This is a genomic window from Arthrobacter sp. cf158 (assembly GCF_900106835.1).
In the GTDB taxonomy this organism is placed as follows: domain Bacteria; phylum Actinomycetota; class Actinomycetes; order Actinomycetales; family Micrococcaceae; genus Arthrobacter.
The window spans coordinates 1-114,908 of sequence record NZ_FNNR01000012.1 but is presented as its reverse complement, the minus strand read 5'-3'; the positions used below and the strand labels follow the sequence as shown (position 1 = coordinate 114,908).

Below are 114,908 nucleotides of genomic sequence, written 5' to 3'. Positions count from 1 at the left end.
GAGGTACATGTGGAGCGGAAGCAGCCTGGTGGAGTAGCCAGGGCCGCCGGCCGTGAGCACGAAGATCAGGTCGAAGTAAGCCAGGGACCCCACCACCATGAGCGTGGAAGAGGTGATCATGGTGTATTTCAACTGCGGCAACGTGATGTTGAAGAACTGCTGGATCCTGCCGGCACCGTCGATTTGTGCTGCCTCATACAGCGAGGTGGGGATTTGCCGTACGCCGCCTTGGTAGATGAGCGTGTGGAACGGCACGAATTGCCAGGCGATCACAAAGACCACCACGAACAGCACCAGATCCGAGTTACCCAGCCAGTCCTGCGCCAGGAACGGCAGCCCCAAGCCTGGGCCAAGGCCGAAGTTGGGGTCCAGCAGCGCCTTGAAGGCAATGGCCACAGCAGCCGAGGACAACAGCAGCGGTACGAAGTAGAGAACCGCCAGAGCGGCCCGGTACTTCTGACTGGCGGCAGTGAAGACACCGAGTAAGAGGCTGATGGGTGCCTGGACGATGAAGGAGAAGAGCATGATCTTTGCTGTCACCAGGAGGGCGTTGCCCGTGACGGGATCGGCCAGGACCGTGTTCCAGCTGGAGAGTCCGTCGAGTTTGATCTCGCCAAGTCCGTCCCAGCGGGTAAAGCTGAGGAACAGGACTCCCAGGAGCGGGAGGATGGCGAAGAGCATGAAGAACGCGAGGGCCGGGGCCGCCAGCCATCCCGACGGACCTTTTTCCAAGGTCCGTCGGGATGCCTGACCCCGCCGGGACAACTGCTCCCGGGTGGTTGTTGTGGTTGACACAGGACTACTTCCCGATCGTCGCGTTCATGGTGGAGGCGAACTGCTCAGGGGTGATCTTCTTCAGGAAGATCTGGTCGAGGTTTGCCAGCATCGCGTCGCCTTGGGCGGGGCTGAGGGCCTGGTCCCAGGAGAGGGTGAAGCTGGGGGCGTTCTTAGCCATGCCGTAGACGTAGGTCAGGAAGTCCTTGTCCGGGGAAGCAGCGAGCTTGTCCTCGATACCGTTGACCACCGGCACCGCACCTGAATCAATGAGTCCCTGGATGTTCTCGTCCGTGAACATGCCATCGGCGACGTAGTCCAAGGCTGCCTTCTTTTGGCCTTCAGTGGCTTTCGAGGAGAGGGACCAGAAGTTCGACGGGTTGCCCACGACGTTGGCGGGATCACCCTTGCCGCCCTCCACTGTGGGGAACGTGGTGTAGCCAAGCTTGCCGCTCTTGACGAAATCTGCAGCGTCCTTCTTCAGCCCTTGGTAGATCCAGCCACCTTGCAGGATCATGGCGGCTTTGCCCGTGTACATCAGGGCTTGGTCAGCGTTGCTGTCAGCTGCGACCGAAGAGAAGCCGTTGATGAAGCCTCCGGCGTCCACCAGGTCCTGGATCTTGGTCAGGGCCTCAATCACGGCCGGATCCGACCAGGCATTGGGCTTGTTCGCCGCGATGTTCGCGAAGACCTCGGGGCCTCCAATGCGTTCCACCAGGTACTCGAGCCACATCAGGTCAGGCCACTTGGACTGCCCACCCAGGGAGAAGGGAGCAACGCCGGCTTCCTTGAACTTGGGGACCAGTGCCATGAGTTCGTCCCAGGTCTTGGGGGCTTCTGCACCGATTTTCTCGAAGACTTCTTTGTTGTAGTAAAGGACTACGGGCTGCACGTTGTTGTTGGGCAGAGCGTACGTCTTGCCCTCGATCTCGCCGTTCTTGAGCACCGAAGGAAGGTAGCGGCTCTGAACATCAGGGTGTTCCTTGAGGAAGCCGGAGAGGTCGTCCACCTGGCCGGAATCAACGTAGGACTTCAGGACGCCGCCGCCCCAGCCGTAGATGAAGGTAGGTCCCTGGCCGGCGCCGACGGCGGTCCGCACCTTGGTCTTGTAAGCATCGTTCGCGAAGAAGTCGAGCTTGATGGACGAATCGGGGTGTGCCTTGTTCCAGGAGTCAACGGATGTCTGGAGGACGGGCTGGTTGCCGCCTGTCAGCCCCCACATGGTTGCGGAGTCCGCGGATGTTCCCGACCCCGCAGGTCCGGAGGATCCGCAGGCTGCCAGGGCAATCGACAATGCGGCTGCGGAAACCGCCATTCCGGCGGTGCGCAACTTCAGATTTTTCATGTGCATTTCCATTCGTCCTTCGGGCTCGACTCTGATCGCCCGGTTGTTTCGTGTAAAAAGCCACACTCCGCGGCGGAACGATCTACATCGATCGTTTCGAATCCGTTGACATTTCGAAATATTTCGACAATCCTTTCGGAAGTGCCCACCAAATTTAGCTGTGAGGGGCATCACCGTCAAGCCCCAAGGCTGGCTTATTTTCAGGAGATTATGACCTTGCATTGACGGGGCAGGCATGCATCAAGCACACTGAATGCGACCGAAATATTTCGAAAGCAGGAGCATTGTGGATCGTGATCTTCGCCCGTCCAAGCTCACTCTGGCCGCCGTCGCCGCGGAAGTGGGGGTTTCAGCGCCCACCGTTTCCAAAGTTGTCAACGGCCGCGAGGACGTAGCGGAGGCAACCCGCGCCCGGGTGCTGGCAGCTCTTCAGCGCACCGGCTACAAGTCGCCCGTGCAACGCAAAAGCATTCCCGAGCATCGCGCCGTGGAGGTGGTCTTCGATTCCTTGAATTCGGCCTATGGGGTGGAGGTGCTCAATGGAGTCATGGAGCACGCGGCGGTGTCCGAAATGGAAGTCATTCTCTCCATTACCGGGCGCCAGGCGGCGTCGCCGTTGGGTCCGGAGGAACGCGCGCAACGCATGATCGACGAAGGCCGGGCAGGCATGATCGTGGTGACCTCGGCGTTTGGAGCCGCTCAATTGGAGGCTTTCAAACGACGCCAAATCCCTATTGTGGTGGTTGACCCGCTGAATCCGCCCCCCGCCGATGTTTTCAGCGTTGGCGCCAGCAACTGGGCTGGCGGGAAGGCTGCGGCCTCGCACCTGTTGGAGTTGGGCCACCGGAAGATCGCCTACATTGGTGGTCCTTCGACGGCGGAGTGCAGCCAGGCCCGCCTGCATGGCTACATGGCTGCCTTGATGGCAGGGGGAGTCACCGTGGACGACGACTACGTTTCTGCGGGCCCGTTCAAACCGGAGAACGGCGTACGGGCCATGAAGGCCTTGTTGGCACTCGACGATCCGCCCACCGCGATCTTCGCCGGCAGCGACAGCATCGCCCTCGGCGTCCTGGCAGAAGCCCGACGTCAGGACGTTCGGATTCCCGAGGAAATGAGCTTGGTGGGATTCGACGGCACGCATCAAGCCGAAGAGTCAGTACCGCCACTGACCTCAGTGTCCCAGCCGCTACAGGAAATGGGACGATCCGCGCTGAGCTTCATCCTCCGCCAGAAGAACGGGGAGGAAATCGACTCGCGCAGGGTGGAACTGGCCACACACCTCGTCGTCCGGGAGTCCACGGCTCCGCCGCGGGCGTAGCCGCCATGGGGGGTAGGCCGTGCAGGGAGGCCGCCGTCTAGGGGAGCTGCCGTCGTCGACTGTTCAGTTCCATGGGCGGGATGGCGTCATACAGCAACACCCGCACCCAACGGTCGCCCGTTTCGCGGAACTCCGCACGGCTGGCGAAGCGGTACAGATAGCTGCGCGCCCGCACCCAACGCGGGCGTTCGCCGTCGAAAGGGTCCCGGCCAAGCAGCCCAAGCGTCGGCTTGTCGGCCTCCAGCAACTTATCCATGAAAGCGTAAAACCAGTCCTCGTGGACGGTGCGCAACGGCAGGAACCACATCAGCCAGTCCAGCCTGAGATGATACGGCGCCCATTGCCGGGAGAGTCGCCGGACATCGCCCGGCTTCCCTTTGAACCCGTACTCCAACCACCGGCCATCCGGCACGTTGGCTTCCGCATCCAACGTGCCCTCCACCACGATCTCGATCCGCTGCTTGGTGACAGTCCCGAACGCGCCGTAGGCGTTGACCAGTCGCCACCGGTTAAAGCTCGCATTCATCAGTTGCTGTCTCGAGAACAGATTGAGGAGCGGGCGGTAGCTCAGTACCAGCAACAGAAGGGTTACAAGGACGACGACGGCGAGCCACCACCCCGGGGTTTCGGCGCCTGCGTGCCACTCAAGCGGGATGAACGGGAAAACGGCATGCGCCACGGGATCGCTCACTGCAGCGAACGCCAGGACGATAGCCACCCAGTTCAACCACGCAAAGTTCCCGGTGCCCACCAGCCACAGCTGGGTGACGATGATGACGCTGGCTGCGATGCTGGCGAGCGGTTGCGGTGCGAACAGGAAAAAGGGGACCACCAGTTGCGCGAAGTGGTTGCCCATCACCTCCACTTTGTGGAGTGCGCGCGGCAATAGGTGCGCCTGCCTGCTGAGCGGGCCGGGCATTGGCTGTGTCTCATGGTGGTAGAACATCGCCGTCATGTCGCGCCATTCGCGGCCACCCCGGATCTTGATCATTCCTGCACCGAACTCAAGCCGGAAAACGAGCCAGGCAATGAGGATCAAGATGGTGGTGGGTGGGGGAGTCTGGTCCGAGCCAAGGAATGCCACCGTAAATCCGGCTTCGAGGAGCAGGATCTCCCAGCCAAAGCCGTAGAACGTTTGGCCCACGTTGACGATTGACATGTAGAGAAACCATAGGGTGAGGAAGGCCAGCATGGGCACCCACGGTGGGCCGGTTTGGGGTAGACCTGCCACCAGCAGCGCAGCGATCGCCATGCCCGCCCAGCACACTGCCCTGAGGAAACGGTCCGAATAGTGCCGCGTGAAGAGGGTGGGCCGGTCCAGGCGACGGGCCAAGCCCAGGAAGTCCGGTACCGGCAAGAGCCCGCGCTCGCCGAGGAGGGCTGGAAATTGGTTCAGGGTGGAAAGGAACGCAACCAGATACAGCGCAGCCGTGCCGCGCTGCAACACTTGCCGGGCGAATTCGTAGTCCCGCGCGTCGAACCAGGACAGCCACTCCACATTCCCACGGTACGCGTGAATCCAACGGTTCGCGCGGCAGGAGGCCGGTCAAGCGGCCCGGGTTATCCACGTGATGCCCTGGACCGGTCGCTGCTCCCTGTGCCGGCTGGGATACTTAAGCAATGCAGCCGCGCAAGATCGTCATCCTCGGGTCCACCGGTTCCATCGGCACACAGGCGATTGATGTCGTCGATGCTGCCCCACACCGTTTCGAGGTGGTGGCGCTGAGTGCCGGCGGCGGGAATCTTGAGCTCATCGCACGGCAGGCCGTGCACACCAAGGCGCAAGCAGTGGGTATCGCCGGGGGAGATGCCACGCTCTTGCGGCAGCTGATAGCCGCAGCCGCAGCCGCGTCCGGTCTGGTCAACTTCGCTCCGGAAATCTTTGTTGGTCCGGACGCCTCCACACACATCGCAGCCATCGAATGCGACGTCGTCCTGAATGGCATCACCGGGTCCATCGGCCTGGCGCCCACGCTCGCTGCGCTCAGAACCGGCGCCACATTGGCCCTGGCCAACAAGGAATCACTGATCGTCGGGGGCGCCCTGGTCAAAGCTGCCGCACGCCCCGGTCAGATAGTCCCTGTTGATTCCGAGCATTCCGCCATTGCCCAGTGCCTGCGTTCCGGCACTGAACAGGAAGTGGAGAAGCTGATCCTCACGGCCTCCGGTGGTCCGTTCCGCGGGCGGAGCCGCGAGCAGCTTCACAGCGTCACGCCGCAGGAAGCGCTGGCCCACCCCACGTGGGACATGGGCCTCATGGTCACCACCAACTCAGCCAGCCTGGTGAACAAGGGCCTGGAAGTGATCGAGGCCCACCTGCTCTTCGATGTTCCCCTGGACAGGATCGACGTCGTGGTTCATCCTCAATCGGTGGTCCACTCCATGGTCCAGTTCGTGGACGGATCCATCATCGCCCAGGCCTCGCCCCCGGACATGAGGCTGCCCATCGCCCTGGGGCTGGGCTGGCCGGACCGTGTGCCCCATGCTGCCAAGGCCTGCGACTGGACTCAGGCCACCAGCTGGACGTTTGAGCCACTGGATACCGTGGCGTTCCCGGCCGTGGACCTCGCCAAGGACGCAGCCAAGCAGGGCAGTACCTTCCCTGCCGTCTTCAACGCCGCCAATGAGGAAGCTGTTGTTGCCTTCCACGCCGGCCGCATTCGTTTCACGGACATCGTGGATACGGTTGAGTCTGTCCTCAGCGAACATTCAGGCTCTTCTGAGCTAACGGTGGAGTCCGTGCTGGATGCTGAGAAGTGGGCACGCGGCCGAACCCACGATCGTTTAGCCACCAGCAGCGCCCTGTAGCTCACACAACCTTTACGGAAGCAGTCCCACCGGCATGAGTCCCGTCCTTCTCTTTATCCTCGGAGTCGTCTTCGTCGCGATCGGCGTAGCCGTCTCCATCGCGTTGCACGAGGTAGGCCACCTGGTGCCTGCGAAGCTCTTCAAAGTCCGCGTGACCAAGTACATGATCGGCTTTGGACCCACGCTGTGGTCCAGGAAGAAGGGCGAGACCGAGTACGGCTTCAAGGCCCTACCCTTGGGTGGGTATGTGTCCATGATCGGCATGTACCCGCCGAACAAGGAAGATGGTGCAGTCCGCCCCTCGAGTACGGGCATGTTCCAGACGCTGGCCACCGAGGCACGTTCCATGGCACATGAAGAAGTGGGTGCCGGGGACGAAAACCGTGTGTTCTACAAGCTTCCTGTATGGAAAAAGATCATCATCATGCTGGGCGGCCCGGCCATGAACATGATCATCGGGCTCATCCTGTTGGCGGTCCTGCTGATGGGCTTTGGCACAGCCCAGGCAACCACCACCATCGCCGATGTTTCCAAATGCCAGGTTGCGGCGGGGGAGACTGTGGATCCGGACTCGGCTGACTGCAAGCCCACCCCAGCCGCTGCCGCCGGTCTCCAGCCAAACGACACCATCACGTCCTTCGATGGAAAGCCCGTCACCAGCTGGGACGAGCTGACGGGCTGGATCCGTGCCTCCGCGGGTAAGGAGGTGCCCATCACGGTGCAGCGGAACGGAACTTCCGTGGACGCCACGGTGACGCCCGTGCTTTCGTCCCGCCCCGTCGTCGGTTCCGACGGACGCCAAGCACAGGACGCCAATGGGGTTCTGCAATATCAGGAGGTCGGTTTCCTGGGCATCGGTGCCCAAAGTGCCTTGGTTCCGCAACCGGCGTCGGCCGTTCTTCCCATGGCCGGGGAAAACATCAAGCAGATCTCCGGTGTGATCTTCAACCTGCCCGCCCGGGTGGTTGGCGTTGCGAAAGCAGCCTTCAGCGAAGAGCCGCGCGATCCCAACGGACCCATCAGTGTGGTGGGTGTTGGCCGCGTCGCAGGCGAAGTCGCTGCCATGGAGGAGGTTCCGATGCAGGCACGCATCGGAACCCTGGTGGGCTTGCTGGCCGGGCTCAATTTCGCGTTGGCCATCTTCAACCTCATTCCCTTGCTGCCCCTTGACGGTGGTCACGTGGCCGGAGCGCTGTACGAGGGCGCGCGACGCCAAGTAGCCAAATTGCGCGGCAAGCCGGACCCGGGCGCATTCGACATCGCCAAACTGCTGCCCGTTACCTACGTGGTGGCAGCGCTGCTCATGGCGATGGGCGCCCTGCTGATCTACGCGGACATCGTGAAGCCGGTGAACATCTTCGGTTGACCGTTGAGTATTTTCGGCACACCCATGAACATTTTCGGCAGAGCAGGCGGGATAGGCTAGCTCCATGACTGTTTTCGCTGTTGAGTACGTATACGTTGCAGATTCCGGTCCCCTTCGCGACGAAGCCCGCCCCGCACACCGTGCCTGGCTCGGCGATCTGGCCGAGGAAGGCACTCTGCTGGCCAGTGGCCCGTACGGTGACGGTGCTGGCGCCCTGCTGATCTTCAAGTCCGCAGACGAAGCCGGGCTCAATGACCTCCTCAAGCAGGATCCGTTCGCTGAAGCCGGCGTCATCGCCGGCATCCGTACCACGGAATGGGCCCCCATCATCGGCGTCCTGGCTGCCCACGCGTCCTAAGCGGACGCTCTCTACTACTTCGATCCACCCCAATCCAAGGAGTCCACGTGACCTCGGTCAGCCTGGGAATGCCAGCAGCCCCACCCCCCGTCCTTGCCCCCCGCCGTAAGACGCGGCAGATCAAGGTTGGGTCCGTTGGTGTTGGTTCCGACTCGCCCATCAGCGTTCAGTCCATGACCACTACGCCCACCACGGACATCAACGCCACGCTTCAGCAGATCGCTGAGCTGACTGCTTCCGGCTGTGACATCGTGCGGGTTGCCTGTCCCTCCGCGGACGATGCTGAAGCGTTGCCCATCATTGCCCGCAAGTCGCAGATCCCCGTCATCGCGGACATCCACTTCCAGCCGAAGTACGTCTTCGCCGCGATTGAAGCAGGATGTGCCGCGGTCCGCGTGAACCCGGGCAACATCCGTAAGTTCGATGACCAGGTCAAGGAAATCGCAGCAGCGGCCCGGGACCACGGTACGTCCATTCGTATCGGCGTCAACGCCGGTTCCTTGGAACCCGGCATCATGAAAAAGTACGGCAAGGCGACGCCTGAGGCGCTGGTTGAGTCCGCCGTCTGGGAAGCCTCGCTGTTCGAAGAGCACGGCTTCCACGACTTCAAGATCTCCGTCAAGCACAACGACCCCGTCATCATGGTGGCCGCCTACGAGATGCTTGCAGAGAAGGGCGACTGGCCCCTCCACCTCGGTGTGACCGAGGCCGGTCCGGCATTCCAGGGCACCATCAAGTCGGCAACGGCTTTCGGTGCACTCCTCTCCCGTGGCATTGGTGACACCATCCGCGTTTCCCTTTCGGCCCCGCCGGTAGAGGAAATCAAGGTGGGCAACCAGATCCTGCAGTCCCTGAACCTGCGCCCGCGCAAGCTCGAGATTGTGTCCTGCCCTTCGTGTGGCCGCGCCCAAGTGGACGTGTATACGCTGGCTGAGCAGGTCACCGCCGGCCTCGAAGGCATGGAGATTCCGCTGCGCGTTGCCGTGATGGGCTGCGTGGTCAACGGACCCGGTGAGGCCCGTGAAGCCGACCTGGGCGTGGCCTCCGGAAACGGCAAGGGCCAGATTTTCGTGAAGGGTGAAGTCATCAAGACTGTGCCTGAGAGCGAAATTGTTGAGACACTGATCGAAGAGGCCATGCGTATCGCTGAAGAGATGGGGGAGGCCGATGGCGAAGATGCTGTCAAGGGTAGCCCCGTGGTTAGCGTCTCGTAACGAGAACGGCCTGGGAGTCAGGGTGCTCGGCAGTGCCGACACCCTGGCTCTTCGCGCGCTTGCACGTGAGGACGTCGTGGCCAACGTCTTCATTTTGGCCCATCTGGACAGCACGGGCACAGCCGCGCCCACCAGCGGTGGCGCCAGCGTCTTCGGAGTCTTCGACGGCGGGACACTCCTGGGTGCTTGCTGGGCAGGAGCCAATCTGGTGCCCGTGCAACTCGATCCAGGGCTGGCAGGCTACATAGCCACGGCAGCCCATCAAACAGGACGCCGGTACGCTTCCATTTTTGGGCCAGCCGATACCGTTCTGGCGTTGTACTCCCGCTTCGAGCAGTTAGGTCATGGGGCGCACGAAGTACGTGCGCAGCAGCCGCTTCTGACGATCTCCGGAGCCCCCGCCATTCACGCCAATCCTGCGCTGACCTTTGGCGCCATGAACGACTTCGACCGCATTCTGCCTGCCTGCGCAGCGATGTTTGAGGAAGAGGTTGGGTATTCGCCCTTTCTTGGAGGGCAGGAGTTCTACAGCCGTCGGGTTGCCGGGCTCATTCGGCAAGGCCATTCTTTGGTCCATATCGATGCAGCAGGCACGGTGATCTTCAAGGCAGAACTGGGCGCTGTCACCCAGGACGTTACCCAGGTGCAGGGCGTGTGGATGAATCCGGACCTGCGTGGACGCGGCCAAAGCGCCGGCTACATGGCCGCCGTCGTGAATCTGTCACGGACTTTTGCGCCGGTGACGAGCCTTTACGTGAACGATTACAACGCCAAGGCCCGCGCTACTTACGAGCGTGTGGGCTTCGAGCAAGTGGGCACGTTCGCCACAGTACTTTTCTAGGCCAGGGGCTTCCTGCTTGTATTCTTATCTCCGCTGACGTCTGTCAGCACATCACTCACATTTCCCTGGGGAACAAATGAATAAGAATGCGCTGCGCGGATTTGCCGTGTCAGGACTGTTGGTCATGGGCCTCACCGCCTGTAGCGGTGCCGGTACCTCTACCGATGCGGCCTCGGCTCCGGCGAGCGAAGCAGGAACCCCGACGCCCACCGAGGCTCCCTTCCGAACGTACTCGAAAGCTGAACTGACGTCCATGGTGGGCGACGTCCGCGATGCCAAGGGCACTCGCCTCATGGTGATGCCGGAGGACCGCCTTGCAGATACCTTGAAGCAGGTTAAGGACCTTCTTGCCAACGTCACGGTGGAGCCTGCCGCGTGTGCAAACTTCCTTACCGGGGGCGGCATTCAGATGGAGGAAGGAGCCACCATCAGCATCGGTGCCTCAGCAAGTTCGACTGCCGAGACGGCCAACCTTCTGTCGCTCTTCTCCGGAGTGTCCGAGGACAAGGTGAAGGCTGTTTCCGAGAAGAGCGCCAAAGATCTCGCCGCGTGCGGAAATGTCCAGATGACCATCATGGGAGAGGTAGTCCAGGCAAGCAGCAAAGCCCTGCCGACCTCAGCCAAGACTCCTGGGGCCATCGCGTACCGGAGCACGGTTGCCGGAACAGCCGGATCCCAGAACCAATTGTTCGTCTCAGCGGTCAAAAGTGGAGTTGTGCTGGTAGCGCAGTCAACGGGAACCAAGGTGGAGGACTCCGAGCTCCCCAAGCTTGAGGCGATGCTGGACGAAGCCGCGGACCTCATCAAATAGCAGCACGGCCAAATAGCAGCACGGCCAAATAGCAGCACGGCCAAGCAGCAGCACGGGTTCCCCAAAGGGCCCGTGCTGCTGCTATTTGGGGGAGTCCAGGTTCCCTGTGAGGTAGCGCTGGATGTTCGGTGCCACCCAGCGGACCACGTCATCCTGGGCAGCGGAGGCCAAGGGCTCGAGCCGGAGTACGTACCGGGTCAGCATCAAGCCCATCACCTGTGACGCCACCAGGCTACCCCTGAGGCGCACTTCCTCAGCTGGCCCAGGTACACCGGCCATCACGCGGGACAGGATGGTCCGGTTCACCATTTCCCGCAGCATGGCCGTCTTGGCTTTGGACCCGATGGTTCCCCGAACGAACGCCACCAGCCCATGCTGTGCCGGGCCCTCCCACAAGCGCAGCACAGCCCGGACGATCACCTCGGCCCTGGCGCCGGGGTCGGTACCTTCGACGCCGGCCAGAACCTCGGCCGGATCCGCGGGCAACTCCACGCTGGCGGCAAAGAGTTCGTCCTTGCCCCGGAAGAAGTGGTGCACCATGGCCGGGTCCACCGAGGCCTCCCGGGCCACCTGGCGCAAGCTGGTCCCCTCGAACCCATGCTCGGCAAACAGTTTCCGGGCAGCCGCGAGGATGGCCTCCCGGGAATGCTCGCGGGCGCTGCGTCGGCCTCGCCGTATCTGCGGAAGGCTCATCGTGTCTGCCGCCGAAGCGTCAGGGAGGCCAGGACAAGGACGCCCACCACAATCGCGCCCATCACCAGGGTGTCCTGCCACATCGCTGAGGTGGCCTCGGCGTTAGCGGCGATTTCCTTGAGTGCATCCACGGAAAACGTCAGTGGGAGGGCTCCGGAGATGGCTTCGAGGACCGCATTCATGTCCTCCCGGGCCACGAACAGGCCGCACAACAGGATTTGGGGGACCACCACCACGGGCATGAACTGGACGGCCTGGAATTCGGTGCGGGCGAAGGCCGAGCACAGCAGCCCCAGGGCAACACCCAAAACGGCGTTGATGACGGCGATCATCACCACGAATCCCGGGCTTCCCTTGATGTCCAGATCGAACACCCAATAGGCAACAGCTGTCGCCACCAGGGATTGCAGTGCGGCCATGATGGAGAAGGCCAGTGCATAGCCGAACAGCAGGTCGGCCTTATGGATGGGCGTGGTCAGTAGCCGTTCCAAGGTCCCCGATGTCCGCTCACGCAGCATGGTGATGGAGGTGACCAGGAACATCACCACAAAGGGGAAAATGGCCAGCATCATCAGGCCGACGCGGTCGAAGGTGCGGGGGAAACCAGGTGGCAGTGTCTCGTTTTCGAACAGGAAATAGACCGCTGCCAGCAGAAGGGCAGGGACCACCAGGATCAGTGCCACGCTGCGGTGGTCGTGGCGGAGTTGTCCCAAAACCCGCGTGGTGGTGGCGAGGGTCATGCGGAGGTTCATGATGCCACCTGGCTTTCCTGGCCACGATCGGCGGCCTTGATGATGGTCAGGAATGCGCGCTCCAGGTCATCGCTGCGGCCGCGGGCCGCCAGTTCCGCCGGACTGAGCTGTGCCAGGAGCAGCCCGTCGCGCAGCAGGAGGAGCGAGGAGCAGTGCGAGGCTTCTTCCATCACGTGGCTGGACACCAGCAGCGTTGTGCCGGCGGCAGCCATGGCAGCGAAACGTTCCCACAGTTCTGCGCGAAGCACCGGATCAAGCCCCACGGTTGGCTCGTCCAGGACCAGGAGCTTTGGGTGGGAAACCAAGGCGCATGCCAGGGATACCCGGCTGAACTGTCCGCCGGACAGATCGGCTGCCTTTTGTCGCGCGAGTGATGCGAGCCCGACGGCGGCAATCGCCTCTTTGGCGTCTGCCGGCGTCGCGCCGTGCATGGCACCGAAGTACCTGACATTCGCTTCGACGCTGAGGTCCCCGTAGACGCTTGCACCCTGGGTAACGTAACCGACGTCGTGCCTGAGCGGTGCACTGCCCGCAGGGCGGTCGAGGACAGTAACCGCGCCCCGTGTGATCCGCTGGACGCCAACGATGGCGCGCATGAGCGTTGTCTTACCGCTGCCGGAGGGGCCCAGCAGGCCCGTAATCCTGCCGGAAGCCACCGTGAAATCAAGACCGCGGAGAATCTTCGTCCGGGAGCGGGTGATATGAAGTCCGGTGGCCCGGATGGCCGTTGAGGACTCCATGGCCGGTGAGGAAAGGGACATTGTGGCCTCCGGAGACTCCAAAATTCACCATCTGATGAATTAAAAATATGACGGCCAAGAGGGCGGGTCAAGGGGAGCGGTGCACATTTGCGAGGTGGCAAATCCTTGAAAACGTGTCCGCTATCACATAGGTTCTTTCCAAGCCGTGTCGTTGGGGTGCGGATGGTTGAGGGGGAATCGTGACAAAGACCTTGAAGGGTGCCATGAGCGCCCGCATCATCCGTGAGTTCGGCAATAAGCAATGCTTCCCTGCTGCAGGCAATCCCGTTCCGCTGGAGGGAACGGGGAACTAGTCCCCGGACAGAGTCTGCGGCCGGCCGGCCGCTGAGCCACGCCATCGCAGGATGACCAGCCCTTAGCGGCCAGGGGCTTCCAAACGCGACGGCGTGGCTCTTCTGCGCGTGGGCCCGCCAGCACCGTCCAACCGCATGTTCAAGCGGCAGGGCAGTCAGCCGGTAGATTAGTAGGCAGTTGTTTTTGCCACATCTGCCATAGAAACGGATACGTACCCGTGGTCCTTCGCCTTTCCCAGCTGTTCCTGCGCACCCTGCGTGAAGATCCCGTCGACGCCGAGGTCGCCAGCCACAAGCTCCTGGTCCGCGCCGGGTACATCCGCCGCGCAGCCCCCGGCATTTACACCTGGCTGCCGCTGGGCCTGAGTGTCCTGCGCAAGGTGGAGGAGATCATCCGCCAGGAGATGTCGGCCATCGGTGCCCAGGAAGTCCACTTCCCGGCGCTGCTGCCGCGCGAACCTTACGAGGCCACCAACCGCTGGACCGAGTACGGCGAGGGCCTTTTCCGCCTCCAGGACCGCAAGGGCGCGGACTACCTCCTTGCTCCCACGCACGAGGAAATGTTCACGCTCCTGGTCAAGGATCTGTACTCCTCGTACAAGGACCTGCCGCTGAGCCTGTACCAGATCCAGAACAAGTACCGCGATGAGGCCCGTCCCCGTGCAGGCCTCCTTCGCGGCCGCGAGTTCATCATGAAGGATTCCTACTCCTTCGACGTCGATGACGCCGGCTTGGACGCCAGCTACGCCGCCCACCGTGCCGCGTACCTGAAGATCTTCGAACGCCTGGGCCTGGAAGTCATCCCGGTTGCCGCCACGGCCGGTGCCATGGGTGGTTCCAAGAGCGAGGAATTCCTGTTCCCCACCGAGATCGGCGAGGACACGTTCGTTCGCTCCGCCGGCGGCTACTACGCCAACGTCGAAGCCGTCACCACCGTTGTCCCGGCAGAGATTGACTTCACCGATGCGCCCGCGGCCCAGGTCCTGGACACCCCGAACACCCCCACCATCGATACTTTGGTGGACGCCGCCAACCAGCTGGCTTCCCGCAGCGAGTCCGACGGCGGCGCCTGGACTGCCGCTGACACCCTCAAGAACGTGGTCCTCGCCGTGACGCTGCCCACCGGTGAGCGCCAGATCGTGGTCATCGGCGTACCGGGAGACCGCGCCGTGGACCTCAAGCGCGTGGAAGCCAACATCGGCTCCCACCTGCCCATCGCCGGTGAAATCGGCCTCGAAGCTGCCAACGAAGAGGACCTCAAGAAGCTCCCGTGGCTGGTCAAGGGCTACATCGGCCCCGGCCTGTCCCTGGATCAGCCCGTCCTGGGCCTTGAGGGATCCTCCAAGGTGCTCTTCCTGGTGGACCCCCGGGTGGTTTCCGGCACCAGCTGGGTTACCGGTGCCAACGCCGAGGGCAAGCACGTTTTCGGACTGGTGGCAGGCCGGGACTTCAGCTGGGATGGCGTCATCGAGAGCACCGAAGTGCGTGCCGGCGATCCCGCCCCTGACGGCTCCGGTCCTTTGGAGACCGCCCGTGGCATCGAGATGGGTCACATTTTCCAGCTCGGCCGCAAGTACGCCGAAGCACTGGACCTGAAGGTCCTGGACCAGAACGGCAAGCAGGTTGTTGTCACCATGGGCTCCTACGGCGTGGGTGTTACGCGTGCCGTGGCAGCCCTGGCCGAGGCCAACCACGATGACCGCGGCATTGTCTGGCCCCGCTCGGTGGCTCCCGCTGACGTTCACGTGGTGGCTGTTGGCCGTGGCGATGAGATCTTCGAGGCCGCTGAGAAGCTCTCCGCAGAGTTGGAATCCGCTGGCTTGGACGTCATTTTCGATGACCGTCCCAAGGTTTCGCCCGGCGTGAAGTTCGGCGATGCCGAGCTCGTGGGCGTACCCACCATCTTGGCTGTCGGCCGGGGACTGGTGGATGGCGTCGTGGAAATCAAGGACCGCCGCAGCGGTGAAGCCGAGAACATCTCGGTGGACAAGGCCGTGGATTACGTGGTCAACGCCGTACGAAACCGGTGATTTCCGGCTTCGAGTCGATCCAGCTCACCACTATCATCCTGATTGTGGTGGCTGGATTCGCAGCAGGGTGGGTCGATGCTGTTGTTGGTGGCGGGGGGCTGATCCAGCTTCCGGCCCTCCTGCTGGTCCCGGGCATCACGCCCGTCCAAGCGCTGGCGACCAACAAGATGGGGTCCATTTTCGGGACCACCACCAGCGCGGTCACGTACTACGGCCGTGTGGGACCCGACCTCAAAACTGCGGTTCCCATGGCAGTAATAGCCTTGGCCGGGAGTTTCGGCGGTGCAATCCTTGCTGCCTCCCTGCCGGCCAGCGTGTTCAAGCCCATCATCGTGGTGGCCTTGATCGCCGTCGCAATCTTCACGGCGTTGCGGCCTGGCGCCGGTGAGCTGACAGCGCTGCGCCATGACGGTCATAAGCATTACGTCGTGGCGTGCCTCATTGGGGCCGTCATTGGCTTTTACGACGGCCTGATCGGCCCCGGTACCGGCTCTTTCCTGGTGATCGCCCTTGTTTCAGCCATGGGCTATGCGTTCCTCGAAGCCAGCGCCAAGGCGAAGATCGTCAACATGGCCACGAACGCCGGAGCCTTGATTTTCTTCCTCCCTCATGGCTCCCTGCTGTGGGGCGTAGGGCTGGTTCTGGGGTTGGCGAACATGGCCGGCGGCTACCTCGGTGCCCGCACAGCAGTGGCCAAGGGGAGCGGCTTTGTGCGGATCGTTTTCCTGATCGTCGTAGCCGCGCTGATCATCAAGCTCGGCGTGGATGTCTGGAACGAGAACTTCGCCGCGTAGGGCGGCGTCAGATGAACGTTCCGCTGGCGTTGGCCAGCGTCTTCAAACCACGCACGACGGCGTGTGGCACCAAGGCGCTTGAGGCAGGGTTATCGGGGGAAGCCTGGTTGGTGACACGGACTTCGAGGGTGCCAAGGCTCGTTTCGGCCACCACGTGATGGCTCGTCTGCTTGGCAGCGGGGTCGGCGATCAGCGCCGCTTCCACCACGTCCCAATCACCGGCTGCCACAGCGAGCGCGGACACTACGTTGGTGGATTTGGGGAAGGCTTTGATCATGTCGGCCGGTCCGCCCCGCAGCAATTCCACGGGGTGGGTGGTTGCGAGAATTCCCTTTTTCGTTTCGCCATCCATCCAGGGTTGAATCAAGGCTGCCGGCAGTTTCCGCGATTCCACGGTGATGCGGTGGATGCTGCCGCCCGCGGCAGCGGCAGCGATGGCATCCAGTCCACCCAACGCACCGGATGTCAGAAAGGTGCGGCCTGGACCGTCGTCGAGCAACGTTTTCCGCAGCGTGCCGTCACACAGGGCACCAATGGAGGTCACCAACAGATCCCTTCCGGCCGAGATGACCCGCGGGCCGAATTCGGCAACAGCTCCAACACCGGCGCACTCCACCACCACGTCTGCCACATCCAAGGCTTCGTCGAAACTGAATCCTGTTCCGGCATCGCCGTGAGGTACAAAGCCGGCCAACTGGATGCCTGGGGCATTGCCGGCGTCAAGAAGTTCTGCGATCCGTGAGCCGATGGCACCCGAACCAATCAAAGCGACTGTGAGGGCCATGGGTTAGTGAACCGCTTCCCCGGGCTCAGGAAGCTGGTGCGCTTTGGGCAGATTGTCCAGCGTTTTGCCGGCAAGGGTGCTTGCTACCCACAGTGAGCGGGCAAGATCCCCGCTGTGCCCGGGTTTGGCGGCGTACCACAAGGCGTTTTCCACTTCACGGGCGATGCTCCATTGCCGGGCAGCCTCCGGATCAAGTCCAGCGGCGAGGCTGAAGTCCCGGCACCGTTCCAGCAACGCGGCCTCCGGATCGGTGCGTGAAAGGTCATGAACGCGGTTCCACAGGATCGGAGCGACGGCGAACTCGGCCTCGCCAATCTGTGGCTGCGGATCGATGGCCAGGTAGTCGCCTCGGAATGGAGCACTGCCGCCGGCTGTGGCCAGGATGTTCATGAAGTGCAGGTCCGTGTGGACCAGGACATCCGTGCCGGAGCGGCGTCCCACTGCTCCGCGGGTCTGGCACACCTCAAGGGCTGCCTCCAGCAACCACCGTGGAAATGGTTGCTCCAATTGTTCCCAGTCCGCGGGGAGTTCGTCACTCCATCGCTCGGCAGTGGCGGCAATATGCTCGAAGGCCTGCCATTCAAGGCGTTCGTCAGGTGTGATGGAGAGCTGGCGCACAATGGCGCCCCAGGCGTCCCGGGCCTCGTCCAGAGGAGCGCTGTGGAGCCAACGCGAGGCATCCAGGCGTTCAAGGAGCATGGAGCAGCTGGGGGCATCCGCGGCCAGGAGCCGGGCAGCTCCGTGGCCGTCCCAGAGTGTCAGTGCGTGGCGCTCAACCAGGGCTTCGTCGTGGGGGAAAGCAATTTTCAGGGCAGCCGGGATGGTGTCCTGCAGTACCGGCACCACCAGGGCGCCGTGGCCGTTCCAGGGCTCGGCGCCGGGCGCCAAGTCAACCGACAAGTGCCAACGGTCAAGGGCGTCGGAGATAAGTCCCGGGAGGCTGGCCAACCAATCGCGGCCTGCCGAGTCGCGGTTGTACCGGGCGTGGAGGTCGCCCGGAATGGGAATCATCGCGTGAAGGGTCACGCGATCAGCCTAACGCCGCAGCAATGACCGTCCGCTAGAAAACGCCGCTGGCACCCAAGAGGCTTCCAATGGAGAAGGTGGCGGCAAGGGCCAAGGCCCCGCCCAACACCACCCGGGCCGCAGCCCGGAACCGGGAAGCGCCGCCGATCCACGCGCCCACGGCGCCGGTGATCGCGAGGGCGAGGAGCACCGCCACGAAAGTCAGGGGCACGCGCATCTCCGGTGGCGGCAAGAGGATCGCCAGCATCGGAAGCGCTGCTCCCAGGGTGAAAGCCACGGCGGAAGCCAAGGCCGCGTTCCAGGGACTGACGATGTCCTCTTCATGGATATTCAGTTCCGCCGAAAGGTGTGCGGCCAAGGCATCGTGCTTGGTCAGCTCTTCGGCAACAGTCCTGGCGGTCTTGGCGCTGAGCCCTTTGGACTCGTAGATCGCGGCGAGCTCGTTGAGTTCATCTTCCGGTTCCTCGGCCAGTTCCCGGCGTTCCTTCTCAATCAGTGCCTTCTGGGTATCGCTCTGGCTGCTGACGGAGACGTACTCACCCAAGGCCATGGAGATGGCGCCACCCACCAGCCCGGCTGTGCCGGCGGCGAGAATGCTGCCAGTGCTGGTCGTGGCACCGGCCACTCCCACCACGATCGCAGCGACGGACACGATGCCGTCGTTGGCGCCAAGGACTCCGGCCCGCAACCAATTCAGCCGGTGGGCCAAATCATCCCGGTGGGGCTCGTTCTCATGCATCGTGGCAGTGTCGGTGGAAGCCATGCTCCTAGCCAAGCACCGGACTTCTGCCTTGGCCAGCATGGCTAGGCTGGCCTATCTACCCGATGACGCTGCGGAATCACTGGGCGTCGGCAAGGAAGGCAAGTTGCCGGCGTCGAGCTCCAGGCCCGGCAAGGCCGGCAAGGAAGAACCCCATGCCAGGCTCCTCCGTGCGGCGGCCAGCAGCCCGTCCACGGCCCACTCGCGGCTCTGGCCGGTGGACAGGGCAACAAGGTCCCCCAGCACCGGCAAGGATGACGCCTCAAGGGCACCCAACGAACCGGCCGGGTCCTGTGCGAACTGGCCGGGGAGCCGGTAACCGGCCTCGCTGGTTGGCACGTCTGCGCAGTTTGCACGCGTCAGAGCCTCGGCCTGCTGCAGCAGGAGTTCATGCATTTTCAGGTCTTTGGCAGCCACAGCAGCGGCGGCAGCGTCCAGCCGCTTGAGGGCCACCTGATATGCGTAGACAGCCTCCTGATGGGAGCGGACCGCAGCTGCCAATGCCGCGTCTGTGGTGGCAGACCCGGGGTCGGGGGTGGGGCTGACGGAAGGACAGGGGGCCGCGGAGGGAGTCGCCGCCGGGATGTTGTTGTCAGAGGACGGGCTTTGGTGAGGCGTCGGCAGCTGCCACGCGGCCGCCAGCTTTTCGGCCCGCAGCAGCTGAGCGGAGCCGACGGCGGCAAGCAGGCGCGCGATCCCGCCGTCGGCTAGGCGTGCGTCCGCCAGGCGTTTCTGCCCGCTCTCGGAAAGTCCTGCGATAAAGGCTGCCCGGCTGGAATCCGATGGAGAACTGGACGGAGGGAAGGACAGCGAACCCGCAGGGTCCAGGAGGGCCCGCGCATGGGTTGTCAGCAATGTCACAGTGTCGTTGAGGGACTCATTCCCGGCGTTGGGAGCAGTGGCTTCCATCAACGCGGCGGCCGCATCACCCAGTCGCAAGGTATCTTCCAACGCCGTCATGCGGGCGGTTTCGGAGGAAGACGGGGCCGGGGGAGACCCGGAATCACGCGGAATAAGCACCATTCCGGTGCCCGCCACCAGCAGGGCCACGATGGCAACGAGCACAAGCCGGCCCCATGCTGGTGTTCGTTGTTTTTCTCTTGTCCGCCCGTTCACAACACACCATGGTGTCACGGGGGCGGGGAAGTCCGTGCACCATGTTCCCGGGAAAATCGTTAGGCTAGTAGTCACAACAACATCTATCGGGAGGCGGCGGGCAACGTGAGTGACTCGGAAGCCACGACTTCAACAGACCGTTCTGATTCGAACTCAACGGCCACCATCCACAACCCGGAAGAGAGCAGGCTTAAGACGCTGCTTGAACCGGCCGTCCTGGCCAGCAGGCTCTACCTCGAGGATGTTTCCATCCACATTGCCGGTTCGCACCGGACGGTCCACGTCGTTGTGGACCTTCCGCAGGAGGAGACCGGCGGCGTCAGCCTTGACGCCATCGCCGAGGTTTCCCGCGGGCTGTCCGATATTCTGGACAACGATCCCCACGATGACGGCCGCCCCTATGACCTTGAGGTTTCCTCCCCGGGAGTCGGCCGTCCCTTGACGGAACCGCGGCACTGGCACCGGGCCCGCGGGCGCATGGTCCGGGTCAACGTCATTCAAGGCGACAACCTCCTGGGCCGGATCGCCTCGGTGGGCGACAACGACGTGACGCTCATCCCCGAACATGAAGTCAAGAAGGGTATGAAGCCCAAGCAGGGCGACCCCATCACTATTCCTTTCGACAGGATCCGCCAAGGAAAAGTCGAGATTGAATTCAGCCACCTCCATGAGGCTGCGCTGGCAGACGAGCACAACGGACCTTCCGAGGAGGCCTAATGGATATTGACATGAGCGCACTGAGACTCCTGGAGCGTGAGCGTGAAATCCCGCTGGATCTCCTGATTCCCACCATCGAGCAAGCCTTGCTGGTGGCGTACCACAAGACTCCCGGCGCCTTCGAGAAGGCCCGCGCAGAGTTGGACCGCAAGAGCGGTCACGTGACCATCTGGGCCACGGAAATCGACGACGACGGCGAGCCCATCGGCGAGTTCGAGGACACACCCGCTGGATTTGGCCGTATTGCGGCCAGCACGGCACGCCAGATCATCCTGCAGCGCCTTCGCGACGTTGAGGATGACAATGTGCTGGGCGAATTCAAGGGCCGCGAGGGCGAACTCGTGGCCGGCATGATCCAGCAGGGCAACAACCCCCACATGATTCAGGTCAACCTGGGTTCCGTTGAGGCCTTGCTGCCGCCGCCCGAGCAGGTTCCAGGCGAGAAGTACCTCCATGGAAGCCGCCTGCGTGCTTTCGTGGTGGACGTACACCGCGGTGCCAAGGGTCCCTCCATTACGCTGTCCCGTTCGCACCCGGGCCTGGTCCGCAAGCTGTTCGAAATGGAGGTCCCGGAAATCGCGGACCACTCCGTGGAGATTGTGGCACTGGCCCGCGAGGCCGGTCACCGCACCAAGATTGCCGTCAAGGCGAACACTCCCGGCGTCAATGCCAAGGGTGCCTGCATCGGTGAAATGGGTTCGCGCGTTCGCGCTGTCATGACCGAACTCAACGACGAAAAGATCGATATCGTCGACTTCAGCGATGACCCCGCGACCTTCATCGCCAATTCATTGTCGCCGTCGCGAGTGAATTCCGTCACTATCACTGACGAGGCAACCCGTTCGGCCCGCGTAGTAGTGCCGGATTACCAGCTTTCGTTGGCAATCGGCAAAGAAGGCCAGAACGCGCGGCTTGCGGCCAAGCTGACCGGCTGGCGGATCGATATCGTCTCCGACGCCGCTCCGGCAAAGGCCGAATAGCGGTTCAACCGGCGGCTCGCGCCGCTGGTTTCCGCCGCGCTGGCCGCACATCCGGTTTCGGGAGTGCGGGGCCGGGGGGCTAGACTAGATGGAACCGGGCTTACGTCCGGTATCCGCGCGCTTTGGCGTGCCTCAGCTGCGTTTGCAGGACCGGGGCCCGTCGGGCGCCAGTAGCGTAAGGCAGGTTGGACACGTCGTGGCTGAACTGCTTGAGCATGGCATTGGGCCTGTTCGCACGTGCATCGGATGCCGGAAGCAAGGCTCCCGGTCCGAGCTTGTCCGGCTCGTCGCCCAAGGCAGCGGTTCGTCCGCCGTCCTGGTGGATGAACGACGCCGGATGGCCGGCAGGGGTGCGTGGCTGCACCCCAGCGAAAAGTGCTTGGCATTGGCAATCAAGCGGCGTGCTTTCGGCAGGGCCCTCGCGGGTGCTGCCGACACCAGCGCCGTCGAACGCTACCTGATGCCAGACACGCCACTTGTGGAGGCTACGGCCGCCACGGGAAAACCGTCCAAACCTGAAAGCGGGTCAGAAAACTGATGGAAACCCGATGAGTTCCCAGCGATGAGTGCGTAACGATGACAACTTTGTTGCGCTCTGCAATGGGCCTTTCAGTCGCGCTAGCGGCAGGGGCCCGCAGTAAGAAGTAGACGGTTCGTGCCTGGCTCGGTGCGGACCGAGACAGGAGAAATGTGGCCAAGGTCCGCGTACATGAGCTCGCCAAAGAGCTCGGTATTACTTCCAAAGATGCAGTAACAAAACTGCAGGAATTGGGCGAATTCGTTCGCTCTGCCTCTTCAACCATTGAGGCCCCCGTCGTGAAGAAGCTTCGCGACGCCTACCCGGGTGCCGGCGCTCCGAAGGCACCCGCACCCGCAGCAGCCCCCAAGGCTCCCGCAGCATCCCGTCCCGCCGCCCCGGCTCCGGGACCAGCAGCACCGAAGGCTCCGGCGCCGGCGCCTGCAACTCCGGCGGCTCCCGCCCCGGCAGCACCTGCTCCGGCAGCCCCCGTGGCTCCCGCGGCATCCACCCCGGTTTCGGCCAAGCCCGGCGCCCGTCCTGCCCCCAAGGCAGAAACTCCGGCTCCGGCGCGTCAAGGCGGCCAGGCTCCTCGCCCCGGCGGTCCCCGTCCGGGCAACAACCCGTTTGCTACGTCACAGGGCATGCCCCGTGGCCGTGGTGGCGACGGAGACCGTCCGCCGCGTCCGGGTAACAATCCGTTCGCGCCGTCACAGGGCATGCCCCGTGGCGAACGCCGTAACGACGGCGAACGTCCCGGTGGCCCCCGTCCCGCAGCTGGTGCAGGCGGTCCCCGTCCCGCAGCCGGTACCGGCGGTCCGCGTCCGGGCGCTCCGCGTCCCGGTGCACCTCGTCCGGGCGCACCGCGTCCCGCTGGCGGTCCCGGTGCAGGAAACCGTCCTACTCCGGGCATGATGCCCAACCGCACTGAGCGTCCGGCTCCCGGTGGCGCAGGCCGTCCGGGTGGCGCAGGCCGTCCCGGTGGCGGACCCGGTCGTCCCGGTGGCGCACCTGGTGCAGGTACCGGTGGCGGTGCTCCCGCCGGCGGTGGCTTCGGCAAGGGTGGCCGCGGTCGCGGTGGCACCCAGGGTGCCTTCGGCAAGGGCGGCGCCGGTCGTGGCAAGCAGCGTAAGTCGAAGCGTGCAAAGCGCCAGGAATTGGAGCAGATGAGTGCTCCGTCGCTGGGCGGCGTATCGGTACCCCGCGGTGACGGCGAGACCATCATCCGCCTGCGTCGTGGCTCGTCCATCACGGACTTTGCCGAGAAGATCGATGCAAACCCCGCGTCGCTGGTGACCGTGCTGTTCCACCTCGGTGAAATGGCGACGGCAACGCAGTCCCTCGACGAAGACACCTTTGGCCTGCTTGGTGCCGAACTTGGCTACAAGCTCCAGGTTGTTTCCCCTGAGGATGAAGAGCGCGAGCTGCTGGATCAGTTCGACATCAACATCCAGGACGAACTCGACGCCGAAGGTGACGACGTTCTCGAGGCACGCGCACCGGTTGTTACCGTCATGGGTCACGTTGACCACGGTAAGACCCGCCTGTTGGACGCCATCCGCAACTCGAACGTTGTGGCCGGCGAGCACGGTGGCATCACCCAGCACATCGGTGCTTACCAGATCAGCCACGTCCACGAGGGCACGGCCCGCGACATCACCTTCATTGACACCCCCGGTCACGAGGCCTTCACGGCCATGCGTGCACGTGGTGCCAAGGTCACTGACATCGCGATCCTGGTTGTTGCAGCCGACGACGGCGTTATGCCGCAGACGGTGGAAGCACTCAACCACGCACAGGCAGCCAACGTGCCGATCGTCGTCGCAGTGAACAAGATCGACAAGGAAGGCGCCAACCCTGACAAGGTCAAGGGCCAGCTGACCGAGTACGGCCTGGTTCCGGAAGAATACGGTGGCGACACCATGTTCGTTGAGGTCTCTGCCCGCCAGAACCTCAATATCGACGAACTGATCGACGCCGTCCTGCTGACGGCCGACGCCGCCCTGGACCTGCGCGCCAACCCGGACAAGGACGCTCGAGGCATTGCCATCGAAGCGAACCTGGACAAGGGCCGCGGTGCAGTTGCCACCGTCCTGGTTCAGTCCGGAACGTTGGCAGTGGGCGACACGATCGTGGCCGGTACGGCTCACGGCCGCGTCCGCGCCATGTTCGACGAGAACGGCGAGGCACTCGATGTCGCACTGCCGTCCCGCCCGGTCCAGGTCCTCGGCCTGTCCAACGTGCCGCGTGCAGGTGACACCTTCCTGGTGACACCTGACGAGCGTACGGCCCGCCAGATCGCTGAGAAGCGTGAAGCTGCCGACCGCAACGCCGCACTGGCCAAGCGCCGCAAGCGCATCAGCCTGGAAGACTTTGACCAGGCCGTTGCCGAAGGCAAGATCGACACCCTCAACCTCATCCTCAAGGGTGACGTATCCGGTGCTGTTGAAGCCCTCGAAGACGCCTTGCTCAAGATCGACGTCGGAGACGACGACGTTCAGCTCCGTGTCATCCACCGCGGTGTGGGTGCCATCACGCAGAACGACGTCAACCTGGCCACGGTGGACAACGCCATCATCATTGGCTTCAACGTCAAGCCGGCCGAGCGCGTTGCTGAACTGGCTGACCGTGAAGGCGTCGACATGCGCTTCTACTCGGTCATCTACGCAGCAATCGATGACATTGAGATGGCTCTCAAGGGCATGCTCAAGCCGGAGTACGAAGAAGTCCAGCTCGGCACTGCCGAGGTCCGCGAAGTCTTCCGTTCCTCCAAGTTCGGCAACATCGCAGGCTCGATCGTCCGCACGGGCATCATCCGCCGTAACACCAAGGCACGTGTCAGCCGCGACGGTAAGGTCATCGGTGACAACCTCACCGTTGAGACGCTCAAGCGCTTCAAGGATGACGCCACCGAAGTCCGTACCGACTTCGAGTGTGGTATCGGTCTTGGCTCCTTCAACGACATCACTGAAGGCGACATCATCGAGACCTTCGAAATGCGCGAGAAGCCGCGCGTCTAGGTTCCGTTTAGAACGGGTCCGTCGGGTAGCCCCGGCGGACCCGTTCCGTCCCCGTTTCTACTTTCCAGGAGGAAGTCATGGCTGATCCCGCACGCGCTGCCAAGCTGGCACAGCGGATTAAGGTCGTAGTCGCTGAGGCCCTCGGTCGTCGGGTCAAGGATCCGCGCGTCGAGTCCATCACGGTCACCGACGCCCGCGTCACCAACGACCTTCAGCACGCCACCATTTATTACACCGTCTTCGGTGACGAGGTAGCCCACGCTGATGCTGCACGGGCGTTGGAAAAGGCCAAGGGTGTGCTGCGGCAGGAAGTCGGCCGCAACATCACCGTCCGGCTCACCCCGACGCTGGAGTTCGTCGCCGACCAGATTCCGGTCAACGCCTCAAACCTTGAGGAGTTGCTCCGCGAAGCCAAGCGTCGTGACGCCGAGGTGGCTGCTCTGGCAGCCAGCGCCAAGCACGCAGGCGAGTCAGACCCGTACAAGGGCGACTCCGCCGAGGATATCGACGAAGACGACTTCGACGAAGAGGACATTGACCTCTCCGGCGAGGACGACGTCGACGAAGACGCCAACCGCTAAACCTCTCTGTGGGTTTTTGTACAGCTAATGCCCCTAAGGAAACTTCTTAGGGGCATTAGCTGTACTCAAACTCGCTATGATCGGGAGCATGTCGGCGCACAGTGCTCAGCAACGTGATGAATACCTGAACCTGGCCATTCAACTGGCCGTGCAGAACGTTTCCGACGGCGGCGGCCCTTTCGGCGCCGTCGTGGTCACCGCGGACGGAGCGGTCCATGAGGGCGTGAATCGGGTGACCCGGGACCACGACCCCACAGCGCATGCGGAAGTGGTGGCGATCCGTCGGGCTGCGTCGGCAACACAGAAGTTCGACCTCAGCGGTGCCGTGCTCTATGCAAGCTGCGAGCCGTGCCCGCTATGCCTTTCGGCAACCCTGTGGGCCAGAATCGGGCACGTCTACTTCGCTGCAGATCGGCACGGCGCGGCCAGGGCAGGCTTCGATGACGCAGTGTTCTACGAATACTTCGCAGGGACCCGGCCTGAACTTCTCCCCGTGGAGCATGCTGAGTTGGCCGCTTCCGAGGACCCGTTCGAGGCGTGGAAGAACCATGTCCGCCGGACGGCTTACTAGAGCTACCGGGAACCTAAGCCTTGGCTGGGAGGCGGCTGACGCCGTCGAGCAGGTCTTGTTGGCTGCCACAGAGGGCGATCCTGATCCAGCCCTCACCAATCGAACCGAAGGCCGTGCCAGGGGCAAACGACACGCCCGACTCTGCCAGGAACTTACGCACCCAAGTCCGCACGTCCCCGCCACTCACGTGCGAAACGTCGGCCCATAGATAGAACGCTCCTTGCGCGCCGAGGAACGGAATCCCCTTGGCTTCGAGCACGGATGACGCCACGTCCCGGTTGCCGCGATAGTGCTCCCGCGCACTGGAAACGTAGTCCTGGGGACCGGTCAGCGCCGCCAACGCTGCGTACTGTGACGGTGAGGCCACGCAGGAAACGATCGCCTCCATGACGTTGTTCATCTTCTGCTCCATGCCGGGAGGACAGATCAGTGCCCCGATCCGAAGGCCCGTGAGTCCGTAGGTCTTGGACAGCGTGAGGGAAGTGAACACACGGGCCTCACCGGGGACCTCGCTGTCGAAGCGGGCCGGACTGACGTGCGGGACATCGAACGTGAAAGCCTCGTAGCACTCGTCTGAAATGATCCAGAGGTCGTGGCGGACGGCCAGTTCCACCAGTTGGCGCGTGGATTCCCCGCTCAGGACTGCACCCAAGGGATTGGAGGGCGAGTTCAGCATCAGGACCTTGGTTCGCGGCGTGATGAGTGCTTCGATGTCTTCGATGTGCGGCTGGAAATCGTTCCCGGGGTAGAGAGGATACTGCACCGGGACAGCATGCAGGAGCCTGCTGGTCATGGCAAACGTGGGGTATCCGGGGTTGGGGATGAGGATCTCGTCACCGGGGGAGAGGAGGAGGCTCATGGCAAAGTGCAGGCCTTGTTGGGCGCCGTCCACCACGTACACCCGCTCAGCGCCGATCTGCACTTGTTGCTGTTCCCGGAAGCGGGCGGCGAACGCTTCCCGAAGGGCGGGAATCCCGGCGTTCGGTGTGTAGTTGGTCTCATCCCTGTCCAGGCAGGCAATTCCGGCGTCGAGGATATGGCGCGGCAGGGCAAACCCTGGCTCGCCGATGCTGAGGACGATCGCACCGGGGGTCGCCCAGGCGGCCTCGGTGATTTCACGGATCTGGTTCACAGGGACGTCGCGGACGTGCGCGGCAAGCTCAGGCATGGGAGCCATCCTAGCCACCCATATACTGGTAAGCGTGCTTTCTGGACTGGTAATCGTTGACAAACCGCAGGGATGGACCAGCCACGATGTGGTTGGCCGGATGCGGAGGCTGGCTGGTACCCGGAAAGTGGGGCACGCAGGGACGCTGGATCCTATGGCTACCGGCGTTCTGGTGCTCGGCATCAACAAGGCAACACGCCTGCTGACCTACATTGTTGGCACGTCAAAGACCTATACCGCCACCATCAGGCTCGGCGAAACCACCATCACCGATGACGCCGAAGGCGACGTCACGGAGGCCCGCAGCGCCGCGGATGTCACCGACGACGCCATCGCCGCCGGTGTTGCCGCGCTGACCGGCCCCATCCAGCAGGTGCCCAGCAGTGTCAGCGCCATCAAGGTCAACGGCGAACGCTCCTATGCCCGTGTCCGCTCAGGAGAAGAGGTCAAGCTCGCTGCCCGCCCGGTGACCATCCACCGCTTCGATATCCACGGCATCAAAAGGATCGACGCCGGACGGGTGGTTGACGTTGATGTCACCGTGGAATGTTCTTCCGGAACGTACATCAGGGCTCTGGCACGCGACCTCGGCAAGGATTTGGGCGTCGGAGGTCATCTGACGGCACTCCGCAGGACCAAGGTGGGCCCCTACTCCTTGGACCAGGCCCGCACCCTGGAAGAGTTGGCGGAGGAGCTTGAAGTCCTGGAAATGTCCCTCGCCGCCCGTGCTCTCATGCCCAACCGGGAACTGAGCGAGGAAGAAACCACGGAAATCTCCTTCGGCCGCAGAATCGCTGCCGGCCCGGGCACAGGGACCCCGGAGGCCGCGACGGCCGAGAATCCCGCAGCGGCCTTCGCGCCGTCGGGAGAGTTGGTAGCTCTGCTGGCTGACTCCGGGAGCTTTGCGAAGCCGGTGCTGGTCTTTGCGCCTGGAACCGGGACAGGTCAGGCGAAGTAGGCATGGACGGATACTTCTACGCCATCCTGATTGTTGGATTGGTGTCCACCATCATGTGCGTTGTGGCTGGAATCATGAAGAAGGCCCCCAACGATCCCACCATCTTCTCCGTGCTCGCCGTTGAGCTGGTGCTGGTGGTGTACTTGGTGGGTTCGATTGTGCGCGTAGCCTTGGGCGAACAGATTGCCGGTGAAGCGTGGGAATTCTGGGGCTATTTGATCACGGCGCTGATGATCCCGTTGGGGGCAGTCTATTGGGCCATTCTTGAACGAACCCGCTGGAGCAATTTCGTCCTCGCGGCCGTGGGTGTCACGGTGCTTGTGATGGGTGCCCGCATGAACCAGATCTGGTACTGACATGAAGGAAGAACACAACGTGACTGGAACCGAGACAAACTCTGCGAGCCAGCGGCAGCAGCAGAAGGACACCCGGAACACGGGTCCGGGACGCCTTCTCATCGCCGTGTACGCCGTCTTCGCGTTGTCGGCGACCGCTCGCGCCGGCTACCAGATCGCCACCAAGTTCGCCGAAGCCCCGCTGGCGCACATCCTGTCCGCGTTCGCCGCCGTCGTCTACATCGTGGCCACCATTTCCCTGGCAAAGCCGGGCCGCACCTGGTTCAAGGTCTCCGTAGCCGCAGTGCTCACGGAGCTTGTAGGTGTGCTGGTGGTGGGAGCGATCAGCCTCTTTGATCCTGTGGCGTTCCCGCACGACACCGTGTGGTCCTTGTTCGGGCGGGGTTATGGCTTCGTGCCGCTGGTCCTCCCGATTCTGGGACTCCTGTGGCTCAACAAGCGCCGGCCGTCCTGAGCCCACTGCCCTTGCGGGTAACCTTAGAATGTTCCGGCGCCGGAAGGCTGCCGGGCGGAACGAATATCTGCAGTAAAAGGCGAGGTTGATGGTCCACATCTGGAACGATCCCACTGAAGTCCCCCAGGACTTCGGACCTGCTGTCGTTACCCTAGGGAACTTTGACGGCGTTCATCGCGGCCACCAGCATGTCCTCGAGCAACTGACCGATACCGCCAAGCGGCACAACATTCCGTCAGTCGCCGTGACCTTTGATCCGCATCCTGCCCAGGTTCACCGGCCGGAGTCCGCTCCAGAGCTGATCATGGGGCTGGAGGACAAACTCGATGCCCTGGCGGAGACCGGCGTCGATGCCGTGCTGGTCATGAAGTACACCCTTGACCTCGCGGCCATGACACCTGGTGAGTTTGTCCGCGGCGTTCTCCTTGAAGGACTCCACGCGGCACACGTGGTTGTAGGCCACGATCTCCGTTTTGGTGCCGGGAATGTTGGGGATGTAGTCACCATGCAGGAGTTGGGTGAAGAACTCGGCTTCGGTGTGCAGGTAGTCAACGAGTATGGGGCGGGAGGCTTCCCGGTTCACGACGACGGCGACACCGACCGCCGCTGTTCTTCCACCTGGGTGCGGGAAGCCTTGTCCGAAGGTGACGTGGTGACTGCGGCTGCCGTGCTTGGCCGACCTCACCGCATGCGGGGCGAAGTGGTCCATGGCGCTGCCCGCGGACGCGATCTTGGCTTCCCAACAGCAAATCTTTCCCATGACTCCACGGGGTATGTTCCCGCGGATGGCATCTACGCGGGATGGTTGATCGATCAGTCCGGTACCCGCTGGCCCGCAGCCATCTCTGTTGGTTCCAACCCCACTTTCGATGGCGTGAGCCGACAGGTGGAGGCGCATGTGATCGACCGCCCCGAGGAGAACGTAGAGGACTTCGATCTCTACGGCCAGACCGTCGCTGTCGAATTCACGCAACGGCTCCGTGGCATGGTGGCTTACCGGGGACCGGAGGCATTGGTCGAACAAATGTGCTTGGACGTAGCCCAAGCACACGAGCTCCTGGCCGGGCGCTAAGGGCGTTTTCGACAACACCGCTGACCTGCCGGTAAACTGATGAGTGGATCCGGCTGCAGTCCGTGGCGGCTGGACCTGTTTTTGTGTGCGGCAACGTACCAAGGGCAACCCGTCAGCGAGGCGCTGCACCGGGAGGCACGGCACAACTCTAGGAGTTCACGTGGCACTTGACGCCGCTGTAAAGCAGTCCATCATCAAGGAATACGCAACCTCTGAAGGCGACACCGGTTCGCCCGAGGTCCAGGTTGCAGTCCTGACCCAGCGGATCAAGGATCTGACTGAGCACATGAAGGAGCACAGGCACGACTTCCACACCCAGCGCGGTTTGCTGGCCATGGTTGGTCGTCGCAAGCGCATGCTTTCCTACCTGAAGAACACTGACATTGCCCGCTACCGTGCGCTCATCGAGCGTCTCGGCCTGCGCCGCTAGTCTGCCTTTAGGGGCGGCCCGCTCCTAACCGGAACGGGCCGCCTTCTTCACCAACAACTAAAAACAGGAATCAACCGCATCGCGCATTCGCGGTCCTCGGTAGTGATTCCCGGGAAGGTCATCTGTGGTGATGACGCCCGTGGATCTCGATCGATGACCGGGTGTCGTACAGGCCAGGAAAAAAGAAGAGGCCTGGGTTGATGCGGTGGACTTCCGCTAACAGAAACGGAGGTGACTCTCTATGGAGGGTCCCGAAATCCAGTTCTCCGAAGCCATCATCGACAACGGCCGTTTTGGCAAGCGTGTCATTCGCTTCGAAACCGGTCGCCTCGCCAAGCAGGCAGCCGGCGCCTCGATGGTCTACATCGACGAAGACACCGCGCTGCTCTCAGCAACCACCGCAGGCAAGCAGCCGCGCGAAGGTTTCGACTTCTTCCCGCTGACGGTTGATGTCGAAGAGCGTATGTACGCTGCCGGACGTATCCCGGGCTCGTTCTTCCGCCGCGAAGGCCGCCCGTCCACGGAAGCCATCCTGGCTTGCCGCCTCATGGACCGTCCGCTGCGTCCTGCATTCGTCAAGGGCCTGCGCAACGAAGTCCAGATCGTCGTCACCGTTCTGGCGATCAACCCGGATGAGCTCTACGACGTCGTCGCCATCAACGCGTCCTCGATGTCCACCCAGCTCTCCGGCCTCCCGTTCTCCGGCCCGATCGGTGGCGTTCGCGTCGCCCTCATCGCCGATGAGCAGGGTTCGCAGTGGGTTGCCTTCCCCAAGCACTCCCAGCTGGAGAACGCCGTGTTCAACATGGTTGTTGCCGGCCGCATTGCTGGTGACGATGTCGCCATCATGATGGTTGAAGCCGAAGCCACGGACAACTCCTGGAACCTCATCAAGGAACAGGGCGCAACCGCTCCTACCGAAGAGGTTGTTTCCGAGGGCCTCGAGGCTGCCAAGCCGTTCATCAAGGCTCTGTGCGAAGCTCAGGCAGACCTGGCAGCACGCGCGGCCAAGCCGACTGTCGAATTCCCGGTCTTCCTCGATTACCAGGATGACGTCTACGCCGCTGTTGAAGCCGCTGCCGCTGACAAGCTGGCCGCTGTCTTCCAGATCGCTGACAAGCAGGACCGCGACAACGCCTCAGACGAGCTCAAGGACGAGGTTCTTGGTGCACTTGCCGGCCAGTTCGAAGGCCGCGAAAAGGAACTGTCCGCAGCTTTCCGCTCGGTCACCAAGCACGTTGTCCGCCAGCGCATCCTCAAGGACCAGGTCCGCATCGACGGCCGTGGCCTGACCGATATCCGCCAGCTGACCGCCGAGGTAGAGGTTCTGCCCCGCGTTCACGGTTCCGCAATCTTCGAACGCGGCGAAACCCAGATCATGGGCGTCACCACGCTGAACATGCTCAAGATGGAACAGCAGATCGACTCGTTGTCGCCGGTAACGCGCAAGCGCTACATGCACAACTACAACTTCCCGCCGTACTCCACCGGTGAGACGGGCCGCGTCGGTTCCCCGAAGCGCCGCGAAATCGGCCACGGTGCTCTCGCAGAGCGCGCACTGGTTCCGGTTCTGCCCACCCGCGAAGAGTTCCCGTACGCCATCCGCCAGGTATCCGAAGCCCTCGGATCCAACGGTTCGACGTCCATGGGTTCGGTCTGTGCTTCGACGCTCTCCATGCTCAACGCTGGTGTGCCGCTGAAGGCCGCCGTTGCCGGTATCGCCATGGGCCTGGTTTCCGACCAGGTTGACGGTCAGACCCGCTACGCCGCCCTCACCGACATCCTCGGCGCCGAAGATGCTTTCGGCGACATGGACTTCAAGGTAGCCGGTACTTCCGAGTTCGTTACGGCCATCCAGCTGGACACCAAGCTGGACGGCATCCCCGCTTCGGTACTGGCAGCAGCCCTGAAGCAGGCCCGCGAAGCCCGCCTCCACATCCTCGAGGTCATCAACGCAGCGATCGACACCCCGGACGAGCTCTCCGAGTTCGCACCCCGCGTCATCGCCGTCAAGATCCCCGTTGACAAAATCGGCGAGGTCATCGGCCCCAAGGGCAAGATGATCAACCAGATCCAGGAAGACACTGGCGCGGACATCTCCATCGAAGATGACGGCACGGTCTACATCGGCGCCACCAACGGCCCGTCTGCTGATGCAGCACGTTCCGCGATCAACGCCATCGCCAACCCGCAGGTTCCGGAAATCGGTGAGCGCTACTTGGGTACGGTCGTCAAGACCACCACCTTCGGCGCCTTCGTTTCCTTGACCCCGGGCAAGGACGGCCTGCTGCACATCTCCGAGCTCCGCAAGCTGGCCAACGGCAAGCGTGTGGATAACGTTGATGACGTCGTCTCCGTGGGCCAGAAGGTCCAGGTCGAGATCACCAAGATCGATGACCGCGGAAAGCTCTCCCTCTCCCCGGTTGTTGCCGAGGAAGAAGGCGCAGCCTCCGAGGATGCTCCGGCCGAGGCCGCAGAAGCGTCCGCAGAGTAGTCTGTAAGCAGTACACCCGGCGGGGCCGGTGGGCTTGAAAAAGCTCCACCGGCCCTTCCGGCCTTAACCTGAAAGGCCTTAATGACTGTCGTACCCTTGCCGCTGGAGCAGACCCTTCCGGGTGGCGAATTGATCCATGGTGCCGAAGGCGGTTCCGTGGTGCGCCGCTCCGTCCTTCCGGGCGGCGTACGCGTCCTGACCGAGGCTATGCCTGGCCAGCGCTCGGCCACCATTGGTTTCTGGGTGGCAGTGGGTTCGCGCGATGAGGCGGACGGCCAGCATGGTTCCACACACTTCCTTGAGCATTTGCTGTTCAAGGGCACCAAGAAGCGCACGGCCCTGGAGATCGCGTCCGCCTTCGACGAAGTAGGCGGCGAATCCAATGCCGCGACGGCCAAGGAAAGCACGTGCTACTTCGCAAGGGTCCTGGACACGGACCTTCCCATGGCCATAGATGTCATTGCCGACATGATCACGGGTGCGGTCCTTGACCCCGCCGAGCTGGAGCAGGAACGCGACGTCATCCTTGAAGAAATCGCCATGGACAGCGATGACCCCACGGACGTAGCGCATGAGAAATTCGTCGAAGCCGTGCTGGGCAAGCACCCATTGGCCCGCCCCATTGGCGGAACTCCCGGTGCCATCAAGGCTGTAGCCAGGGACTCCGTATGGGAGCACTACCAGCGGTACTACCGTCCGGAAGAACTTGTCATCACCGCGGCGGGTGGCTTGGACCATGACGTCGTCTGCGAGCTGGTTCTTGATGCCCTGAAGTCTGCCGGCTGGCAGTTGGATGCTGATGCGGCCCCCGTCAAGCGCCGTGGGACCGAACGGGCGGTCATCACCGGGACTGCGGGCCTCCACGTTGTCAAACGCCCGGTGGAGCAGGCGAACATCATTATGGGTTGCCCCACGATTGTGGCCACCGACGACCGCCGCTTTGTGATGAGCGTTCTCAACGCCGTTCTCGGTGGAGGTATGTCCTCCAGGCTGTTTCAGGAGATCCGTGAGAAGCGGGGCCTGGTGTACTCCACGTACTCTTTCACCGCCGCCTACGCTGACGCCGGATACTTCGGCATGTATGCCGGATGCACCCCTTCCAAGGTCCGGCAGGTGCTTGACCTCCTTGGCGCGGAGCTGGAGAAGCTGGCCAAGGACGGCATCACGGAAGAAGAGCTCAGGAAGGCCGTGGGCCAACTCAGCGGGGGAATCGTCCTTGCCCTTGAGGACACGGGCTCGCGGATGTCACGGCTGGGCCGGGCAGAACTCGTATCCGGGGAATTCCAGGACATTGACCAGACTCTTGCCCGGATTCAGGCTGTCACGGTGGAGGAAGTGCAGGATTTGGCCCGCGAGCTCGCAGAGGCGCCCCGCACCATCACCGTCGTCGGACCGTTCGAGGAAACCGAGACTTTCGGCCTCTAGGTTCCCGTCCACAATCTCTGGACTCACGCACTGTGAACAGGGCAGCATGATCACACGGTGATGATGCTGCCCTGATGACTTTGGAGACGTGATGGATTTGCCCTCAAACGGCCAAGCTGCTGAGATGTTGCAAGACTTCATTGGCCATTGGCGGGGCATCACGGAAATTGCCGCGTCCCCGTGGGGAAACGCCAGGACAGCTGAAGCTGAGGTGGTCTTTTCCAAAGCGGCCGGCGGCTACGCCGTAGTTCAGAGCTATCGGCACCGGGAACCTGACGGCGCACATTTTGAGGGGCACGGTATGTTCACTGTTGATCGCGATCATGGTGACACGCTCTGGTATTACGTGGACAGCATGGGACGGCCGCCAGCCAGTCCCGTCCGCGGGTCATGGAGTGCGGGCACGTTGACCCTGGACCGGCGAACAGGCGACGGGGTAGCCAGGCATACGTTCCGCGTCGAAGATGGAGTACTGGTGCACACGGCCGACTTGCGGCTTGAAGGCACGTCTGACTTCAGTCCCTTGCTGAAAAGCGTCTTCCGGAAAGTCTGAACACGGACTGGTCCTAACCTCCGGCGAACGGGGGCAGGACATCGATGACGTCCTGCGGGCCAAGCGGGGCTTTGTGGTCGCGAACCGCCACCTCGTTACGGAGAAAACTGCTGCGGGCAACAATGCGGGCCAGAGACGGCGTGCCTTCGGGAGGCTGTGGACGTTCGACGGCGAGGGCAGCTTCCAGCAGCGCCTCCAGGCTGGTCCCTTCCGGCAAATGATGGACTTCTTCTTCGACTCCTGCCGCCGAGCGTGCGGCGGCGAAGTAACGGACAAGCAAGGGTTCAGCCTCCGATTGCGCTCATGCTGCGGTCCGGCTGGACGAAGTCCGCTGCGCCGAGACCGGTGTGGTCCATGCCGTGTGCCTTGGGCTTGATCCACATGGCATCCTGCCACCGCTGGGCAAGTTGGTCGTCCGTGGCCCCTTCGCGCAGCAGGCCCAAAAGATCGAATTCTTCGCGGGAAAACAGACAGCTCATGATCTTGCCCTCTGCGGTAATACGCGTTCTAAGGCAGTCGGAGCAGAAGGGCTCGGTCACCGAGGCGATGATGCCGACTGTACCGAGGACCGGACCGGTGGCAGCATCGGTTGCCGGGTCCCGGCGTCGTACTTCAAAGCGCTCCGCGGGGGCGCCGTCGCGATCACGGGAATCCGCGCCGAGGACGTAGTCGCGGGACAGAAGGCCGCGGATTTCTGCTGCCGTGATCATGTTGCGCCGGGTCCACCCATGATCGGCGTCCAAGGGCATCTGTTCGATGAAGCGCAGTTCGTAGCCGCGGCCCAACGCCCACGCCAGAAGGTCCGGTGATTCGGCATCGTTGATGCCACGCATCAGCACGGCGTTCAGTTTCACCGGTCCCAGTCCGGCTGCCCAAGCGGCATCAACTCCCGCCAGCACGCGATCCAGGAACGGGCGGCGTGTGAGCTTGGTGAACGTCTCCTCGTGCAGCGAGTCCAGTGAGACGTTGATCCGGGTCAAGCCTGCGGCCTTCAGTGCGGCCGCCTTCTTGTCCAACCCCACGCCGTTGGTGGTCATGGAGATGGGGAGCTCCGGGTGGTTGCTTCGAATGCCGGAAATGATATCCACGAGGTCAGCGCGGACCAATGGCTCGCCACCGGTGAGGCGAAGTTCCCGCACACCCAGGGATGTCACGCCAAGGCGCACAATGCGGATGATTTCATCCTTGGTCATCACGGCCTGCTTGGATAACCATTCCAGTCCCTCGGCCGGCATGCAGTAGGTGCAGCGCAGGTTGCATTTGTCCGTCAAGGAGAGCCGCATGTCCGTGGCCCGCCGGCCGTAACGGTCCCACAGTCCTGCGGGCGTGTCCGCAGGACGCGGGGGCGGTACCCCGACGCCACCTACAGTGCTGCCCGAAGGGGGCACCGGCATGCCAAGCTGAACACTCATAAAATCAGGCTACGCCACAGTGTCCGGATCAGTGACACCAGTTACAGTCATACACTTCTTACGGATTCCATACACTTGAGCCCCCGGCGCCAGGATCGGGTGCTCAACGCCGTCCACAAACCTATGCTGAAAGCGTGACCACACATACGGCATCATCATTCGCGGAGCCCGGGAACCGCCGCATACTCCTGGTGGAGGACGAGCAGACCATTGCCGATGTGGTCCGTGACTACCTGCTGAAGGCAGGATTCCAAGTGGATATGGCGGGGGATGGCTTCTCTGCCCTCAGCGTCGCAGCGTCACGTCGGCCCGACTTGGTGATCCTGGACCGTATGTTGCCGGGACTGGACGGCGTTGAAGTGTGCAGGCGCTTGAGGCTGACCATGAGCGTGCCCATCATCATGGTCACGGCGCTGGGTACCGAGGACGACCGGATCCTGGGGTTGGAAATGGGAGCGGATGACTACGTCACCAAGCCCTTCTCGCCCCGGGAGCTGGTGCTCCGGGTCAAATCTGTACTGCGCAGGAGCGTCAAGGAGTTCGCCCCTGAGCCACCCGTTGAAGCCGCTGGCCTTGAACTTGACCCCGGGTCCCGGACGGTCACCCACGGCGGATCCCACCTGGCTCTCACGGTCCGCGAGTTCGATCTCCTCGCGTTTCTGATGCGCAGGCCCAACCAGGTCTTCAGCCGGGAGGAACTCATCAAGGCAGTGTGGGGTTGGGACTTCGGCGATCTCTCCACTGTCACGGTCCACGTCCGTCGTTTGAGGGAGAAGATCGAAAGCAACCCCACCAAGCCCCAACTGATCAAAACTGTCTGGGGCGTTGGGTACCGCTTCGATGACACAGGAGGTGGGCATGGAAAGCAGTGAACTCTGGACCATCCTCGCCTGGGTCCTGTTCTGGGCTGTCCTCATCGGCGCCACCACCTTGCTGCTCCTCCGGCTGCTTCGCCGCGCCTCGGTGCTTGCCCAAATCTGCCTGGTAGTGGTGGCCACGGTTGCTGTCTTGGTGGCGGGCATGGTCAGTGCCTTCAATGCCATGTTCATCTCCGCCAGGGACCTGGAGGTCATGTGGTACATCCTGGCCATGGCCTCCGTGGTGGCCGTCGCCTTGTCCCTCATGCTCGGTGCCGGTGTCTCCCGGAACGCGGCCCGATTGGTGGACGCGGCCCGGCGGCTTGGCCGGGGTGAAACCTTGGACAGTGGGGTTGGTGAGGGGCGGGGGAGCGCTCCCGCCATGACCTCCGAACTGGCTGAACTTGCCCAGGAGCTTGAGGCAAGCAGCCGGAGCCTTGCCGAGTCCAGGGAACGGGAAGCCGCCATCGAGACGGCGCGGCGCGAACTCGTGTCCTGGATTTCGCACGACCTCCGCACACCCCTTGCCAGCATGCGCGCCATGACCGAAGCACTTGAGGATGGCATGGCATCGGATGTTCCCGGCTACTACCGGAAGATCATCGGCCAGACAGAACAGATGACGGCCATGGTCAACGACCTCTTGGAACTGTCCAAGATCCAGGCAGGCAGTCTCCGCCTTCGCGCTGAACCTTTGGATCTGTACGACCTCGTCAGCGATGCTTTGGCGGACCTTGCCCCTTTGGCCTCGAAGCGCGGAATAAGGCTCGACGGCGGCGGGGACCGCGAATGCATGGCCGTCGCCGATGGGCCAAGCCTGGCACGTGCCGTCCGGAACATCCTGCTGAACGCCATTATTTACAGCCGTCCTGATACTGAGGTCCACGTCAGCGTCGGCCGCGACAACGGGAACGCCGTCGTTGCCGTCCAGGACCACTGCGGAGGTATCCCTGACGAGGACCTTCCACACTTGTTCCAGACGGGGTGGCAGAAGGATCCCGCGCGCGGCACCGCGGAAGGGCTGCAGGGCAGTTACAGCGGCGCCGGAATCGGACTCAGCATGGTGGCGGGCATCGTCAAGGCCCACGGCGGGTGGGTCACCGTGAACAACGTCGACGCCGGATGCCGCTTTGCGCTGTCACTGCCGGCTGGATTGCTCCCGCCGTCTTCCCTGCCGGGAGAAAGCCTCCCGCCTGCTTTAGCCGATGACCGCCACGGAGGCACATCATGAGCACGCCTGTACGCAATGTGGCCACAACGCGGCGAACCATGGGCAGGCCCGCTCTCTGGGCAGCCGGCTCCGGCCTGGCCGCCGGGGCGGCCGGAATCGCGGCGGGAGAGCTCATCGCTGGTCTCCTGAGCCCGCTGGTGTCGCCGGTGACAGCCTTGGGAGGAGCTGTGATCGATGCGGTGCCGCCGGGGGTCAAGGACCTGGCAGTGCAGTTGTTTGGTACGGCCGACAAGATCGTGTTGATTGCTTCCATCGGAGTCGTCGCGGGCTTCCTCGCGGCCATAGCCGGCGTTCTGGAGCGTCGCCGGACCGGGTGGGGGCTGGTACTCGCCGGCTTGGCAGGCGCCGCAGGGCTGACCGCCGTCGTGACCCGTGCGCAGGCCGGTCCGCAAGCGGCGCTCGCACCGATCGCGGCGGCAGTGGTCACCATGTTGCTGTTGCGGGCACTGATCCGCCGGCTGACCACCTGGGCGCCGTCCCATGGCAGGCCCCCGCAGCAGGATGGCGAACCTGCGCCCCTGGCCAGACGGAGTTTCCTCAATGCCATCGCGGGAACCTCCATCGCGGCTGTGGTTGCAGGAACAGTCACCGTTGTCCTCACCCGGGCAACTGCTGTGGCGTCTGGGTTCCGGGGTTCCATGACACTCCCGGCACCGTCCGCAGCGCCGCAGGCCATCCCCGCGGGTGCCTCCCTTGCTCTGGACGGCATCAGCCCCTTGGTAACTCCGAATGCCGATTTCTACAGGATTGATACCGCCCTGACGGTTCCTGCAATAGACCCGCCTGCCTGGAAGCTCAAAGTCACCGGAATGGTGGAGCAGGAGATCGAACTTGACTTCGCCACCCTCCTCGCCAAGCCCATGACGGAGCGGCACATCACCATCGCCTGCGTGTCCAACAACGTCGGTGGCGACCTCATCGGCAATGCACGGTGGCTCGGTTGGCCTGTGCGGGAACTCCTGGCCATGGCACGGCCGCAGGCAGGCGCTGACATGGTGTTGTCCACCAGTAATGACGGCTGGACGGCCAGTACGCCGCTGGAAGCCCTGGCGGACGACAGGGACGCACTCCTGGCGATAGGCATGAACGGTGAACCGCTGCCACTGGAACACGGCTTCCCCGTCCGGATGATCGTGCCGGGACTCTACGGTTTCGTCTCGGCCACCAAATGGCTCACGGAACTGAAAGTGACGCGCTTCGCGGACGACGTCGCTTACTGGACTCCCCGAGGCTGGAGCGACCATGGGCCCATCAAAACGCAGTCCCGGATCGACGTGCCCCGCAATGGGCGGACCGTCCAGGCCGGCACAGTGCAATTCGGTGGCGTGGCGTGGGCCCAGCACAGGGGCATCACCCGAGTGGAACTTCGGGTCAACCGCGGACCATGGCAGCAGGCCACGCTCGCAAGCCCCATCTCCACAGACACCTGGTACCAGTGGCAGCTCGGCCTGGACCTCAGCTCCGGTGACTACGAAATCCAGGTCCGGGCCACCGACTCCACCGGCCAACCACAGACCGAGGACAAGGCCCCGGTAGCCCCTGATGGCGCAACGGGCTACCACACCATCAGCGTCAAGGTGGGCTGAGGACCTACTCTGGGTACGTCCGGATTTTTCCCGGAAGCAAACGTATCCACAGGAGGATGTCCGTGCCCCGATCTGTTGCAGCCCATCGCCAGGCCGTGGTGGAACTGCTCACCACTGCGATGGCCGCCAAGGGCACTGTCCACCTGCCTTTGCTCGAAGCGCTGGGGCGTGTACTCGCCGTCGACCTTGACGCGCCCGTCTCCCTGCCGCCGTTCGCCAATTCCCAGATGGACGGCTTTGCCGTGCGCTCAGCAGACATTCCCGACGCCGGTGCGGAGCTCCGGGTGGCGGCGCCAGTTGCCGCAGGTAGCCTGCCGGCAGAGCTGAAAGCCGGCTTCGCCGCCCCTATTATGACTGGAGCCATGATTCCGGAGGGGGCCGATGCCGTCGTTCCCATCGAGAAGGCGACTCCCGACTCTTTCCCGGCCGCCACAGCCAGGGACGCGGTGGTAGATCTTCCCGCCGTCGCTCCCGGTACCTACGTACGGAACCGGGGCAGCGACATCGAAGAGGGCGTACGGGCACTGGCCGCCGGGACTCTCCTTGGACCGGCACAGCTCGGCCTGTTGGCTGCCCTCGGTCTGACTGACGTCGCAGTCCGGGAATCCATCCGTGTCCTCTTGGTCACCACCGGGGACGAGGTAGTGGAGCCCGGGCACGAACTGACGCCCGGCAAAATCTACGATTCCAACGGAACGCTCCTTGAAGCCTCCATGCGCCAGGCTGGCCTCGACGTGCTCCGGACGGGCATTTCCGATGACGATCCCGCCAGCCTCCTTGAAGTACTGCACCGTTACACCCGGGACGCGGAGAGCCCCGTTGACGTCATTGTGACCACCGGGGGAGTGAGCAAAGGCGCCTACGAAGTGGTCCGCCAGGCCATGTCCGGCCATCCGGTCGATTTCCTGCCAGTGGCAATGCAACCCGGCGGCCCGCAGGGTTTGGGCACCTTCAACGACGTGCCGTTCCTTGGTTTTCCCGGAAATCCCGTGAGCTGCCTCGTTTCCTTCGAGATGTTCCTGAGGCCTGCCCTTTCGCAGGTGTACGGGGCTCCCGCGCCCCGGCCCATTCACACCGCCCGTCTTGACGAACCCCTGACGTCGCCCGATGGGAAGCACCAAGTACGCCGGGGCAGCCTCGGTGTCGACGGCATCCTGCGCATGGAAGGTGGAGCCGGCTCGCACCTGGTCCACGCTTTGGCCCGCGCCAACGCCCTGGTCCAGATCCCCAGCGGCGTCACGGAACTCGCCGGGGGAGCTGAAGTGGAAGTATGGATGCTGTGAACCAAACTCCAGAAACTTCCAGTGGCCTGACCCACCTCAGGCAGGATGGCACCGCGCAGATGGTGGATGTCTCTGACAAAGCCGTCACCAGCCGCGAAGCCACTGCCACCGCAACCGTCCGCAGCACGCCCACCGTGCTGGCCCTGCTGGGCGCGGGTGAGCTGCCCAAGGGCGATGCGCTCGCCGTTGCGCGGGTCGCGGGGATCATGGCGGCAAAGAAGACTCCGGAGCTGATTCCGCTCTGCCACCCATTGCCGATCTCCAAGGTCACCGTTGATTTCGAACTGGGCGTCGACTCGGTAGGAGTCCTGGCCACCGTGAAAACCCGGGGCGTCACAGGCGTCGAAATGGAAGCACTGACGGCAGCGTCGGTAGCGGCCCTCAGCGTCTATGACATGATCAAGGCCGTGGACAAGCATGCCGTGTTGACCGACATCCGGGTGCTGGCCAAAAGCGGCGGGAAAAGCGGGGACTGGGCACTGACCGGCGAAACCATGCCAGAGGAGGCCGGCGCATGAGCGCGTGCGAGCCGAACGCGCATGGGCCCCGGCAGGCCGGCGTCGTTATTGCGTCCACCCGGGCCGCGGCAGGCGTCTACGCCGATGAGACTGGCCCGATCATCCTCGATTGGCTCAACGAGCACGGCTTCGATACTTTCCCCACCATGGTGGTGCCGGATGGCGAACCGGTGGGAGCTGCCCTGAGGGCACTGCTGACGCAGCAACCCGCCGTGGTCATCACCAGCGGGGGAACGGGCCTCAGCCCGGATGACCGAACGCCGGAGATGACGCTGCCGCTCCTCGATCGCGAAATACCGGGCATCATGGAGGGCATCCGGCGTGCCGGCACCGCCAAGACCCCCATGGCCATGTTGAGCCGTGGCCACGCCGGAGCTGCTGGAAAGACGTTCATCATCAACCTCCCGGGGTCCCCCAAAGGCGTCATGGACGGGCTGGCTGTCCTGGACCCTGTGATCGGACATCTCTGTGAACAATTGGAAGGAAGTCATGGGCACTGAAACAGACTTCGAAGTTGTCAGCGCTGTCCTCAGTGCCGAGCCAATTTCTGTGGACCAAGCCATCCAGGCTGTTGAATCAGACACTGCCGGGGCTGTTGTGAGCTTCAGCGGCGTCGTGCGGAACCACGATGGCGGCAAGGCCGTGGACCGGTTGAGTTACAGCGCGCATCCCACAGCGCATCAGGTCATGTCGGATGTGGTGGCCGCGTTGGTCGCTGAGCACTCCGGCGAAGCCAGCCAGCCGGTCCGGATCTGGGCCGCCCACCGCATCGGAATGCTGGAGATCGGTGATCCTGCGCTGGTGTGTGCTGTGGCAGCTGCCCATCGCGGCCAGGCGTTCGCTGTTTGCTCGGAACTCGTGGACAGGGTCAAGGCGCAGGTCCCTATTTGGAAGGAACAGTTCTTCAGCGACGGCACTGTGGAATGGGTCGGCGCAGGGGAGTAGGCCGGAGTCACGGTTCCTGCCGGGGCGTGGCCCGGCGGTAGGGTTAAAGGCATGACCGAACAACTTGCTGTTGCAGTGCTGGGCGCCAACGGGCGCATGGGAATTGAAGCCGTTAAGGCTGTTGAAGCAGCCGAGGACATGAAGCTCGTAGCCGCCTTGGGCCGCGGCGATTCCCTGGAAAAACTGCTCGACGCCGGTGCAAAGTATGTTGTTGATCTCACCGTTCCTGACATCACCGAGACCAACGTCCGGTTCGCTGTTGAGCACGGCATCCACGCCGTCGTAGGCACCACCGGGTGGAACACCGACAGGCTGGATTCCCTGCGTGCGCTGTTGGAAGGGAACCCGGAAACAGGGGTGCTCATTGCCCCGAACTTTGCCCTGGGGTCGGTGCTGGCTTCCGCTTTCGCTGCCAAAGCCTCGCAGTACTTCGAGTCGGTGGAAATCATCGAGCTGCACCACCCCAACAAGGTGGATGCACCTTCTGGAACTGCTGTGCGCACGGCGCAGCTGATCGCTGAAGCCCGGCAGGAGGCCGGTGTCCCCGCCAGCCCGGACGCCACGGAAACGTCGTTGGACGGCGCCCGAGGCTGCGATGTGGACGGCGTCCGTGTACACAGCGTCCGCCTGCGCGGACTGGTGGCCCACCAGGAAGTACTCTTTGGCGGGCCTGGCGAACAGCTGACATTGCGCCACGATTCCTTCGACCGCGCCTCCTTCATGCCCGGTGTCCTCCTTGGACTGCGGAAGGTTGCAGCCAATCCTGGCCTGACTGTGGGCTTGGACGGCTACCTGGACTTGGGGCTCTAGGAACGTGGGACATTTCTGGACTTCACTCAAGAAGAACCGCACCAAGATCTGGGTGGGTGCCATCACCTTGCTGTTGGTGCTGTACCTGGTGGTGTCGGTGCAGCGCTCGTTCCTTTTGCTCGGTGACCCCAACCTGGTAGCCAAGGGCATTGGAGCGGCTTACCTGGTCCTGCCGATCGTTGGCGCATGGGCCCTGATCCGCGAGCTGCTTTTTGGTGCCCGGACCGAACAGATGGCCAAGGTCCTTGAGGCCGAGGGTGGGCTGCCGGAGGACACCCTCCCGCGTACCCCCGGCGGCCGCATTGTCCGGGCGGCCGCGGACGCCGAGTTTGAGAAATACCGCACCGAAGCTGAGGCAGCGCCGGAGGATTGGCGCTCCTGGTTCCGGCTGAGCTGTGCCTACGACGCGTCCGGAGACCGCAAGCGTGCCCGCGCGGCGATGCGCGACGCCGTCAAGCTTTTCCGCGATCAGCCCTCCACTGCCGGCCGGTAGCTGCCCACCCTTGACGCAGTGTGGGCTACCCATTCAAGGGGACCACGCCGCCGGAGCAGGGCAAAGAGGACGCCGATGACAATGGCTGCGAGCGCCTGCGCCCAGTACATTCCTTCGTCAGTCCAGCCGGCGGGCAGTGGCTTGTCGGTGAACCCGGAGACAACCCAAACATGGGCTGAATAGAGACTCAAGGTCATGGCACCCGGCCCGCTGAGTACTATCAGGAAATTTACCTTGATGCGTTCAGCCAGGGTGCCCAGCAAGAGGAACAAACCTACCGCTCCCGCAGCTGTGCCGCCGGTGTGCAGCAGATCCAGGGTGGTCCCCGCATGTGGGGCTGCAGTAGCCAGCCACCACCACGAGCCTGTTTGTTCCAGCCCCGTGAGGTTAACTTGGAGCATGCTCTCCAGAGGGTAGCCACGGGTGGTGGGGAGCGACTCCAGGGCAGCCCGCCCGCCCCACGCTTCCATGGCAAGGACTCCGGCGAGCTTTGCCACCACGGCTACAACGGTCCCGCCTGCCAACAGCAGGACCTGAACCTTGATGGTTTTCAGTGCCAGACGCCCCATGACCAGTCCGAATAACAGGTAGGAGATCCACTGGAATACGGGGTAGTAGCCGGTGAAGAAGAGGTCGGCCAGGAGACGGACGGGTGTTCCCAGATCCTCGCTGTTCGGGTTGTGCCCCAGCTGGAGCGGAGGGTTTGCCTCCAGCAGCAACGGTCGGATCAGGTACGCCAACACCGGCGAGACCAGGACCCAGCCGAGTGCCCAGAAACAGAGCGCCTTCAGGCGCAGGCCAAGGAATGGCAGGACGCAGAGGAACAGTACGGCGTAGTGCACCAGGATCACGGCTACGTTGACGTCCAGGCCTCCCAAGGTGAGGCCGACGACGGCGATCACCAAAGCGCGCATGGCGACGCCGCCTCTGGCCGCCCAAAGGTCTGCACCGCTGCGGGGCTCCTGCTTTCCTGTGCTGAGGGCCAGTCCAATTCCGGCGAGAACCGCGAACAGCGCCGCGGACCGGCCGGAAAAAACCAATCCCACGAACGTTGGCTCCCATTGCGGAGAAGGCCCGAAAGTGGGCATCAGATGCGTTGACATCATGCCCAGCAAGGCCGCACCCCTGGCGGCATCGATCCCCCTGAGCCGGGAGGAGACCGAACCGCCGCCTGGTGCTTTCCGCGGAGGCGCCGTCTCTTGCGAAGTCATGCAGCGATCGTCTCATAGGGCGCTGTGAAGCACCGGTAGAGTCCTATGGCATGGATTCCGTTGACGCCCGGTGGGCCGGAGCATTTGAGATCGTTCACGACACCGATGGCTGGCAGCAGTTCAGACGCCTGGACGGTGCCTTGCTCATTCCCCCGGCCACGGACGGTTTGGCGGAGCGCGCCAAGATGTGCGCCGGAATCCACGCAAGCTGGAAGGTGACGGCCGGCCGGCTGGTGATCGAAGCCGAAGGCCAGGACGATGGGTCACCGTTCGACGTCCTGGTCAATGGTGTCCTGCGGCATCGCGTGTCCGGAGCGGGGCGTGTCAGCCATGATCTTGACCTTGGCGACATGCCACCGCATTCCACCGTCCAGTTGTGGCTGCCCCAATATGGTGCCCTGCGAGTACTGGAGGTATCGCTGAAAGGTGAGGACGTGGCGGTGGCCACGGAGACCGGCAAGCGGTGGATCGCCTACGGCAGTTCCATTACGCAGTGCAGGCAAGCAGATGGTCCATCCGAAGCATGGCCGGCGCTTGTGGCCAGGCAGTACGGGTGGCAGCTGCAGTCGCTGGGTTTCGGCGGCGAGTGCCAGTTGGATCCTGCGGTGGAGAGCACCATCTCCCAACTTCCGGCTGACTTCATTTCCCTGTGCCTGGGCATCAACACCTACAACGTGGCTGCGTTCTCCGGCAGGACCTTCGCAAGCCAGGTCCTCGGTTTCGTCAGCAACATACGGCGGGCCCACCCCGGGGTACCAATCGCTGTCATATCTCCTGTGCTGTCCCTTCCCCGTGAGGAAGCACCCAACTCAGCGGGATGGACGCTTTCGGATTACCGGAATGCCGTTGCGGAGGTGGTCCGGGCAGTCCGTGAGCGCGGGGACCACCGCATCCAGCTGGTGGATGGTGGCGGAGTGTTCACCCCACCGGAGTCAGCAGCGTTGATGCCGGACACGCTGCATCCGAACAATGACGGTTACCGGCTCATGGCTGCCAGGCTTGGGCCGCAGTTGGCTGCAATTGCCAACGCACAGCACTGACCGCGGCCCGGACGCGGTGGGCACAAACCTTGTCTTCGAATATATGTTCGAATACCATTGCGGCATGAACGATGTTCCAAAGCTGCCGGAAGGCCTTCAAGGACCCATGAAGGCGATGAGCCCCGGTGTGGTCGACTTCCTGTTCAGGCAACTCGTGGCGGGGGAGCCTCCCGAAGATACCCAATGGCGCAGAGAAGGCACCGTACTTGCGGAGCAAGCGCCCGGAGCTGAACTCGCCCGTCGGCTGTCCGAGACCGATGTGGAGTCACTTACGCCGCTCGAATTGTTTGAGTATGTCCGGGCTTCCCAGCGCCTGGTGGCCTGGGCGGAGCAGCTGAAGGACCGGGCCGTGGCACAGTACTGCTCAGGCCAGCCCGCACGAGCGCCAGGAACAGCCTGAGCAGGGCTCGTCCTTCGCCGGAATAGGATGACGGGGTGACCCATGTGCAGCCGCAGGCAGATTCCCTCCACGCCGTCCCGGGACCGTCCGAAGAGGACCGCCCCTCGGCAACGTTGCAGGCCGCCGTCGTTCAGTACCAGGCACTGGGGGCTGGTACCAGCAGCGCGGACGTTGCCCGGAACGTAACGGCCCACGAGGAGCTTGTTCAGCGGGCCCATGTCCAAGGCGCCCGGCTGGTACTGTTTCCTGAACTCTCGCTGACGGGGTATTGCCTGGGAGCCTTCGCCGGCACTCCGTACGCCGATCAATCCTCTCCCTGGGTAACGGAGGGCGATCCCCGGCTTGAGCCGCTTCAAGACGCCTGTGCCCGCAACAAAATGACGGTCGTCATCGGCGCTGCCTGGCTGGAGACGGCCCAAACGCCGCGGCTGGCATCGCTCATCATTGGGCCTGGCGGTTCCCTGCATCCGGTCTTCAAAACACATCTGCATGGCGCCGAGCGCCAGCTGTTCGTCCCGGGAGACGGGCCTGGAATGGTCATTGTGGACGGGTGGCGGATAGCGCTGGCAATCTGCGCTGACGCGGCCAACCCCTCGCACGCCGCGGCTGCTGCCCGCGCAGACGCGGATGTCTACGCTGTATCCGCCTTATACACAAACGGTGAAGAACTGAGGCTTGGCCTCCATCTGGGCGCCCGTTCCATGGACCACCGGATGTTTGGACTTCTGGCGAATCTCGGCGGGGAAACGCCGTTGGGTACTTCCTGCGGGCTGAGCGGAGGATGGGGGCCTGATGGTGCCGCCATTGTTGGGGCGGCTGGTACAGGGACGGAATCCATCCTTGTGGCCCTGGAACGCTCCCGCTTGGATGCGTACAGGTCAGGCGGCGAATGAGGACCATCACGCGGAACCCATTCTTGTAACAAGCCTTTGACAGGGTAACGTTTTTCTTATGTCTGACTTGCGCGCCCCCATCCCCGCCCTTGGTACCCTGCTGACCGCCATGGTCACCCCGTTCACCGAGGACGGCAAGGTGGACTACGATCAAGCCGCGGCACTGGCAGAGAAGCTCGTCCAGGACGGTTGCGATGGACTCGTGGTCACCGGCACCACCGGAGAAACCTCAACCCTGACCGATGACGAAAACCTTGGCATGTTCCGGGCAGTCAAAGAAGCTGTTGGTGGCAAGGCGGCCATCATTGCCGGGACCGGTACCAATGACACCGCCCACTCCGTGCACCTCTCCCAGCGCGCAGCGGAGGTAGGAGTCGATGGTCTTCTGATCGTCACGCCGTACTACAACAAGCCCAGCCAGGCAGGTGTCCGCGCCCACTTCGAGACAATCGCCTCTTCGACGGACCTCCCCGTCATGCTCTACGACATTCCTGGCCGTTCCTCCATCGCCATCGCTCCCGAAACCATGATCGGCCTGGCGAAGCACCAGAACATCGTGGCCGTCAAGGATGCCAAAGCGGATTTCGCCGCAGCGACGCGTGTCATGGCGGAAACAGACCTGGTCTTCTACTCCGGCGATGACGGACTCACCCTTCAGTGGATGGCCCTCGGTGCTGTCGGCCTGGTGGGTGTCACCACGCACGTGGCCACGCGCCGCTTCCGCGAGCTGATCGACGCCGTCAACGCCAACGACCTCGCTACGGCGAGGGCAATCAACTTTGAACTGGAACCCGTGGTTCGTGGAACCATGACGCGTGTCCAAGGCGCAGTAGCCGCCAAGCAGATTCTCAAGTGGCAGGGAGTCCTGCCCAACTCGGTTGTCCGTTTGCCCCTCGTGGAGCCGGACGCGGCCGAGATCGAAATCATCCGCGGGGATTTGGCAGAAGCCGGAATGGACTTCAACGTCTAGGACGCTTCCGCCGGAAAGTAGCAAAACATGACCCAAACCGCCCTTCCCGGACTGGTTACGCCGCCAAAACTGCCGAAAGGCACGCTGCGGATTGTTCCGCTTGGTGGACTGGGAGAGATTGGCCGCAACATGGCGGTTTTCGAAATCGACGGCAAGCTGCTGGTCGTTGACTGTGGCGTGCTCTTCCCCGAGGAGACCCAGCCTGGCGTCGATTTGATCCTGCCCGATTTCTCCTACATCGAGGACCGGCTCCAGGACGTCGTGGGTGTCGTTCTGACGCACGGCCATGAAGACCACATTGGTGCGGTTCCCTACCTGCTGCGCCTCAAGGCCGATATTCCGCTGATCGGATCCCAGCTCACGCTTGCCCTCGTGGAAGCAAAGCTCCAGGAACACCGGATCAAGCCTTACACCTTGACTGTCACCGAGGGCCAGGTGGAGCAGTTCGGTCCGTTCGAGTGTGAGTTCGTTGCCGTTAACCACTCCATCCCGGATGCTCTGGCAGTCTTTATCCGTACCGAGGGCGGCAATGTCCTGCACACGGGCGACTTCAAGATGGACCAGTTGCCCCTGGACGGACGCATTACGGACCTCCGGCACTTTGCCCGCCTGGGCGAAGAGGGCGTGGACCTTTTCATGGCGGACTCCACCAACGCGGACGTTCCGGGCTTCACTACGGCCGAGAAGGAGATCGGTCCCACCCTGGACCGTCTCTTTGGTCAGGCGAAAAAGCGCATCATTGTCGCGTCCTTCTCATCCCACGTCCACCGCGTCCAGCAGGTGCTCGACGCTGCGGCCAAGCACGGACGCAAAGTGGCCTTCGTTGGCCGTTCCATGGTGCGCAACATGGCCATCGCGGCAAAGTTGGGCTACCTGGAGGTGCCGGACGGCATTCTGGTGGACATCAAGAACATCGACAACATGCCGGATGACCGTGTGGTCCTCATGTCCACTGGCTCCCAAGGTGAACCGATGGCTGCCCTTTCCCGCATGGCCAACGGCGACCACCGGGTGGTCGTCGGCCAAGGCGATACCGTGATCCTGGCATCGAGCCTCATCCCGGGTAACGAGAACGCAGTTTTCCGTATCATCAACGGCTTGCTCAAGCTGGGTGCGGACGTGATCCACAAGGGCACTGCGAAGGTTCACGTGTCCGGCCACGCAGCTGCCGGTGAGTTGCTCTACTGCTACAACATCCTTGAGCCTCTCAACGCGATGCCCGTGCACGGCGAAACCCGCCACTTGATCGCCAACGGCAATATTGCCCTGGAATCGGGAGTGCCCTCGGAAGGCATCATCCTGAGCGATAACGGCACTGTCATCGACCTCAAAGATCACAAGGCAAACATCGTTGGCCAGGTGGAGGTTGGTTTCGTCTACGTGGACGGTTCCAGTGTTGGTGAAATTACCGACGCCGACCTCAAGGACCGCCGGGTCCTGGGCGATGAAGGGTTCATCTCCGTCATCACGGTCATCAGCCGCACCACGGGCAAGATTGTGTCCGGTCCGGAGATCCACGCCCGTGGCGTGGCAGAGGATGATTCCGTCTTCGACGAGATCATCCCGAAAATCAACGCCGCGCTCGAAGAGGCTGTGCTTAACCACACAGACCACACCAATCACCAGCTCCAGCAGGTGGTCCGCAGGATCATCGGCACGTGGGTCAACCGCAAGCTTCGCCGCCGCCCCATGATCATCCCGGTAGTCCTGGAGGCGTAGCCCGCCAGCAACATGCAAGCCCAAGGGGGCCTGAGATCCGCGGATTTCAGGCCCCCTTGGGGTACCGTGGCACTTATGGCGACCCGTACTACCTCCACGCCACGAGGCAGCTCCAGCAGTAAATCCGGCGGCACAGGCCGGAGCTCTGCTGCATCCAAAAGCAGCGCAACCCCGGCCAGGAACGGTCGGGGCAGCACCGCACGCACCAAGCAGGCGGCCGCCGTCGAAACCCAGGCTCCGCTGCCCCTGCGCATGCTCTCCGGCGCGTGGCAGGGGATAGGCCACGTAGTGGGTGCAGGCATCCGCCGCATTGGGTACGACGTCAGTGATCTCGACCCCGCTGACCGCCGGGACGGCGCGGCCCTCTTCAATCTGGTGCTGGGCATCGCGATTGCCACCTTCGCTTGGTGGGGCCTCACCGGTTGGTTGCCGGACGTCGTCTACAGCGTGGTCAATGGTACTTTCGGCTGGATGGCGCTGATCCTGCCATTCATGCTTTTTGTCTGCGCTTTCCGGCTTTTCCGTAAACCGCAGGATGGGCGCGGGAACAACCGCGTTGGCATCGGCTTCATGATCATGACCCTCGCTGGCTCGGGTTTGGCCCACGTGATTGGTGGCCTGCCTACGGTCGCTGATGGTTTCGATGGCCTCCGCAAGGCCGGTGGGATGCTGGGCTTCCTCGCTGCGGCACCCCTGGCGGCAATCCACGTTGCCGTTCCGGTGGTTCTCTACAGTCTGCTGGCGTTCGTTTCACTGCTGATCGTCACAGCAACACCTTTTGGCTCCATTCCCGCCCGGATCCGCGGCGCCTATGAGCACCTTATGGGCGTTGACCTCATGGATGAGTCCGGCAAGGACGCCCACGACCGCAGTTACCTTTACGGGAATGACACCGCGGCGGCGCCCAAAAAGAAGAAGCGCATGCGTCTCTTTGGCAAGGATGAGGAAGCCGATGCCGGTTTGGAGGGCTACGTTGGCGACGAAGCCTTCGAGCACGCGATCGTGGACGACGACGAAACTCCCGCGGCGTCAGCACCGCGCGTACCGCCGGGCGTGCGCCGCCCCACCCAGGCGGAGATTGCGGTGGGGAAGATCAAAGCGGCCCAGGGCTTGGCTGGCGCCACCCCTGGCATCGACAACCCGACTGAGGCCATTCCAGTCCTCACGCCCGAGATGACTGCCCCGACGGTGGCCCAGGTGCCCGCACGTCCTGCGACACCCCCGCCGCCACCCACGCCCATTCCGCAACGTACGGAACAGTTGTCGCTGGCCGGCGACGTCACCTACACCCTGCCGGCCTCGGACTACCTGACGCCGGGCTCCATTCCGAAGGAGCGCACGGAAGCGAACGACGCCGTCGTCGCCGCCCTGACGGACACCCTGACGCAGTTCAACGTCGACGCCGCCGTGACCGGCTTCAGCCGTGGTCCCACCGTGACCCGTTACGAAATCGAACTGTCTCCCGGCACCAAGGTGGAGCGCGTCACGGCTCTTTCCAAGAACATCTCCTACGCCGTGGCGTCCAGCGATGTGCGGATCCTGAGCCCCATTCCCGGGAAGTCCGCCATCGGTATCGAGATTCCCAACACGGACCGCGAAACCGTCTCCCTGGGCGATGTGCTGCGGAGCCAGAATGCCCGCCGCACAGACCATCCCATGGTTATGGGCGTCGGCAAGGACGTTGAGGGCGGCTACGTGGTGGCCAACCTCGCCAAGATGCCTCACCTCCTGGTGGCCGGTGCAACGGGCGCTGGTAAGTCGAGCTTTGTGAACTCCATGATCACGTCCATCCTGATGCGTGCCACTCCGGACGAGGTCCGCATGGTCATGGTGGACCCCAAGCGTGTGGAACTGACGGCCTATGAGGGCGTCCCGCACCTGATCACGCCCATCATCACCAACCCCAAGAAGGCTGCCGAGGCCTTGCAGTGGGTGGTTCGCGAAATGGACGCCCGCTACGACGACCTCGCCAACTACGGCTACAAGCACATCGATGACTTCAACAAGGCGGTCAGGGCAGGCAAAGTGGTGCCTCCCGTCGATTCCAAACGCGTCATCAAGCCATATCCGTACCTGTTGGTGATCGTGGACGAGCTCGCTGACCTCATGATGGTGGCCCCGCGCGACGTCGAAGACTCGATTGTCCGCATTACTCAGCTGGCCCGTGCCGCCGGTATTCACCTGGTGCTGGCAACCCAGCGTCCATCCGTGGACGTCGTGACCGGCCTGATCAAGGCCAACGTTCCATCGCGTATGGCCTTCGCCACCTCGTCCGTCACGGACTCCCGTGTTGTGCTGGACCAACCGGGTGCTGAGAAGCTCATTGGCCAAGGTGACGCATTGTTCCTGCCGATGGGTGCCTCCAAGGCCATGCGTGTCCAAGGTGCATGGGTCACGGAATCCGAAATTCACAAGGTGGTGGAGCACGTCAAGGGCCAGCTCCAGGCCGTCTACCGTGATGATGTCGCCGCCGAGGCGCCCAAGAAGCAGATCGACGACGACATTGGAGACGACCTTGAGGTGCTGCTCCAGGCCACGGAGCTTGTGGTCACCACGCAGTTTGGCTCCACGTCGATGCTGCAGCGCAAGCTCCGCGTGGGCTTCGCGAAGGCCGGACGCCTCATGGACCTCCTTGAGTCCCGTGGCGTCGTAGGTCCTTCCGAGGGTTCCAAGGCCCGCGACGTCCTGGTCAAGCCGGATGACCTCGCCGCCGTCCTGGCTGCCATGAAGGGCCAGGAGTCACCCGCTGCTCCGGACGCGCACACCGCGGCCCTGAGTGACAACGCGAACTCGAACATCGCCGTCGGCGGTTATGCGGAAGACCTGGTGCAGGCGGACCTGGACAACCGCACGCAAGCCATTGAGTATTACGACGGCGCCGACGGCCCGGGCGAGGATGACGAGGGTGGCGAGGACGCCTGGTCGCTCACGGGACGGTAGAGCCAAAGAGGGCAGCGCCAAAGACGGTAGCCTAGAGGGGTGACTACAGCCGAGGGTGATAACGCGACTTCCAGCAGTTCCGACATCTGGAACCTGCCCAACATCCTCACGATGCTCCGCATTGTCCTGGTCCCGTTCTTCGTGTGGTTCCTCCTGGCCGATGACGGTGACTACGGAATCTGGCGCTGGGCCGCGGTGGTTGCTTTCGCCGTCGCAATCTACACGGACAAGCTCGACGGCGATATCGCCAGGGCGCGCGGTCTCATCACCAACTTCGGCAAAATAGCCGATCCCATTGCCGACAAGCTCCTCATTGGTTCCGCGTTGGTGCTGCTGTCCATCCTGGGCGAGTTGCCGTGGTGGGTCACCATCCTGATCCTGGTGCGCGAGTGGGGGATCACCGCCCTGCGCTTCGTCGTCATCCGGTATGGCGTCATGCCGGCCTCCCGCGGCGGAAAACTCAAGACCGTGATCCAAACGGTTGCCATTTTCCTGTACATCCTGCCGCTGCAGGCAATCGCCCCCTGGGTGGGTGTCGTCGCCTTCTGGGTCATGATGGTGGCCTTGGCCATCACCCTGTGGACCGGCGTCGAATATGTCATCCAAGCCCTAAGGCTTCGCGCAGCCGGACGTCGCGCGTGACGCCCCATGAAGGCGCCTCCGCCGCGGCGCAGGCCTCGACGGCGGCGGTTGCGGTTGCCATCGGCAAGAACTTGACGGTGGCCACTGCAGAGTCGCTGACCGCCGGAATGGTGGCTGCCACGTTGGCCAACACGCCAGGCGCTTCAGGAATGTTGCAAGGCGGTGTCGTTGCCTACCAAAACTCCGTCAAGTCGGACATCCTGGGTGTTTCCCGGGAGCTGCTCGCTGCTGCCGGTTCCGTGGACGGCGGGGTGGCGGAAGCCATGGCCGAGGGCGCGCGGCGGTCCTGCGCCGCCGACATCGGGGTTTCCACCACCGGGGTGGCAGGCCCGGAGTCGCACGACGGCAAAGCCGTGGGCACGGTGTTCGTCGGGGTGGCCACCCAGGCTGGAACCCGAGCGTTTGAATACAGCTTTTCGGGAGACCGGCAGGCCATTCGCGAGCACGCGTGCGAGGCCGCCTTGGAGCGTCTCCTTGCCGCCTTGAATGAGGTTGGTTACCGTTCGTAAAGTAGCCGGGAACAAAAACTGATTGCCAATAGTTGTGTCATTGTGTCGCTTCGGAAGAGCCGGGGCGCCTAGGATGTAGAAACCAACCCGGTCCGCCAGCCAGCGAACCGGATGAACGAGGGAGCAAGGCGATACAGATGGTAAAGCAGCCCGTATCCGTAAACGGCGTTGTCCGCTGGAAGGATGTGGGCTTGGCTGATCAGACACAGAGCGAACAGAAGGAGCGCAAAATGGTTGTACTACGCCACGAGATCGGTGATGTACTGCGCGATGTCCGCCAGCGTCAGGGCCGCACCCTCCGCGAGGTTTCGCACAGCGCCCGCGTCTCACTTGGTTACTTGAGTGAAGTTGAACGCGGCCAGAAGGAGGCTTCTTCCGAGCTCCTTTCCTCTATCTGCACAGCACTGGATGTTCCGTTGTCCCACATGCTCCGCGAAGTCAGCGACCGCGTGGCCGTTGCCGAGGGCGTAGCCGTACCGGACACTGTTCCGCAGGAATTCTCCCAGCGCTACGGTCGCGATCTGGACCTCACGGACGACTTCCCGCAGGGAATGCTCTCCGGAGCCCGCTAACCGCTCCACCAGAGACCAAGAAGAAGGTCCCCGGCTTCAAGCTGGGGACCTTCTTTTTACGTGTGGGTTCGGACGCGTGGGCCTAAACGGCCGCTGGCTTGTCCTGAACGTCGAGCTCAGGTTCCTTCACGTTGAGAACGCCGTCGCCGTAGATGGCATTCAGCCGGCCCATGTAGTCAGCCAGCGTCTGAACGTCCTCCAACGGCCATTCGCCGAGTCGTTCACGGAACACCTGCCTGCGTGCGTCCTGGACCTGGTGCATCTTTTCCTCGCCCTTTTCCGTCAGCCGGATGGACTGGGCCCTGCCGTCCTGGGGGTCGGCTTCCTTGTACACAAGGCCGACGCTTTCCAGAAAAGCGATCTGGCGGCTCACAGACGGCTTGCCTACGCCTATGCAAGTAGCAAGATCCGTGAGCCGGATAGGCCCTTCCCTGCGAATGACGGTGAGCAGCCCATAGGCTGCTGGTTCCATGTCGGGGTGGACCTGGCGGGAGAGCTGATGGGAGATGGACCTGGCGCGGCGCCAGAGCAGGCTCAGCTGGTGTTCCACCTGCTGGAGGGCGTCGTCCACGGCGTCGCCTGGCACAGGCTCGCCGGCCGTGCTCTGGAGAGGATTGCTCATGGCAACCATTCTAGAGTCCGGCTCCGTGAGAGACTCTATCCGTGAGGGCAAGTGACTTTTGGCGATTGATGGACGACGAGTTCGGGGCAGGCTATTCCCGGGTCCTGGCCAACTCCTTGGTACTTGCAGGAGTTGGTGGGCGGACCGCCGTGGAGGCTTTGGCCGCCGGCTACCACCCCCGTGACGTCTGGTTGGCCGTCTGCGAAGTCCAGGACGTTCCTCCGGAACGCAGGCTGGGCCGGGACATCAAGCCAGCTGCAAACTGAACCCGCAACTGCCGCCCCGGAGTGACACGCCGGACCATTGTTCGAATATCTGTTCGGATGGGGATATGCTCCTGTGAGAGGAAAATTGATCTCGAAGGACGCAATTCCGGGCATCCCGACCCCCGGTTGTCCACATAGCCGGAGTCGGCCTACAAAAATGTCAGGGCGGCGTAATAGCGTCTGACATGACAGGAAAGCGGCCCTTCGGGCCACTCCACAGCGAGAAAGCATCAGAGGTGTGAACCATGGCGGCAACCCCGGATCGTGAGAAGGCGCTCGAAGCAGCGCTTGCCCAGATCGACAAGCAGTTCGGCAAAGGCTCCATCATGCGCCTGGGTGATGATACCCGCGCCCCGATCGAGGTCATTCCCACCGGCTCCATTGCTTTGGACGTCGCCCTCGGCATTGGTGGCCTGCCCCGTGGCCGCGTCGTGGAAATCTACGGTCCGGAATCATCCGGTAAGACCACCGTTGCGCTGCATGCTGTAGCCAATGCGCAGCGTGCCGGAGGCATTGCAGCCTTCATTGACGCCGAACATGCCCTGGACCCGGACTATGCTGCAAAGCTTGGTGTGGATACGGACGCGCTTTTGGTCTCCCAGCCGGATACCGGTGAACAGGCGCTGGAAATCATGGACATGCTGGTGGGTTCGGGCTCACTGGACATCGTTGTCATTGACTCCGTGGCAGCCCTCGTTCCGCGCGCTGAAATCGAAGGCGAAATGGGCGACTCCCACGTTGGCCTCCAGGCCCGCCTCATGAGCCAGGCGCTGCGTAAGATCACTGGCCGTTTGAGCCAGACCAAGACAACTGCCATCTTCATCAACCAGTTGCGTGAAAAGATCGGCGTCTTCTTCGGATCTCCGGAAACCACTACCGGTGGTAAGGCCCTGAAGTTCTACGCCTCCGTGCGCATCGATGTTCGCCGCATCCAGACCCTGAAGGAAGGTGCGGATTCAGTCGGTAACCGTACCAAGGCGAAGATCGTCAAGAACAAGATGGCTCCGCCGTTCAAGATCGCCGAGTTCGACATCATCTATGGCCAGGGCATCTCCCGTGAGGGCGGCATCATCGACATGGGTGTCGAGCACGGCATCATCAAGAAGTCCGGCTCGTGGTTCACCTACGACGGCGATCAGCTGGGCCAGGGTATGGAGAACTCCCGCCGGTTCCTGCGGGACAACCCGGAGCTCGCCCAGGAGTTGGAGCGACTCATTAAGGAGAAGCTCGGTGTGGGCGTCAAGCCTGAAGAAGATTCCCCAAAGCTGAAGGCCGTTGACGGCTAGGCGAGGGCCGGATCCGGACTCATCCGTAGCGGCTGATCCTGAGCCTGATCCCGAATCCGTGGCGCGTGCCATCGTCCTAAGGCAGCTGACGATGGCGCCACGGAGCCGGCTCCAGTTGTCCCGTAAACTCGCGGAGCGAAACGTTCCCGAGGACGTAGCGGAAGCGGTTCTGGATCGGTTCGAAGAGGTCCAGTTGATAGACGATGCCGAGTTTGCCCGGATGTGGGTCCGCAGCCGCTCCCAGAGCAAGAAGTTGGCCAAAGGGGCCCTTCGTCGCGAACTTGCGGACAAAGGCATCGAACTCGAATTCGCTGAGGAAGCGCTGTCCCAATTAAGCGACCAGGATGAAGAACTGGCAGCGCGTGAGCTGGTTCGCCGAAAGCTTCGTCCTGGTGTCGATATGGCTGATCGCACGGAACGGGACAAGTACACGCGCCGGCTCGCATCCATGTTGGCTCGCAAGGGCTATCCTCCCTCCATGGCTTTCAGGATCGTCGGCGAGGTGCTGGCGGAAGCCGGTACCCTTGAGTAGTGAGTTTGACCATTCCTTCCCCAGCAGCTGCCACCACGCTGTCACCTGAGCCCAGGACCTATCAGGTTCGGACTTTTGGCTGCCAGATGAACGTCCATGATTCAGAACGGATGGCGGGACTCCTCGAGGACGCCGGCTATGTCCCTGCTGACGGCGAGATCGCGGATGTGGTTGTTTTCAACACCTGCGCTGTGCGGGAGAACGCCGACAACAAGCTCTACGGGAACCTTGGCCAGTTGAGGCAGGTCAAAGAGGCCAACCCCGGCATGCAGATCGCTGTTGGCGGGTGCCTGGCCCAGAAGGACCGCGAAACCATCGTGAAGAAGGCGCCGTGGGTTGACGCTGTCTTCGGCACGCACAACGTTGGAGCCTTGCCGGCCCTGTTGAGCCGGGCTCGGCACAACAATGAGGCGCAGCTCGAGATCCTCGAGTCCCTTGATGTCTTTCCCTCGACGCTTCCCACCAAGCGGGATTCGGTCTATTCGGGTTGGGTCTCCATCTCTGTGGGCTGCAACAACACTTGCACGTTCTGCATTGTGCCCTCGCTTCGCGGTAAGGAAAAGGACCGCCGTCCCGGCGAAATCCTTGCGGAAATCCAGGCACTCGTGGATGACGGAGCGGTTGAGGTGACGCTGCTCGGGCAGAACGTGAACTCCTACGGTGTGGAATTCGGCGATCGTCAGGCTTTCTCAAAACTGTTGCGGGCCTGCGGGGAGATCCAAGGCCTGGAACGCGTCCGCTTCACCAGCCCTCACCCCGCGGCGTTCACCGATGACGTGATCGACGCCATGGCTGAGACGCCCAACGTGATGCCTCAGCTGCACATGCCGCTTCAATCCGGTTCGGACAAAGTCCTCAAGGACATGCGTCGCTCCTACCGTTCCAGCAAGTTCCTTGGCATTTTGGACAAGGTCCGCGAACGGATTCCGAATGCAGCCATCACCACGGACATCATCGTCGGGTTCCCTGGAGAGACCGAGGAAGACTTCCAGGCAACATTGGATGTTGTGGAGCAGTCCCGGTTTGCCTCCGCATTTACCTTCCAGTACTCCAAACGCCCTGGTACCCCGGCCGCGGAGCTGCCGGAGCAGCTCCCCAAGGCAGTGGTCCAGGAGCGTTTCGAGAGGCTGACGGCACTTCAGGACCGCATTGCGGCGGAGGAGAACGCAAACCAGCTCGGCCGCGAAGTTGAAATCCTGGTCACAGCCCAGTCCGGTCGCAAGGCCGGCGAAACCCACCGGTTGTCCGGTCGGTCGACGGATCAGAGGCTTGTCCACTTCTCCGTGCCCGCCGGTGGCGAGACGCCCCGTCCCGGTGATTTCGTCACTGTGACCATCACTGAAGCTGCTGCCTTCCACCTTGTTGCCGACCCCGCCGGCGTGCAGGATTACCACTTGCGCCGTTCCCGCGCCGGAGATGCTTGGGACCGATCGCAGGCTGACTCGTGCGGTGTCCCCTCGCCGGGATCAGCGGCCCGAAAGGCGGGGGTGTCCTTGGGCATGCCGTCATTGCCGGTTCGTCGCGACTAGCTGCAGGCGCCTGGACCATATGTCGAATCTCCTTCTGGAAACCCCGCGGCCGGTCATAGCGGTCATAGGTCCCACTGGCTCCGGGAAGTCGGATCTGGGTGTCAACCTGGCGTTGGCGCTGGACGGTGAGGTTATCAACGCGGATGCCTTGCAGTTCTATCGGGGTATGGATATTGGCACAGCCAAGATCACCATGGAGGAGCGCAAAGGCGTTCCGCACCATCTCCTGGACACCATGGACGTGACGCAGGAAGCCAGCGTTGCCGACTTCCAACAGGAATGCCGCGCCGCTATCGAAGACATCCACGCGCGGGGAAAGCGCGCCATCCTGGTGGGAGGCTCCGGGCTGTATGTCCGTGCAGCACTGGATGTCCTGGAGTTCCCCGGGACCGATCCGATTATTCGAAAGGCCCTCGAAGAAGAGTTCGACGACCGGGGATTGGCTCCGCTGCGCGCCCGTCTTGAAGAAGTCGACCCTGCTTCGGCTGCCCGTCTCGGCGATGCCCGCCGCGTGATCCGCGCCCTTGAGGTTTTCCAGCTCACGGGCCGTCCCTTCAGCTCTTTCATGCCCCAACGTGAGTATTTCCAGCCGGCCGTGCAGATCGGTCTCTCGGTGGATCGGGAGGTGCTGAGGGAACGACTTGCTCTGCGGGTGCACAGGATGGTTGAAGCCGGCCTCCTGGCAGAGGTTGAGCGGCTCGATGCTGAGGGTTTGCGGTCGGGTAAGACAGCTTCCCGCGCTTTGGGCTACGCCCAGTTCCTGAAAGTGCTCGACGACGAGGCCGACGTCGCTGCTGCCGCAGATGAAACTATTGTGGCCACAAGGCAGTTTGCGAGGCGCCAGCTGACGTGGTTCAGGGCAGATCCACGCATCACCTGGCTGGATTGGCAGGATCCTGAACTGGTGGCCACAGCAGTTGCTGCCGCGACCGTGAGTCAACCGGCGTAATTTCTGGCCAATGAGGCGTGGAAGGTAGCCTAGAACCATGGATGAAACCGCCGCCCTTCCCGCCCTGCAGCCAGTAGCTGCCGGTGCTTCCGTAACCGCTTCCAGCCTTGCCGGGCTTGCGTTTTCCAAGGGCCACGGAACGGGAAACGACTTCGTCCTGATTGCAGACCCGGGCGATGCCCATGAAATCTCCCCGGACCAGGTCGCCCAGCTGTGTGACCGGCATGTGGGAATTGGGGGCGACGGACTTATCCGGGCCGTCCCGTCACGATTCCTCCCCGAGGGCCGGGCCTTGCTTGAGTTGGATGCTGCTGCCGAATGGTTTATGGACTACCGCAACGGTGACGGCTCACTGTCGGAGATGTGCGGCAACGGAGTTCGCGTCTTCGTGCATTTCCTCATTGCCGAGAATTTGGTGGCACTGGGGCCGGGGGAGACCCTGACCATTGGCACTCGAGGCGGCATCAAGAAGATTGTCCGCACTGCCAACGGCTATGCCGTGGATATGGGTCCGTGGGAGTTCATCTTCCCCAAAGAGGCCACCAGCAAGGCCATGGATGCCCTGGTCAGCGCGGATGGCCTGGAAGTGGCACGGCCAGGGCTTTCCGTCAGCATGGGAAACCCCCACACGGTAGTTGCCCTGGCTGAACTCGGTGAGCTTGCCGCTACCCAGCTGTTCAAAGCTCCCGTCGTCGATCCCAAGCCTGCCAATGGAACCAACGTCGAATTCGTCGTTCCTGCCGAACCTTTGGTTGAGGACGGCGTGGGAACCATCACCATGCGCGTCCACGAGCGTGGCGTGGGGGAAACCCAGTCATGTGGCACAGGGGCCTGCGCCGCTGCCGTGGCCATTCGTCACTGGGCCGGCAACACCGCCCCGAACGACTGGCACGTCAACGTGCCCGGCGGCGTCGTGGGCGTTAAGTTCTTCCCCGGTGCTGGCGGCCGCGAACACGTGGAGCTCAGCGGCCCCGCCGTGATCGTTGCTACCGGGACGCTTTCCTGACCCGAATGATCCGGAAGGACTTGGATGTGCTTTCGCGGGACACTGTGAAGGTTTCGTCCAGTTCGGTGGACAGCCACCGCTGGAGCGAGTCCGAGCCAAGGTTCTTCTGAACAACCAGCCAGGCGCTCCCGCCCGGCGCCAAGCGGGGCAGCCACTTCAGCAACAGCGAGTGAAGTTCGTCCTTGCCGATCCGGATGGGCGGATTGGACCAGATGGTGTCGAACTCGACGGCGGGATCCACCTCGTCGGGGAGGCTGGCGGTCACGTTGGCCAAGCCCAACGCGGACGCGTTCTCGTTGGTCAGGGTCACGCAGCGCTCATTGACATCCACAGCGTGCACGTGGGCGTGGGGCGCCATGAGACCCAAAGTAAGGGCTATCGGCCCCCAACCGCAGCCGATGTCCAGCAGGTTTCCCTTGGGGGAAGGCGGCGGAACTTCGGCGAAGAGAATCGCCGTCCCTTTGTCTACAGCGTCGGGGCTGAAGATGCCGGAAGAAGTCTGCAGGTGGCGTGTCTCCCCGGCGAGTTCCACCGTGAGGGGCTTGCGGGTGAACGGTCCAGCGGGCTGGGCAGTGAAATAGTGTGCAGACTCCATAATTTGCCAGATTAGTTGGCTATTGGCGCCTTGGGAAACTGCCGGGGTGCGAAAGCAGGTTGACAGGGACTGCTATTGTTGAACGCATGTTCTTGATCTTCGAGTAATCAGCCGATTCCCGGCACCGCCCGCGACGCAGGCTCGCTTGGCTCTTCAGCCCAGCCCGCAGCCTTTCCGCCCGGCAGGTCCACATCCGGCTCAGTCCGCCGACTCCCAAACGCTGGAGGCGGACTCTCTGAAGATCACCACCCAAGAAGTACTGCGGACCCCTTCGATCGGTCCGTGGCTTTGGTGGACGGTGCTCCCCAGATGAGCCAGGACCTCCCTGCGGAACCAATCCCGCTCGATCGCATCGGCCTAACGCCTTCTCAGGTGTGGCCGTCCAGCACTCAGGAGGCCCCTTTTGGCCCAAGCCCGTCAGCCCAGCGCGAAGAGCGCCCCATCGAACAGCAAACAGCACTATTCTGGAATTGCCGAACAGTCTAAGGAGACCATGACCACCCAGAAGCACTCCGGATCCGATTCCGACGCCCAGGACATGAGTCCTGAACAAATCCAGGCCGTCATCGACCGGATTCTTTCCAAGGATGTACCTGCGCAAACATCCGATGACGACGATGCCGGTGGTGTGTTCGGCAAAGCGCAGGCGATTTCCACGCTCGACCAGGAACACAGCATTTACGATGGCGACCAGGAAGATCTGGCCGAACGTCGTGCGCTGCGCCGTACAGCCGGACTGTCCACTGAACTCGAGGATGTCACCGAGGTCGAGTACCGGCAGCTGCGCCTTGAACGCGTCGTTCTGGCCGGCCTGTGGACCGAGGGCACACTGGCCGATGCTGAGAATTCGCTCCGCGAGCTCGCAGCGCTGGCGGAGACCGCAGGTTCAGAGGTTCTCGATGGCCTGGTTCAACGGCGCATGAAGCCGGACCCCGGCACATTCCTTGGGTCGGGCAAAGCCCAGGAGCTCAAGGACATCGTGGCCGCCACCGGCGCAGATACCGTTGTGGTGGACACCGAACTTGCACCGTCGCAGCGACGCGGGCTTGAAGACATCGTGAAAGTCAAGGTTGTTGACCGAACCACGCTGATTCTTGACATCTTCGCCCAGCACGCCAAGAGCCGCGAAGGCAAGGCTCAAGTTGAGCTTGCCCAGCTTGAGTACCTGCTCCCGCGCCTCCGTGGTTGGGGCGACTCCATGTCCCGTCAAGCCGGTGGCCAGGTGGGCGGTGCCGGTGCCGGTATGGGCTCGCGTGGTCCCGGTGAAACCAAGATTGAACTCGATCGCCGGCGAATCCGCACGCGCATGGCCAAGTTGCGTCGAGAAATCGCCGCCATGAAGCCGGCCCGCGAAACCAAGCGGGCCAACCGCCGTCGTAATGCTGTTCCTTCAGTAGCTATCGCCGGGTACACCAACGCCGGCAAGTCGTCATTGCTCAACCGTCTGACTGACGCAGGTGTCCTGGTGGAGAACGCCCTGTTCGCTACCTTGGATCCTACGGTCCGTAAGGCGCAGACCCCGGACGGGATCGGCTACACGCTGGCCGACACTGTGGGGTTCGTCAGGTCACTGCCCACGCAGCTGATCGAGGCATTCCGCTCCACGCTGGAAGAAGTGGCGGATGCGGACTTGATCCTCCACGTTGTGGACGCTTCGCACCCGGACCCGGAAGGCCAGATCGCTGCCGTGCGCTCCGTTTTCACGGAAGTGGATGCGCGGAAGGTTCCGGAAATCATTGTCTTGAACAAGGTTGATGTTGCGGATCCGTTTGTGGTGGAGCGCCTCAAGCAGAAGGAACCCCGGCACGCGGTGGTTTCCACCCGCACCGGACAGGGCATCGCCGAATTGCTGGAAGACATCAGCCAGTCCATTCCCCGGCCGGGGGTGCGTTTGGAGCTGCTCATTCCTTACGATCGCGGTGAAATGATCAGCAAGCTGCACAGCTCTGACTCGGAGATCCTCAGCCTGGAACATGAGGAAAGCGGAACCCGTGTTGTCGTGATGGTCCGCGAGGGCCTGGCAGCCGAACTGGAGTCATTCGTCAGTAATGGTTGAGAAGGTGGCGGCGGACGCCGTCGAATCGGTGGGGGAGAAGGCCACCCTCGAGCTGTTGGACCGGGCTGTTGCCGGCATGGGCGGTCAAAGCCGGGCCGGTCAGCACGAAATGGCCAAGCATGTTACGCGCGCCATCGAGACCGGGGAGCACCTGCTGGTCCAAGCGGGAACGGGAACAGGTAAGTCGTTGGCTTACCTGATTCCGTTGATCGCCCATTCCATGGACAGCGATAAGCCCACCCTCGTGTCCACCGCCACCTTGGCACTCCAGACCCAGATTGTTGGCCGCGATCTTCCCCGGCTGCTGGAGACCATCAATCCTGCCCTTGAACGCCCGGTCAACGTGGCGCTGGTCAAGGGCAGGGCCAATTACGTGTGCCTGCAGAAACTCGAAGGCGGCTTCCCCAGCGAAGAACCCTCCGAAGGGCAGCTGTTCTCGTTGGGCGAGGACACCAGTGTGCCGCACTTCGCTGCCTCCATGGGCGGGCCGCAATCCCAGCTGGGCAAGGAAGTGGTCCGGCTGCGCGAGTGGGCCGGGAAAACGTCCACGGGGGACCGTGACGAACTCATGCCGGGCGTCACCGACAGGGCCTGGCGGCAAGTATCCGTCACATCCATGGAATGCCTCGGTGCGCAGAAGTGTCCGCTTGCCGAAGAATGCTTCAGTGAACTGGCGCGGTCCCGCGCAGCTGAGGCCGACGTCGTGGTCACCAACCATGCCATGCTCGCGGTCAGCGCCTTTGAGGGCCTGGCCGTCCTGCCTGAATACGACGTCGTGGTGGTGGACGAGGCCCACGAATTGCAGGACCGCGTCACAGGTGCCGTCTCCGGCCAGTTGTCCGTGGCAATGGTCCATGCCGCGGCCTCGAGCGCCCGCAAGCACACCGCCATCACAGTTGATGCCCTCAACGCTGCGGCGGAGCGCCTGGATATGGCCATAGCGGGGGTATCCAACGGGTTGCTGCCCAGTGGGCTCAATGATGAGCAGCTCGATTGCCTGGACCAACTGCGCGACGCCACGCGTGCGGCCTTGTCCGATTCGAAGACCGACTCCTCAAACGCGGTGGACGGCGGCAGGCAGCTCGCACGCTCACGGCTCATGCTCATTCTTGAACTGTGCGAACGCATGCTCGCTGCCAAGGAAAACCGGGAAGTGGTGTGGTTCTCAAGGAACAGCACCTTTGACCCCCAACAGGGTTATGCGCAACCGGACGAGACTGCACCGGCACTGATTAACATCGCCCCGCTCAGTGTTGCAGGACGCTTGCGTGAAGGCTTGTTCGCGGGCCACACCGTGGTGCTGACCTCCGCCACGCTGGCTATTGGATCTGCCTTCGAGCCGGCCGCCGGTGGGTTGGGGCTGATTGGCGACGGCGCACCAAGCTGGACTGGGATCGATGTTGGCTCGCCCTTCGATTACCCAAAGCAAGGTGTGTTGTATGTTGCGAAGCATCTGCCCAAACCTGGCCGCGGTACATCGCCTGAGGCACTCGACGAGTTGGAAGACCTCATCCGTGCCTCCGGCGGGGGAGCACTGTGTCTCTTCTCGTCACGGCGGGCTGCGGAAGAAGCCGCCGACGCCATGCGGCTCCGCCTGGACGTGGACATCCTCTGTCAGGGCGAATCCACCATGGCAGCCCTCGTAAAACAATTCGCAGATGAGCCGGACACTTGCCTCTTCGGAACCATGTCTCTGTGGCAAGGCGTTGACGTACCGGGTGGTTCGTGCCGCCTTGTGGTGATCGACCGCATTCCCTTCCCGCGTCCGGACGATCCCCTGATGACTGCCCGTTCGCGGGCTGTCGCACAGTCGGGTGGCAATGGGTTCATGGCCGTGTCAGCAACGCATGCCGCCATCCGGTTGGCCCAGGGTGCCGGACGCCTCATCCGTTCAACCGGCGATAAAGGAGTCGTGGCTGTGCTCGATTCCAGGTTGTCGACGGAACGTTATGGCGGGTTCCTGAGGGCTGCCCTACCGCCGTTCTGGGCGACCACCGACCGAACAGTGGTGCGGGGCGTCCTGGAGCGCCTGGGCTCTCCCAAAGCCTCTTAGGAGGCCCTGGGCGCTTTCTGGGTGCAGGTGAGTTCCGATGCAGAGGGGCCCGGATACAGAGGACCTCTGCGTTAGAGGGACCTCAGGACCGAGACAACCTTGCCCATGATGGTGGCCTGATCGCCAAGGATGGGCTCGTACTGGGTGTTCTGTGGTAGCAGCCAGGTGTGCCCATCGCGCTGGCGGAACGTCTTCACCGTGGCTTCGTCGTCCAGCAAGGCGGCCACGATGTCGCCGTTGATGGCGTCATTCTGGCGGCGCACCACTACCCAGTCACCGTCGCAGATGGCGGCATCGATCATGGAGTCTCCGGCCACCTTCAGCATGAACAGTTCGCCGTGCCCTACGAGTTGCCGGGGGAGGGGCAGTACGTCTTCCACTGTCTGGTCAGCCAGGATGGGACCGCCGGCCGCGATACGGCCTACCAGGGGAACCATGGCGGTATCACTTGCACTGGCCAGCTCCGTAACGGCGAGACCACCGGCGCTGCGAAGTGTCGTGGGCGCTTCGACTCCAGGAATCGGTCCGCCATCCAAGGTCAAGGGCATCAGGACTTCCATGGCGCGAGGACGCTTGGGGTCCCTGCGCAGGTAACCAAGCTTCTCCAGCTGGGAAAGCTGGTGCGTGACGCTGGACAAGCTTGCCAGGCCTACGGTGTCGCCGATCTCGCGCATGCTGGGCGGATACCCGTTGTCATTGACGGAGCGCTGGATGGTCTCCAGGATCTTTTTCTGCCGGACAGTCAGGCTCTTGGGACTCTTTTGAGGCTGCTGGCTCCGCAGGGGTGCCCCGCCGCCTGTGGCTTTCGCTGCCATGTTCGCCAATGCCTTTCCATTCGCCCCGGAAGGTGCCCGGGGATGTCAGGTCTGCAAAAAATGTCAGACCCTCCTGTTCCACTGAAACAGTGCTGTTTCTTCACTCAAACGTAGGGCAGGCACAGGCGTTTATCAAACATTTGTTCTAGCGAGTCTCGACACCGTTCGTTGATAAGTGCTAAAAATGTCATAGCAAGGTTCGAATATGTGTTCTATAAACCTGACGCTGAAGCTGGATGTTCGAAGAAAGTGTTCGAACATCCAGGTCTTGGGTCCGGGAGTGCACAAAGAATTGGCAGCCAGGCGCCGGGCAATCCGTCGCAAGGCAATAGCTCAGAAGGGCTCAGCTCATGTCCGCAATCACTACGTTCGCTGATTTCCGCACCACCCAGGCACCCGCCCGCCTGCGTCTCACCCGGCGGGGACGGATCGTCTTCTTCGGCATCCCTGCAATGCTGCTGGTGGCTGCGCTCCTGAGCCTGGCCGGATTCATCACCTCGCCGGCCAAGGCGTCGGACTCGCAATCGCAGTTGCAGCCGCCTGTTGCCCAGAGCGTCACTGTCCAGCCCGGTCAGTCGCTGTGGGGGATTGCCGGGGCGGCAGCTCCGGAGCGTGACCCCCGCGACGTCATCGCGGAAATCATCCAGCTGAACGATCTCCGCGGCGGCCGTATCCAGCCCGGCCAGCAACTGTTCGTCCCCGCCAACTGAGTCCTTCAAGCAGTCTTCAGGGAGGGTCGAAAGCGGTGGTGTGGCGTCACAGTTAGTAGGCAGTAGCGGCAGCCCCTTAAACTGTGGTGGTGAGTGACCAGCTTGAGCGACTTGACCGACTACCCCTCCGGACCAACCTGCGTGGACTGAGCCCCTATGGCGCACCGCAGCTTGATGTCCCCATTCTGCTCAATGTCAACGAAAACACTCACGGTGTGCCGGCGGATGTTCAAGCCGCCATCACCGAGGCCGTCGCCGCAGCTGCTACCGGGCTGAACCGCTACCCGGATCGCGAGTTTACTGAACTCCGCGAGGCACTTGCTGAGTACCTTGGCCACGGACTCTCGCCGGCCAACATCTGGGCAGCCAATGGGTCCAACGAAGTCCTCCAGCAGATCCTCCAGGCATTTGGCGGACCCGGACGGAAAGCCCTGGGCTTCCCTCCTACGTATTCCATGTATCCGCTGCTCGCAAGCGGAACTGACACGGAGTATGTCCGCGGCGTCCGTGCTGATGACTATGGCTTGGACGCGGCATCGGCTGCTGCGCAGGTTCGTGAAACCGGAGCCAATATTGTGTTCCTGTGTTCGCCGAACAACCCCACGGGGACCGGCTTGGGCCTGGATGTGGTCGAGGCCGTATATGAGGCCGGAGAAGCCAGCCAGGCAATCGTCATCGTGGATGAGGCGTACCACGAGTTCGCCCACGACAATACGCCCAGCGCCTTGACCTTGCTTCCCGGACGTGAGCGACTGATCGTGTCCCGCACCATGAGTAAGGCGTTCGCCCTTGCGGGTGCGCGGCTGGGTTACATGGCGGCGGCCCCCGAGGTCACGGACGCCATCAGGCTGGTGCGCCTTCCGTACCACTTGTCTGCAGTTACGCAGGCAACCGCCCTCGCAGCCCTGAGCCACCGCGAAGCGCTGATGGCCGACGTCGAAGACATTAAGGTCCAGCGCGATCGCATCGTGACCGAACTCCTGCGCATGGGCCTCAAGCCGTCTGCCTCGGACTCCAACTATGTGTTTTTCGGCGGCTTGGAAAATCCCCACGGTATTTGGCAGGGCCTCTTGGATGCGGGCGTGCTGATTCGCGACGTCGGTATCCCCGGCCACTTGCGTGTCACTGCCGGAACAGAGCGGGAAACCACCGCCTTCCTGGAAGCCCTGGAGGCGCTCTTGGATGGCAAGACTTCACAGCCCGCCTAAACTTGTCAATAGACCCAACCCATCCTCCGTGTATAAGGACGTCCCAATGAGCGAAACCGGCGCTACGCCGTCCGCTGCCCGCACTGCGCGCATGGAGCGCACCACCAGCGAATCCTCCGTTCTGGTGGAGATCAACCTGGACGGCTCCGGTGTCTCGGACATCAGCACATCGGTTCCGTTTTACGACCACATGCTGACTGCCTTGAGCAAGCATTCTTTGATTGACATGACCGTGAAGGCAACCGGTGACACCCACATCGATGCCCACCACACGGTGGAGGATGTGGCCATCACTTTCGGTGAGGTCTTGCGCACTGCCTTGGGCAACAAAGCTGGAATTCGTCGCTTCGGCGAAGCTACGGTTCCCTTGGACGAGGCCCTTGCCCATGCGGTGGTGGACGTTTCCGGGCGCCCGTACCTGGTGCACGGCGGCGAGCCCGCAGGCCAGGAGTACCACCTCATCGGTGGTCACTTCACCGGCTCTTTGACCCGCCACGTGTTCGAGGCCATCACCCTCCATGCCGGAATCTGCCTGCACATGAATGTTCTGGCCGGCAGGGATCCGCACCACATCGTGGAGGCGCAGTTCAAGGCGTTCGCGCGGGCCCTCCGTGCTGCTGTTGAGTCGGATCCGCGCGTTGAGGGAATCCCCTCCACCAAGGGAGCACTATGAGTGGCCAGGTGCTGAAAGATGGTGCTGTGGCTGACGCCATCGCATCGGTGAAGCCTGAGTCCCCTGAGGGCAAGCCCACCGTTACAGTCCTGGACTACGGTTCCGGCAACGTCCGCTCCGCCGTTCGTGCACTGGAACGAGCCGGTGCCCACGTAGTGCTGAGCGCCAAGCCGGAAGATGTGCTTAACGCTGATGGCTTGGTAGTTCCCGGCGTTGGTGCCTTTGAGACGGTCATGAAGGAACTCAAAGCAGTTGATGCGATCCGAATGATCGGGCGACGGGTTGCCGGCGGGCGCCCCGTCCTGGCTATATGCGTTGGCCTTCAGGTCCTCTTCGAAGCCGGTGTCGAGCACGGCACCGAGTCCGAAGGCATGGCGGAATGGCCGGGAAAGGTGGAGCTTCTTCCTGCCCCCGTTGTCCCGCACATGGGGTGGAATACGGTGGACGTGCCGGAGGGCTCCAAGCTCTTTGCCGGCGTCGAGCAGGAACGCTTTTACTTTGTGCACTCCTATGGTGTGCAGGAGTGGAACTTCGACGTCGTGCAGCCCCGCATGGCTCCGCCGATGGTCACATGGTCCGAGCATGGCGCGCGCTTCATTGCGGCCGTGGAGAACGGGCCTCTATGCGCTACCCAATTCCACCCAGAGAAATCGGGTGACGCCGGAGCCCGGCTCTTGCGGAACTGGGTTGATGGCTTGCGAAAGCCGGTAACTGAAACCACCGGAAGCGGTGCCGCCTAAATGTGGTCTGTTGTCCTCATGGGCCTCGCCGGCGTGCTGGTGGGTGGCGGGATCTCCTTCCATCAGCAAAAGAAGCCCCGCTGGGTCTCCATTTCTTTCTACGTGCTGGCCGGGATGTCCCTGCTGGCTGCCTACCTCCTGACGCTACCCGGTAGCTGAATCCGCTACCTGACCCCGTCACCCTCGAAACTTCAAGGACACACATGACCACCTCTACCCAGTCCGTTCTGGAACTCCTGCCCGCCGTCGACATCGTTGATGGCCAGGCAGTCCGGCTCCTGCAGGGCGAAGCCGGCTCGGAAACAAGCTACGGAACGCCCCTCGAAGCAGCCCTGAACTGGCAGAATGCCGGCGCCGAGTGGGTGCACATGGTTGACCTCGACGCCGCTTTTGGACGTGGCAACAACGCCGCCCTCATCAGCGAGGTGGTGTCCCAGCTCAACGTCAAGGTGGAACTGTCCGGTGGCCTGAGGGATGACGAATCTCTGGAGCGTGCCTTGGAGCTGGGCGTTGCCCGCGTGAACCTTGGCACGGCTGCGCTGGAGAACCCTGAATGGACCCGTCGGGCGATCGACCGTTTCGGTGACAAGATCGCCGTCGGACTCGATGTCCGCGGAACAACGCTTGCCGGACGCGGCTGGACCAAGGAGGGTGGTGACCTCTGGGAGGTCTTGGCCCGTCTTGAGGACGCTGGCTGTGCGCGGTACGTCGTCACCGACGTCACCAAGGACGGTACGTTGCAGGGTCCGAACGTGGACCTGCTGCGCCAGATGGTGGAGAAAACCGGCAAGCCTGTTGTGGCTTCTGGTGGTATCTCCAGCCTTGAAGACCTGCGGGTGCTGCGCGAGCTCGTACCGCTGGGCGTTGAAGGTGCGATCGTCGGCAAGGCGTTGTATGCCGGGGCCTTTACGCTGCCCGAAGCCCTGGACGTAGCCGGCCGCCGCTGATGCCCCACGACGCAGGACACCAGCACGGCGAACATGGCCACGGCCGACGCGAACTCCCGGGTCACATCGCGGCGGCTTTGGCGGGTGCCGGCGGAGCGACTGATTCTGCAGGCCAGCCGTGGGCGGGCAGGAGCTTTGAAGGCGACGACGCCAAAATCCATAACTTCGAGGACGACGACGGTTCCGCCGGCGAAGGCTACCTCGCAGCAATTGCCTCGTTGCTGGCTGGAACGGGAAGTGAATCAGACGTCGTGGCATCCCTCGCGACGACGAGGGTGTTCGTGCCGGTTGTTGCCCAGCTTGCCGAGGAAGCCGAAGGCGTCGACGGCCTGCACGCAGACAAGCAGGCCGATATGGCATTGGTCACACTCAAGGCTCCGGATGGTCGGAAGGCCATGCCCGTGTTCACGTCTGCAGCAGCACTTGAGGCGTGGCACCCGGACGCACGGCCTGTGGCCGTTTATGCGGCCCGGGCGGCACTTTCCGCCGTGTCCGAGGGTGCCCAGTTGCTGGTCCTGGATCCGGGTTCCGACTTCACGTTTGTTGTCCGACGCCCGGCCATGTGGGCACTGGCCCAACAGCGGGACTGGACGCCGTCATACCTGGATGATCAACTGGAGGCTGCTCTCGCTTCAACAGTCTCGTCCTTCCGGACGGTCCGACGGCTCGAGACGCAACCCGGGGCCGGAGTTGCGTCCCTCACGGCCGACGGCCGAACGGTGGCCGGCGGCGGTGCGGGACCTGAGCTGCGGGTTGTCCTCTTCCTGGAAGATGGCCTTGATGCCGTGGCTGTGCAGACGCTCGTTGCCCAATTGAACGATGCGTGGGCAGGGATGGATTCCTTCGCCGAAGGCGTTGACTCCATGGAAGTTAAATTGCAGCGCGCGGCACAGGAGCCTGGGCGGCACTAACGGCAGCACCCGTTCCCCGGGGCTGCCCCGGGGGAACAAGAGGATTTTGCAGTGAACTTCGCTCTCTACAAAGAGATGCTGTCCATCCGTCCTGTCCGGCGGTTGTTGGTTGTGGGCATGATTGCCCGTATCCCGCACTCCGCTGCGGGCGTGCTTCTTACCCTGCACATTGTGTTGACTCTGGGGCAGGGATACGCGGCTGCTGGTGCCGCGGCCGCCGTGATGACCATTGGCATTGCCCTGGGCGCGCCATGGCGTGGCCGGCGGGTGGACCTGGTGGGCCTCAGGAAGGCGCTCATCCCTTCCGTTGTCTCAGAGACGGTCATCTGGTCGATTGTTCCGCACGTATCGTACGAGTGGCTGCTGCCCCTGGTGTTTGTGGGTGGTCTGTTTACGCTGCCCATCTTCAGTGTGGTCCGTCAGTCACTGGGCGTGATGGTGGACGGGGAGCAGCGGCGCTCGGCCTTCGCCCTGGATTCCATCGCCACCGAACTCGTGTTCATGATAGGCCCGGCCGTTGGTGCCATTGTTGCCACCAGTGGTTTCTCCGCGATTGGTCTCACCGCCGTGGGCATTTCCGTGTCAGCGGCCGGGCTGTTCCTGATGTGGTTCAACCCGCCAACGCGCAGTGAAGCAGTGTGCACTCCCCAGGAGTCTGCGGACCGGGCGGCGGCGGACCTTGCTGCGGCAGAAGCGGCCATGGTGGCCTCTGCGCCAGCGCATGTCCAGGAAGCAGCCTCGGAGATGGCCTCGGCGACAACGCGCGGTGCGGGCATCCGTAGCCGGGTGGCCAGTAACTTCACGTGGTTCACGGTTTCAGTTGCGGCACTCTTTGCGGTGGCCGCGGGATCCGGCATGGTGCTCAGCGGTTCCGACGTCAGCATCGTGGGCTTGCTGGAGCGTGGCGGGCACCAGAACGAGATTGGCATTGTGTTCTTCTTCTGGTGCGCAGCATCCGTGGTGGGCGGACTCATCTACGGTTCCATGAAGCGTTCGATTTCGCCCATGCTCCTGCTCCTGGGTATGGCTGCCCTGACCATCCCCATGGGCTTTGCCCAGGACACCTGGACGCTGGCTTTCCTCTCGCTGCTGCCCGGTTTGCTGTGCGCTCCTGTCCTGTCCGCATCGTCGGAGAAGGTGGCGGACCTGGTGGATGAGGAACGCCGCGGCGAGGCAATGGGTTGGTACGGCTCGGCGCTGACAGCCGGTGTTGCGCTCGGAGCGCCCTTGGCCGGGGTCTTCATCGACAATGTTGGGCCATCTGCCGGCTTCGCTGCCATCGGCTTTGCAGGCGTCGTGCTTTGTGTTGCAGGGCTGGCGCTCACCTCGATGCGCCGGCGGTCCGCCCGCGTCTAGCCCATGGCAACTGCAGAAAGTACGACGGCGGGTGGACCACATGTGGTCCACCCGCCGTCGTTGGTACTTGCGTTAGTTGCCGCTTAGTTCACGGGTCCCGTGAACTTTTCGCCCGGCCCCTTGCCCGGGGCGTCCGGGATGAGCGATGCCTCGCGGAAGGCCAACTGCAAAGAGCGCAGGCCGTCGCGCAATGGACCGGCATGCTGGGAGCCGATTTCAGGTGCGGCTGCGGAGACAAGGCCGGCAAGCGCTGTGATCAGCTTGCGGGCTTCGTCGAGATCCTTCAGGTCCTCAGCGTTGGGGTCGTCCGCCAGGCCAACCTTCACTGCGGCTGCGCTCATGAGGTGAACGGCGCCGGTGGTGATGACCTCCACGGCCGGAACTTCAGCGATGTCACGGATCTGCTGGGAGACCCCGGAATCGGCGGCTCGTGCCGCGTCTTCGCTGTAGGAGTTGCGGGGATTGCTGTCTTCAGTGCTCATACTGGTAAGCTTGTCACAGACCGACTGGAAGTCGTTATTCACGGAATACATCAGCAGTAATGCTCCCGCCGCGTGCAATGTGCGCTTGGCGGGTTGTTTCTGTAGAATTGACTTTCAGTTTGCAAGCGGAGTTCTCTCCCACCCGCGTCAGCCGTTTCCCTTCGGGGACCAGAGGTTGCCGGGTACATGGTCGGACACTTCCGGTGGCACAGCCTCCGGAAGTGCGTACTTCCCGTAAAGGGGAGTGCAGCCGATCTTCGAGGCCTTCGATTGCACCAGCAATTGGGGGCCTTCTCTATTTGCCGGTGACATCACCACAACCACAGGAGCTTTAACATTAGCGAGCCAAGAATCAATGAGCGTATCCGCGTCCCCGAGGTGCGGCTGGTCGGCCCTGCCGGCGAACAGGTAGGAATTGTCCGCATCGAGGACGCCCTGCGTCTTGCTGCCGAATCCGATCTCGATCTCGTTGAAGTTGCCCCGCAGGCTAAGCCTCCTGTTTGCAAGTTGATGGACTTCGGCAAGTACAAGTACGAAGCCGCAGTCAAGGCCCGCGAGGCCCGCAAGAACCAGACCAACACGGTTCTGAAGGAAATTCGCTTCCGCCTCAAGATCGACAAGCACGACTACGAAACCAAGCGCGGACACGCACTTCGTTTCCTCGGTGCCGGTGACAAGGTCAAGGCCATGATCCAGTTCCGCGGCCGCGAGCAGCAGCGTCCTGAGATGGGCATCCGCCTGCTTCAGAAGTTTGCTGAAGACGTTGCCGAAGTTGGCATCGTCGAGTCGAGCCCCCGCATCGATGGCCGCAACATGGTCATGGTGATTGGTCCGCTGAAGAACAAGGCCGAAGCGAAGGCTGAAGCCCGCCGCGCGGCCCAGCGTGCCGAAGCCAAGGCCCAGAATGAAGCCAAGGCATCCGGACGGGTGGACACCACCAGTGATCAGGCTCCCTTGACCCAGACTTTGGGTGATCTCCTTCCCGCTGGCCTCCTGGCTGGCGAGGAAGAGGCCAAGCAGGAAGCCGTGGAGGCTCCCGAGGTTGAAACTTCCGTGGCTGAAGAAGCCCCGGTTGTTGAAGAAGCCCCGGCAGCTGAAGAAGCTGCGGTTGTCGAAGAGGCTCCGGTTGTCGCCGAAGCTCCGGCTCCGGTTGTGGAAGAAGCGCCCGTGGTTGAAGAAGCCCCGGTCGCCAAGGCTGCTCCGGCCAAGGCTGCCCCGGCCGCCAAGGCTCCGGTTGCCAAGGCCGCTCCGGCAGAGGCGGCCCCGAAGCCTGTGGTTCCGGCTCCGAAACCCGCAGTACCTGCGGCTCCGAAGCCCGTTGCCAAGCCGGCAGCTCCCAAGCCGGCAGCTCGGCCCGCGGCCCCCAAGGCCATGCCGAAGCCTGCATCACGCAAGACCAACTAGTTCAACGCCGCGGAGGCCTGGCCTCCACCGGCAAGCAACCAGCACGCCGGCCCTCGTAGGCCGGCTGCGCGAAAGAATCGCGGACTTGTCCGTGGATACGTAAGGAGATCGGTTCCCATGCCGAAGATGAAGACCCACAGCGGTGCTAAGAAGCGCTTCAAGCTGACCGGTACCGGCAAGCTGAAGCGTCAGCAGGCCAACCGTCGTCACTACCTGGAGCACAAGTCCTCCAGGCTGACCCGTCGCTTGGCCGGCGACAAGCTCGTCTTCAAGGGCGATGCCAAGGTCATCAAGAAGATGCTCGGCGTCTAAGTTCCAAGTTCTTTGGTACCTGCCATCCGGCAGGAACCGACTACACCAAAAGCCTTCTCAGGCCGGCCGGGTTTCCGGCAGTAGCAGCTTGGGATAAAGATTTCTGAAGGAGTACGCACGTGGCACGTGTGAAGCGGGCGGTAAACGCCCACAAGAAGCGCCGGGTTGTCCTTGAACGCGCAAAGGGTTACCGCGGACAGCGTTCGCGCCTGTACCGCAAGGCCAAAGAGCAGCTGCTGCACTCGTTTGTGTACAGCTACGGTGACCGCCGCAAGAAGAAGGGTGACTTCCGTCGCCTCTGGATCCAGCGCATCAATGCTGCATCCCGCGCCAACGGCCTGACCTACAACCGTCTCATCCAGGGCCTCAAGGCCGCTGAGGTTGAGGTTGACCGCCGCATGCTGGCCGAGCTGGCCGTCTCCGACGCCAACGCTTTCGCTGCTCTGGTGAACATTGCCAAGGCTGCACTCCCGGCTGACACGTCCGCTCCGGCCGCCAAGGCTGAGGCTGCTCCCAAGGCAAAGGTTGCTCCGGCAGCTGCCACGGCAACGGCCGTCAAGGCTGTCGTTTCCGAGAAGCCGGCCATCGAAGGCGCTGTTGCAGCCGACGGTGACGAGGCTCCGGAAGGCTACGCCATCAAGGGCAACGCCGAGTCCAAGAAGTACCACGTACCGGGTTCCACCTGGTACAACACCACCGCTGCTGAATACTGGTTCTCCACGGTTGAGGCTGCAAAGGCAGCTGGTTTCGAGCCGGCTGGCGGCGAAGCCCGCCAGCAGATCAAGAACTAGTAGCAACTGCCACTAAAGTTCTATATATGAACGAAACCGGGCGCCCGCAAGACTTTCCGATGACCAACCCCCGAGCTGATCGGGTGAGGGACGTCGCCAAGCTTGCCGGGCGCCCGGCGCGTTTAAAGCGCGGACGGTTCCTGGCTGAGGGCCCGCAAGCTGTTCGGGAGGCGTTGAGTCTCCACCGTGAGCGCACCGCGGCAGGAGGCTCCGCCGTCGTGCATGAAGTTTTTGCGAGCGAAGCGTGCCTTGACCGCCTTCCGGAACTGGACGACCTGGCACACGGCACGCTGCTCCGGATCGCCAACGACGAGGTCCTGGCGGCCATGGCGGACACCGTGAATCCGCAGGGGATCGTAGCTGTCTGCAGTTTTGTGGACGTCAGCTTGGATTCAGTGCTTGACGCCGGGCCCCGCCTGATCGCCGTCATGTGCCAGGTGCGAGACCCCGGCAACGCCGGAACGGTCCTGCGCGCCGCTGATGCGGCCGGGGCTGATGCGGTTGTTCTTACCGGCTCCAGTGTGGACATCTACAACCCGAAGGCTGTCCGCTCCACGGCAGGTTCCTTGTTCCACCTACCTGTTGTCCTGGGGGCGGACGTCGATGAGTTGGTGGTGCGGTGCCGGGAGCGAGGGATCGGCATCCTCGCCGCTGACGGCTATGGAACCGTCAACCTGGACCAACTCCAGGACCAAAATGCTGCGCGAAGGCTGGGCAACGAATCCGTGGTGTCGGAATACGCTCTCGAAGCACCCACGGCCTGGCTCTTCGGCAACGAGGCACAGGGTCTGTCGGACAACGAATTGGCCCTTGCCGATCACCGGGTAGCAGTGCCTGTTTACGGTGCCGCCGAGAGCTTGAATCTGGGTACGGCAGCCACTGTTTGCCTGTACGCCAGTGCACGTTCCCAGCAGGGCGCCCGAGTGGGGAATGTGTAAACAGCGCCACCCCGGGTACGGTATTGCTTGCAAGATCAGACGATGACGACTCTTCTTGGCCCATTCCAAACTTTCCCAAACCCGAAGAGGTGAAGCTTTCGTGGCTGCAGGTGGCGGTACCAAAGCGATCGTAGCGGCTCTCGCCGCCAATTTGAGCATCGCTGTATTGAAGTTCGTTGCATTCTTCCTGACGGCGTCATCGTCCATGCTCGCTGAGGCCATCCACTCCGTGGCGGATTCAGGAAACCAGATTCTGTTGCTGGTGGGCGGTAAACGTGCCAAGCGGGCAGCCAGCCCGGAACACCCCTTCGGCTATGGCCGTGAGCGGTACATCTACGCGTTCATCGTGTCGATTGTGCTGTTCAGCGTGGGTGGCCTGTTTGCGCTTTATGAGGCGTGGGAGAAGTTCCAGCACCCGCATGGCATCGAGGGCGCCTTCTGGTGGGTTCCTTTGGCGGTCCTGGTGGGTGCCATCATCGCCGAATCGTTCTCGTTCCGCACCGCGATCATCGAGTCGAATCATGTTCGCGGTCAGCAGTCGTGGGTGAAGTTTGTCCGCAACGCCAAACAGCCTGAGCTGCCCGTTATCCTTCTGGAAGACTTTGGCGCTTTGCTGGGCCTCGTGTTCGCGCTGTTTGGCGTCAGCATGACGCTGGTAACCGGAGACGGCGTATGGGATGCCCTCGGCACGGCAATGATCGGCCTCCTGCTGGTGGCCATTGCTGTGGTTCTGGCATTGGAAACCAAGTCCTTGTTGCTGGGCGAGTCCGCCACCAAGGAAGACGTGCTTCGTATCACCGAAGCCCTTGAAGCTGACGGAACGCACATTATCCACCTCAAGACGCTCCACCTTGGACCGGAAGAGCTGCTGGTAGCTGCCAAGATCTCCATGGGTGCTTCAGAAACAGGCGAGGAGATCGCCAAGGGAATCGACGACGCTGAGCAGCGGATCCGTGCAGCGGTGCCGATCGCCAGGGTCATCTACCTTGAACCGGATATCGAGCGGGTTCAGGCGCAAGCGTAAGTTTCCTTAAACGATGAATGGCTCCGCAGGTGCGGAGCCATTCATCGTTTAAACCATAATGCGGACAAATGCTGATCAGGCCAGCGGGTTCCTGCGTTCCAGGAAGCCGCTGACAAGGGCTACACCGAGGCCGAGGATGGCCAGGACGGCACCTACGAGTGCGGGAGCTACGTAACCCCACCCCCAGGCGATGACTGTGCCGCCAAGGAAGGCGCCCAAGGCATTGGCGATGTTGAGGGCCGAATGGTTCAGTGACGAGGCCAGGGACGCCGCCCCCGGGGCAGCATCCAGGAGACGCGTCTGCAGTGCCGGTGTCAGCATTGACCCCACGCCGCCCACCACAAAAGCCATGATGAAGGCGGCCCAAGCCCAATGCGCGGCGATGGCGTAAACCACCAGGGCGGCGGCGATTCCAGGCATCACCCAGTAGATGGTGCCCATGACAGACTTGTCGGCTATGCGCCCGCCGATGATGTTGCCTACAACCATGCCAAGACCGTAGAGGGCTACAACGGCCGGGATAAGGCTCTCGGGGATGCCTGCCACGGACGTCATGGTGTGGGCGATGTAGGTGTAGACGGCGAAGAACCCGCCGAAGCCGATGATGCCGATCAGCAAGGCAAGCCACACCTGCAGACGCTTGAGGGCGCCAAGTTCCCGCCGGATGCTGGCATCAGGGTGGGCCGCTTCAAAGGGCACAAATTTCCACACCATGGCCACCGTCAGCAACCCGATAGCGCCAACAATGATGAAGAGAAGCCGCCAGCCGAACGTCTGCCCCACCCACGTGGCCAAGGGCACTCCGATGACGTTGGAGACCGTGAGGCCGGCCATGACCATGGAAATCGCCCAGCCACGCTTGGTCGGAGCCACGAGGCCCGCCGCGATGACAGCGGCTACACCAAAAAAGGCTCCGTGGGGAAGTCCCGAAGCGAAGCGGGAAAGGAGCATGAAACCATAGTCGGGCGCTATGAAGGAGGTGAGGTTTGCCAGGGAAAGAAACAGCATGAGGCCCAGTGCGAGGTGCTTCTTGGGGAGTTTGGCTCCAAAAGCGGCGAAGATCGGGGCGCCGATCACTACGCCCAAGGCATAGGCAGAAATGAGGTTGCCGGCTTGGGGCGTGCTGATGCCCAGACCCTCCTCGATTTCCTTCAGCAGGCCCATCATCGCGAATTCAGTAGTGCCAATGGCAAAACCACCCATGGCCAAGGCCAGGATGGCCAGGCCAAGGTGGCGCTTCACTGCTTTGGCGGTGGCGGGTGCGGACACGGTGGTAGTCATAAGCCTGCTTCTTAAGGGCGCCTGATGGGGCTGGGGAATGCGGAGAAAATCCGATAACAAGTTTAGTCCCCGTGCACTCCACTTAGTGTTGCAATGTGACGATGCCCATCATCGGAGCCACCAATAGACTGGTCCAGTGACTGCATTGATAAACGTCGTGGGCGCCGCTGTCGTTGACTCCCTGGCCACGCCCACCCGCCTTCTGGCCGCACGCCGCACAGCCCCACCGCAATTCGCGGGCATGTGGGAATTTCCGGGCGGCAAGGTGGAAGCAGGGGAGGCCCCTGAGGCCGCCCTGCACCGTGAACTCGCTGAGGAACTGGGAATTGAGGTTCAGCTCGGGGCGGAGCTTACATCCGGCAGTGACAACGGGTGGAGGCTCAATGAGCGTGCCTCCATGCGTGTGTGGTTCGCTGAAGTGACTGCGGGGGAGCCCCAGCCGTTGGAAGATCACGACGAATTACACTGGATCCCTCTGGATAATTGCGACGAAGCTCTCAATCTCCCGTGGATTCCGGCGGACTTGCCGATTGTCCGGGCTTTGCTTGATCGAGTGGGCGCACCCGCCGGGGAGCATGGCGTTTCAATGAGGTAGAGAGCGGGCTTCCGGTCATGTGAAGCCGTACCGTTCGAATGTGAGAGCCTCATACCGCCCTTGCGAAAAACTCCTGCAGTGCGCGGCCTGAAATCTGTGCGCCGCCGGGTGGCCATGCCCGCGATGGCGCCTGAGCTCGGACAAGCAGATTCTGGTTGAGGGCAACCACAGCCCGTTCTACAACCTACTGGCCGTCCGTGAGGACCAGAAAGGACGATCTTTTGGTGCGTATGGAGCCCTGGCCGCTTTGCTTAGAAGAGAGACTGCTGCCCCGGGAGGGGAGTGGAGGCGCCAGGTTCAGGAGTACTTGAGGCTTCCGCGGGGCGGGCGTTCCGGTGGCTGAATCCCGACGTCCCCAGGAAACCGTACTTGGCCTTGAAGTGGCTGATCCTTCCGGTCAGCCACGCACGGTATTCCTTGGACGCATAACTGCCTTGGCCATAAAGGCGACGGTACTTTCCCACAAGTTCCGGATGCTGGGCGGCCAGCCATTTCATGTACCACTCCCGTGTCCCCGGTTTGAGGTACAAGGCTCCAGCGGTGACGCCGGTGGCCCCTGCGTTGGTCAATTCGGTGAACAGTGAATCAAGGGCCTCGTCCGAATCAGTGAGCCACGGCAGGATGGGCATCGCCATGACGCCGCAGCCAAGGCCAGCGTCCCGGAGGCGGGCGATGAGCTTCAGGCGTGCCCTGGGGGAGGGTGTGCCGGGTTCGATCAGTTCAGCCAGGTCCTCATTGGTCATGGCCAGGGAGATACCAAGGTCCACGGGTACCTGGGTGGCGGCGTGCTTGAGTAAGGGGATATCCCTCGCAAGCAAGGTGCCCTTGGTCAGGATGGAAAACGGTGTGCCTGAGTCTGCCAAGGCCCGGATGATTCCCGGCATCAGGGCGTACCGTCCTTCTGCCCTTTGATAGGGGTCCGTGTTGGTGCCAAGTGCCACCTGTGGTCGTTTCCAGGAAGGCTTGGCGAGCTCTTTGCGGAGGACTTCAGCGGCGTTGACTTTGACCACCACTTGGGAGTCGAAGTCCCGCCCGGCGTCAAATTCCAAATAGGTATGGCTGTTGCGGGCGAAGCAATAGACGCAGGCGTGGCTGCAGCCGCGGTAGGGATTCACGGTCCACTCGAAGGGCATGTTTGAACCGGAAGGCACCTTGTTGAGCACTGACTTTGCGGTGACCTCATGGAAGGTGACTCCGGAGAATTCGGGTGTCGAGACGGAACGCACAAGCCCGGAGAGTGGCAGCAACGCATCCAAGGCCGGGGCAGGGCCTGGAGCCGCAGCGTCGCTCTCGTCTGACGCCGGTCCAGGCATCGGTGTAAGTGCTTGTGCGTCCCATCTCATGAACTCCATTCGAATGTATGTTCGAATGAATGTCAAGGCTCCGAATCTGGCTGGCCAGGATCCCGGCCAGCCAGGATCCCGGCCAGCCGGGAAGCCGACCTCCAAGGGAGCCACTGTGGTGTTGCTAGGGTTGGGCCATGATTCTGCTCACGGGCTTCGAACCGTTCGGTGGGGACGAGGTCAACTCCTCGTGGCTGGCTGCGCTCCGGGCCCAGGACATCCTTCGGGCGGAGGGCCTCGCTGTGGAATCCGTCGAGTTGCCTTGCGTCTTTGGTGAGTCGGCGGTGGTTCTCGAAGCGGCCATGGCACGCCTGCGTCCGGACGTGGTTGTCTGCATAGGCCTGGCGGGAGGGCGTGAACGTGTGTCCCTTGAGAGAGTGGCCATCAACTGTGACGACGCGCGAATTCCGGACAACAAGGGCCAGCGTCCCATCGACCAAGAGGTCATCGATGGAGGGCCGGCAGCTTACTTCTCAAGCCTGCCCATCAAAGCCGCGCTCAGAAACCTCCAGATTGCAGGGATCAAAGGTGAAGTCTCCCAATCGGCAGGCACGTATGTGTGTAACCACGTCTTTTATGCCTTGATGCATTCCCTCGCCTCCAGGCCGGGAGTCCTTGGCGGCTTTGTCCATGTTCCCTATCTGCCGGAACACCTCCCGGCAGGCAGCACGGCCCCCTCCCTGTCCTTGGAATCAATGGCCGAGGGCATTGCCGTCATAGTCCGGACAGCCCTGCAGCCGCAGGGAGATATCAAAATATCTGCCGGCACCATCCACTAGAGGAGTTCCCACTCAACCGTGACGCTGGCGGAAACGGAAGACTCGCCTGCCTCCACCGGCAATGCCTCTGCGGCGTAGGACGCCCGGACCATTCCGCCCAAGGGGACCGGACCGCTATGCACTGGCTGCTGTGAGACGGAGATTACGGCTCCAAGCCGTGAGGAAGCCAAAGAAGCGTACTGTTCGGCACGGGATCGCGCATCCTGCCATGCTGCCTCCTGCGCTTGGGCAGTGACGGCTGAGGCGTCCGCGAAGCCTTGCTCGATCCCGTTGATCCTGATGTCGTCCCCGCCCGCGGCAACTGCTGCGGCTATGGCCGCCGGCGCATCCGCGTGCGAACGGATTCCCACCTGCAGATTCGTGGAGGCTACATAGGCTGTTACCTTTTGGCCCTGCCCCTCCACCCACACCAGGTCGGCGCGGAGATTCAGGCCACTTGTTCGAAGATCCACGTCCTGCACTCCCGCTGCGCGCAAGCTGGCGGCGACGGCGGCAGCCGCCTTCCCGGCGTCGTCATAGGCTCGGGCTGCGGTGTCCCGCCGCGTCTCCACCCCGAGCGTCAAAGTCACCAGGTCCGGAACGGCCTTTGCGCTCGCAGTCCCGGTGACGGTAATGGTTCGGTTCATGCTCAAGCCTCGATTCCCTTGCCGGCAGGACCGTCCTGCCGTCGGTTGTGATGGTCAATGTAGCCGCCGGCGGCGAGACCGGCCTGGCGTTCAAAGAAATTCCCGGAGCCCGGGTTACCGCTGCGGAGCATGGACCACCCGGCTGCGATGCCGTAGAGAGCCAGGAAAGGCAGGCCCAGGCAATACGCATACTGGGTGCTGTGCCGCTCCTCATGTCCCAGCAGCACCTCGTTCCTGCCGGCCGTCCCCTGCGGCGCCCGGTACAGGATGACGTTCCCGAGCGTAAACGCGCCGGCGTGCGGGAGTTTCCAGTGGTAACCCGCCGCGATGATGAGTCCCCGCGGACCGCGTGTCACCACGGAGCGGGAGCAAGCGGCCACTGCAAGTCCCAAAGGCGTGGACAGGTTCAGGACATTTGCGATCTGCCGGAGGCGTTGCGCAGGAGTCATGAAGCCATGCTAGCCCCGTCGCATCTGGCAGGGCGCGGGCCGCAGGGATACGCTGTTCGAGCACTGACCGGTGCGGGGGGATTCGAATGGGGGAAGAGGGAAGATGAACGCAAAACGCGCCATGGGCGTGGTGGGTGTCCTGATCGCAGTGATGGTGGCACTGACCGGATGCGTCAAGCTCAACATGTCCGTGAAGGTCAACAACGAAAAGAGCGTGGACTACGAGGTTGTCTACGCAATCCAGAAGTCAGTATTGGGCGACAAATCCTTTGACGAATTCATGGAGTCCAACGGCAGCGGCAGCCAGCAGATGGACATTCCTGACGGCGCCACTGTAGTGGACTACGAGGACGAGAAGTACAAGGGCAAACGAATCACCGCAGCCAACCTTGACCCAGCCAAGCTCGCTGAGTCCTCCAGTTCCGAGAATCCCTTTGAGCTCAAACGGGAGGGCGATTTCTACGTCCTCTCCATGGGCGGCGTCACGGGTGCCGACAGCAGCGATCCGCAGGCGTCCAGCATGGCAAAATCCATGTTTGACGAAGCTTCCGTGACGTTCACGTTCCCCGGCAAAGTGGTCGAAGCCAAGGGCGCCACAGTGGACGGCAACACGGCAAAGTTTGACATGCTCTCCATCAAGGAATCATCCGTCCAGGCCAAGGCCGAGGCCAACGCCGGCATCCCGATGTGGATCATTTGGGTCTTGGTGGCGGTGCTGGTCATTGCTGCAGGATTGATCCTCCTGTTCGTGTTGTTGCGCAGGAAAGCGGCGCAACCCGCGCTCGCGGTCGCCGCGCCGAACGGACAGCCGGGGTATGCACCCCAGCCTGGGCAGGAGGGCTACCAGCCCCCGGTCCAACAGGATGCCTACCCCCAGCAGCCTGCGCAGCAGCCCCAGCAGGACTGGGCAGGGCAGGGCTACACGCCGGGCGCGCCGCCGGCACAGGCTCCACAACCGCCGGCGCAGTCAGCGCAGCCGCCAACGCAGCAGCCCGGACGGACGCACGACGACGGCCAGGTGCCTCCGCCGCCCACGGCACCTCCGGCGTCGGGCGCCTAAGCGAAAGGGCGACACACCGCTGTCGTTATTCCAGATAGCGGAACCGTGCCCTGGGGGTTAAATCCCGACTGTGAGGTTCAACTAGACTGAAGGGTAGTGCCTGCCGTCCGCGGCGAGCACTGCCCTTTCGTTTTGCAGGCCTGCCTTGCCGGGCCGTTCCCTACTCGTAGCTAAGAACAGTAGATGACTGACACTTTGCCAGGCGCTGCCATCCCGAATCCGCTGGATGAAGCCGCCATCACCGCCGCCGTCGAGGACGCCATTGCTGCTATTGCGGCTGCTTCCTCCCTTGATGAACTCAAGGCTGTCCGCCTCGCCCACACCGGTGAGAAGTCGCCCCTGAGCCTCGCCAACCGTGAAATCGGTGGCCTCGCCAAGGAACACAAGGCTGCCGCCGGCAAGCTCATGGGTTCATCCCGTGGCCGGGTCAACCAGGCGCTCGCAGCCCGGACCCAGGTTCTCGAAGCCGAGAACGACGCCCGCATCCTGGTTGAAGAGACCGTGGACGTCACGGCCGCACCGCGCCGGCGGCGTGCCGGTGCACGCCACCCGCTGTCCACGCTGCAGGACCGCGTCTCGGACATCTTTGTTGGCATGGGTTGGGAAATCGCCGAAGGCCCCGAGGTGGAGTCCGAGTGGTTCAACTTTGATGCCCTGAACTTCAAGCCGGACCACCCGGCGCGCGAAATGCAGGACACGTTCTTCGTGGAGCCGCCCGAAGCCCACTTGCTGATGCGCACACACACCTCGCCGGTGCAGGTTCGTTCCATGCTGGAACGCGAAGTACCCATCTACGTGCTGTGCCCGGGCAAGGTGTTCCGCACCGATGAACTCGATGCCACGCACACTCCTGTCTTCCACCAGTTCGAAGGGCTGGCGATCGACAAGAACCTCAGCATGGCTGACCTCCGTGGCACGCTGGAGCACTTCGCCCGCCAGATGTTCGGCGACGAAGCCTCCATCCGCCTGCGCCCCAACTACTTCCCGTTCACCGAGCCGTCCGCAGAGCTCGACATTTGGCACCCGGGTGCCAAGGGTGGTCCGCGGTGGATCGAGTGGGGCGGCTGCGGCATGGTCAACCCCAACGTCCTCCGGGCAGCCGGCATCGATCCGGACATCTATTCAGGTTTTGCCTTCGGTATGGGCATTGAGCGCACGCTCATGTTCCGCAACGAGGTCGGCGATATGCGCGACATGATCGAAGGCGACGTACGTTTCAGCGAGCACTTCGGGATGGAGATCTAACAGTGCGTATCCCACTTTCCTGGCTGCGTGAATTCGCGCAGGTTCCGGCCGATGCAACGGCCGAAGACGTCATGGCTGACCTGGTCAAGGTTGGCTTTGAAGAAGAAGAAGTCCACCGTCCCACGGATGAGCTGACGGGTCCTGTTGTGGTTGGCCAGGTCCTGAGCCTGGTCAAGGAACCGCAGTCCAACGGCAAGACCATCAACTGGTGCCAGGTCCGCGTGGTTCCTGAAGGCCAGGAGCAGACCCTCACCGGCGAGGGCATTGACCCCTCCGGCGTGCAGGGCATCATTTGCGGTGCCCACAACTTTGTTGAGGGTGACAAAGTGGTTGTCACCCTGCCGGGCGCTGTTCTGCCCGGAAACTTCCAGATCTCGGCGCGCAAGACCTACGGTCACCTGTCCGCGGGCATGATCGCTTCCGTCCGTGAGCTGGGTATCGGCGATGACCACGACGGCATCCTGGTGCTCTCGCGCATCGGACTGGATCCGGAAATCGGCTCAGACGCGATGGAACTGCTCGGTCTGTACGACCAAGCAGCCGAAATCAACGTCACCCCGGACCGCGGTTATGCCTTCTCCATCCGCGGTGTGGCCCGCGAGTACGCCCACGCCACCGGAACGTTGTTCACGGACCCCGCGTCCAAGGTCAACGCACCCGCTTCCCTGCAGGGCGGCTACGGCGTCAAGCTCAACGACGATGCGCCGATCTACGGCATGCCCGGTTGCGACCGCTTCGTGGCCCGCACGGTACGTGGCGTGGACGCCTCGCGTCCCACCCCGCCGTGGATGTCCTCCCGTCTTCGCCTGGCCGGCGTCCGCTCCATCTCTCTTCCGGTTGATATCTCCAACTACGTGATGCTGGAGCTTGGACAGCCGAACCACTGCTACGACCTCGATAAGCTTGCGGGCGACATCGTGGTACGCCGTGCAGTGGCGGGGGAGAAGATCACCACCCTCGATGACAAAGAGCGCACGCTCGACGTCGAGGACCTGCTGATCACCGACGATTCCGGCGCCATTGGCATTGCAGGTGTGATGGGCGGCGCCCACACCGAGGTGTCCGACTCCACCACGAACATCCTGGTGGAAGCCGCGCACTTTGATGAAGTCTCCATTGCCCGTTCCCGTCGCCGCCACAAGCTGCCGTCCGAAGCTTCCAAGCGCTTCGAGCGCGGGGTTGATTGGCGCGTTGCCAACATCGCTGCGCAGCGCGTCGTTGACCTCTTGGTGGAACTCGCTGGAGGCACGGCAGACGAGGCCGGGACCGACGTCGGCACCGCCCCTGAGGCTGTCACCATTGAACTGCCTGCAGAGTTTGCCGCCGCCCGGATCGGCATCGATTTCACTGAAGAGCAGATCACCACCTCCCTGGTGGACCTGGGTGCAACCGTGGAGAAGACGTCGTCGGGTTACGTTGTGACGGCTCCGAGCTGGCGCAATGACCTGGAAACCAAGGAAGACCTCTCCGAGGAAATCGCGCGGCTGGTGGGCTACGACAACATCCCCTCGACACTTCCGGTGGCGCCTCCGGGCCGGGGACTCAGCCGCAGCCAGCAGCAGAAGCGTCGTGTGGTCCAGGCCCTGGCTGATGCAGGTCTTACCGAGGTGCTGTCCTACCCGTTCGTCTCCAAGGCAGCCAACGACACCTTCGGCGTTGCTGCTGAAGGCGAAGCGCGTCCTGCGTTGAAGCTGGCGAATCCGATCAGCGAGGAACAGGGATTCCTCCGGACTTCCATCCTGCCGGGTCTGATCGAGGTTGCCCGCCGGAATCACTCACGCGGTTTCCGCGATTTGGCGGTGTACGAGGCCGGTTCGGTCTTCCTCCCAGGCGAAACGCTGGGTACGGATTCCATCCCGCCGCTGGGCGTCAAGCCTGCCGACGAGGTTCTTGATGGACTGTACGACGGCGTCCCTCACCAGCCGCTGCACATCGCCGCAGTCCTGACCGGACATGATTCACCGGCGGCTGCGACGCACACGCCTCGGGCGTGGGATTGGGCAGACGCTGTTGACGTGGCACGCCTGATCGCCGATGTTCTGGGCGTGGAATTGGTTGTCAGCCAGGGAAGCCACCAGGCGTTCCACCCTGGCCGTGCAGCTCAGCTCGCGCTGCGCAACGGCGACGTAGTGGGCTACGCCGGCGAGCTCCACCCGAAGTTGCTGGCTGCGCACGACATGCCGGCCCGCTCCGTGGCGCTTGAGGTCAATGTTGAAGTGTTGTTCGAAGCTGCTGCTGACGTGATCGTGGCCAAGCACATCTCCGGTTTCCCCGTTGCGACGCAGGACGTTGCCTTGGTTGTCCCGCAGGACGTGCCGGCGGACCAGGTTCTGGCTGCGCTGCGTGAAGGTGCGGGCGAGCTCCTCGAAGATGTCGCGCTGTTCGATGTCTACGCGGGTCCCGGAATCGACGAAGGCAAGAAGTCACTGGCTTTCGGCCTCCGCTTCCGTGCTGACGACCGCACGCTGACCGCGGATGAGGCTTCTGAAGCCCGTGCCGCAGCTGTTGCTGTTGCAGCCGAGCGCTTCGGAGCTGTCCAGCGCTGATACTGCTCGCGATGGATCATCCCCGGAACCATCTGGTTCCGGGGATTTTCTTTTATCGAGATTGAGCTCCCAACATCTTGACAGACTATTCACATGTGTATGACAGTTCTGTCATACACATGTGAAACATGTGTATCACATCCCTCGCACGGTTCCATAAGAGCCGTCCTTTGAAAGGTACCCATGAAGAAGCAGAATGTTGCTTTGCTTGTCGGGGCAGCAGTAATGGCCCTGACGTCCTCGTTTGGTGGAGCTGCAGTGGCGTCAGAGTCGACGCCCCAAGTAGCCGCTGCTGAGGTTCAGCCCGTAGGGCACACGGTGGACAAGACGCAGACGTCGGGCTCGGCCGCATCCCCTCTGGCCGACAAGTACACCATTGCCGCACCCACCAAGAATGGCGGCGCTTCCACGGACTCGGTCATCGGCGCCGATGGCAGGGTAAGAATCACCAACACTACGGCAGCCCCCAATCGCTCCATCGTGCAGATTGAGTTCAATGGCGGCTACATCTGCTCCGGCGCGCTGATCTCCGATGACACCGTGCTGACGGCTGGACACTGCGTTCATGAGGGCGGCACCGGCTCCGAGGCCGACTACTCGTGGGGCGTCAAAGTAGCCCCGGGCCGTAATGGTTCAACCGACCCCTACGGCACGTGCGGTGCAACGGAGATCTTCACGGACCAGCGCTGGATCGACTCGGCGAACACCAATGCCGACTGGGGCGTCATCAAGCTCGACTGCGCCATCGGCAACACCACCGGCTGGCTCAACTACACCGGTACCACCGCAAGCCTGAATGGAACCAGCACCACAGTGCGCGGCTACCCGGGAGACAAGGCATTCGGCACCATGTGGTCCATGACCGGACCCATCGAGAGCACGCAGGCGGAAAAGGTGTTCTACAAGATGGACACCTATGGTGGCCAGAGTGGCGCCCCCGTCTACAACAGCTCCAACACCATCGTTGCCATCCACACCAACGGTGGCAGCTCCAACTCCGGCACCCGCATCACTCCCACCCTGGCAAACTACCTGACGTCGGTGAAGTAGCCCAGCTGAGTTAACCCACCCAACAAGTGTTCCCCTCAGTGAGATCCTGGCTGAGGGGAACACTGCTGAGTGAGGCGAGTGGCGCCGGCTACAGACAGCGACGCGGCGTGGAACGTCGTAGGGGAGGGCTACAGTAGTGATGGGCAGCGTGAAAGGAGTTCTGATGAAGTACTCGAAGGTCAAAGCCGGACTCATCGCCGGCGCTGCATTCCTCGTAGCACAGTTCATTTATCAGGTTGTTCTCGCTGCGCCTTACAATCTCGGAATCAGCCTCGTTATGGCGGCCATCGTCGTGGTGGGATCCGTCGTGGGCCGGCACGTGATGAACCGTCGAAGGAGCGAGCTGACAGGCGACGTTTAGCTGGGTGGCAAGGGGCCCGATCAGCTGTTCGTCCAGAATGCTGGCTTCAACTCACGAGCAAAAGTGTAAGGAAGGCCGAGATGGACAGCCCCGTGCTTGAGCTGCGGAAGCTCAGTGACGTGCCCGGCACAAGCGGTCAGATTCAACCCCTCGGCCTGCCCGCCTTCGAGCGTGCCAACAGCTTGGCCAAACCCGAGGATAGGGATGACTTCGTTGCCGGCCGGATCGCGCTGTGGCACTTTGCCGCTGCGCTCCTCGAAGTGGATCCTGCTCGACTCGTTCCTGACTATCGCTGCCCGCGGTGCGGCCCCGGCCAGGACCATGGTCGCCCAGGGTTCTTGCTCGACGGCGGCCCCGCACCTTTGGTGCTCAGCGCGTCCCGGGCGTCGGGCTGGGTGCTGCTGGCCGGCGTTGTGCATGCTCCCGAAGAACTACGGCTGGGAGTGGATCTTGAATCGACTGGCAAAGCAACCTTCGAAGGCTTCGACGACGTCGCGTTGACCGCAACCGAGAAACGCTTCCTGTCCAGCATCCCGGATCAGGAGCGAGATAGTCAGCGCGCGCGCCTGTGGGCACGCAAAGAGGCGTGGCTGAAGATGACGGGGGAGGGCCTGAGGCGCAACCCCGCAGAGCTGGATGTGCTGGACCTGCCCGGCCTGCGGGATGTCACGGAAAGGGCACTGCCTGACGGTTTGGTAGCCGCCCTGGCACTGGGCTAGCGCGCTGAAGGCAGTAGTGGCAGAGAAGCTTCGTACAGCCACGGGCGGAGAATAGACGCGGCATCAAACCCGGGAATGAATGAGTCCGCAGCCCCAATAAACGCGTCGGTAGACACCGAACCGTGGCGGTTTGTGGCCGTCCAATGCTGCAGGAAACCGAAGAACGCCTCATCCCCGGCAGCCATCCGCACAGCGTGAACGGCCAGGGCACCGCGCTTGTAGACGCGGTCGTCGAACATCAGCTCAGGGCCGGGATCGCCCACCAGCAGGTCCTGCGGCCCGGCGTCGAGCCTTTTCCACGCAGCCGTTGCCCGCGCGGCAACAGTCATGGTGCTGGATTCTTCGGACCACAACCACTCCGCATAACAGGCAAAGCCTTCGTGCAGCCAGATATCTTTCCAGGTGCTGACCGTCAACGAGTTCCCGAACCACTGGTGGGAAAGTTCGTGGGCGATCAGTCGCTGCGAATCCCAAGCATCCCGCATGTGGTTTCGGCCGAAAATGGAGACCGTCTGGGCTTCCAGCGGAATCTCCAGCTCGTCCTCCGTGACCACCGAGGTGTACTCGGCGAAAGGGTAAGGGCCGAAACAATCCTCGAAGGTGCGCATCATGTCGGGCTGGCGCCGCAGGCCTTGAAGAGCATCCACGGCCATCTCGGGAGTGACTGCGACGAACTGGGGAACCCGGTGATGAGTGTCGTCCACGTGCAGCGGAACCCTGGCGTACCGGCCGATCTGCACCGTGGCGAGGTACGTCGCCATGGGCTCAACATGTTCATAGACCCAGGTTTCCCGGCTGGACTTGCGGGAGTGGGCCACCAAAGTGCCATTGCACACAGGCCGGTAATTATCGTCCGTGGTCACGGAGATGAGGAAGCTGGATTTGTAGCGGGGATGGTCGTTACAGGGGAACCAGGACGCCGCGCCGTTTGGTTGTCCGGCCACCAGGACGCCGTCGTTCAGTTCCTCCCAGCCCACATCGCCCCATAGGCCGCGGCGCGGCTGGGGGTTGCCGTCATAGCGGATCTCCAGCGAGAACTGCTGGCCGGGCTTGAGTGCAGACGCCGGGGTCAGCACGAGGTGTTCTGCCCTATGACTGAACTTCGGGACCTTCTTGCCGTCCAGCTGAACTTTTGACGCCCGCAGCCCTACAAGGTCAAGGACAATCTGGGCCGAGGACTCCAAAGCTGTGCAGCGTAGGACCGCCTTGCCGATCAGCTTGTTGCTGCCCAGCCTGACGTCGAGGTCCAACTCGTACCTGTCCACGCGGTAGGCGCTGCTGCCGTGGTTCAAGGCGTAGGGGTCGGCTTCGGTAAGGGGAGTATTGATTGGAGCGGCCATATCCGTCCAATCTACTTGAGGCGCGGCGCTTGTGAGGACGGACCCACCCACGGGCTCACAGGGTTGCCCATCCAGTACGTCCCGGCCGGGACAGTTTCGCCACGCATCACCAACGACGCCGGCCCCACAGTTCCGCCGTCGCCAATGCTCGCCGCGGGGAGGATGACCCCGTGCGGGCCCATGGTGGCGCCGTTGCCGAGTGTCACGGTGTCAAGGCTCATGACACGGTCGTGGAAGAGGTGTGTCTGGACTACGCAGCCACGGTTGACCGTGGAGTTTTCGCCCAGGGTCACGAGGTCGGCTTCGGGAAGCCAATAGCTTTCGCACCACGTTCCGCGTCCGATCTTGGCTCCGAGCCCGCGCAGCCACCACACCAAGGCGGGAGTTCCTGCGGCCGAGCGTGCAAACCACGGCGCACTCACCATCTCTATGAAGGTGTCCACAACCTCATTGCGCCAAATGAACGAGCTCCACAATGGGTGTTCGCCGGAGCGGATGGTCCCCACAAGCACCCATTTGGCCACGATGGAACTCAGGGCGGCCACAGCCCCGGCTGCCAACATGACGATGCCGCCCAGGACCGCGGCTATCCAGTAACCCCATCCGCGGGCGATCCAGTCCAGCACCAGCATCACACCCACGGCGATGGTTACCGTGAGGATGACCGGTATCAGTCGGCACAGTTCCCATAACGCCCGTGCCACCTTCAGTTTCAGGGCCGGGCGGAAAGTTCGGGTTTGGTCAGCATCGACGGCGGTGCGGCGCAACCTGACGGGGGGACTGCCCAGCCACGAAGTGCCAGATTTCGCCTTGAGGGGCGTCGCCGAGAGCACCGCGACAAGGGAATTCTTGGGCACGTTCCGTCCTGCGGCCGTCATTCCCGAGTTACCCAAGAAGGAGCGCTTCCCGATCTTGGCCGGCGCAATTTTCATCCATCCGCCGCCCAACTCGTAGGAAGCCACCATGGTGTCGTCGGCCAGGAAAGCGCCATCGCCGATGGTGGTCATTTTGGGAACCAGCAGTACTGTTGAGGCCTCCACGTTCTTCCCCACTTTCGCTCCGAGGAGTCGAAGCCAGAGTGGCGTGAACAAGCTCGCGTAGACGGGGAAGAGAAGATCCCGAGCCATGTCCAAAAGGCGTTCCGTGGCCCAAACCTGCCAACCGATGCGGCTACGCACCCGGTAGTAGCCTTCTTTGAGGCCCAGGCCGAGGAGTCTTGCAACGATGAGAATCAGGACGAGGTTGCCAAAGAACCACACCAAAGCGGCAAATGGCAAGGCCAGGGCGATCTGCGGAAGCGCCGTTTGCAACGACTCGTGCCCCTGGATGAAAGCCAAGACCACCAGCACGCCGGCGAATGCCGAGACGTACGGTATCAGTGCCAGCAAAGCCGAAGCGCTGGCGAAGGCGGAAAACCAGAGCCGATCGACCACCGGCCGCCGGCTGACTGTTTCCGGCCACTCGCGCTTGGCCTTGCCACGGCGTTCGGCGGGGGATCCTGCAACGAGATGTCCGGCTTTCACTTTGCCCAGCACGGCCGATCCAGCATCGACGTGGGCACCGGCCCCAATGGTCGCTCCGGGCATTAGGGTGCTTCGTGCTCCCACAACGGCACCCGCTCCCACATGGATTTGTCCGATGTGTACGGAATCCCCGTCCACCCACCAGCCGGAAAGGTCCACTTCGGGTTCGATGTTGGCTCCGCTGCCCAGAGACAGCAGGCCGGTGACCGGCGGCAAAGAATGCAGGTGGACGTCCTTGCCGATCTTGGCACCCAGAGCGCGTGCGTAGTAGGGGACGAAGGGTGCGCTGGCCAGGCCTATGGCACCCGAAAGGTCTTGAATTTGCTCGGCCAGCCATAAGCGCAGGTGGGTCTTTCCCGAACGCGGGTAGGTGCCGGGTTGGATCCTGCCCAGCAGCACTTTGGCCGCGACCACCGAGATCGCCATCCGGCCCAAGGGGCTGACAAAGATCAGCCATGATGCCGCAATCCACCACCACGACACAACGGGTGCGGCGGCAAAGCCAGCGACATCAGCCAGCAGCCTGTTCGCAGCCATGAGGTAGGTCAGCCAGCGCATGCCCACGAGGATGTGGAGCGGGGCGCCCATGAGGACCTGGAAAATTTGCGACTTCAAGGCTGTAGGGCGGACGGTTCGCTCAGCAGCGGGACCCGGCAAGGCGCCGTCGGGGAGTGATTGCCGGGCGGCGTCGATCAAGGCGCCGACGCGGGGCGTGGCATAGATATCCGCCACCGTGATGGTGGGGTACCGGACGCGGAGCGCGGAAACGAGCTGGGCCGCAGCAAGGGAGCCGCCACCATAGGCGAAGAAATCGGCGTCCAGGGAACTCACTGGACTGCCCAGTACAGACTCCCACTGCTCCACCACCCAGCGGGCGTCATCGGGCAGATTCAGTGGTGCGTTGCCGGCCTCAGTGGCGCCGGCTCCCGCCAGCGGCCAAGGAAGTGCATGGCGATCCACTTTGCCGCTGGTCTTGGTGGGAAGGGAATCCACAACGGTCAGCAGGGGGATCAAAGCAGCGGGGAGGCTCTGGCCCAGAAGGCGGCGTGCTTCGTCCATGGATAATTCATAGCCCTCAACGGGGGCCAGATACCCAACAAGGATCTGGTTGCCGGCCGCCGTCGTCTGCACTGCTGCAGCCGCGCCAGCTATGCCGGGCAAGGACTGAAGCGCCGCATCCACTTCGCCCAGTTCAATCCGGCGTCCACCGAGTTTGACCTGTTCATCGGCCCTGCCCATGAAGATCAGGCCCTCTGCTTCGTATCGCACCAAGTCGCCCGAACGGTACGCACGTTCCCATCCCAATGTGGCCATAGGAGCATACTTCTCGGCGTCCTTGGTGGGATCGAGATAGCGGGCCAGCCCAACCCCGCCGATGATCAGTTCGCCGATTTCGCCTTCTGCCACCGGAACGCCCTGAGGATCGACGATAGCCAGGTCCCAACCGTCCAGCGGCAGGCCGATCCTTACGGGGCCGGGTCCGCCCAGGGGAGCAGCACAGGCAACAACCGTGGCCTCCGTGGGGCCATAGGTGTTCCACACTTCGCGGCCGTCCACCGCCAAGCGTTCAGCGAGTTCGGGCGGGCATGCTTCGCCGCCAAAGATCAGGAGACGGACGTTTTCCAACGCTTCGGCAGGCCACAGCGCGGCAAGAGTGGGCACCGTGGAGACAACCGTGATCCCGTGATTGATGAGCCAAGGGCCGAGGTCCATGCCGGTTCGAACAAGGGCTCGTGGCGCGGGCACCAGGCAAGCTCCGTGACGCCAAGCCAGCCACATCTCCTCGCAGGAAGCGTCGAAGGCCACTGAAAGGCCAGCCAGGACCCGGTCATGGGGTCCGATGGGCTCAGCTTGGAGGAAGATCCTCGCTTCGGCGTCAACGAACGCGGCCGAGGAGCGGTGTTGGACGGCAACGCCCTTGGGGGTTCCGGTGGATCCCGAGGTGAAGATGATCCAGGAATCGTCGTCCAGTCCGGGCTTGCTGGGTTTGGGGACCGGCTCCCGTGGCGCACCGGAGAGTTGAACGTCCAGGCCCGCAGCGATGATGGCACCAACCCTGGCTTCGCCGAACACCAGGCGCGCCCTCTCATCGGGGTCGTCCGCATCCACGGGAACGTAGGCGGCGCCGGCCATCAGGATTCCCAGGATGGCTATGTAAAGCTCGTTGGTCCCGGACGGGATGCGGACGCCGATTTTGTCTCCCCGGCCAAGTCCTGCAGCGTTCAACGCGCCTGCGAACTGTCGGACGGCTTTGAGTAGTTCGGTGTAGCTCAAGGACTTGTGGCCGTCATCCAACGCCGAAGCCTCAGGGGATTGTGCGGCGGTCTCTTCCAGGATGTCCACGAGGGTCCGCTCGGCGGGTGCTGCGGCGCCGCCCGGCATCTGGGGGCGGTAGGTGGTCAAGGCAGGTGTCTGCCCGGCCCCCGCGGGATGTTCTGTGCTCACGGGCTCAGCTTTGCGCAGAAAGGTGAACAAAAGGTGTCGGACGTTTCCTGTCCGTAACATTTTGTTGCGCTTCTGTTCGCCTGTGAGTCGCCGGAAGTTGGGGAGCCGGGCATGGTGCTTACGGCACCAGCAGGACTTTGCCTGTGGTGAGGCGCCCTTCCAAGTCCCGGTGGGCCTGGGCAGCCTCTGCCAAGGGGTAGGTCGCTCCGACCCGAACAGCGAGAGTGCCGTTGGCGGCGGCGTCGAATATTTCTGCTGAGCGCCAGCGGCGTTCGTGCGTGTTCTGTACGAAGTGGGCCATGGTGGGCCTGGTCAGCGTCAGGGATCCTGCCGCATTCAAACGCTGCGGGTCGAAAGGCGGTACAGGCCCGGACGCAGCGCCGAAGAGCACCATGGCTCCGCGGGTGCGCAGGCTCTTCAGGGAATCGTCGAACGTGTCCTTGCCGACGCCGTCGTACACCACGTTGACGCCTTCGCCGTCGGTGAGTTCACGGACCTTGTCGGCGAAGCCTTCGTAGCGAAGAACTTCATCGGCGCCGGCCAGAGTGGACAAATCGGCTTTTTCGTCCGAGGACACGGTAGTGATCACGCGGGCTCCGCGGGCCTTCAGCAGTTGCGTCAGCAGCAGACCAACGCCACCTGCGCCTGCGTGAAGCAGAACGGTGTGGCCCGGCTCTACCCGGAACGACGAGTTCATCAGGTAGTGGGCAGTGATGCCCTGCAGCGGCAAGGCAGCGGCAGTGTGATCGTCGACGCCGGCAGGAACCGGGAGTGCCTTGCTTGCGTCCACGACGGCGTACTCGGCGTAGGTCCGGGATGCCTCGGCAGTCGCAATGCGATCGCCGACGGCAATGTCCTCCACGCCTTCGCCCACTGCCTCGACAGTGCCGGCGGCCTCCGCGCCGGGGGTGAACGGGTAGTCCACCTTGTAAGTCCCGCTGCGTTGATAGGTCTCAATGAAGTTGACCCCGGCAGCTGCGACCTTGATCAGCAGCTGGCCGGGGCCAGGTGTCGGTGGTTCCACGGATGCATACTCAAGGACGTCAGGTCCTCCGGGCTGCCGTGCAACGATAGCGTGCGTCATGGTGGCTCCTCACTCCGGGGCGGTGGTTCCGGTGCCCGGTTTCAGAATCCATCCTAGGGAGGTTGGGGCCTCCCGTGCTGAACGCTTAGCGGCGCCCGTGCGTCGAAGCTACAGGGCAGTCGAAGCCGCGGCCTGCTGCCAGGCCCACTTCGTTGAGGTACCTGACCACAATCCCGTAGGACTGCATCAGGGTTGTTTCCGTGTACGTAATGGAGTGCTTGGTGCAGAACTCGCGCACGATTTTGGTGGCCTTGTACAAGTGGGGCCGAGCCATGTCCGGGAACAGGTGGTGCTCAACCTGCCGGTTCAATCCGCCAAGAAGGAAGTCCATGAAGATGCCGCCGGAGATATTGCGTGAGGTGAGGATCTGGCGGTTGAGGAAGTCCACGCGGCTGTCCTTGGGAAGGACCGGCATGCCCTTGTGATTGGGCGCGAACGAGGCACCCATGTAGAAGCCGTACACCATGATCTGCACGCCGAGGAAGGCAAACGCCATGCCGATGGGGAGGAAGGTGAAGGCGAGTACCGGAAGGGCCGCGAGCCTTGTCACCAGGATGGGTGTCTCTACCCAGCGGTGGCGTACTTTCTGCTTGCCGAAGACGAAGCGAAGCGAATCGAACTGCAGGCTGAGGCCAAGCAGGGTCAGCAGCGGGAAGAAGAACCAGCCCTGTTTCTTGGTGAGGAACGCCAAACGGCCCTTCCGCTCTGCTGCGGCGTCTTCGTAGAACACCAAGGCGTTGTTGCGGATGTCCGGGTCCTTGGAGATGACGTTGGGGTGGTTGTGGTGGGCTCCGTGTTTCTGTTCCCACCAGGAATAGCTGATGCCGGCGACGCCTGTGGCCAGGAGACGGGCTGACCAATCGTTGGCGCGGCGTGAGGCGAAAATCTGTTTGTGCCCGGCCTCGTGGGCCAGGAAGCTCAGTTGTGTGCAGAGAATGCCTACGGCTGCGGCGATGAGCAGCTGGTACCAGGATTCGCCAATGAGGGCGAAGCCGAGCCAGGTGCCGGCCATCAGGAGCAGCAGGGCCACGAAGACCCAGATGTAGAAGCCGCTGCGGCGTTCAAGGAGTCCGGCAGCTTTTACGCTCTTGAGGAGCTCTGAATAGCTTTGGACCACAGGATTGGGTTGAATTGCGCGAGCCTTGGGGCGCTCAGCGGTGGATGTGGGTGACATGAATGTGCCCCGTATCGCTAACGGGCAACGCTGCAGCCGACGTTCGGACTGCACGGTCTGGATCACCCTCCACTAAGCATACGTGCAATGTCCTAAATAATGAGACACATCACAAACGCATGTATAAATATCGGCACCTATGAATAGTTTTGCTGTACACTCGAGTCATGACTATTTCTGTTGCCGTCTCCGGCGCCAGCGGCTATGCCGGGGGAGAAGTGCTTCGCCTGCTTGCGGGCCATCCGAACGTCACCATCGGTGCGATCACTGCGCACAGCAACGCCGGTTCAAGACTAGGGGAGTTGCAGCCGCATCTCCATGGTTTGGCCAGCCGGATCCTTGAAGACACCACGGTGGAAAACCTGTCCGGTCACGACGTCGTGTTCCTAGCCCTGCCGCACGGCGCTTCCGCGGAGATTGCTGCACAGTTGCCGGAAGGCACGGTAGTTATCGACGCCGGCGCGGATCACCGACTGCAGGACGCCGCGGCGTGGGAAAAGTTCTACGGCTCAGCCCATGCGGGAACGTGGCCCTATGGACTGCCTGAGCTGCCGGGCCAGCGCGAGGCGCTCAAAGGCGCCACCCGCATCGCCGTTCCCGGCTGCTACCCGACGTCGGCGCTGCTCGCCCTGACGCCCGGGTTCGCCAACAATCTCCTCCTGACGGACGACGTCGTTATTGTCTCTGCCTCGGGTACTTCCGGTGCCGGCAAGGCGGCCAAGGTCAACCTCATTGGTGCCGAAGTCATGGGTTCCATGAGCCCTTATGGTGTGGGTGGTGGACACCGGCACACTCCTGAGATTGAACAGGGACTGTCCAACGCCGCCGGCGAAGCCGTGACTGTTTCCTTTACTCCGACGTTGGTCCCGATGAGCCGCGGCATCCTCACCACCGCGACGGCCAAGGTTGGCCACGGGGTCACCGAAGCCGAACTTCGCCAAGCGTGGGCAGACGCCTACGATGACGAGCCGTTCGTGCACCTGCTTCCCGAAGGCCAGTGGCCCGCCACCAAATCGGTGCAGGGATCCAACCACGCCGTGATGCAACTTGCTTTCGACCAGCACACGGGCCGAGTGATCGTGACATGCGCCATCGACAACCTCACCAAGGGGACCGCCGGCGGCGCCGTGCAGTCCATGAACATTGCCCTCGGCCTGGATGAAACCGCCGGCCTGAACCTGCAGGGAGTTGCACCGTGACCATTACCGCACCCAAAGGATTCCGCGCAGCGGGCATCACAGCCGGCATCAAGGCATCCGGCAACCCGGACTTTGCCCTGGTGGTCAATGACGGGCCATCCAAGGCAGCCGCTGCTGTGTTCACGTCCAACCGTGTGGCAGCCGCACCCGTCCACTGGTCGCGCCAGGTAGTCAGCGATGGCCGCGTGGACGCCGTGGTCCTGAACTCGGGCGGCGCCAACGCGTGTACCGGCCCCCAAGGTTTCCAGAACACCCATGCCACGGCCGAGAAAGTGGCGGAAGTGCTGGGAGTCTCAGCTTCCGACGTCGTGGTGTGCTCCACCGGCCTGATCGGCGAGCAGCTGCCCATGGACAAGATTCTTCCCGGCGTGGATGCCGCGTTCGCGGAGCTGTCCGCGGACGGTGGTTCTGCAGCTGCCACGGCCATCATGACCACGGACAGCGTGTCCAAGGAAGCCGTCTTCACGGGCACTGATGCTGAAGGCAAGCAGTTCACCGTGGGTGGCATCGCCAAAGGCGCCGGCATGCTGGCACCGGGCTTGGCAACCATGCTGGTGGTCCTCACCACAGACGCCCAGGTGCCCGCTGACGAGCTCGACGTCGTCCTCCGCGACGCCACGCGCGTCACTTTTGACCGAGCAGACTCGGACGGCTGCATGTCCACCAACGACACCGTTGTGCTGTTGTCGTCGGGGGCGTCCGAGGCCTTGCCGTCCACCGGGCAATTGGGCGAAGCCGTGACGCAGGTCTGCGCCGAATTGGCCCGCAAGTTGATCGGTGACGCCGAGGGCGCCAGCCATGACATCGCGATCAGGACCTTCAACGCTGCCAGCGAACGCGACGCCGAGATCGTCAGCCGCTCCGTTGCCCGCTCCAACCTTTTCAAGGCAGCCATCTTCGGCAAGGATCCCAACTGGGGCCGCGTGCTTTCTGCCGTGGGAACCACTGACGCCGTTTTTGAAGCCGATCAGCTCAACGTCTCGATGAACGGCGTGCAGATCTGCCGAAACGGCGCAATCGGCGACGACCGCAATCTGGTGGACCTGGAGCCGCGCGAAGTGCTGGTCGAAATTGACCTGCAGGCCGGCGACGCCGAGGCGACCATCTGGACGAACGACCTCACGCACGACTACGTGCATGAGAACAGCGCCTACTCGAGCTGAGCGGATGACTATGACTGCGCACACCCGGGAAACGACATCCACGAGCCACGTCTCGGCCAAAACAGCCCAGGACAAAGCCGGAACCTTGATCGAGGCCTTGCCCTGGATCCAGCGCTTTGCCGGCACCACCATGGTGATCAAATACGGTGGCAACGCGATGGTTAATGACGACCTTCGACGTGCTTTCGCTGAGGACATCGTGTTCCTCCATCACGTGGGCATCCACCCCGTGGTGGTACACGGCGGCGGCCCCCAGATCAACTCCATGCTGGGCCGCCTCGGCATCGAATCCGAGTTCAAGGGCGGTCTCCGCGTCACCACCCCCGAGGCCATGGACGTCGTCCGCATGGTCCTCACGGGCCAGGTAGGACGGGAACTCGTCGGCCTCATCAACTCCCATGGCCCCTACGCTGTTGGCATGTCCGGTGAGGATGGCGGGCTGTTGCGCGCCATTCGGACCGGCACGTTTGTTGACGGCGAAGAAGTGGATCTTGGCCTGGTGGGCGAAGTGGTGGGTGTGGATCCTGCCGGGATCAAGGACATCCTCGACGCCGGTCGCATTCCCGTGATCTCGACTGTCGCGCCTGAAATTCTCGACGACGGCAACGGCTCCGGTCCCACGACCGGCCAGGTCCTTAACGTCAACGCCGATACCGCAGCTGCCGCTGTAGCGTCTGCCTTGGGCGCTACCAAGCTCGTCATCCTGACCGACGTAGAGGGGCTCTACGCCAATTGGCCGGACAAGTCATCGCTGATCTCCTCGCTGACGGCCTCCGAACTCCGTGAAATGCTGCCTCGCCTCGAATCCGGGATGATCCCCAAGATGGCAGCCTGCCTGAAAGCAATCGACGAAGGCGTGGAGCGCGCACACATCGTGGACGGCCGGCTCCCGCACTCCATGCTGCTGGAAACCTTCACCACGGCAGGCATCGGCACGCAAGTAGTACCAGACGAGGAAGTGAACGCATGAGCGAAGTTGTTGGCATCGATCCGACCGGCGATGGAACCCCCGCCCGCTTCGCGGTGCCCGACCACACCCGGGGTCCCATCGCCGGATCGGATGCCAAAGCTTCCGTCATGACTGGGGTGAGCAATGGTGCTGACTGGCTTGCCCGCTATTCGTCCTCGCTCATGGGCGTTTTCGGAACCCCGCAACGGGTACTGGTCCGCGGCGCCGGTTGCCTGGTGTGGGACGCCGATGGCAAGGAATACCTGGACCTCCTGGGCGGCATTGCCGTGAACGCTTTGGGCCACGCCCACCCGTTTGTCACCTCGGTGATTTCCAGCCAGCTCGCCACTCTGGGCCATGTCTCCAACTTCTTCACCAGCCCCACGCAGATCGCACTGGCTGAGAAGCTGCTGGCCATCAGCAAGGCACCTGCCGGTTCCAAGGTGTTCTTCGCCAACTCCGGCACTGAGGCCAACGAGGCTGCGTTTAAACTGGCCCGCAGGAACAACCCGGACGGCAAGCGCACCAAGATCATCGCCCTCGAAGGCGCCTTCCACGGCCGCACCATGGGCGCCTTGGCGCTCACGGCCAAAAAGGCTTACCGTGCTCCGTTCGAACCACTGCCCGGTGGCGTGGTCCACATCCCGTTCGGTGACATCGAGGCCCTGCGTGCCGCCGTCGACGATTCCACCGCAGCTGTCTTCCTGGAACCCATCCAGGGCGAAGCGGGCGTCCGGCCGTTGAGTACCGAGTACCTGCAAGCTGCCCGCGAGGCCACCACCGCGGCTGGTGCGTTGTTGATCCTCGATGAGGTCCAGACCGGCATCGGCCGCACCGGCAAATGGCTGGCGAGCGAAGACGCGGGAATCGTGCCCGACGCCGTCACACTGGCCAAAGGCCTCGGCGGCGGCTTCCCGGTAGGTGCCTTGATCACCTTCGGACGTACGACGTCGGCCCTGCTCTCCGCCGGGCAGCACGGCACCACTTTCGGTGGAAACCCGGTGGCCACGGCTGCCGCCCTGGCGACGCTGCACGCGATCGAAAGCCAAGGTGTGTTGCAGAACGTGCTGACTGTCGGAACGCATCTGCGGGACGGACTGGCCGGCGTCGAGGGTGTCACCGAAGTACGCGGTGAAGGCCTCCTGATCGGCTTCGACCTTGAGGCGGACATCGCAGCCGCCATGGTGACGGCGGCCTTGGATGCCGGCTTCATCGTCAACAGCCCCGGGCCCCGGACTATCCGCTTGGCTCCTCCGCTGATTCTGACCATCGAGCAGGCGGACCGTTTCCTGGGCGCCCTGCCCACGCTGATCGCTACGGCTACGGCCCACACCGCTAAGGACGCACAGTGAGCACTTCCACCACCCGTCACTTCCTCAAGGACACGGACCTGAGCCCGGCTGAGCAGGCCGAAGTTCTGGATCTCGCCATCCGGATGAAAGCCGCGCCGTACAGCGTGCAGCCTTTCGCCGCCGAAGGGAACGGCCGCAAAACCGTCGCCGTGATCTTCGACAAGACCTCCACTCGAACGCGCGTGTCGTTCGCTACTGGCATTGCGGACATGGGCGGCAACGCGCTCATCATTAATCCGGGTGAGGCGCAGATCGGCCACAAGGAGTCCGTAGAGGACACAGCGAAAGTCCTTGAGCGCATGGTGTCCACCATCGTGTGGCGGACAGGTGCCCACTCGGGCCTGGTGGCCATGGCGGAGAACTCCGAGGTCCCCGTGATCAACGCATTGTGCGATGACTACCACCCGTGCCAGCTCCTCGCTGACCTCCTTGCCGTCAAGGAGCACAAGGGTGAGCTTGCAGGATTGTCCATGGCGTACCTGGGGGATGCGGCCAACAACATGGCCAACTCGTACCTGCTTGCCGGCGTCACTGCCGGAATGCACGTCCGGATCTCCGGCCCCGAGGGATATCTCCCGGCCGCGGAAATCGTTGCTGCCGCGGAAGAACGGGCCGCTGAGACCGGCGGTTCTGTGCTGATTACCAGCGACGCCGCAGAGGCGCTTAAAGGCGCTGACGTCGTGGCCACGGACACCTGGGTCTCCATGGGACAGGAAGCCGAGAAGGAGGCCCGGATGCTGCTGTTCCGGGAATACTCGGTGGATGAGGCCGCCATGGCGCAAGCCGCGCCGGACGCCGTCGTGCTTCACTGCCTGCCGGCTTACCGCGGCTACGAGATTTCCGCCGGTGTCATTGACGGCCCCCAGTCGATTGTCTGGGACGAGGCGGAAAACCGTCTCCACGCCCAGAAGGCGCTGATGGCGTGGTTGATGCATCGCTCGGGGCTGGCCTTCGTGGACGGACTTTCGCCCGTTGAAGGTACAGGGGAGAGCACGTTCTAGTGTCCACCAATCCGTCCGTGCCGGGTGCCAGCCCGGCCACCAAGACCGCCCGCCAGGCCCGTATCACCGCGATCCTGACGGGCGAGTCCGTGCGTTCCCAAGCAGAGCTTGCAGCCCTGCTGGCGGACGACGGCGTTCAGGTCACCCAAGCCACACTGTCCCGTGACCTTGTGGAGCTTGGCGCGGTGAGGGTTCGTGGCAAGGAAGGCGCACTGGTCTATGCCGTGCCGGGTGAAGGCGGGGACCGCAATGCGAAAAGCGGTGTCACCCAGGAAATCCTTGACGCGCGCCTGTCACGTTTGTGCGGGGAACTTCTGGTGACAGCGGAGGCCTCGGGCAACATCGTGGTGCTGCGGACTCCGCCGGGAGCCGCCAACTTCCTGGCCCTTGCCGTTGACCACTCGGTGATGCCGTCCGTATTGGGTACGATCGCAGGCGACGACACTTTGCTGTTGGTCGCCCGCGATCCTGACGGCGGGGCTGAACTGGCAGCCAGATTCCTGCGCATGGCCGAGGAAGCCGGACCCGGCAACTAACTGCATTTCAGCAGCATCGATTTACACAGCATTGATTCACATGAACCAAGTAACAACAAAGGAGCACTCTCGTGACTGAGCGCATTGTTTTGGCCTACTCCGGTGGCCTTGATACGTCCGTAGCCATCGGCTGGATCGGTGAAGCCACCGGCGCCGAGGTCATCGCTGTGGCCGTCGATGTTGGACAGGGTGGCGAGTCCCTGGAGACCATCCGCCAGCGCGCCCTCGGCTGCGGCGCCGTCGAAGCCTACGTGGCCGACGCCCGCGATGAGTTCGCCAACGAGTACGCCATGCCCACCCTGAAGGCCAACGCCCTCTACCAGGGCCACTACCCGTTGGTTTCGGCCATCTCGCGCCCGGTCATCGTGAAGCACCTCGTGAAGGCTGCCCGCGAATTCGGCGCCACCACGGTTGCCCACGGCTGCACCGGCAAGGGTAACGACCAGGTCCGCTTCGAAGTTGGCATCCAGACCCTCGGCCCGGACCTGAAGTGCATCGCACCGGTCCGCGACCTCGCCCTGACCCGCGACAAGGCCATCGCCTTCGCCGAGGAAAAGGGACTGCCGATCGAGACCACCAAGAAGAACCCGTACTCGATCGACCAGAACGTCTGGGGACGCGCTGTCGAAACCGGTTACCTCGAGGACATCTGGAACGCTCCCACCAAGGACATCTACGACTACACCGCCACCCCGGAATTCCCGCCGGCACCGGATGAGGTCACCATCTCCTTCCAGGCCGGTGTTCCGGTAGCCATCGACGGCGTGAAGGTCACCCCGCTGCAGGCCATCCAGGAACTGAACCGCCGTGCAGGCGCTCAGGGCGTTGGCCGCATCGACGTCGTCGAGGACCGCCTTGTGGGCATCAAGTCCCGCGAAATCTACGAGGCCCCGGGTGCCATGGCGCTGATCACCGCGCACAAGCACCTCGAGGACATCACCATCGAGCGCGAGCAGGCCCGCTTCAAGGCCACGGTTGGCCAGCGCTGGTCCGAGCTGGTTTACGACGGACAGTGGTTCTCCCCGCTGAAGCGCTCCCTGGATGCCTTCATCGAAGACACCCAGCAGTACGTTTCCGGTGACATCCGCATGGTTCTCCACGGTGGCCAGGCAATCGTCAACGGTCGTCGCTCCGAGACCTCGCTCTACGACTTCGACCTCGCCACCTACGACACCGGCGACACTTTCGACCAGTCCATGGCACGTGGCTTCATCGAGCTGTGGGGCATGTCCTCCAAGGTTGCCTCGGGCCGCGACCTCCGCGTCGCAGGGCAGTAATGACGTCCGCAACAAACGAGGGTGCACTGTGGGGCGGCCGGTTCGCCGGCGGCCCGGCAGATGCGCTGGCTGCTCTGAGCAAGTCCACCCACTTTGACTGGCGGCTTGCCCGCTACGACATCGCCGGTTCCAAGGCCCACGCCCGCGTGTTGGCCAAGGCCGGTCTCTTGGACGACGTCGAGCTCGAAGGCATGCTCGCCGCCCTCACCCAGCTGGATGAGGACGTCGCCAGCGGCGCCTACCTCCCGGCTGAGAGCGACGAGGACGTGCACGGGTCACTGGAACGCGGGCTGATTGAGCGTGCCGGTACCCAGCTGGGCGGCAAGCTCCGGGCCGGACGTTCCCGCAATGACCAGGTGGCCACGCTGGGCCGCATGTTCCTGCGCGACCACGCCCGGATCGTCGCCAGCGGTGTCCTAGCCACCATTGATGCCCTCGTTGAGCAGGCCAAGGCCCACCACGGCGTCGCCATGCCCGGCCGGACACACTTGCAACATGCACAGCCGGTCCTGCTGAGCCACCACCTTCTGGCGCATGCCTGGGCTTTGCTTCGCGACGTTCAGCGTCTCCAGGACTGGGACAAGCGTGCTGGTGTTTCACCCTATGGTTCGGGTGCGTTGGCTGGTTCGTCCCTCGGCCTGGACCCTGAGGCTGTTGCCGCTGATCTGGGCTTCTTCTCTGCCGTCCACAACTCCATCGACGGCACCGCGTCCCGCGATGTCTTCGCTGAGTTCGCCTGGGTCTGTTCCATGATTGGCGTGGATCTGTCCCGGATTTCAGAGGAAGTCATCTTCTGGGCAACCAAGGAGTTCTCCTTCGTCACGCTGCATGATTCATACTCCACGGGGTCCTCGATCATGCCGCAGAAGAAGAACCCGGACGTCGCCGAGCTGGCCCGCGGCAAGGCAGGACGCCTCATCGGCAATCTGACCGGTTTGCTGGCCACGCTCAAGGGCTTGCCACTCGCGTACAACCGCGATCTGCAGGAGGACAAGGAACCGGTCTTCGATGCTGCCGACACCTTGGAGCTGCTGCTCCCGGCTGTGTCCGGAATGATCGCCACGCTCACGTTCAACACCGAGCGCATGGAGTCCCTGGCCCCTCAAGGTTTCGCCTTGGCCACGGACATCGCGGAATGGCTTGTCCGTCAGGGCGTTCCCTTCCGTGAGGCGCACGAGCTTTCCGGTGCTGCCGTTAAGCAGGCCGAAAGCCGTGGCGTGGAACTGTGGGACCTGACGGACGAGGAATACGCGGCAATCTCTGAGCACCTGACTCCCGAGGTACGCAGCGTACTGAGCACCGAAGGTTCGCTCAACAGCCGCAATTCGCAGGGCGGGACGGCACCAGCCGCCGTCGAACGCCAGCTGGCGGCCCTGGAAGCGGAACTGGACGCAGTACGTTCCTACGCCAGTTAGAACGACAGCCGGGGCGGTACATCGCAGCAATGCCTTCGGGCAGAGCATCGCGAGGTGCCGCCCCGCTGTGCGTTAACATGGCGCTATGACTCAGATCACCCCTGGGGCGCTGCCCGCAGAGCTTCACAAAGCCGCTGACACCGTCACACGCCTGCTCTCCAAGCTGGAGGAATCATCCGTCGCCGAACCGTCGGAACTTCCAGGCTGGACCCGTGGCCACGTCCTTGCCCACCTTGCCGGTATTTCCAACGCCATGGCCCGGCAACTGGAGTACGCACGCCGCGGCGAAACCGTGGAACTGTACGACGGCGGTATGGACGGCCGAACGAAGGCGATCGAACTTGCCGCCGGGCACAGCCTCGCGCAGCATACGGAGTCGGTCAAAACTGCGGTCGGGTCCGCCATCGCCGCCTTTGACGCCTTGGGTCCGGACGATTGGCAAGCCCACATCGCCTACAGGGACGGAATAGTCTTCGACGGCGGGCTGGCACTGTGGCGCGAACTCACCATCCACGCATCGGACCTGCGATTGGGCTTCGGACCGGAGACGTGGAGCCGGCCGTTCTGCGAGCACCTCATCAGTTTCCTGGCCGCGCGTGTGCCGCGGACCTACAAACTGGTCCTGCAGCCCACAGGCCTTCCACAACTGAGCATTGGCAGCGGCGGCACGTCCATTGCGATTACGGGCATGCTCACGGACATTGCTGCGTGGCTCGCGGGCCGTGAGCCGAGTCTCGGGAGCCTCCGCGCAACCGCAGCCGCCGACGGCGTCGAACTGCCCGAGCTTCTTCCGTGGCCGGCCGCCCAGCCGGCAGCCCGCTAACACCCCGGACCCTCTCTCACCTAATTGCTTGTTGGTGCGAACGCTCTCTCACCTAATTGCTTGTTGGTGCCGACCCTCTCTCACCTTTTTGCTTGTTGGTGCCGACCCTCTCTCACCGAATTGCTTGTTGGTGCGAACGCTCTCTCACTCGCCGGTGTCGCACGACGGCACGACGTCGGCACCCGGCGGCGGTGGGCACGCCAACTCGTTGCGGGAGGGTTGGCCCGCTACGGGTTCTTGGGTTTTGCCGCTGCCCGCCACAGGTGCATCGTGGCGTAAGAGCGCCACGGGCTGACTTCCCGGAAGTCGGCACTGAGTCCTGCCCTGGCGGGCAGAGTCTTCACGCCGTTCCGCACAGCGGCATCGTTGGCCAGGAAGACATCGGGGGAGCCGAGCACCCGCATGGCGACGTACCCTACCGTCCAGGGACCCACTCCGGGCAAGGGGAGCAGCTTGCGTTCAAGGCTGGGAAGGTCGTCGCCATAGCCGAACTCCAGTTCCCCCGTAGCCATTGCCTCAGCTGCGGACACGATCGAGTCGATGCGGCGCTGGGGCCCTCGGAGCAGGGCCCGGCCATTCTGGGCGAGTTCCGCTGGTGTCGGAAACATCCGGTTCAGCCCAAGGGCAGTCGCGTCGGCGGGGGCGCCGGCCGCTGACAATTGGGTCAGGGCGGTCCGTGCCGCGGCCACGGTGATTTGCTGACCGATCATGGCCCGGATGAGCAGTTCCTGGGGGTCGACGGCTCCCGGCACTCGAATGCCAGCAATCACGGTGACGCTGTCCTTGAGGCGGGGGTCCGCTGCCAGTGCGGTGTCGATCGCCTGCGGGTCCGCGTCGAGGTCGAACAATCTCCGCGCCCGGCTCAACAACGCAGGGAGATCGTGCAGGTCCACGGCCGTGGCTGTGAGTTGCAGTGGCCTGCCGGGGGCCGTGGGATTGAACGCAACGGAGAAGGAAGCGTTGCCGCGCGGGAGTCGCAGGGTTCGTGCATAGGTTCTGGTTCCGTCCGCAGAGGTGCTGGCCACTTCGATGCCGGGTACGGCACGAACGCCCAGGAAGTCGAAGATGCCGGGGTCGAACGGTTCTCTATAAGGCAAGTTCAGTGTCAGTGTGGCGGGCGCTTCCATCGACACCGCCCCCTCCCGGCCCCGGCGCTGGCTGGACTTTGCCCCTGTGGCCCGCAACGCCGTCGGGGTCATCGCGAACACCTCCCCGATGGTCTCGTTGAACTGCCGAACGCTGTTGAACCCGGACGCGAACGCGACGTCGGCAAGCAACATGGTGGTGGAGACAAGCAGTGTCCTGGCGGTCTGCGCCCTGCTTGCCCGCGCGAGGGACAGAGGACCGGCGCCCAGTTCATGGCTGAGAATGCGGTTGAGCTGACGTGCGGAGTAGCCCAGGCGATGCGCCAGCCCATCAACTCCTTCTCGGGTGATGACGCCGTCGTTGATCAGCCGCATGGCGCGGCCGGCGATGTCCGAGCGGATGTTCCAGGCAGGCGTTCCCGGAACGGCCTCGGGCAAACATCGTTTGCAGGCGCGATAGCCGGCATCGTGCGCAGCGGCAGAAGTTTCGTAAAAGGTGACGTTCTCAGCCTTGGGCGTCCGCGCCGGGCACGACGGCCGGCAGTAGATGCCGGTGGAGCTCACGGCCGTGAAGAATTGACCGTCAAACCGTGTGTCGCGAGCGTCGATCGCCCTGTAGCGCTGCCAGAAGTCCATGGCTTCATCCTGCCAGCCGTCCGAGGGCGTTTGCTAGCGGAAATCGGACATGGCCGTTACCGTGTTTTGCTAGGGTCTGGGGATGAGTTCGTCTACGGAGAGCAGCGTAACTGAGCCGAAAGAAGTGAGTCGTTTCCTCAACGGCGACGCCCGCCTCATCGCCCCGCTTTTCCTTGGCGCTGTGCTGACCCATCATTCGGAGGCGGGGCCAGTCTCGGTCAGGCTCACGGAGGTGGAGGCCTATATGGGACCCCGGGATTCCGAACATCCCGATCCTGGTTCGCATACTTTTGGCGGCCCCACGGCCCGCAACGCGCCCATGTTCGGCCCGCCGGGATTCCTGTACGTCTACTTCACGTACGGAATGCATTACTGCGCCAATATTGTGTGCGGGCCCCATGGCGCCCCCTCCGCGCTCCTCCTGCGCGCCGGCGAGATCGTGGAAGGCGAAGGGCTCGCCGGAATCCGCAGGCCAGCATCCAAATCGGCGAAGGATTTAGCCAGCGGACCAGCCAGGCTCGCCGCCGCACTGGGACTCACGACGGCGGACACTGGCCGAGACGCGCTCGCCGCACCGTTCAGTCTGTGGCTGCCTGCGACTCCGGCTGCCGCAGTGGCCAGCGGACCGCGGGTGGGGGTAGCGGGCCCGGGCGGCAGCACTGACTATCCATGGAGATTCTGGATCGAGGACGACCCCACGGTGTCCCGGTACAAGGCAGCCAGGCCAAGAAACCCACCGGCTGCTGGCTGACTTTCCACGTCGGCAGGAAGAACTTCGTGTGACGCAGTCCGGCTGATGACTTGTACCCCACGCGTTTACCAAAATCGCTGTAGAATGGTAGGTCTGTCTTTTGCGATAGGGGTTACGGTTCGATGCACGATGCTGATTTGGTCCACGAGCAGGAATATGTGGCTGGGCTGTACGCCCGGCTCGATGAGCTGCGCGCAGAAAAGCGCGCCCAGCTGGCGCAGGTGCGCAAGGCCGGCGCGGTGGGAACCATGCAGAACGTTTCCGAACGTGACGCTTTCGCGGCACTGTACGAAGACCGACTGGCCCAGCTCGACGCCGTCGACGACCGCTTGGTCTTCGGGCGCCTCGATCTTGATTCGGGGGAGGCCCAGTACATCGGCCGTATCGGTCTGTCCACCGCGGACCTTCAGCGGCTGATGGTCGACTGGCGCGCTCCCGAAGCCGGCCACTTCTATCAGGCAACCGCGTTCGACCGCCAAGGCGTGCGCCGCCGTCGTCACCTGATCCTGCAGGGACGTGACGTCAAAGCGATTGAGGACGACGTCCTCGATGCCGGGATGCTCGCGGACAATGATTCCCTGCAAGGCGAAGGCGCACTGCTGGCTGCGTTGAACTCCAAGCGCACCGGCCGCATGTCGGACATCGTGGGCACCATCCAGTCCGAGCAGGACCGGATCATTCGTTCCTCCATCTCGGGTGCCCTGGTAGTTCAGGGTGGTCCAGGCACGGGCAAGACCGCCGTGGCCCTGCACCGCGCGGCCTATTTGTTGTACACGCACCGCGAGCGGCTCAAGAGCGCCGGTGTTCTGCTCGTTGGGCCGTCGTCGTCCTTCATGCATTACATCGAACGAGTACTGCCCTCGCTCGGTGAGACCGGTGTAGTCATGGCCAGCCTCGGCCGCCTCATGCCCGGGATCCACGCCATTCCCGAGGAAGACGCCGATGTTGCCGCGCTCAAGGGCAAGTTGGACATGGCAACCGTAGTGGCAAACGCTGTAGCCAACCGGCAACGGACGCCTGCAGAAGACCGCATCCTCGAAGTTGATTCGCGGAAGCTGACACTGACGGTTCGCCAGGTTCGTCGTGCCAGGGAAAAAGCACGTGCCACCGGCAAGCCGCACAATGAAGCGCGGCTCACGTTCGTCAAGATCCTTTTGCGTGAGCTCACGGAGCAATTGACGGACCTTGTTGAAGAATCAAACATCGGCAACAACGCCGATCGCGCCTACCTCGCCGAGGACGTCCGGTCTGCCCGGGATGTCCGCATTGCGCTGAACCTGTGCTGGATGCCGATGACGCCTGAGAAACTCATTTCCGAGCTTTTCAGCAAGCCGGCCATCCTTGAGGCATGCACGCCGCATCTGACACCCGCCCAGCGTTCGCTGCTGCAGCGGCCCGTCGACGCACCCTGGACGGAGGCTGACGTTCCGCTGCTGGATGAGGCCGCCGAGCTGCTGGGCGAGCTCGATCCAGCCGCCGGCAGGGGATTGGCGCAGCAGGAAGCTGATCGTGCCCGCGACCTCGCCAACGCCAAGCAAACCCTGGCCAACATGGAAGCCATGGGCGTCGACGTCCTGGTGACGGCTGAAGAGCTCGCTGAACAGAACCAGGAACGGGAGGGGCGGCTCACCGCTGCCGAGCGCGCCACGAGCGACCGTTCGTGGGCTTTCGGCCACATCGTGGTTGATGAAGCCCAGGAACTGTCCCCCATGCAGTGGCGGCTGTTGGTGCGGCGTTGCCCGTTGAAGTCCTTCACCATCGTCGGGGACATCGCGCAAACGAGTGCAGCAGCAGGTGCCAATTCGTGGCAAAGCGCGCTGGCGCCGTCGTTCGGTGACCGCTGGACGCTGGAAGAACTCACCGTCAACTACCGCACGCCGTCGCAGATCGCGGAAGCCGCTGTCCGCATGGCCAACCGCGCAGGCCTCGTCGTCTCCGCACCCAAGGCTGTGCGCGAAGGCAAATGGTCGCCCATTGTGGACCACGTCGAGGCGGATGGCATCATCAAGCGCTTGGTTGAGGTCCTGCCGGAGGAAGTGGAAGCGATCGACGGTGGCCTGCTGGCTGTCATCGCCGACGGTCCTCTGCTGCCGCTTGCCACGGCTGCGCTGCGGGAGGTCTATGGACGACGTATTGGTTCGGGCGCCGGCAGCTACGAACAGGACATCGTTGTGATCAGCCCCAAGGAAGCCAAGGGACTGGAATTCGACGGCGTGGTGGTCTTGGAACCGGCAGTGATGCTGAACCACGAACACGGCAAGGTGGGCGACCTCTACGTTGCGATGACCAGGGCCACGCAGCGTCTGCGTCTCATTGCTGCGGCTCCGGTACCGGCCGGCATCGAGCGCTAGGAAAAACGGGACCTGCAATCCTGCTAACTTAGATCTCGTGTCACACGTAAACAACCTCGAGTCCCAGCACAACGATCCCGCCTTTGCCAACGTCTGGCAGGAGCTCAAATGGCGCGGCCTTGTCCACGTTTCCACTGATGAAACGGAACTGGAAAAGCTGCTCGCCGGGGACCCGATCACGTATTACTGTGGCTTCGATCCCACCGCTCCGTCACTGCACCTGGGCAACCTCGTGCAGTTGCTGGTCATGCGGCGCCTGCAGTTGGCCGGTCACAAGCCCCTCGGTTTGGTGGGTGGATCCACCGGCCTGATCGGCGACCCGCGCCCGACGGCGGAACGCACCTTGAACACCAAGGACACCGTTGCGGAGTGGGTTGGCTACCTGCAAGGCCAGGTGCGGCGCTTCCTCAGCTTCGAGGGCGACAACTCTGCACGCATGGTCAACAACCTGGACTGGACAGCGCCCCTGAGCGCCATCGACTTCCTGCGTGAAATCGGCAAGCACTTCCGTGTGGGCACCATGCTCCGCAAGGATGCCGTGGCTTCACGCCTGAGCTCGGATGAAGGCATCAGCTACACCGAGTTCAGCTACCAGATCCTGCAGGGCATGGACTACCTCCAGCTCTTCCGCGACTACGGTTGCGCCTTGCAGACCGGCGGATCAGATCAGTGGGGCAACCTCACCAGCGGAACCGAACTTATCCGCAAGGTGGAAGGCAAGAGCGTCCACGCCATGGGTACGCCGCTCATCACCAACTCTGACGGCACCAAGTTCGGCAAGAGCGAGGGCAACGCCATCTGGCTGGACCCGGAGATGTGCAGCCCGTACACCTTCTACCAGTTCTGGCTCAACACCGCTGATGCCGACGTCGTGAATCGGCTCAAGGTGTTCACTTTCCTTTCGCGTGCAGAGATTGAGGCACTCGGGGAAGCTGTGGCGGAACGTCCGTTTGCCCGCGAAGGCCAGAAGAAACTTGCGTTCGAAGTCACGTCCTTGGTGCACGGCGTAGATGCAACCGAGAAAGTCATCGCCGCCTCGGCTGCGCTTTTCGGTAACGGAGATCTCACCGTCCTGGACGAGCGCACGCTGGAAGCCGCTACTGCGGAACTTCCCTCGGCGACCGTCGGCGCCGACGGACTGGGGATCATTGACCTCCTGGTTGCCTCGGGTCTGTCGGACAGTAAGTCGGCAGCACGCCGGACCGTCGGCGAGGGTGGCGCCTACGTAAACAACACCAAGGTCTCCGATCCCGATGCTGTGGTTTCCCGCGACGAGCTGCTTCACGGCCGCTACTTGCTCCTGCGCCGCGGCAAGAAAAACTTGGCCACCATTGAGGTTTCTGCCTAGGAGTCCTCTGGTCATAATCCCGGAAAGGGCCGGCAACCGTCACGGTTGCCGGCCCTTCTGCGCTGACCCTGTCCGTGACTGGTGAGCGGGCGTTCCTGTGAAGTGGCGGGCCGCAGGCGCGTGGCCGCAGTCTCCGCCCTCGCCACATACTCCCGCATTGGCTTCCTTTCCCCGTCCTTCCCTTCCGACGCTCTCTCACCTTTTTGGGGTTTTCGGGGGATCCTCTCTCACGTTTTGGTCTTTTTTGGGCAACGCTCTCTCACTGTGGTGGGGGAGCGTTGTTGGTTTCCGGGGTTGGTGTTCGACGGCGGTTGGTGGGGTTGGCGGAGGTGGCGGGTTGGTGTTCGATGGCGGTTGGTGGGTTTGGTGTGAGGGGGCGGGTTGGGTGGGGGTTTGGGTGGTGTGATGGGGTTCACGGGGTTGGTGTTGGTGGTTTTGGGGTTGTTTTGGGGGGTTGTTTGCTTTGTTTGGCGTGTGTTTGCGGGGTTTTTGGGTGGTGTTGGGGTGGATTTGGTGTGGGGGTGGGGCGCGTGTAAAGTTATTCGAGTCGCCGCCGCTGATGCGGAAAGTTAGCGACAATCTCCCTTCAAATCGCCGGTTTCGGTAGTGCTTTTGTGTGCTGCGGTTGTGGTGTGGGAGGCCTGGTGCTGGTTTGCTTTGTGCGGCTGGTTCGGGTAAGTTTGAAAAGTTGCTCCGGAGCGATCTTGGACCCTTTGGTGGGTGTGGGTGGTGCCGGGTGTGTCTGTTGTTTGAGAACTCAATAGTGTGCCAAGTTTGTTGATACCGATTGTTTTTTGATTGGTTGAAATTATGGCCGGATTGTCGCGCACCCCCGTGTGTGGTGGTCTGGTTTTCAGCTGGTTTCGAATTTTGTGCAGCCGTGTTCGCCGTTATTTCCGGTGGGTGTGGTTGTGTCTGTTTGATTTGTTTTTTTCAACGGAGAGTTTGATCCTGGCTCAGGATGAACGCTGGCGGCGTGCTTAACACATGCAAGTCGAACGATGATGCCCAGCTTGCTGGGTG

At 63.0% G+C, this 114,908-nt stretch carries 109 protein-coding genes and 1 rRNA gene (1 of these 110 running past the window's edge); 83 read left to right on the top strand and 27 right to left on the bottom strand.

Annotated features, from left to right (window positions below; genetic code table 11):
- Both BLW08_RS20900 and BLW08_RS20895 read right to left on the bottom strand, forming a co-directional pair.
- Nucleotides 1-795 carry the 5' portion of a carbohydrate ABC transporter permease gene (locus BLW08_RS20900; RefSeq protein ID WP_091327801.1) on the bottom strand. 138 nt of this gene lie to the left of the window's left edge, so only the first 795 of its 933 coding nucleotides appear in the window; it begins with the start codon at nt 793-795; its stop codon lies off the left edge, out of view.
- Nucleotides 796-799: 4 nt separating this feature from the next.
- A complete protein-coding gene (locus BLW08_RS20895; protein WP_090822398.1) occupies nt 800-2,119 on the bottom strand; it encodes an extracellular solute-binding protein in 1,320 nt (439 codons plus the stop codon).
- A 286-nt stretch (nt 2,120-2,405) separates the two neighbouring features.
- On the opposite strand from BLW08_RS20895, the gene BLW08_RS20890 reads away from it, so the two are divergent.
- Nucleotides 2,406-3,440: a LacI family DNA-binding transcriptional regulator gene (locus BLW08_RS20890; protein ID WP_090822400.1), complete on the top strand. Its 1,035-nt coding sequence runs from the start codon at nt 2,406-2,408 to the stop codon at nt 3,438-3,440.
- Nucleotides 3,441-3,477: 37 nt separating this feature from the next.
- Here BLW08_RS20890 and BLW08_RS20885 read toward each other — a convergent pair whose 3' ends face one another.
- Nucleotides 3,478-4,938, bottom strand: a complete 1,461-nt coding sequence (locus BLW08_RS20885) for a lipase maturation factor family protein (protein ID WP_091327795.1) — start codon at nt 4,936-4,938, stop codon at nt 3,478-3,480.
- Nucleotides 4,939-5,060: 122 nt separating this feature from the next.
- Here BLW08_RS20885 and dxr point away from each other — a divergent pair, with 122 nt between their 5' ends.
- The 6 genes from dxr (at nt 5,061) to BLW08_RS20855 (ending at nt 10,838) form a co-directional block, all read left to right on the top strand.
- Nucleotides 5,061-6,248 (top strand): 1-deoxy-D-xylulose-5-phosphate reductoisomerase, encoded by a 1,188-nt coding sequence (dxr, locus tag BLW08_RS20880; RefSeq protein WP_091327792.1) that lies wholly within the window; start codon nt 5,061-5,063, stop codon nt 6,246-6,248.
- A gap of 34 nt (nt 6,249-6,282) precedes the next feature.
- Nucleotides 6,283-7,614, top strand: coding sequence for a M50 family metallopeptidase (locus tag BLW08_RS20875; RefSeq protein WP_090822406.1), 1,332 nt, complete (start codon nt 6,283-6,285; stop codon nt 7,612-7,614).
- 64 nt (nt 7,615-7,678) lie between these two features.
- On the top strand, nt 7,679-7,972 hold the full coding sequence (locus tag BLW08_RS20870; protein ID WP_090822408.1) for a YciI family protein: 294 nt from the start codon (nt 7,679-7,681) through the stop codon (nt 7,970-7,972).
- A 47-nt stretch (nt 7,973-8,019) separates the two neighbouring features.
- A complete protein-coding gene (gene ispG / locus BLW08_RS20865; RefSeq protein WP_011774258.1) occupies nt 8,020-9,186 on the top strand; it encodes a flavodoxin-dependent (E)-4-hydroxy-3-methylbut-2-enyl-diphosphate synthase in 1,167 nt (388 codons plus the stop codon).
- Entirely contained in the window at nt 9,149-10,027 is an 879-nt protein-coding gene (locus tag BLW08_RS20860; protein WP_090822652.1) for a GNAT family N-acetyltransferase, read from the top strand. Before ispG ends, BLW08_RS20860 begins: the two co-directional genes overlap by 38 nt.
- 76 nt (nt 10,028-10,103) lie before the next feature.
- On the top strand, nt 10,104-10,838 hold the full coding sequence (locus BLW08_RS20855; RefSeq protein ID WP_090822411.1) for a hypothetical protein: 735 nt from the start codon (nt 10,104-10,106) through the stop codon (nt 10,836-10,838).
- Between the two features lie 81 nt (nt 10,839-10,919).
- On the opposite strand, the gene BLW08_RS20850 is transcribed toward BLW08_RS20855, so the two are convergent.
- Genes BLW08_RS20850 through BLW08_RS20840 form a run of 3 tightly spaced genes read right to left on the bottom strand, consistent with a single transcriptional unit; the run spans nt 10,920 to nt 13,044 of the window.
- Nucleotides 10,920-11,531, bottom strand: a complete 612-nt coding sequence (locus tag BLW08_RS20850) for a TetR/AcrR family transcriptional regulator (RefSeq protein WP_090822413.1) — start codon at nt 11,529-11,531, stop codon at nt 10,920-10,922.
- Complete coding sequence (locus tag BLW08_RS20845) at nt 11,528-12,271, bottom strand: ABC transporter permease (protein ID WP_090822653.1); 744 nt, start codon at nt 12,269-12,271, stop codon at nt 11,528-11,530. Before BLW08_RS20845 ends, BLW08_RS20850 begins: the two co-directional genes overlap by 4 nt.
- Nucleotides 12,272-12,279: 8 nt before the next feature.
- Nucleotides 12,280-13,044 carry an ABC transporter ATP-binding protein gene (locus BLW08_RS20840; protein ID WP_175538787.1) on the bottom strand — a complete coding sequence of 255 codons (765 nt, stop codon included), beginning with the start codon at nt 13,042-13,044 and terminating at the stop codon, nt 12,280-12,282.
- A gap of 511 nt (nt 13,045-13,555) precedes the next feature.
- Here BLW08_RS20840 and BLW08_RS20835 point away from each other — a divergent pair.
- Both BLW08_RS20835 and BLW08_RS20830 read left to right on the top strand, forming a co-directional pair.
- The gene (locus BLW08_RS20835; RefSeq protein ID WP_091327789.1) at nt 13,556-15,367 is read left to right on the top strand and encodes a proline--tRNA ligase; all 1,812 of its coding nucleotides are present in this window, start codon (nt 13,556-13,558) and stop codon (nt 15,365-15,367) included.
- Nucleotides 15,364-16,161: a sulfite exporter TauE/SafE family protein gene (locus BLW08_RS20830; protein WP_090822417.1), complete on the top strand. Its 798-nt coding sequence runs from the start codon at nt 15,364-15,366 to the stop codon at nt 16,159-16,161. Before BLW08_RS20835 ends, BLW08_RS20830 begins: the two co-directional genes overlap by 4 nt.
- A gap of 7 nt (nt 16,162-16,168) precedes the next feature.
- Here the strand turns inward: BLW08_RS20830 and BLW08_RS20825 are convergent, their stop codons facing one another.
- From BLW08_RS20825 to BLW08_RS20810, 4 genes are read right to left on the bottom strand one after another with little or no spacing between them, the layout of a single operon-like run.
- Nucleotides 16,169-16,945: an aspartate dehydrogenase domain-containing protein gene (locus BLW08_RS20825; RefSeq protein WP_091327786.1), complete on the bottom strand. Its 777-nt coding sequence runs from the start codon at nt 16,943-16,945 to the stop codon at nt 16,169-16,171.
- Nucleotides 16,946-16,948: 3 nt separating this feature from the next.
- Nucleotides 16,949-17,971 (bottom strand): aminoglycoside phosphotransferase family protein, encoded by a 1,023-nt coding sequence (locus BLW08_RS20820; RefSeq protein WP_254779995.1) that lies wholly within the window; start codon nt 17,969-17,971, stop codon nt 16,949-16,951.
- Nucleotides 17,972-18,005: 34 nt separating this feature from the next.
- Entirely contained in the window at nt 18,006-18,734 is a 729-nt protein-coding gene (locus BLW08_RS20815) for a VIT1/CCC1 transporter family protein (protein WP_091327782.1), read from the bottom strand.
- Nucleotides 18,735-18,785: 51 nt separating this feature from the next.
- Nucleotides 18,786-19,796, bottom strand: coding sequence for a ferritin-like domain-containing protein (locus BLW08_RS20810; protein WP_254779994.1), 1,011 nt, complete (start codon nt 19,794-19,796; stop codon nt 18,786-18,788).
- Between the two features lie 156 nt (nt 19,797-19,952).
- Here BLW08_RS20810 and rimP point away from each other — a divergent pair, with 156 nt between their 5' ends.
- From rimP to BLW08_RS20780, 6 genes are all read left to right on the top strand, one after another.
- A complete protein-coding gene (gene rimP, locus BLW08_RS20805; protein ID WP_090822427.1) occupies nt 19,953-20,564 on the top strand; it encodes a ribosome maturation factor RimP in 612 nt (203 codons plus the stop codon).
- The gene (gene nusA / locus BLW08_RS20800) at nt 20,564-21,544 is read left to right on the top strand and encodes a transcription termination factor NusA (RefSeq protein WP_090822429.1); all 981 of its coding nucleotides are present in this window, start codon (nt 20,564-20,566) and stop codon (nt 21,542-21,544) included. Before rimP ends, nusA begins: the two co-directional genes overlap by 1 nt.
- A 196-nt stretch (nt 21,545-21,740) precedes the next feature.
- Nucleotides 21,741-22,082: a YlxR family protein gene (locus BLW08_RS20795; RefSeq protein ID WP_254779993.1), complete on the top strand. Its 342-nt coding sequence runs from the start codon at nt 21,741-21,743 to the stop codon at nt 22,080-22,082.
- Nucleotides 22,083-22,234: 152 nt separating this feature from the next.
- Complete coding sequence (infB, locus tag BLW08_RS20790) at nt 22,235-25,081, top strand: translation initiation factor IF-2 (RefSeq protein ID WP_090822433.1); 2,847 nt, start codon at nt 22,235-22,237, stop codon at nt 25,079-25,081.
- Nucleotides 25,082-25,158: 77 nt separating this feature from the next.
- Nucleotides 25,159-25,662, top strand: a complete 504-nt coding sequence (gene rbfA, locus BLW08_RS20785; protein ID WP_090822434.1) for a 30S ribosome-binding factor RbfA — start codon at nt 25,159-25,161, stop codon at nt 25,660-25,662.
- A gap of 88 nt (nt 25,663-25,750) precedes the next feature.
- The gene (locus BLW08_RS20780; RefSeq protein ID WP_254779992.1) at nt 25,751-26,233 is read left to right on the top strand and encodes a nucleoside deaminase; all 483 of its coding nucleotides are present in this window, start codon (nt 25,751-25,753) and stop codon (nt 26,231-26,233) included.
- Between the two features lie 13 nt (nt 26,234-26,246).
- Here the strand turns inward: BLW08_RS20780 and BLW08_RS20775 are convergent, their stop codons facing one another.
- Nucleotides 26,247-27,401, bottom strand: a complete 1,155-nt coding sequence (locus tag BLW08_RS20775) for a pyridoxal phosphate-dependent aminotransferase (protein ID WP_175538786.1) — start codon at nt 27,399-27,401, stop codon at nt 26,247-26,249.
- A 34-nt stretch (nt 27,402-27,435) separates the two neighbouring features.
- On the opposite strand from BLW08_RS20775, the gene truB reads away from it, so the two are divergent.
- From truB to BLW08_RS20735, 8 genes are all read left to right on the top strand, one after another.
- The gene (truB, locus tag BLW08_RS20770) at nt 27,436-28,359 is read left to right on the top strand and encodes a tRNA pseudouridine(55) synthase TruB (protein WP_217639258.1); all 924 of its coding nucleotides are present in this window, start codon (nt 27,436-27,438) and stop codon (nt 28,357-28,359) included.
- 2 nt (nt 28,360-28,361) lie between these two features.
- Complete coding sequence (locus BLW08_RS20765) at nt 28,362-28,715, top strand: hypothetical protein (RefSeq protein WP_091327773.1); 354 nt, start codon at nt 28,362-28,364, stop codon at nt 28,713-28,715.
- Between the two features lies 1 nt (nt 28,716).
- Nucleotides 28,717-29,169, top strand: coding sequence for a hypothetical protein (locus BLW08_RS20760; protein WP_091327770.1), 453 nt, complete (start codon nt 28,717-28,719; stop codon nt 29,167-29,169).
- 88 nt (nt 29,170-29,257) lie between these two features.
- The gene (locus tag BLW08_RS20755; protein ID WP_090822444.1) at nt 29,258-30,241 is read left to right on the top strand and encodes a bifunctional riboflavin kinase/FAD synthetase; all 984 of its coding nucleotides are present in this window, start codon (nt 29,258-29,260) and stop codon (nt 30,239-30,241) included.
- A 160-nt stretch (nt 30,242-30,401) separates the two neighbouring features.
- Nucleotides 30,402-30,671 (top strand): 30S ribosomal protein S15, encoded by a 270-nt coding sequence (gene rpsO / locus BLW08_RS20750; protein ID WP_091327768.1) that lies wholly within the window; start codon nt 30,402-30,404, stop codon nt 30,669-30,671.
- 241 nt (nt 30,672-30,912) lie between these two features.
- Nucleotides 30,913-33,165, top strand: coding sequence for a polyribonucleotide nucleotidyltransferase (locus BLW08_RS20745; RefSeq protein ID WP_090822446.1), 2,253 nt, complete (start codon nt 30,913-30,915; stop codon nt 33,163-33,165).
- Nucleotides 33,166-33,246: 81 nt separating this feature from the next.
- The gene (locus BLW08_RS20740; protein WP_090822448.1) at nt 33,247-34,590 is read left to right on the top strand and encodes a M16 family metallopeptidase; all 1,344 of its coding nucleotides are present in this window, start codon (nt 33,247-33,249) and stop codon (nt 34,588-34,590) included.
- 91 nt (nt 34,591-34,681) lie between these two features.
- Complete coding sequence (locus BLW08_RS20735) at nt 34,682-35,143, top strand: DUF1579 family protein (RefSeq protein ID WP_091327765.1); 462 nt, start codon at nt 34,682-34,684, stop codon at nt 35,141-35,143.
- Nucleotides 35,144-35,156: 13 nt separating this feature from the next.
- Here the strand turns inward: BLW08_RS20735 and BLW08_RS20730 are convergent, their stop codons facing one another.
- Entirely contained in the window at nt 35,157-35,423 is a 267-nt protein-coding gene (locus BLW08_RS20730; protein WP_091327763.1) for a MoaD/ThiS family protein, read from the bottom strand.
- 4 nt (nt 35,424-35,427) lie between these two features.
- Entirely contained in the window at nt 35,428-36,555 is a 1,128-nt protein-coding gene (gene moaA / locus BLW08_RS20725; protein ID WP_175538785.1) for a GTP 3',8-cyclase MoaA, read from the bottom strand.
- A gap of 134 nt (nt 36,556-36,689) precedes the next feature.
- On the opposite strand from moaA, the gene BLW08_RS20720 reads away from it, so the two are divergent.
- From BLW08_RS20720 to BLW08_RS20680, 9 genes are read left to right on the top strand one after another with little or no spacing between them, the layout of a single operon-like run.
- Nucleotides 36,690-37,427, top strand: coding sequence for a response regulator transcription factor (locus BLW08_RS20720; RefSeq protein ID WP_090822453.1), 738 nt, complete (start codon nt 36,690-36,692; stop codon nt 37,425-37,427).
- Entirely contained in the window at nt 37,414-38,643 is a 1,230-nt protein-coding gene (locus BLW08_RS20715; protein ID WP_090822455.1) for a sensor histidine kinase, read from the top strand. Before BLW08_RS20720 ends, BLW08_RS20715 begins: the two co-directional genes overlap by 14 nt.
- Entirely contained in the window at nt 38,640-40,229 is a 1,590-nt protein-coding gene (locus BLW08_RS20710; RefSeq protein ID WP_091327757.1) for a molybdopterin-dependent oxidoreductase, read from the top strand. Before BLW08_RS20715 ends, BLW08_RS20710 begins: the two co-directional genes overlap by 4 nt.
- Before the next feature lie 56 nt (nt 40,230-40,285).
- Nucleotides 40,286-41,512, top strand: coding sequence for a molybdopterin molybdotransferase MoeA (gene glp / locus BLW08_RS20705; protein ID WP_091327755.1), 1,227 nt, complete (start codon nt 40,286-40,288; stop codon nt 41,510-41,512).
- The gene (gene moaC, locus BLW08_RS20700; RefSeq protein WP_091327753.1) at nt 41,500-42,030 is read left to right on the top strand and encodes a cyclic pyranopterin monophosphate synthase MoaC; all 531 of its coding nucleotides are present in this window, start codon (nt 41,500-41,502) and stop codon (nt 42,028-42,030) included. The genes glp and moaC overlap by 13 nt, the downstream gene beginning before the upstream one ends.
- The gene (locus BLW08_RS20695; RefSeq protein ID WP_090822463.1) at nt 42,027-42,530 is read left to right on the top strand and encodes a MogA/MoaB family molybdenum cofactor biosynthesis protein; all 504 of its coding nucleotides are present in this window, start codon (nt 42,027-42,029) and stop codon (nt 42,528-42,530) included. The genes moaC and BLW08_RS20695 overlap by 4 nt, the downstream gene beginning before the upstream one ends.
- A complete protein-coding gene (locus BLW08_RS20690; RefSeq protein ID WP_090822465.1) occupies nt 42,520-42,975 on the top strand; it encodes a molybdenum cofactor biosynthesis protein MoaE in 456 nt (151 codons plus the stop codon). Before BLW08_RS20695 ends, BLW08_RS20690 begins: the two co-directional genes overlap by 11 nt.
- Nucleotides 42,976-43,026: 51 nt before the next feature.
- On the top strand, nt 43,027-43,785 hold the full coding sequence (dapB, locus tag BLW08_RS20685) for a 4-hydroxy-tetrahydrodipicolinate reductase (RefSeq protein ID WP_091327749.1): 759 nt from the start codon (nt 43,027-43,029) through the stop codon (nt 43,783-43,785).
- Nucleotides 43,786-43,789: 4 nt separating this feature from the next.
- Nucleotides 43,790-44,278: a hypothetical protein gene (locus tag BLW08_RS20680; protein WP_090822468.1), complete on the top strand. Its 489-nt coding sequence runs from the start codon at nt 43,790-43,792 to the stop codon at nt 44,276-44,278.
- Here BLW08_RS20680 and BLW08_RS20675 read toward each other — a convergent pair.
- The gene (locus BLW08_RS20675) at nt 44,254-45,489 is read right to left on the bottom strand and encodes a heparan-alpha-glucosaminide N-acetyltransferase domain-containing protein (RefSeq protein WP_091327746.1); all 1,236 of its coding nucleotides are present in this window, start codon (nt 45,487-45,489) and stop codon (nt 44,254-44,256) included. The two genes, BLW08_RS20680 and BLW08_RS20675, sit on opposite strands and share 25 nt — an antisense overlap.
- Before the next feature lie 50 nt (nt 45,490-45,539).
- Between BLW08_RS20675 and BLW08_RS20670 the strand changes: the two genes are divergently transcribed.
- The 9 genes from BLW08_RS20670 (at nt 45,540) to BLW08_RS20630 (ending at nt 55,174) form a co-directional block, all read left to right on the top strand.
- Complete coding sequence (locus BLW08_RS20670) at nt 45,540-46,529, top strand: GDSL-type esterase/lipase family protein (protein ID WP_091327744.1); 990 nt, start codon at nt 45,540-45,542, stop codon at nt 46,527-46,529.
- A 64-nt stretch (nt 46,530-46,593) separates the two neighbouring features.
- Nucleotides 46,594-46,929 (top strand): hypothetical protein, encoded by a 336-nt coding sequence (locus BLW08_RS20665; RefSeq protein WP_090822657.1) that lies wholly within the window; start codon nt 46,594-46,596, stop codon nt 46,927-46,929.
- Between the two features lie 35 nt (nt 46,930-46,964).
- Nucleotides 46,965-47,822, top strand: a complete 858-nt coding sequence (locus tag BLW08_RS20660) for a carbon-nitrogen hydrolase family protein (protein ID WP_254779991.1) — start codon at nt 46,965-46,967, stop codon at nt 47,820-47,822.
- A gap of 58 nt (nt 47,823-47,880) precedes the next feature.
- A complete protein-coding gene (gene dapA / locus BLW08_RS20655; RefSeq protein ID WP_090822474.1) occupies nt 47,881-48,792 on the top strand; it encodes a 4-hydroxy-tetrahydrodipicolinate synthase in 912 nt (303 codons plus the stop codon).
- Nucleotides 48,793-48,819: 27 nt separating this feature from the next.
- Nucleotides 48,820-50,511 (top strand): ribonuclease J, encoded by a 1,692-nt coding sequence (locus tag BLW08_RS20650; protein ID WP_091327742.1) that lies wholly within the window; start codon nt 48,820-48,822, stop codon nt 50,509-50,511.
- Nucleotides 50,512-50,586: 75 nt separating this feature from the next.
- The gene (locus BLW08_RS20645; protein WP_091327739.1) at nt 50,587-53,451 is read left to right on the top strand and encodes an FtsK/SpoIIIE family DNA translocase; all 2,865 of its coding nucleotides are present in this window, start codon (nt 50,587-50,589) and stop codon (nt 53,449-53,451) included.
- Nucleotides 53,452-53,490: 39 nt separating this feature from the next.
- On the top strand, nt 53,491-54,093 hold the full coding sequence (pgsA, locus tag BLW08_RS20640; protein ID WP_090822480.1) for a CDP-diacylglycerol--glycerol-3-phosphate 3-phosphatidyltransferase: 603 nt from the start codon (nt 53,491-53,493) through the stop codon (nt 54,091-54,093).
- Entirely contained in the window at nt 54,090-54,602 is a 513-nt protein-coding gene (locus BLW08_RS20635; RefSeq protein WP_091327736.1) for a nicotinamide-nucleotide amidohydrolase family protein, read from the top strand. Before pgsA ends, BLW08_RS20635 begins: the two co-directional genes overlap by 4 nt.
- Nucleotides 54,603-54,739: 137 nt before the next feature.
- Complete coding sequence (locus tag BLW08_RS20630) at nt 54,740-55,174, top strand: helix-turn-helix domain-containing protein (protein WP_024820363.1); 435 nt, start codon at nt 54,740-54,742, stop codon at nt 55,172-55,174.
- 82 nt (nt 55,175-55,256) lie between these two features.
- Here the strand turns inward: BLW08_RS20630 and BLW08_RS20625 are convergent, their stop codons facing one another.
- Nucleotides 55,257-55,796, bottom strand: coding sequence for a MarR family winged helix-turn-helix transcriptional regulator (locus tag BLW08_RS20625; protein ID WP_175538784.1), 540 nt, complete (start codon nt 55,794-55,796; stop codon nt 55,257-55,259).
- A 68-nt stretch (nt 55,797-55,864) separates the two neighbouring features.
- Here BLW08_RS20625 and BLW08_RS20620 point away from each other — a divergent pair, with 68 nt between their 5' ends.
- The 6 genes from BLW08_RS20620 to dapF all read left to right on the top strand — a co-directional run bounded on the left by BLW08_RS20620 (nt 55,865) and on the right by dapF (nt 61,364).
- Complete coding sequence (locus BLW08_RS20620; RefSeq protein WP_254779998.1) at nt 55,865-56,062, top strand: DUF3046 domain-containing protein; 198 nt, start codon at nt 55,865-55,867, stop codon at nt 56,060-56,062.
- Nucleotides 56,063-56,307: 245 nt separating this feature from the next.
- On the top strand, nt 56,308-57,348 hold the full coding sequence (recA, locus tag BLW08_RS20615; RefSeq protein WP_090822488.1) for a recombinase RecA: 1,041 nt from the start codon (nt 56,308-56,310) through the stop codon (nt 57,346-57,348).
- A 91-nt stretch (nt 57,349-57,439) separates the two neighbouring features.
- A complete protein-coding gene (locus BLW08_RS20610) occupies nt 57,440-57,880 on the top strand; it encodes a regulatory protein RecX (protein WP_368086901.1) in 441 nt (146 codons plus the stop codon).
- A complete protein-coding gene (gene miaB, locus BLW08_RS20605; protein WP_091327730.1) occupies nt 57,880-59,409 on the top strand; it encodes a tRNA (N6-isopentenyl adenosine(37)-C2)-methylthiotransferase MiaB in 1,530 nt (509 codons plus the stop codon). Before BLW08_RS20610 ends, miaB begins: the two co-directional genes overlap by 1 nt.
- Before the next feature lie 19 nt (nt 59,410-59,428).
- On the top strand, nt 59,429-60,358 hold the full coding sequence (miaA, locus tag BLW08_RS20600) for a tRNA (adenosine(37)-N6)-dimethylallyltransferase MiaA (RefSeq protein WP_090822493.1): 930 nt from the start codon (nt 59,429-59,431) through the stop codon (nt 60,356-60,358).
- 37 nt (nt 60,359-60,395) lie between these two features.
- A complete protein-coding gene (gene dapF, locus BLW08_RS20595; protein ID WP_090822495.1) occupies nt 60,396-61,364 on the top strand; it encodes a diaminopimelate epimerase in 969 nt (322 codons plus the stop codon).
- Here the strand turns inward: dapF and BLW08_RS20590 are convergent.
- Entirely contained in the window at nt 61,345-61,959 is a 615-nt protein-coding gene (locus BLW08_RS20590; protein ID WP_090822496.1) for a class I SAM-dependent methyltransferase, read from the bottom strand. The two genes, dapF and BLW08_RS20590, sit on opposite strands and share 20 nt — an antisense overlap.
- Nucleotides 61,960-62,452: 493 nt before the next feature.
- On the opposite strand from BLW08_RS20590, the gene hflX reads away from it, so the two are divergent.
- Entirely contained in the window at nt 62,453-64,015 is a 1,563-nt protein-coding gene (gene hflX / locus BLW08_RS20585; protein WP_090822498.1) for a GTPase HflX, read from the top strand.
- Complete coding sequence (locus BLW08_RS20580) at nt 64,008-66,068, top strand: ATP-dependent DNA helicase (protein WP_090822499.1); 2,061 nt, start codon at nt 64,008-64,010, stop codon at nt 66,066-66,068. Before hflX ends, BLW08_RS20580 begins: the two co-directional genes overlap by 8 nt.
- 71 nt (nt 66,069-66,139) lie before the next feature.
- Here the strand turns inward: BLW08_RS20580 and lexA are convergent, their stop codons facing one another.
- On the bottom strand, nt 66,140-66,883 hold the full coding sequence (gene lexA / locus BLW08_RS20575) for a transcriptional repressor LexA (RefSeq protein ID WP_090822501.1): 744 nt from the start codon (nt 66,881-66,883) through the stop codon (nt 66,140-66,142).
- Between the two features lie 350 nt (nt 66,884-67,233).
- Here lexA and BLW08_RS20570 point away from each other — a divergent pair, with 350 nt between their 5' ends.
- The 8 genes from BLW08_RS20570 to BLW08_RS20540 all read left to right on the top strand — a co-directional run bounded on the left by BLW08_RS20570 (nt 67,234) and on the right by BLW08_RS20540 (nt 73,428).
- Nucleotides 67,234-67,593, top strand: a complete 360-nt coding sequence (locus BLW08_RS20570) for a LysM peptidoglycan-binding domain-containing protein (RefSeq protein ID WP_091327724.1) — start codon at nt 67,234-67,236, stop codon at nt 67,591-67,593.
- A gap of 89 nt (nt 67,594-67,682) precedes the next feature.
- Nucleotides 67,683-68,801 (top strand): histidinol-phosphate transaminase, encoded by a 1,119-nt coding sequence (locus BLW08_RS20565; protein ID WP_091327842.1) that lies wholly within the window; start codon nt 67,683-67,685, stop codon nt 68,799-68,801.
- 46 nt (nt 68,802-68,847) lie between these two features.
- Complete coding sequence (hisB, locus tag BLW08_RS20560; protein WP_090822505.1) at nt 68,848-69,474, top strand: imidazoleglycerol-phosphate dehydratase HisB; 627 nt, start codon at nt 68,848-68,850, stop codon at nt 69,472-69,474.
- Nucleotides 69,471-70,214: an imidazole glycerol phosphate synthase subunit HisH gene (gene hisH, locus BLW08_RS20555; RefSeq protein WP_090822507.1), complete on the top strand. Its 744-nt coding sequence runs from the start codon at nt 69,471-69,473 to the stop codon at nt 70,212-70,214. The genes hisB and hisH overlap by 4 nt, the downstream gene beginning before the upstream one ends.
- Entirely contained in the window at nt 70,215-70,373 is a 159-nt protein-coding gene (locus tag BLW08_RS23980; RefSeq protein WP_175538783.1) for a hypothetical protein, read from the top strand.
- Between the two features lie 44 nt (nt 70,374-70,417).
- On the top strand, nt 70,418-71,161 hold the full coding sequence (gene priA / locus BLW08_RS20550) for a bifunctional 1-(5-phosphoribosyl)-5-((5-phosphoribosylamino)methylideneamino)imidazole-4-carboxamide isomerase/phosphoribosylanthranilate isomerase PriA (RefSeq protein ID WP_090822508.1): 744 nt from the start codon (nt 70,418-70,420) through the stop codon (nt 71,159-71,161).
- Nucleotides 71,161-72,072: an SseB family protein gene (locus BLW08_RS20545; protein WP_090822510.1), complete on the top strand. Its 912-nt coding sequence runs from the start codon at nt 71,161-71,163 to the stop codon at nt 72,070-72,072. Before priA ends, BLW08_RS20545 begins: the two co-directional genes overlap by 1 nt.
- A gap of 51 nt (nt 72,073-72,123) precedes the next feature.
- Nucleotides 72,124-73,428, top strand: coding sequence for an MFS transporter (locus BLW08_RS20540; protein WP_090822512.1), 1,305 nt, complete (start codon nt 72,124-72,126; stop codon nt 73,426-73,428).
- Nucleotides 73,429-73,511: 83 nt separating this feature from the next.
- On the opposite strand, the gene BLW08_RS20535 is transcribed toward BLW08_RS20540, so the two are convergent.
- Nucleotides 73,512-73,910: a DUF1844 domain-containing protein gene (locus BLW08_RS20535; RefSeq protein WP_090822663.1), complete on the bottom strand. Its 399-nt coding sequence runs from the start codon at nt 73,908-73,910 to the stop codon at nt 73,512-73,514.
- 336 nt (nt 73,911-74,246) lie between these two features.
- Between BLW08_RS20535 and infC the strand changes: the two genes are divergently transcribed.
- From infC to BLW08_RS20510, 5 genes are all read left to right on the top strand, one after another.
- Nucleotides 74,247-75,314, top strand: coding sequence for a translation initiation factor IF-3 (gene infC / locus BLW08_RS20530; RefSeq protein WP_090822514.1), 1,068 nt, complete (start codon nt 74,247-74,249; stop codon nt 75,312-75,314).
- Nucleotides 75,315-75,431: 117 nt separating this feature from the next.
- Nucleotides 75,432-75,626, top strand: coding sequence for a 50S ribosomal protein L35 (gene rpmI, locus BLW08_RS20525; protein WP_011774324.1), 195 nt, complete (start codon nt 75,432-75,434; stop codon nt 75,624-75,626).
- Nucleotides 75,627-75,745: 119 nt separating this feature from the next.
- Complete coding sequence (rplT, locus tag BLW08_RS20520; protein ID WP_090822516.1) at nt 75,746-76,417, top strand: 50S ribosomal protein L20, sunset domain variant; 672 nt, start codon at nt 75,746-75,748, stop codon at nt 76,415-76,417.
- 26 nt (nt 76,418-76,443) lie between these two features.
- Complete coding sequence (locus BLW08_RS20515; RefSeq protein WP_091327719.1) at nt 76,444-77,355, top strand: TrmH family RNA methyltransferase; 912 nt, start codon at nt 76,444-76,446, stop codon at nt 77,353-77,355.
- A gap of 100 nt (nt 77,356-77,455) precedes the next feature.
- A complete protein-coding gene (locus BLW08_RS20510; RefSeq protein ID WP_091327716.1) occupies nt 77,456-78,379 on the top strand; it encodes a cation diffusion facilitator family transporter in 924 nt (307 codons plus the stop codon).
- A 75-nt stretch (nt 78,380-78,454) separates the two neighbouring features.
- Here the strand turns inward: BLW08_RS20510 and BLW08_RS20505 are convergent, their stop codons facing one another.
- Entirely contained in the window at nt 78,455-79,660 is a 1,206-nt protein-coding gene (locus BLW08_RS20505) for an MFS transporter (RefSeq protein WP_090822523.1), read from the bottom strand.
- Nucleotides 79,661-79,796: 136 nt separating this feature from the next.
- Here BLW08_RS20505 and BLW08_RS20500 point away from each other — a divergent pair, with 136 nt between their 5' ends.
- Nucleotides 79,797-80,255, top strand: coding sequence for a (deoxy)nucleoside triphosphate pyrophosphohydrolase (locus BLW08_RS20500; RefSeq protein ID WP_091327713.1), 459 nt, complete (start codon nt 79,797-79,799; stop codon nt 80,253-80,255).
- A gap of 251 nt (nt 80,256-80,506) precedes the next feature.
- On the opposite strand, the gene BLW08_RS20495 is transcribed toward BLW08_RS20500, so the two are convergent.
- Nucleotides 80,507-81,598 (bottom strand): Rv2578c family radical SAM protein, encoded by a 1,092-nt coding sequence (locus BLW08_RS20495; RefSeq protein WP_090822527.1) that lies wholly within the window; start codon nt 81,596-81,598, stop codon nt 80,507-80,509.
- A gap of 137 nt (nt 81,599-81,735) precedes the next feature.
- Between BLW08_RS20495 and pcp the strand changes: the two genes are divergently transcribed.
- Entirely contained in the window at nt 81,736-82,377 is a 642-nt protein-coding gene (gene pcp / locus BLW08_RS20490; RefSeq protein WP_091327710.1) for a pyroglutamyl-peptidase I, read from the top strand.
- On the opposite strand, the gene BLW08_RS20485 is transcribed toward pcp, so the two are convergent.
- Complete coding sequence (locus BLW08_RS20485) at nt 82,374-83,003, bottom strand: SIMPL domain-containing protein (protein ID WP_090822531.1); 630 nt, start codon at nt 83,001-83,003, stop codon at nt 82,374-82,376. The two genes, pcp and BLW08_RS20485, sit on opposite strands and share 4 nt — an antisense overlap.
- Nucleotides 83,004-83,005: 2 nt before the next feature.
- A complete protein-coding gene (locus BLW08_RS20480) occupies nt 83,006-83,452 on the bottom strand; it encodes a hypothetical protein (protein ID WP_091327708.1) in 447 nt (148 codons plus the stop codon).
- A gap of 103 nt (nt 83,453-83,555) precedes the next feature.
- Here BLW08_RS20480 and BLW08_RS20475 point away from each other — a divergent pair, with 103 nt between their 5' ends.
- The 6 genes from BLW08_RS20475 to BLW08_RS20450 all read left to right on the top strand — a co-directional run bounded on the left by BLW08_RS20475 (nt 83,556) and on the right by BLW08_RS20450 (nt 90,433).
- The gene (locus tag BLW08_RS20475) at nt 83,556-84,512 is read left to right on the top strand and encodes an LppM family (lipo)protein (RefSeq protein WP_091327706.1); all 957 of its coding nucleotides are present in this window, start codon (nt 83,556-83,558) and stop codon (nt 84,510-84,512) included.
- 183 nt (nt 84,513-84,695) lie between these two features.
- A complete protein-coding gene (gene pheS / locus BLW08_RS20470) occupies nt 84,696-85,757 on the top strand; it encodes a phenylalanine--tRNA ligase subunit alpha (RefSeq protein WP_011774334.1) in 1,062 nt (353 codons plus the stop codon).
- A 2-nt stretch (nt 85,758-85,759) separates the two neighbouring features.
- A complete protein-coding gene (pheT, locus tag BLW08_RS20465; RefSeq protein WP_091327703.1) occupies nt 85,760-88,303 on the top strand; it encodes a phenylalanine--tRNA ligase subunit beta in 2,544 nt (847 codons plus the stop codon).
- A gap of 183 nt (nt 88,304-88,486) precedes the next feature.
- The gene (locus BLW08_RS20460; RefSeq protein WP_091327701.1) at nt 88,487-89,353 is read left to right on the top strand and encodes a trypsin-like serine peptidase; all 867 of its coding nucleotides are present in this window, start codon (nt 88,487-88,489) and stop codon (nt 89,351-89,353) included.
- Between the two features lie 163 nt (nt 89,354-89,516).
- The gene (locus BLW08_RS20455; protein WP_091327698.1) at nt 89,517-89,714 is read left to right on the top strand and encodes a hypothetical protein; all 198 of its coding nucleotides are present in this window, start codon (nt 89,517-89,519) and stop codon (nt 89,712-89,714) included.
- Nucleotides 89,715-89,794: 80 nt separating this feature from the next.
- The gene (locus tag BLW08_RS20450; RefSeq protein WP_091327696.1) at nt 89,795-90,433 is read left to right on the top strand and encodes a 4'-phosphopantetheinyl transferase family protein; all 639 of its coding nucleotides are present in this window, start codon (nt 89,795-89,797) and stop codon (nt 90,431-90,433) included.
- Here the strand turns inward: BLW08_RS20450 and BLW08_RS20445 are convergent.
- The 4 genes from BLW08_RS20445 to BLW08_RS20430 form a co-directional block, all read right to left on the bottom strand.
- Nucleotides 90,430-91,773, bottom strand: coding sequence for a M1 family metallopeptidase (locus BLW08_RS20445; RefSeq protein ID WP_091327694.1), 1,344 nt, complete (start codon nt 91,771-91,773; stop codon nt 90,430-90,432). The genes BLW08_RS20450 and BLW08_RS20445 overlap by 4 nt on opposite strands.
- An 11-nt stretch (nt 91,774-91,784) precedes the next feature.
- Entirely contained in the window at nt 91,785-95,678 is a 3,894-nt protein-coding gene (locus BLW08_RS20440; RefSeq protein WP_091327839.1) for a Pls/PosA family non-ribosomal peptide synthetase, read from the bottom strand.
- Nucleotides 95,679-95,859: 181 nt separating this feature from the next.
- Nucleotides 95,860-96,825, bottom strand: a complete 966-nt coding sequence (locus BLW08_RS20435) for a quinone oxidoreductase family protein (protein WP_091327692.1) — start codon at nt 96,823-96,825, stop codon at nt 95,860-95,862.
- Between the two features lie 85 nt (nt 96,826-96,910).
- A complete protein-coding gene (locus tag BLW08_RS20430) occupies nt 96,911-97,999 on the bottom strand; it encodes a fatty acid desaturase family protein (protein ID WP_090822549.1) in 1,089 nt (362 codons plus the stop codon).
- Between the two features lie 167 nt (nt 98,000-98,166).
- Between BLW08_RS20430 and argC the strand changes: the two genes are divergently transcribed.
- The 9 genes from argC to BLW08_RS20385 all read left to right on the top strand — a co-directional run bounded on the left by argC (nt 98,167) and on the right by BLW08_RS20385 (nt 107,714).
- Entirely contained in the window at nt 98,167-99,198 is a 1,032-nt protein-coding gene (gene argC / locus BLW08_RS20425) for an N-acetyl-gamma-glutamyl-phosphate reductase (RefSeq protein ID WP_091327689.1), read from the top strand.
- Nucleotides 99,195-100,361 (top strand): bifunctional glutamate N-acetyltransferase/amino-acid acetyltransferase ArgJ, encoded by a 1,167-nt coding sequence (argJ, locus tag BLW08_RS20420; protein ID WP_090822553.1) that lies wholly within the window; start codon nt 99,195-99,197, stop codon nt 100,359-100,361. Before argC ends, argJ begins: the two co-directional genes overlap by 4 nt.
- A 10-nt stretch (nt 100,362-100,371) precedes the next feature.
- A complete protein-coding gene (argB, locus tag BLW08_RS20415; protein WP_091327685.1) occupies nt 100,372-101,331 on the top strand; it encodes an acetylglutamate kinase in 960 nt (319 codons plus the stop codon).
- A 107-nt stretch (nt 101,332-101,438) separates the two neighbouring features.
- Entirely contained in the window at nt 101,439-102,662 is a 1,224-nt protein-coding gene (locus tag BLW08_RS20410) for an acetylornithine transaminase (protein WP_091327837.1), read from the top strand.
- The gene (gene argF / locus BLW08_RS20405; protein ID WP_091327682.1) at nt 102,659-103,663 is read left to right on the top strand and encodes an ornithine carbamoyltransferase; all 1,005 of its coding nucleotides are present in this window, start codon (nt 102,659-102,661) and stop codon (nt 103,661-103,663) included. The genes BLW08_RS20410 and argF overlap by 4 nt, the downstream gene beginning before the upstream one ends.
- On the top strand, nt 103,663-104,199 hold the full coding sequence (locus BLW08_RS20400) for an arginine repressor (RefSeq protein WP_090822559.1): 537 nt from the start codon (nt 103,663-103,665) through the stop codon (nt 104,197-104,199). The genes argF and BLW08_RS20400 overlap by 1 nt, the downstream gene beginning before the upstream one ends.
- Nucleotides 104,200-104,270: 71 nt before the next feature.
- The gene (locus BLW08_RS20395) at nt 104,271-105,476 is read left to right on the top strand and encodes an argininosuccinate synthase (protein ID WP_026541618.1); all 1,206 of its coding nucleotides are present in this window, start codon (nt 104,271-104,273) and stop codon (nt 105,474-105,476) included.
- A complete protein-coding gene (gene argH / locus BLW08_RS20390) occupies nt 105,476-106,891 on the top strand; it encodes an argininosuccinate lyase (protein ID WP_091327679.1) in 1,416 nt (471 codons plus the stop codon). Before BLW08_RS20395 ends, argH begins: the two co-directional genes overlap by 1 nt.
- 85 nt (nt 106,892-106,976) lie before the next feature.
- Nucleotides 106,977-107,714 (top strand): maleylpyruvate isomerase family mycothiol-dependent enzyme, encoded by a 738-nt coding sequence (locus BLW08_RS20385; protein WP_091327676.1) that lies wholly within the window; start codon nt 106,977-106,979, stop codon nt 107,712-107,714.
- A 227-nt stretch (nt 107,715-107,941) separates the two neighbouring features.
- Here BLW08_RS20385 and BLW08_RS20380 read toward each other — a convergent pair whose 3' ends face one another.
- Entirely contained in the window at nt 107,942-109,435 is a 1,494-nt protein-coding gene (locus BLW08_RS20380; protein ID WP_090822565.1) for a DNA-3-methyladenine glycosylase 2 family protein, read from the bottom strand.
- A gap of 82 nt (nt 109,436-109,517) precedes the next feature.
- Here BLW08_RS20380 and BLW08_RS20375 point away from each other — a divergent pair, with 82 nt between their 5' ends.
- The 4 genes from BLW08_RS20375 to BLW08_RS20360 form a co-directional block, all read left to right on the top strand.
- Nucleotides 109,518-110,186: a DNA-3-methyladenine glycosylase gene (locus tag BLW08_RS20375; protein ID WP_091327672.1), complete on the top strand. Its 669-nt coding sequence runs from the start codon at nt 109,518-109,520 to the stop codon at nt 110,184-110,186.
- Nucleotides 110,187-110,308: 122 nt separating this feature from the next.
- On the top strand, nt 110,309-112,537 hold the full coding sequence (locus tag BLW08_RS20370; protein ID WP_091327667.1) for a helicase domain-containing protein: 2,229 nt from the start codon (nt 110,309-110,311) through the stop codon (nt 112,535-112,537).
- A 37-nt stretch (nt 112,538-112,574) separates the two neighbouring features.
- Nucleotides 112,575-113,885, top strand: a complete 1,311-nt coding sequence (gene tyrS, locus BLW08_RS20365) for a tyrosine--tRNA ligase (RefSeq protein ID WP_091327663.1) — start codon at nt 112,575-112,577, stop codon at nt 113,883-113,885.
- 933 nt (nt 113,886-114,818) lie between these two features.
- Nucleotides 114,819-114,908, top strand: a 16S ribosomal RNA gene (locus BLW08_RS20360); the annotation flags it as partial.

Coding starts and splice junctions, on each gene's coding strand:
- BLW08_RS20895 (WP_090822398.1), bottom strand. CDS start 2,119: ATGAAAAATCTGAAGTTGCGCACCGCCGGAATGGCGGTTTCCGCAGCC.
- dxr (WP_091327792.1), top strand. CDS start 5,061: ATGCAGCCGCGCAAGATCGTCATCCTCGGGTCCACCGGTTCCATCGGC.
- BLW08_RS20875 (WP_090822406.1), top strand. CDS start 6,283: ATGAGTCCCGTCCTTCTCTTTATCCTCGGAGTCGTCTTCGTCGCGATC.
- BLW08_RS20870 (WP_090822408.1), top strand. CDS start 7,679: ATGACTGTTTTCGCTGTTGAGTACGTATACGTTGCAGATTCCGGTCCC.
- BLW08_RS20860 (WP_090822652.1), top strand. CDS start 9,149: ATGCTGTCAAGGGTAGCCCCGTGGTTAGCGTCTCGTAACGAGAACGGC.
- BLW08_RS20855 (WP_090822411.1), top strand. CDS start 10,104: ATGAATAAGAATGCGCTGCGCGGATTTGCCGTGTCAGGACTGTTGGTC.
- BLW08_RS20850 (WP_090822413.1), bottom strand. CDS start 11,531: ATGAGCCTTCCGCAGATACGGCGAGGCCGACGCAGCGCCCGCGAGCAT.
- BLW08_RS20845 (WP_090822653.1), bottom strand. CDS start 12,271: ATGACCCTCGCCACCACCACGCGGGTTTTGGGACAACTCCGCCACGAC.
- BLW08_RS20840 (WP_175538787.1), bottom strand. CDS start 13,044: ATGTCCCTTTCCTCACCGGCCATGGAGTCCTCAACGGCCATCCGGGCC.
- BLW08_RS20825 (WP_091327786.1), bottom strand. CDS start 16,945: ATGGCCCTCACAGTCGCTTTGATTGGTTCGGGTGCCATCGGCTCACGG.
- BLW08_RS20815 (WP_091327782.1), bottom strand. CDS start 18,734: ATGGCTTCCACCGACACTGCCACGATGCATGAGAACGAGCCCCACCGG.
- nusA (WP_090822429.1), top strand. CDS start 20,564: ATGGATATTGACATGAGCGCACTGAGACTCCTGGAGCGTGAGCGTGAA.
- rbfA (WP_090822434.1), top strand. CDS start 25,159: ATGGCTGATCCCGCACGCGCTGCCAAGCTGGCACAGCGGATTAAGGTC.
- BLW08_RS20780 (WP_254779992.1), top strand. CDS start 25,751: ATGTCGGCGCACAGTGCTCAGCAACGTGATGAATACCTGAACCTGGCC.
- BLW08_RS20775 (WP_175538786.1), bottom strand. CDS start 27,401: ATGCCTGAGCTTGCCGCGCACGTCCGCGACGTCCCTGTGAACCAGATC.
- BLW08_RS20765 (WP_091327773.1), top strand. CDS start 28,362: ATGGACGGATACTTCTACGCCATCCTGATTGTTGGATTGGTGTCCACC.
- BLW08_RS20760 (WP_091327770.1), top strand. CDS start 28,717: ATGAAGGAAGAACACAACGTGACTGGAACCGAGACAAACTCTGCGAGC.
- BLW08_RS20755 (WP_090822444.1), top strand. CDS start 29,258: ATGGTCCACATCTGGAACGATCCCACTGAAGTCCCCCAGGACTTCGGA.
- BLW08_RS20745 (WP_090822446.1), top strand. CDS start 30,913: ATGGAGGGTCCCGAAATCCAGTTCTCCGAAGCCATCATCGACAACGGC.
- BLW08_RS20740 (WP_090822448.1), top strand. CDS start 33,247: ATGACTGTCGTACCCTTGCCGCTGGAGCAGACCCTTCCGGGTGGCGAA.
- BLW08_RS20735 (WP_091327765.1), top strand. CDS start 34,682: ATGGATTTGCCCTCAAACGGCCAAGCTGCTGAGATGTTGCAAGACTTC.
- moaA (WP_175538785.1), bottom strand. CDS start 36,555: ATGAGTGTTCAGCTTGGCATGCCGGTGCCCCCTTCGGGCAGCACTGTA.
- BLW08_RS20715 (WP_090822455.1), top strand. CDS start 37,414: ATGGAAAGCAGTGAACTCTGGACCATCCTCGCCTGGGTCCTGTTCTGG.
- BLW08_RS20710 (WP_091327757.1), top strand. CDS start 38,640: ATGAGCACGCCTGTACGCAATGTGGCCACAACGCGGCGAACCATGGGC.
- glp (WP_091327755.1), top strand. CDS start 40,286: ATGTCCGTGCCCCGATCTGTTGCAGCCCATCGCCAGGCCGTGGTGGAA.
- moaC (WP_091327753.1), top strand. CDS start 41,500: ATGGATGCTGTGAACCAAACTCCAGAAACTTCCAGTGGCCTGACCCAC.
- BLW08_RS20695 (WP_090822463.1), top strand. CDS start 42,027: ATGAGCGCGTGCGAGCCGAACGCGCATGGGCCCCGGCAGGCCGGCGTC.
- BLW08_RS20690 (WP_090822465.1), top strand. CDS start 42,520: ATGGGCACTGAAACAGACTTCGAAGTTGTCAGCGCTGTCCTCAGTGCC.
- dapB (WP_091327749.1), top strand. CDS start 43,027: ATGACCGAACAACTTGCTGTTGCAGTGCTGGGCGCCAACGGGCGCATG.
- BLW08_RS20675 (WP_091327746.1), bottom strand. CDS start 45,489: ATGACTTCGCAAGAGACGGCGCCTCCGCGGAAAGCACCAGGCGGCGGT.
- BLW08_RS20670 (WP_091327744.1), top strand. CDS start 45,540: ATGGATTCCGTTGACGCCCGGTGGGCCGGAGCATTTGAGATCGTTCAC.
- BLW08_RS20665 (WP_090822657.1), top strand. CDS start 46,594: ATGAACGATGTTCCAAAGCTGCCGGAAGGCCTTCAAGGACCCATGAAG.
- dapA (WP_090822474.1), top strand. CDS start 47,881: ATGTCTGACTTGCGCGCCCCCATCCCCGCCCTTGGTACCCTGCTGACC.
- BLW08_RS20650 (WP_091327742.1), top strand. CDS start 48,820: ATGACCCAAACCGCCCTTCCCGGACTGGTTACGCCGCCAAAACTGCCG.
- BLW08_RS20645 (WP_091327739.1), top strand. CDS start 50,587: ATGGCGACCCGTACTACCTCCACGCCACGAGGCAGCTCCAGCAGTAAA.
- BLW08_RS20630 (WP_024820363.1), top strand. CDS start 54,740: ATGGTAAAGCAGCCCGTATCCGTAAACGGCGTTGTCCGCTGGAAGGAT.
- BLW08_RS20625 (WP_175538784.1), bottom strand. CDS start 55,796: ATGAGCAATCCTCTCCAGAGCACGGCCGGCGAGCCTGTGCCAGGCGAC.
- BLW08_RS20620 (WP_254779998.1), top strand. CDS start 55,865: ATGGACGACGAGTTCGGGGCAGGCTATTCCCGGGTCCTGGCCAACTCC.
- recA (WP_090822488.1), top strand. CDS start 56,308: ATGGCGGCAACCCCGGATCGTGAGAAGGCGCTCGAAGCAGCGCTTGCC.
- BLW08_RS20610 (WP_368086901.1), top strand. CDS start 57,440: ATGGCGCCACGGAGCCGGCTCCAGTTGTCCCGTAAACTCGCGGAGCGA.
- miaA (WP_090822493.1), top strand. CDS start 59,429: ATGTCGAATCTCCTTCTGGAAACCCCGCGGCCGGTCATAGCGGTCATA.
- dapF (WP_090822495.1), top strand. CDS start 60,396: ATGGATGAAACCGCCGCCCTTCCCGCCCTGCAGCCAGTAGCTGCCGGT.
- BLW08_RS20590 (WP_090822496.1), bottom strand. CDS start 61,959: ATGGAGTCTGCACACTATTTCACTGCCCAGCCCGCTGGACCGTTCACC.
- hflX (WP_090822498.1), top strand. CDS start 62,453: ATGACCACCCAGAAGCACTCCGGATCCGATTCCGACGCCCAGGACATG.
- BLW08_RS20580 (WP_090822499.1), top strand. CDS start 64,008: ATGGTTGAGAAGGTGGCGGCGGACGCCGTCGAATCGGTGGGGGAGAAG.
- lexA (WP_090822501.1), bottom strand. CDS start 66,883: ATGGCAGCGAAAGCCACAGGCGGCGGGGCACCCCTGCGGAGCCAGCAG.
- BLW08_RS20570 (WP_091327724.1), top strand. CDS start 67,234: ATGTCCGCAATCACTACGTTCGCTGATTTCCGCACCACCCAGGCACCC.
- hisB (WP_090822505.1), top strand. CDS start 68,848: ATGAGCGAAACCGGCGCTACGCCGTCCGCTGCCCGCACTGCGCGCATG.
- hisH (WP_090822507.1), top strand. CDS start 69,471: ATGAGTGGCCAGGTGCTGAAAGATGGTGCTGTGGCTGACGCCATCGCA.
- BLW08_RS23980 (WP_175538783.1), top strand. CDS start 70,215: ATGTGGTCTGTTGTCCTCATGGGCCTCGCCGGCGTGCTGGTGGGTGGC.
- priA (WP_090822508.1), top strand. CDS start 70,418: ATGACCACCTCTACCCAGTCCGTTCTGGAACTCCTGCCCGCCGTCGAC.
- BLW08_RS20545 (WP_090822510.1), top strand. CDS start 71,161: ATGCCCCACGACGCAGGACACCAGCACGGCGAACATGGCCACGGCCGA.
- BLW08_RS20535 (WP_090822663.1), bottom strand. CDS start 73,910: ATGAGCACTGAAGACAGCAATCCCCGCAACTCCTACAGCGAAGACGCG.
- rpmI (WP_011774324.1), top strand. CDS start 75,432: ATGCCGAAGATGAAGACCCACAGCGGTGCTAAGAAGCGCTTCAAGCTG.
- BLW08_RS20515 (WP_091327719.1), top strand. CDS start 76,444: ATGAACGAAACCGGGCGCCCGCAAGACTTTCCGATGACCAACCCCCGA.
- BLW08_RS20505 (WP_090822523.1), bottom strand. CDS start 79,660: ATGACTACCACCGTGTCCGCACCCGCCACCGCCAAAGCAGTGAAGCGC.
- BLW08_RS20495 (WP_090822527.1), bottom strand. CDS start 81,598: ATGAGATGGGACGCACAAGCACTTACACCGATGCCTGGACCGGCGTCA.
- pcp (WP_091327710.1), top strand. CDS start 81,736: ATGATTCTGCTCACGGGCTTCGAACCGTTCGGTGGGGACGAGGTCAAC.
- BLW08_RS20485 (WP_090822531.1), bottom strand. CDS start 83,003: ATGAACCGAACCATTACCGTCACCGGGACTGCGAGCGCAAAGGCCGTT.
- BLW08_RS20480 (WP_091327708.1), bottom strand. CDS start 83,452: ATGACTCCTGCGCAACGCCTCCGGCAGATCGCAAATGTCCTGAACCTG.
- BLW08_RS20475 (WP_091327706.1), top strand. CDS start 83,556: ATGAACGCAAAACGCGCCATGGGCGTGGTGGGTGTCCTGATCGCAGTG.
- pheS (WP_011774334.1), top strand. CDS start 84,696: ATGACTGACACTTTGCCAGGCGCTGCCATCCCGAATCCGCTGGATGAA.
- BLW08_RS20460 (WP_091327701.1), top strand. CDS start 88,487: ATGAAGAAGCAGAATGTTGCTTTGCTTGTCGGGGCAGCAGTAATGGCC.
- BLW08_RS20455 (WP_091327698.1), top strand. CDS start 89,517: ATGAAGTACTCGAAGGTCAAAGCCGGACTCATCGCCGGCGCTGCATTC.
- BLW08_RS20450 (WP_091327696.1), top strand. CDS start 89,795: ATGGACAGCCCCGTGCTTGAGCTGCGGAAGCTCAGTGACGTGCCCGGC.
- BLW08_RS20445 (WP_091327694.1), bottom strand. CDS start 91,773: ATGGCCGCTCCAATCAATACTCCCCTTACCGAAGCCGACCCCTACGCC.
- BLW08_RS20440 (WP_091327839.1), bottom strand. CDS start 95,678: ATGCCGGGCGGCGCCGCAGCACCCGCCGAGCGGACCCTCGTGGACATC.
- BLW08_RS20435 (WP_091327692.1), bottom strand. CDS start 96,825: ATGACGCACGCTATCGTTGCACGGCAGCCCGGAGGACCTGACGTCCTT.
- BLW08_RS20430 (WP_090822549.1), bottom strand. CDS start 97,999: ATGTCACCCACATCCACCGCTGAGCGCCCCAAGGCTCGCGCAATTCAA.
- argC (WP_091327689.1), top strand. CDS start 98,167: ATGACTATTTCTGTTGCCGTCTCCGGCGCCAGCGGCTATGCCGGGGGA.
- argB (WP_091327685.1), top strand. CDS start 100,372: ATGACTGCGCACACCCGGGAAACGACATCCACGAGCCACGTCTCGGCC.
- BLW08_RS20410 (WP_091327837.1), top strand. CDS start 101,439: ATGACTGGGGTGAGCAATGGTGCTGACTGGCTTGCCCGCTATTCGTCC.
- argH (WP_091327679.1), top strand. CDS start 105,476: ATGACGTCCGCAACAAACGAGGGTGCACTGTGGGGCGGCCGGTTCGCC.
- BLW08_RS20385 (WP_091327676.1), top strand. CDS start 106,977: ATGACTCAGATCACCCCTGGGGCGCTGCCCGCAGAGCTTCACAAAGCC.
- BLW08_RS20380 (WP_090822565.1), bottom strand. CDS start 109,435: ATGGACTTCTGGCAGCGCTACAGGGCGATCGACGCTCGCGACACACGG.
- BLW08_RS20375 (WP_091327672.1), top strand. CDS start 109,518: ATGAGTTCGTCTACGGAGAGCAGCGTAACTGAGCCGAAAGAAGTGAGT.
- BLW08_RS20370 (WP_091327667.1), top strand. CDS start 110,309: ATGCACGATGCTGATTTGGTCCACGAGCAGGAATATGTGGCTGGGCTG.